Origin of the sequence: Microbacterium sp. NPDC089987, from assembly GCF_044748505.1 — a bacterium.
Lineage (GTDB): Bacteria > Actinomycetota > Actinomycetes > Actinomycetales > Microbacteriaceae > Microbacterium.
This window is the reverse complement of sequence record NZ_JBIVGE010000001.1, coordinates 282,402-397,744: the sequence shown is the minus strand read 5'-3', so window position 1 is coordinate 397,744 and position 115,343 is coordinate 282,402. Positions and strand designations below refer to the sequence as shown.

Genomic DNA, 115,343 nt, shown 5'->3' with positions numbered 1-115,343 from the left:
TCACGGGCGACAGCACAGTTCGGGCTCTGCGTCGCGCGCTCGCTGATGCCGTGCAGTACCCCGTCGACGGCCTCTCACCCTCGAGCATCGGCGTCTCGGTCGACCGTCATGGCGTGCTGTCCTTCGACCAGGCGAAGTACACGGCCGCGCTGGCGGAGGATCCGGACCGGGTCGCTCGGCTGTTCGCCGGTGTCGTCGAGCGGGTTCAGGACGTCACCGAGACGTACTCCGACAAACACGACGGTCTGCTCACCGCGCGCATCACCGGCCAGCAGGGCGAGGTCGATGCCATCGGCGAGCAGATCGGACGTTGGGATGTCCGCCTCGCGCAGCGTAAGGCGACGCTCGAGCGCACCTACGCGCAGCTCGAGGTGCAGCTCTCGCGCATGCAGTCGCAGTCGTCGTACCTGACCTCGCAGCTGTCGGCGCTGACGCCGAAGCAGAACGGATCGTGAACATGAACGCAGCCCTCAAGGCGCAGCAGCGCTACCGCGAGCACGCCATCCTCTCCGCCGGCCCGGAGCGACTGCTCACCATGCTCTACGACCGGCTGCTGCTCGACATCGAACGAGGCGAGGCCGCGCAGCGCGCCGGCGACTGGGCCGAGGCGAACATCCAGCTGCAGCACGCGCAGTCGATCATCGTCGAGCTGACCGCCTCGCTGACCGACGCGTGGGAGGGCAGCGCCGGACTGCGGTCGCTGTACACCTTCCTCACGCAGACCGTGATCGGCGCGAACATCGGCCGCGACCCCGAGCGCACCCGGACCTGCGCTGAGTTGGTCGCCCCGCTGCGCGACGCCTGGCATGCCGCCGCCGAGTCGATGGCGCCTGCCGCGCCGACGGTCGCCGCCCGAGCATGAGCAGCGCAGAGTGGGTCGATGAGCTCGATCGTCTCGAACGCGAGCTCGACGTCCCCGAGAACGCCATAGAGCCCTGGCATCCGCCCACCACGCCGATGCCCGCCGAATTCGCCGATCGCGCCCGCGCCCTGCTGCTGCGGCAGCAGGACCGGATCGCAGAGATCCGCCGGCAGCAGGATGCCATCGCGCACCAGCTCGTGACGCTGCGTCGCGTTCCGGATGCCGGTGCTGACGCATCCGCTTATCTCGATGTCGTCGGCTGAGCCGCCTAACGCATTCGCACCATCAGCCGATAGAGCCTGACGAGCAGGGAGCGCTCTCAAGAATCGGCCACGGATAGGCCTCACCTCACCGACGGATGGAAGCCGGTTCGTGTTCGATTCTGTGACCATGTCCGCGCTCTCGAGCGCGCTCGACGGCCTCTCGATGCGCCAGCGCGCGATCGCCGACAACATCGCCAACATCAACACCCCCGACTACCACGCCAAGCGCGTGCAGTTCGAGGACGCTCTGGCCGACGCCGTCAGGGCCGGCCACGGCCGGGCATCCGCCACCGTCGGCGAGTCGCTCGAGCCGACCCGCCTCAACGGCAACAACGTCAACCTCGACACCGAGACGCTCTCGAGCATCGACACGATGCTGCGGTACCAGTTCGCCACGCAGGCGATCAACGGCTCGTTCTCAACCCTGCGCGCAGCGATGAGGACCTCATGACCTTCGACGCGATCGGCATCGCCGCCACCGGACTGACCGCGCACCGCAAGTGGCTCGACGCGCTCAGCGACAACATCGCCAACATCAACACCGCTGTCACCCCTGCCGCCCCCGCGTTCCAGGAGCGCTACATCGCGGTCGAGAACAGCGCCTCCTCCCCCGGCGTGTACGTGGCAGGCACCGAGCTCGGCAGCGCCGAGGGCCGCCTCGTGCATCAGCCGGATCACCCGCTCGCCGATGCCGACGGGTACGTCCGCTACCCCGACATCGACCTCGGCGACCAGATGAGCCAGCTGATCATGGCGCAGCGCGGCTACCAGGCCAGCGCGGGCACCGTCGATCGCGTGCGCAACGCGTACGAGGCAGCCCTGCAGATCGGACGCAGCTGATGGACCCGATCTCCGGCATCGACGCGCTCTCGTCCGCGCTGCCCGCATCTCTGACCACCGCGCCGACCCGCAGCACCGGCGACGCGTCGTTCGCCACGAGCATCACCGGCGCGATCGACGAGCTGCGCGGTCTGCAGTCGGAATCCGACGCTCTGAAGGTCGCCGCCGTCACGGGCGACCTCGATGACATCCACTCGGCGATGATCGCGTCGACCCGCGCGTCCGTCACCCTCGAGCTCGTCGCCGCCGTGCGCAACAAGGGCGTCGACGCGTTCAACGAGATCATGCGGATGCAGGCCTGATGCCCACCGCGGTCACCAACATCTTCCAGCGCGCCCGTCGTGCGATCTCCGGCTTCACGATGGCGCAGCGCACCATCGCGATCATCGGTCTCGCCGTGCTGGCGCTCGGCATCGCGGCCCTGCTGAGCTGGGCCTCGCGTCCGACCATGACGCCCCTGTTCACCGGACTGAGCGCCTCGGATGCGAACGCGGTCGTCGAGCAGCTGCGATCGGCATCCGTCTCGTACGAGCTCACCGACGGCGGCGCGACGGTGCTGGTGCCCGAAGCCTCGGTGTACGACCAGCGGCTGGCAGCCGCGGCATCCGGCCTGCCGAGTGACAGCTCGGACGGCTACTCGCTGCTCGACGATCTCGGCGTGACCACCTCGGAATTCCAGCAGTCGGTGGCGTACAAGCGCGCCATCGAAGGCGAGCTCGCCGCGACCATCTCTTCACTGAAGGGCATCTCCGCCGCGTCGGTGCGCCTCGCCATCCCCGAGGAGAGCGTGTTCGTCTCGGAGACCGTCGACCCCACGGCCTCGGTGTTCATCGAGACCGGTCGTTCGGCGCTGAGCGCGACCCAGATCGAGGCGATCGTGCACCTCACCTCCGCGGCCGTGAGCGGGCTGAAGCCGCAGAACGTCGCGGTCGTCGACCAGAACGGACGCACCCTCTCGTCCGTCGGCGTGGGCGCCACCGGTGGGGTCGATCGTCAGGCCGGCGATTATGAAAGCCGCGTCGCCGAGAGCGTGCAGGAGCTGCTCGACAAGGTTGTCGGGCCCGGAAACGCCACGGTCACCGTGGTCGCCGAGATCGACCGTTCCGTCAACGAGCGCCTCGAAGAGACCTACACCCCCATCGAGGGAGGCGCCTCGTCGTCTGAGCACACGCGCACCGAGACGGGCAACGGCGGCCAGGGCGGCGCCGGCGTGCTCGGGCCCGACAACATCGCGGTGCCCTCGAACGGCTCGGGCACATACGAGGTGACCGAGGAGACCCGCAACAACCTCGTGAACAAGGCCACGCAGACGACCAGCACCCCGGCAGGCTCGATCACCCGGCAATCGGTGTCGGTCGCCGTCGACGCCGGTGTCGGCGAGGAGATCGGCTCCGGCCAGCTCAGCGACCTCGTCGCGGCCGCCGCCGGCATCGACCGCACCCGTGGCGATCAGCTGACCGTCGAGATGGTGCCGTTCAGCCAGCAGGATGCGAAGGCAGCTCAGGCGGCCCTGGATGCCGCGAAGAAGGCAGCCGAAGACGAGCAGCGCATGGCCCTGCTCGGCACCGCTCTGACGGTCGTCGCGATCGCAGCGCCGCTGCTGGCCGTGGTCATCTTCCTGATCGTGCGTGCGCGCCGGAAGGCGCGCGAACCGGATGAGTTCGACGCCATGTTCGGAGAGCGTGCTCCGTCGGTGGCCGCCTACGCCGGCGCCGCGGCCCTCGAGTCACCGCTGACCGTGCCGCTGCCGCTCACTGCCCCCGACCCCCTTCCCCTGCCGGCCACCGAGGTGCTGCCCGAACTCGAGATCGAGGCGGAGCCGGCCCAGGTCAGCCTCGAGCGCCGCCGCGGCGAGATCGAGACGCTCAGCCGTCGCGACCCGGAGCGCACCGCCGAGCTGCTGCGCACGATGCTCTCGGATCGAGCGAGCGTATGAAGACTCTGAGCGGACGGCAGAAAGCCGCGGTCGTCCTGATGAACATCGACCGCGCCGCCGCGATCGAGGTGATGAAGCATCTCTCCGAGGCCGAGGCCGAGGCGATCACGGCCGAGATCATCGGGCTGCAGAGTCTGGATGCCACGACGACCGCGCACGCGCTCGGCGACTTCCAGCGGATCGCTGCCGGCCACCTGCCGCCCGGACGCGGCGGACGAGACATCGCGGCGAGCCTGCTCGAGGCGTCGTTCGGCTCCGAGCGCGCGGCGGCGCTGCTGGGCCGGGTCGGCTCGACGAATTCCGCATTCGACTTCCTCACCGCGGCCGACCCCGCTCAGGTCGCCGGTCTGCTGGACGGCGAGCTTCCGCAGACGGTCGCGCTGGTGCTCGCGCACCTGCCCACCGACCGGGCGGCAGCGGTGCTCGCCGCACTCCCCGAGGCCGCTCGCACCGACGTCGCCCATGCGATCGCGACGATGGGAACGGCGACGCAGGATGCCATCGCGATCGTCGCGGAATCGTTGAAGGCGCGCACCGGTCTGCTGGCGACGCGCGACGCCCCCGAGCGACTGGGCGGCGTCGAGCCGCTGGTGGAGATCATCAACCGCTCGGATGCCGCGATCGAGAAGGCACTGCTCGAGAGCATCGAGAACCGCGACCGCTCTCTCGCCGACGACATCCGCTCGCGCATGTTCACCTTCGCCGACATCGTCCGCCTCGACGATCGCGACGCCCAGCGCGTGCTGCGCGGAGTCGACATCCGGGCACTGGCCCTCGCGCTGAAGGGCGCAAACGAGGGCATCGCCGAGGTGATCCGTCGCAACGTGTCCGAGCGCAACCGGGAGAACCTCGACTTCGAGACCCGCAGTCTCGGCCCGGTGCGCATCTCGCAGGTCGAGGAGGCCCGCGCCGAGATCGTGCACATGCTGCGCGGCATGGAGGCGGCCGGGGAGATCTCGGTGCAGCGCACCGACGAGGACGAGTATGTCTACTGAGGCATTCGCCCCCGCGGTCTTCCCGCGTCTGCGCGACTCCGACGCCGACGCGGAGCGCCGTCGGGCGCGGCAGCGCGGCTACGCGGACGGACACGCCGAGGGCTTCCGCGTGGCAGCCGCCGACGCCGCGGCAGCCGCTGCGGTCGCGCGCGCTGAGCGCGAGCGGGCGGATGCCGACGCGGCTCGCGCCCTGGCATCCGCCCTCGCCGCGCTTGAATCCGCCGCCGACGCACTGGCGGCCCGCACCGCCGCCCTCGCGCAGGCGGAGGAGCAGCGGATCTCGGCACTCGCGGTGGAGCTCGCCGAGACGATCGTGGGCGAGGCTCTGGCTGACCGGGACTTCGCGGCGCTGAGCGCTCTGCGCAGGGCCCTGTCGGCGAGCGACGGCGAGCGGCCGATCGAGGTGCGGCTCAGCGCCGCGGACCAGCGCCTCGTGCACGAGCGCGGCGCGGTGCCGCCCAGTGTCTCCCTCGTGGTCGACGACACGCTCACCGCCGGCGACGCGCTGGTCGTGCTCGACGACGGCATCGTGGATGCCCGGATCGACGCCGCGCTGGAGCGCGCGCGACGCGCCCTCGACGAGGTGTCGCCATGAGCGCCTGGCCGGCGGTGCTCGCCGCCGCCCGCCCGGAGAGGATCGGCACGGTCTCTCGGGTGCGCGGGCTCGGCGTGGAGGTGCGCGGGATTCACGGCGCCGTGGGCGACCTGGTGCGCCTCGGGGACGACGTGGACGCCGAGGTCGTCGCGACCGGCCCCGACGGCCTGAGCTGCATGCCGCTCGCATCGACATCGGGACTCACTCTCGGCATGCCGGTGCGCAGCCGCGGCGGCCGCCTGCGCGTGCCGATCGGGCCGGACCTGCTGGGTCGGGTGCTCGACGGGCTCGGCCGCCCCATCGACGGCAAGGGCCCGCTCAGGGCGCCGATGGTCGACCTCGATCACGCCGCGCCGTCGATCCTCGGACGTGACCGGATCGTGAGTCAGCTTCCGCTGGGCGTTCGCGTGCTCGACACGGTGATCGCGGTCGGACGCGGCCAGCGCGTGGGCCTGTTCGCCGGGTCCGGCGTAGGCAAATCGTCGCTGCTGTCGATGGTCGCACGGGGCACCGAAGCGGATGCCACGGTGATCGCCCTGGTCGGCGAGCGCGGTCGCGAGGTACGGGAGTTCCTCGAAGACGATCTCGGTCCCGAGGGCCTCGCGCGCTCGGTCGTCGTCGTGTCGACCTCCGACCAGCCGGCGATGACCCGCATCCGGGCTGCATACACGGCGACGCGCATCGCTGAGGGCTTCCGCGACGAGGGCGCGCACGCGATCCTCATGATGGACTCGCTGACCCGCGTCGCGATGGCGCAGCGGGAGATCGGCCTGTCAGCCGGTGAGCCGCCCGCGACCCGCGGCTACCCGCCGTCGACCTTCTCGATCCTCGCCGGTCTGCTCGAACGGGCGGGCACCGACCGGGGCGGCTCGGTCACCGGCATCTACACCGTGCTCGTCGACGGCGACGACCACAACGAGCCGATCGCCGACGCCGTGCGCTCGATCCTCGATGGCCACGTCGTGCTCGACCGCGCGCTCGCGCTCTCGGGGCACCACCCCGCGATCGACGTGCTGGCATCGGTCTCACGAGTGGCGGGCAAGATCACCTCGGCCGAGCAGCGCGCCGCGACGACGACGCTTCGAGCCGTGCTCGCCGCGCGTCGCTCGGCGAACGACTTGATCGACATCGGGGCCTACCAGCCGGGGGCCAACCCGAAGGTGGATGCGGCGATCGCCCACGAGCGCGAGATCTCGAACTTCCTGACCCAGCCGCTCGACGAGATCACCACACCGGCCGAGGCATGGCAGCGGCTGGAGCGACTCGCCGCAGATCTCGGAGGTGCGCGATGACCCGCTCGTTCTCACTGGCCGGGCTGCTGCGCGTGCGGTCGATCCAGGAGCGCGCGGCCGCTCAGGAGCTGTCGCGTGCCGTCATCGAAGAGAACCAGACCCGCACACGCGAGCGTCACCTGCGCGCCGCGCTGGCCGCGACCGACTCGGATGCCGTCGACGTCCGCTCTCTGGCTGCCATGGCCGCGGCGCGCGTGGCCAGTCGCAGCATGCTCGCCGACCTCGAGTCACTGGCACAGGTGCAGCAGCAGGCCGTCGAGGAAGCCCAGACGGCGCACAGCGAGGTGCGCCGCGAGGTGCGCGGGCTCGACCGGCTCGCCGCCGCCCACGTGGCGCGGATGCAGGCCGACGAGCTGCGCGCCGAGCAGCACGAGCTCGACGAGATCGCTCTGCGCCGCGGAGCCGAGGAGAACGCATGAGCCTGCCCATCGCGGTCACGCCCTCCCCCGCGCGGGGCATCTCCTCCGCGCCGCGCGCCGATGGCGGATCAGCGGAGGACTTCGCCGCGGCCGTCCGTGAAGCCGAGGCGCCGACCGATTTCAGCACTGCGGGCGCAGCGGCGGGCACGCAGCTCTCCGTTGCACAGCGAGGTGACAAGGGCTCTGATCGAGGAGAGGACCAGACGGCAGCGGCCCAGCTCGTGATCGGCGGGCTGCTCGGTTCGACCGACGCCGGTGCCGCGAACGCGCCGATCGACATCGCCCCCGCGGAGACGGCCGCCGACCTGCCGTCTGGCGCCGGCGGGACGGCGGCTCCGGATGCTCAGTTCTTCGAGCAGAGCCCGCTGACTCCGACCTCGCCGCAGTCGGCGTCGCCGCAGTCGGCATCACCTGAAGAGGCCGTCGATGCCGTCGCCGCGGCCATGGGAAGTGAGCGGTCTCTGCGGGCAGATGCGGAGATCGGGGCCTCAGGCCCCGCACAGGCGCCCGGCCACGCAGCTCGGGTTGCGGCCGCCGCGGACCGCGATGCGAGCGCCGGCGCTGCCGGATCAGCGCTCGGGCAGGGGCAGACGGCCGGGCAGGTGCCGATGGCCAGCCAGGGATCCGGTGCTGCCACCGGCAGCGGGCCCCAGGCGCCGGCTGTTCCGGGGCAAGCCGGTCAGGGTCAGGCCGGCCAGGTCACCGGCGCTGACGTCATCGCCGGGGCGCCGGCGGCCACGGGGACTCAGAGCTCTCCTTTGTCCACCGGCGCTGCTGAGATGCCGCAGTCATCAGGCGCGAAGGCGCTCTCCCCTGCTCAGCTAACAGATCTCCACGGGGCAGCGCGCACTCGCCCGAGCATCACCGGCCTCCAGAGCGCGCCAGGAGCTCCGGGAGCCGCCGAGAGCGCAGCGATCCCATCGGCCCCGACGGGGGCATCCGCTCCTCTCGCCGCGACTGCGGCCGAGGCGACCTCCGCCGCCGGCTCTGCCCGCCCTGCCCTGCTGCCGCAGCTCGCCGGGCCGGTGATCGCCCTGGCGCGGTCACCGCAGGGGCAGCACAGCATCACTCTCACTGTTTCGCCCGAGAACGTTGGACCGGTCACCGTCCGGGCGCACATCGTCGGCAGCAGCATCCGTCTCGAACTGCACTCCCCCTCGGATGCCGGCCGCGACGCTCTGCGGGTCATCCTCGCCGACCTGCGCCGCGACCTCTCCGTCGCCGCACCCGGTGCATCCGTCGATGTGTCCGCGCGCGACACCTCCTCCGGCTCGTCCCCCGATGCGCAGGCGCGACCCGACTCGGGACGCTCTGAGACGCAGGCACGCGGCGACGCCCAGGCCCGCGGCGACCAGCAGCGTCCGCACTTCGGCGCCGCCGAGGCAAGACAGGCCTCGGTCCCGGCATCCGTCGGCCACACGCATGCCCCCACCGACCCCTCGTCGTCGCAATCGCGCATCGACGTGTACGCCTGAGAGATAAGGAGCACGATGACCTCCGTCGAACCCATCACGGCCGCCAGCGGCGTGCACACCGGCAGCACGACACCCACTGCCACCCAGAAGAAGACCCTCGACTCCGAGGTGTTCCTGAAGCTGCTGGTCACCCAGCTGTCGAACCAGGACCCGAGTTCGCCGATGAACACCAACGAGATGATCGCGCAGACCACGCAGCTCGCCTCGATGGAGCAGCTCACGCAGCTCACGACGATGACGTCCGAGAGCTTCGCGCTGAGCATGCGCCACACCGCTGCCGCGCTCATCGGCCGCGAAGCGCAGTACGTCGACGCCGACGGTGTGTCGCACACCGGCGTCGTCTCCTCGGTCTCTTTCGCCGGCGCCGTCCCCCTCGTCACGATCGGCGACAAGAACGTCCCGCTCGACGCCCTCTCCGGCCTGACTCTCACCTCCTCCTGAAAGGCTCACCATGCTCCGCTCGCTCTTCTCCGGAATCTCCGGCCTGCGCACCCACCAGACCATGCTCGACGTCACCGGCAACAACATCGCCAACGTCAACACCGTCGGGTTCAAGTCATCCGCCGTGCAGTTCCAGGACTCGCTCTCGCAGCTCGTGCAGAACTCGATGGGCCCGCGCGCCGACGCCGGAGGCTCGAACCCGGCACAGGTCGGCCTCGGCGTGCAGCTCGCCGGCATCCGCACCAACTTCTCCTCCGGCGCCCCGCAGCCCACCGGCGTGCCGACCGACCTGATGATCTCCGGCGACGGCTTCTTCATGGTGCGCTCCGGCGGCGAGACGCTCTACACCCGTAACGGAGGCTTCTCGTTCGACGCCGCCGGCCGGCTCACCAGCGCGGACGGAGCCCTCGTGCAGGGCTGGACCGCGCAAGACGGCGTGATCACGGGCGGCCAGGCGCTGGGCAGCATCACACTGCCGGTGGGCGCGGTCGTGCCCGCTGTGCGCACCGACACTGCCGCTGCGACGGGCAACCTTCCGGCCGAGACCGACCCGAAGGCACCGCTCGTCCGCGACATCCAGGTCTACGACGCGGGCGGCAAGGCCACCACGCTGCGTCTGACTTTCACCCGCACTGCGGGCGGTTGGGATGTCGAATCCGGCGGGAACACGATCTCTCTCACGCTCGAGAACGGCGAGCTGACCGGTCCGAAGCAGATCACCTCGGGCGACGTCACCGTCGACCTGTCAAAGCTCACCGGCTTCAGCAACGTGAGCACCGTCGCCGTCACCGAGCAGAACGGACGCCCCGCCGGCACGCTCTCGTCGTACGCGCTCACCGAGGACGGCAGCCTCATGGGCACGTTCAGCAACGGCGAATCACGGGTGCTCGCACGGGTCGCGCTCGCCGGGTTCACCAACCCGGGCGGTCTCGAGAAGACCGGCTCGTCGCAGTTCCGCCCCACCGCGAACTCCGGTCAGGCGACCGTGGGACAGGCCGGCCAGGACGGCATGGGCGGCATCATCAGCGGCGCACTGGAGATGTCGAACGTCGACCTGTCGCAGGAGTTCACGAACCTCATCGTGGCCCAGCGCGGATTCCAGGCCAACGCCCGCATCATCACGACGAGCGACGAGGTGCTGCAGGAGCTCACCAACCTGAAGCGCTGATCCCCCGCCGGCGCTGATGCGTTCGGGCCGTCGGCTCGCCGGCATCCGGCATCCGGCCGCGCCGCTCGCGGGTCCCGAATGGCCGCCTCGTCCCGCGCGAGGCGGCCATTCGCGACCTGCGGGCAGGTCACGAGCGACTGCGCGCCACCCGGATCCGCGCGCGTCTCATCCTTTCGGCTGAGACGCACTTCACCCTTGCTCGCGATGTGCCGCGGATCGCGCGCTGGTGGAGTGGATGTCATGCCAGATTCTGCTGTTCGTCCCTCCCTCTCCGACCGGCTGACCTCGCGCCGAGGTGCCTGGGTCTCGCTGGGTCTCGTCCTGCTCGTGATGGTGCTGCTGTTCGGCGCGTTCGGTTCAGCGAAGGCGCCTGAGGGCAACGCCGCAGCGCCGACCGACTCCGAGTCGGCGCGCACGAGCGCGCTGCTCGACGAGTTCCCGAACGCGGATCGGCAGTCGGTGCTCGTGGTCACCACGCGAGACGACGGCGCGGCCCTCACCGATGCCGATCTCGCCGGTCTGACGGAGCTGCTGCCCGTGCTCGACGAGCGGACGGATGCCGATGCCACCGGACCCCTGGTGAGCGAAGACGGCAAGGCCGCGCTGCTCGTCGCTCCGATCACCGTCGGCGAGACGAACACGGCCACGGCGGAGGTGGTCGGCGACATCCGCGCAGACCTCGCCGACAACCGCATCGACGGCCTCAGCTCGCAGGTCACCGGTGGGCCTGCGTTCGGCGCCGATGTCGCATCGGCGTTCGAGGGCGCCGACTTCACGCTGCTGCTCGTGACGATCCTCATCGTCGCGGTGCTGCTGATCATCACCTACCGCTCGCCGGTGCTCTGGCTGATCCCGCTGGTCGTCGTCGCGCTGGCCGACGGTCTCGCCGGTCGCATGACGGCTGCCGCAGGTGCGGCCTGGAACCTGCAGTTCGACGCCGGCATCATCAGCGTGCTGGTGTTCGGCGCCGGCACGAACTACGCGCTGCTGCTCATCTCCCGCTACCGCGAGGAGCTGCTCGAGACCGAGAGCCACCGGCGCGCCCTCAGCATCGCCTGGCGTCGCGCGGCGCCCGCCATCCTCGCCTCGAACGTCACCGTCGTGCTCGCGCTGCTCACCCTCGTGCTCGCCGTCATCCCCGGCACGCACGGGCTGGGAGTTTCCAGCGCGATCGGCCTGCTGATCGCCCTGACCGCCGTGCTGTTCCTGCTGCCGCCGCTGCTGGCGGTGTGCGGCCGTGGCGTTTTCTGGCCGTTCGTGCCGCGCCCCGGTCAGACCCGCGTGCAGGGTCGCGCCTGGCGATCCCTCGCGACCCGGGTCGTGCGCCGGCCCGCGCTGAGCCTCATCGGCGGCGTGGCGCTGCTGGCCGTCATGGCCATGGGCCTCATCGGCACCTCGGTCGGACTCGACCAGATCGAGAAGTTCCGCGTGCAGTCCGAGTCGGCGACGGGTCTCGAGGTGCTCTCGCAGCACTTCCCTGCCGGTGAGGCGCAGCCGATCCTCATCGTCGCCGACAGCGACCACGCCGACGACGTGCTCGCCGCGATCGACGATGTGGAGGGCGTGGTGCGCGCGCATCCGGCCGGCGAGACCGCCGACGGCTCCCTGACCAAGCTAATGGTCACCAGCGAGTACGCCCCCAGCACCACGCAGAGCCTCGATCAGATCGCCGAGCTGCGCGACGCCGTGCACGCCGTCCCCGACGCGGATGCCCTGGTGGGCGGCGCGGTGGCCACCGACCTCGATGCCCGCGACGGCAACCAGCGGGACCTGCTGCTGATCGCCCCGCTCGTGCTCGCCGTCAGCTTCCTCGTGCTGCTCGTCCTGCTGCGGTCGATCGTGGCGCCCGTGCTGCTGCTTCTGGTGAATCTCGCCAGCGCGGTCGCCGCGATCGGCGCCGGCGCCTGGCTGAGCCGTGTGCTGCTCGGCCAGCACGCTCTCGACCTGCAGGTGCCGCTGCTGGCGTTCCTGTTCCTGGTGGCATTGGGCATCGACTACACGATCTTCCTCGTGCACCGCGCACGCGGCGAAGCCGGGAAGCACGGCACGCGCACCGGCATCGTCGAAGCGGTCACCCACACCGGCGGCGTGATCACCAGCGCCGGCATCGTGCTGGCAGCCGTCTTCGCCGCGCTGGGCGTGCTGCCCCTGGTCACTCTCGGACAGCTCGGTCTGATCGTCGGGGTCGGGGTGATCGTCGACACGCTGGTCGTGCGCACGGTGATCGTGCCCGCGATCTTCGCCCTCGTCGGCGACCGCATCTGGTGGCCGAGCCGTCCGGGCTCTTCGCCCAGCACCGGTTCGGAGGAAGAATCGACCCATGAGCCTCGTGAGCATGCCGCTGTCGCCCGGTGACGAGCCGGGTCGCGGAGGCGGGACGCCAGGCCGGGCCGGCCGTCCGGGTGACGCGCCGGCTGGCAGGATGCCGGGTCGCGTCCGCCGTGAGGGCGGGCACGGCGGCCGGATGGGACCCGCCTCCGCCGCCCCGACGGTGCGCGCGATGGAGATCGGTCAGCACGTCATCGCCGCAGGACTCGCCGCGATCGGCGCGATCCGCGCTGTCGCCGCCGGCACCCCGATCGCCGCGGCGATCATCGCCGGCGTGGCGATCCTCGCCTGGCACACGGCCGGAGCACTGCTGCCCCTGCGGTCACGGGCGCGCAGCGCCGCCATCTGGTGGCTCGTCGGCTTCGGCGCCGTGTGGATCGCGGCGGTCGCCGTGTCGCCCGAGTTCGTGTGGGTCGCCTTCCTGCTGTGGCTGCTCGCCGGTCACCTGCTGCCACTGCGCTGGGGTCTGGTGTTCTCGGGCGTGGTCTTCGCGGTCGTCGTCGTCGGGCCGATCGTGCACCACGGCGGCACCAGCTACGCGAACATCTTCGGGCCGCTCATCGGCGGGATCTTCGCCTTCGGCATCTCCCGCGGCTATCTGCAGCTGCTGCGGGATGCCGCGGAGCGGGAGCGTCTGCTGAGCTCGCTCACCCGCGCGCAGCACGAGATGGCCGACCTGCAGGACGAGCTCGCTCTCGCCCAGCGCGAGGCCGGCGCGATCGCCGAGCGCACCCGGATCTCGCGTGACATCCACGACACCGTCGCGCAGGGGCTCTCATCGATCCGGCTGCTCGCCCACGCGGGAGCCGCGCGCAGCACCGATGCCGAGGCCGCACGCACGCTCTCCCAGCTGGAGGATCTCGCCGGCGACAGCCTGGGCGACGTCCGGCGCATCGTCGCCGCGCTCGCTCCCGCTGAGCTCGACGGCAACGGGCTCGCGGAGGCGCTGAAGCGGATGCTGGATCGCACCCAGCAGGAGGCGGGGCTGCGCACCGAGCTGCACGTCGACGAGTCGCTGCCGGCGCTGCCGACCGCCGTCGAGGCCGCGCTGCTGCGCACCGCACAGTCGGCGCTCGCCAATGTGCGACTGCACGCCCGGGCATCCCGGGTCGTGATCAGCCTGATCGACGACGAGGGGTCGGTGCGGCTCGACATGATCGACGACGGCGTCGGATTCGACGTCTCGACCTGGGAGCGCGACCGCGAAGCGGGCTCGTCGAGCTACGGGTTGCGCTTCATCCGCGCCCGGCTGCGTGAGCTGGGCGGCGGCCTCGACATCGAGAGCGCGCCGGGCGAGGGCACCGCCATCTCGGTGTCGGTGCCGATCCATCCAGAGCAGACGCCACCGGCATCCGGTCCGGCCTCCTCACCGGCATCCGCTCGACCGGCATCACCTGAGCCAACCGCACCACCAGCACAGACCGATTCGGCCGCTCAGCCCGCCTCGCCCGAGACGAAGGAGACCCCGTGACCACCACCGTCCTGCTCGTCGACGACCACCCGGTGGTCCGCAGCGGCCTGCGCAGCGTGCTCGACACCGACACCGTCCGCGTGGTCGGCGAGGCGGCGACGGGCGAGGAGGCCATTGCCCTGGCCGCTCATCTGCGCCCCGATGTGGTGCTGTGCGATCTGCGCCTGGGAGCCGGCATCGACGGCATCCGGACCACCGCCGCGCTGCGCCGCCTCGACCCCGCCCCCGCGGTGCTGATCCTGACCACCTTCGACCGCGACGCCGAGATCCTCGGGGCGATCGAGGCGGGGGCCGCCGGCTATCTGCTCAAGGACGTCGCGCCCGAGACGATCATCGACGGCATCCGGCGGGCGCACGCGGGCGAGACGATCCTCTCCCCCGAGCTCGCCGCGCGCGTGCTGCAGGGCATGCGCAACCCGCTGCCCAAGCTCACCGACCGCGAGGTCGAGGTGCTGCGGCTGCTCGCGACCGGCGCCGGCAACCGCGAGATCGCCAAGACGCTCTTCGTCACCGAGGCGACCGTCAAGAGCCACATCGCCCACATCTTCACCAAACTCGACGTCGACAGCCGCTCCCGCGCGATCCACGTCGCCCAGCAGGTGGGTCTGCTGTGACCCGCCCACCCCTTCGAGAGGACCGTCCATGACGAAACTGTTCTACGCCGCCTTCGCCTACATGCTCGCGGGCGTGGCATCCGGCCTGTTCTACCGCGAGTTCACCAAGGCGAACGACTTCCCCGAGGGCGCGTTCACGCAACTCGGACTGGTGCACACGCACCTGCTCACGCTCGGCTTCATCGCGCTGCTGATCGTGCTCGTGCTCGAGAAGGTGTTCGCCCTCTCCCGCAGCCCGAAGCTGTTCGCCTGGTTCTTCTGGCTGTACAACGCCGGAGTGATCCTCACCGCCGCGATGATGGTCTGGCACGGCAGCCTCACCGTGCTGGGCGAGCAGTCGACGAAGATGATCGCCGGCATCGCCGGTCTCGGTCACATCCTGCTGACCGCTGCACTGATCCTGCTGTTCGTCACGCTGCGCAAGGCCGTCGTCGACGCGCGCGGGGCAGGCGTACAGTCGCCGATGACCGTGCAGGTCTGAACGGAGGCGAAGACTCGTGAGTGACGAAGAGACCGTGAAGGCAGACCGCACCGACGGCGGCGTTCCCGCGGCGGAGCCCGCGGCACCCACCCGACGGGAGTGGATCGCGCTGGCGGTGCTCTCGGTCGGACTCGGTCTCATCGTGCTCGACGGCACGATCGTCGGTGTCGCGCTGCCAGCCATCATCCGTGACCTGGGCCTCGACCTCACCGACGCCCAGTGGGTCAACAGCCTCTACGCGGTGGTGCTCGCCGCGCTGCTGCTCTCGACCGGCAGCCTGGCCGATCGCTGGGGGCGCAAGCGCCTCTTCCTGGCGGGGCTCGTCATCTTCATGGGCGGCAGTCTGCTCGCCGCCGTCTCTGCGAGCGCGGGTGCACTCATCGGCGCACGCGCCGTGCAGGCCGTCGGTGCGGCGCTGATCATGCCCTCGACGCTGTCGACGGTGAACGCCGTGTTCCGCGGCCGGTACCGGGCCGCGGCCTTCGGAGTCTGGGGCGCGGTCATCTCCGGTGCGGCCGCCGTGGGTCCGCTCGCCGGCGGCGCCCTGACCCAGTGGGCGTCGTGGCACTGGATCTTCCTCGTCAACCTGCCCGTCGGCCTGCTGCTGCTCGTCGCCGCGGCGATCGTCGTGCCCGAGACGCGCGGCCGCAAGACCCGCCCCGGCGTCGACGTCGACGGCGCGCTGCTCAGCGCGATCGGCTTCGGCGCGCTGGTGTTCGCGGTCGTGGAGGGGCCCGACCTGGGCTGGGGGACGCCGAAGAGCGAGCTGACGCTGTTCGGCTGGACGTGGTCGGAGGATGCCCCGATCTCGGCCGTCCCGGCGGCCCTGGCGATCGCGATCATCGCGCTCGTGCTCTTCGTCATATGGGAGCGGCACCGCGAGAAGGTGCAGCGCGAGGCGCTGCTGGATCTCGGGCTGTTCACGTTCTCGACCTTCTCGTGGGGCAATCTCACCGCCGCGATGGTCGCGATCGGCGAGTTCGCGATCATCTTCGTTCTTCCGCTGTTCCTCATCAACGCGCTGGGCCTGGACGTGATGGGCGCGGGGCTCGTGCTCGCCGCCATGGCGGTGGGCGCGTTCTTCTCAGGCGCCGCTGCCCGCCACCTTGCGGCGCGTTTCGGGGCACCGGGCACGGTGCTGCTCGGCCTCGGGCTCGAGATCGTCGGAACGCTGGCGCTGGCGCTGCTGCTGCGCGCCGACAGCGCCGGCTGGGTGGTCGCGCTGCCGCTGGTCGTCTACGGGCTCGGTCTGGGACTGGCTTCCGCGCAGCTGACCGGGACGGTGCTGCAGGACATCCCGGTGGGTGTCTCGGGGCAGGGTTCGGCGACGCAGAGCACGGTTCGGCAGGTGGGATCCGCGCTGGGCACGGCGATGGCCGGCACCGCTCTGTCGGTGTGGCTCGCGGTCTCGCTGCCCGCCGCGCTCGAGAACGCAGGTGTCACCGGCCCGGCGGCCGATCGCCTCGCGGAATCCACGCGGCTGTCAGCGGGAACGACCATCGCGCAGCTGCGGGCGCAGGGTGCAGGTTCGGCTTATGGCGAGCAGACGCCCACGGTGATCGACGCGCTGACCGGCGGATTCGCGGACGCCACGCGCGGTGCGCTGCTGGTGGCCACCGTCTTCCTCGTGCTGGGCTTCATCGGAGCGCTGCGCCTGAAGCGTGCGGCCGAGCGCCCGTAGCCGCGGCGCGCCCGCGGGTCCCAAAGGGGCGCCTCCCAGCATCCGAAGCGACCACATGGGACCACTCGACGAACCGGATGACCGCAGGCGTCGCCCGACACGCGCCCGCAGGTCCCAAAAGGCCGCCTGGCCACGCGCGAGGCGACCATTTGGGACCACTCGACGAACCGGATGCCCGCACTCGGCGCCCCACGCACGCCCGCAGGTCCCGAAGTGCCGCCTCGCCACGCGCGAGGCGACCACATGGGACCAGCGAGCAGAACACACGCAGGCCCACCACTAACGCGATGAGCGGGACTGCCGACAGTCCCCAGGGACGGACCAGGATGGGCCGTCGTCGCACCGGCTTCGCGCCGGGGCTGATCTTCCAGGATGGAGCTCATGATCGTCGTCACGCGTTTGAACCGCAGCAGGTTCGCGGTCAACTCCGACCTGATCGAAAGGGTGCAGGAATCCCCTGACACCACGATCGTCATGGTCGACGGCGCGCGTTTCGTCGTCCGCGAGACCATGGAAGAGCTCATCGCGCAGATCACCGCGTTCCGTGCGGGCGTGCTGGCGCAGGCATCCGGTCTCTCCGCCGCCGCTCGGGCCGAGGACCTCTGATGGACATCGGACTCATCCTCGGGCTCGCCCTCGCGTTCGGCTCGCTGCTCGCCATGATCAGCATGGAGGGCGCGTCGATCACGGCGCTGCTGCTGCCTGCGCCGATGATCCTCGTCTTCGGCGGCACCATCGCCGTCGGCATCGCGAGCGGCACGCTGCGCGACTTCCTGCACGCGATGAAGGCGCTGCCGCGGGCGTTCCGCGGCGAGCGACGCACGGCGCAGAGCATGATCAGCACCGTCGTCGGTCACGCCGAGAAAGCGCGCACCGAGGGGCTCCTGTCGCTCGAGCAGGGCGTCTCCGAAGAAAAGGATCCCTTCCTCCGCCAGGCGCTGCAGAGCATCGCCGACGGCATCGACGCCGAGGATCTGCGCATCCTGCTCGAAGACGAGATCGCCTCGGCAGCCGCACGCAACCGCACCGCCTCGCGGTTCTTCATGACTCTGGGCGGCTTCGCACCCACCGTCGGCATCATCGGCACGGTCGTATCTCTCACTCACACGCTCGAGAAGCTCGATCAGCCCGAGACGCTCGGCCCGATGATCGCCGCCGCCTTCGTCGCCACACTGTGGGGCCTGCTCTCGGCGAACTTCATCTGGCTTCCCATCGGCGGCCGCCTGCAGCGGCTCGGCGAACTGGAGCTGGAGCGCATGACCGTGCTCATGGAGGGGATGCTGGCCGTTCAGGCCGGCGCCGCTCCGGCGCACGTCGAAGAGCGCCTCGGCGCGCTCGTCTCGGATGCCACGCCGGCTAAGGACGGCAAGAGCAAGGGCAAGGCCGAGAAGAAGGGCCGAGAAGAGAGCGACACCACGTCACCGCTCTCCGAGGTCGGACTGTGAGCGTCCGGCGCCGCCGGCGCGTCGAGCCCGAGGGGCACTCCGGGCCAGACGAGCGGTGGATGGCGTCGTACCTCGACATGATCACCGTGCTGATGTGCATGTTCATCGTGCTCTTCGCCATGTCCACCGTCGACCAGGAGAAGTTCGCGGCGCTGAGCGCATCGCTGGCGACCGGGTTCGGACAGGAGAAGACCGACGAGGTCGACGTGTCGGAGGGCGTGGTCGTACCCGCGAACCTGCTCGACGAGGAGGGCGAGGGCTTCGCCGACGTCGAGATCTCGGCTGCCCAGAAGGAGTTCGACGATCTCTCGGCGCTGCGCGACCGCATCCGCGATGCTCTCGCCCAGCAGGGGCTGGCTGACGCTGCCACCTTCACGATCGACGCCCGGGGACTGACAGTCAGCCTGGTCAGCGCCGAGACCTTCTTCGCCACGAACAGCACGATGCTCACCCCCGTCGCCGCCGACATCCTGAATGCTCTCGGCTCTGTGCTGGTCAGCATCCCGAATCAGATCTCCGTCGAAGGCCACGCCGACAGCCGGCAGTCGGTCGCCCCGTTCGAGACCAACTGGGAGCTGTCGTCGGGCCGCTCCACCCAGGTGCTGCGCCACCTCGTGGAGGCGGGCGGCATCAACCCCGCCGTCATCCAGTCGGTCGGCTTCGGCGACGCACGGCCGGTGATGCCGGGCGCGAGTGCCGAGGCTCTCGCGCAGAACAGGCGAGTCGACGTCGTCGTGCTCTCGAATGCGGATGAGGAGGTGCGACAGCTGCTTCCGGGTCTGCAGGCGAAGGCGCCCTCCCGCTGATCGATCGTCCTGCTTACGCGCGCCGATCACCGCCCGATAGTCGGGGTCGTGGTGATCGAGGACAGCGCGCGTTCAGCCGTGCGCGCGGAGAGCAGCGTCGAGCTGTACGACTTCGGTCGTTCGACGACCCTGTCGCGCGAGCACGCCCGCATCCTCGAGATGTCGTTCGAGACGTTCGCCAGGCAGTGGGGTTCGCAGCTGTCCGCCCGCACGCACGGACGCTCGCACGTCGCCGTCGAGGCGGTCGCGATGCAGACCTACGACGAGTACGGCGGTTCGCTGCCGCCCGCGACGACGCTCGTCGTGTGCGCGCTGCCGGGCACCGACGCCCGCGCGGTGATCCAGTTCCCCGCCTCACTCGCCACCGCGTGGGTGGTGCAGATGGTCGGCGGCCGCCCGGTCGACACGGCCGAGGCCCGCCCCCTCACGCATATCGAGCAGGCGCTCGTCGGCGCGGTGATGAAGGATGCCATCGAGCACCTCACGCGCGCTCTCGACGGCCTGCTGCCCGAGGGCATCACGATCGCGGGCATGCAGCACAGCTCGCAGTTCACGCAGGTCGCCGCCGCCAACGAGCCCGTGATCGTCGCTCAGCTCTCGATCCGCTCCGGTGGCCGCGCGCTGGGTGCGAGCGTGATGCTTCCGGCATCCGTGATCCTGCGGGCGCTGTCGGCGGTCGCCACAGGGGTTCCCGAGATGGCTTCGCCCGGTGCCATCGACCGGCAGGTCGAGCAGACGCCGGTCGAGATCGCGCTGCGTCTCACGCCCCGCAGGGTGCGCCCGCACGAGGTGCTCGACCTCTCGGTCGGCGATCTGCTCACGCTTCCGCACGCCGCCGACCGTCCCCTCGATCTCATGGTCGGAGACCACCCCGTGGCCACGGCCGCCGTGGGCGCCAGCGGCGCCCGTCTCGCCTGCGTCGTCACCGCGACGACGTCCGTCACCGCTCAGGAGCCTTCGTGACCAGCAGCATCGCCTACGAATCCGCCGTCGCAGCCGCCCTCGCGGCGCGTCTGCCCACCGCGGCGCCCGCGACGGCTGTCGCGTCGCAGGCATCAGGCGACACCGGCGATGCGGTGATCGTGGGGTACGTCGGCGAGGCGAGTGCGCAGCTCGCGGTGCAGATCTTCGAGCCGGATGCCCTGATCGACGGCCTCGCCGACGCTCCGCTGAACGAGCGGCTGCAGGGCCCCCTCGAGGCTGCCGTCGGCGCGCTGGGCGCGGGCCGACTCGATGTGGCGACCCTCGGCGATGCCTCGGCGGTGTTCGCCCACCCGTCGGCGCAGGTGTTCGACCTGCAGGATGACGGCGGCCGCGTGCTGGGCCGCCTCGTCGTGCGCATCACGCGCGCTCCGCAGACGGCGCCCGCCGCATCGCGCCGCCTGCAGCGCATCGCTGGGGTCGAGATGGACCTCACCGTCGAGGTGGGGCGCACGCGGATGTCGGTGCGCGACGTGCTCGATCTTGAGCCGGGTCGCATCGTCGAGCTCGATCGCTCGGCCGGTGCTCCCGCGGACGTGCTGCTCAACGGCCGCGTGATCGCACACGGCGAGATCGTCGTCGTCGACCAGGACTACGCGGTGCGGATCACCCGCATCCTCGAGAACGCCGAGGCCTGATCTGGACGAGCTGCTCCTGCTGCTGCGCGTCGCCCTCTCGCTGGCGGCGGTGCTCGGGCTGCTCTGGTACGTGCAGCGCCGGGTCGGCAAGCGGATGCAGCAGCGGCGCGACGAGTCGAAGATCACCGTGGTCGCGCGACAGGCGCTCGGCGCGAAGGCGCAGCTCGTGGTCGTCGAGACCGATGACGCGCGGTATGTGCTGGGAGTCACCGAGCACGGGGTGAACCTCATCGAGCGGACGGCGGCCGAGCACATCACCCGCCCCGTCGTGCACGTCAGCACGGAGGAGCGGGCGAAGGGTGACGGCGCCGCCGTCACATTCGATGAGCTCCTGGCGGAGGAGCGGGCCGCGGAGCAGCCGTCGCTGCGTCGCCACCGCCGCCCCAGTTCGCCGGATCCGCTCAGCGGATCGATCCTCTCTGCGCAGACCTGGCGGCAGACGGCAGAGTTCCTGCGACGCACGCGATGAGCAGCGCTCTGAGCATCGCGCGGCGGACCGCAGCGCTGGCGCTGATCTGCGCCGCGCTGGTCGTCGCGTCGGTGCTGGGCACCGGTGTCGCCGCGCACGCCCGCACCGGGCATCCGACGGGATCTTCCCTCATCTCTGCTCCGGCATCGGCCCTCGCGTCTGCCCCCGCTTCAACGGCCGGATTCAGCGCCTTCGTCGCCCCGACCACGGTCGATGAACCCGACGACCCGGAGGCGCCCGTTCCGCCCACCGCTCCCGGGTCGGGCGACGAGGGCATCACCATCGACATCAACGGCGTCGACGGCTCGCCGTCGTCGTCGATCCTCACGCTGCTGGGCATCACGCTGCTGTCGATCGCGCCGGCGCTGCTGCTGATGATGTCGTCGTTCACGAAGATCTTCGTCGTGCTCGCCATGACGCGCAACGCGCTGTCGCTGCCGACCATCCCGCCCAACCAGGTGCTCGCCGGGCTCGCGCTGTTCCTGTCGATGTTCATCATGTGGCCGGTGCTGGTCGACATCAACACGGCGGCCGTGCAGCCGTACATCGACGGCTCGGTGACCTTCGCTCAGGCAGTGGATCTCGGCCAGCCGCCGTTGCGCGACTGGATGCTGCGCTACACCCGCGAAGAGGATCTCGCGCTGCTCACCAGGATCGCCTCGCTCCCGAATCCGGAGGATCCGCAGAGCGTGCCGCTGTACACGCTGATCCCCGCGTTCATGATCTCGGAGCTGCGCGCCGCGTTCATCATCGGGTTCGTCATCTTCGTGCCGTTCCTCGTGATCGACCTCGTCGTCGCCGCCGCGCTGATGTCGATGGGCATGATGATGCTTCCGCCGGTCATGATCTCGCTGCCGTTCAAGATTCTGCTGTTCATCCTCGTCGACGGGTGGGGACTTATCATCCGCACGCTGATCGAGAGCTACGGGGGTGTCGGATGAGTCCCGAGGCCGTGCTCGACATCGGCACGCAAGGACTGCTGGTGGCTGCGAAACTCGCCGCTCCGCTGCTGATCACCGCACTCGTGGTGGGTTTCGCCATCTCGCTGCTGCAGTCGATCACGCAGGTGCAGGAGGTGACGCTGTCGTTCGTGCCGAAGATCATCGCGGTCGGCCTCGCGCTGCTCATCGCCGGGAACTGGATGATCTCCGAGATCGTGCAGTTCACCGAGATGATGTTCGACCGCATCCCGCAGCTGCTGAGCGGCGGCTGACGTGCACATCCCGATCGACTTCGCCTGGCTGGAGGCGACGATGCTCGCCGGCGTGCGCATCACCGCGTTCGTCATGCTCGCACCTCCCTTCTCGTACGGCGGGTTCCCGGTGCGCATCAAGGCGATGCTGGCCATGGCACTCGCCCTCGCGATGTCGGGCGTGGTCTCTCCCGGATACGAGAACCTCGACACCGCGGCATTCCTCGGCGCGCTCGTCGTGCAAGTGCTGACAGGCGCGGTGCTCGGCTTCCTCGTTCTCGTGTGCTTCTCTGCCGTGCAGGCCGCGGGTGGCCTGATCGACATCTTCGGCGGCTTCCAGCTCGCTCAGGCGTTCGATCCGCAGTCGCTGGTCAACGGTGCGCAGTTCACCCGACTGCTGCACATGACCGCGTTCGCGTTGCTGTTCGCCTCGGGTGGCTATCAAGTCGTGCTCGGCGGCCTCGCTCGCAGCTTCGCCGCGGTGCCCGTCGACGGTCTGCTCGACCTCGCCTCGCCCGCCGAGATGCTCGTCGACGGGGTGGTGCAGATGTTCCTCGGCGCCGTGCAGATCGCAGGTCCGCTGCTGCTGGTGCTGTTCCTGGCGGATGCCGGTCTGGGCCTCATCACCCGTGTCGCACCGGCGCTGAACGCGTTCGCGATGGGCTTCCCGATCAAGATCCTGCTCACCCTCGTGCTCGCGGGCTTCACGTTCATCGCCCTGCCCGGGATCGTCGACGCTCTCACCACCGTAGCGATGCGCATGATGCAGGGGGTGGGGCGATGAGCGACAGCGGCGAGCGCAGCGAGAAGGCGACCGACAAGCACCTGCGCGAAGCCCGTCAGAAGGGCAAGCTCTCGCGCAGCCAGGATCTCACCGCCTGGCTGGGCATCGCCGCTGCGGGCATCACGATTCCTGCCGCAATGGCCGCCGGTGCGGCGGCCGGCACCGAGCAGCTCATCACGCTGCCGGCGATGATGAGCAACCCCTCCCCCCAGGCGGCGCTGGGCGTGCTGGGGCTCGGCCTCGGATCGGTGCTGCCCACCCTCGGCACGCTGCTCGTCAGCGTCGCCGTGGTCACCCTGATCGGCGCGGTGGTGCAGGGCGGCGTGCGGATGCGCAAGCTGTCGGGCCGCTTCGAGCAGTTCAACCTCGTCTCGGGTGTGAAGCGTCTCTTCGGCATGCAGGCGCTGTGGGAGGGGGCGAAGGCCCTGCTGAAGACCGCTGCGATCGGCGTGGCCCTCTGGGCCGTCATCGCGTCGCTGATCCCGGTGCTCTCGGTCAGCGGCGCGCACTCGATCACCCGTCTGCTCGGCACGGCGGCGGGCGGGACCGCGACGCTTCTTCAGGTCGCTGTCGCGGTCGGTCTCGGTCTCGCGGCCATCGACGTGTTCGTCGTGATGCGCCGCAACATGAAGCACACCCGCATGACCAAGCGCGAGATGCGCGATGAGCACAAGAGCTCCGAGGGCGACCCGCTGATCCGCCAGCAGCGCCGCTCGCGCCAGCTCTCGATGAGCCGCAATCGCATGATCGCCGCCGTTGCCGGATCGGACGTGGTGCTGGTGAACCCCACGCACGTCGCGGTCGCATTGCGTTACGAGATCGGCCGGTCTGCGCCGAAGGTGGTCGCGAAGGGCAAGGGCGTCGTCGCAGAGCGCATCCGCGAGCGGGCCGCCGAGGCCGGGGTGCCGATGGTGCGCGATGTGGCGCTCACCCGCGCGCTGCACGCGGCGTGCGAACTGGGCCAGGAGATCCCGGCGGAGCTGTACACAGCGGTGGCGCGGGTTCTCGTGTTCGTCGACATGCTGCGCAAGCGCGGGTCGGCGCGAGGCGTGCACGCGATCCCGGAGAGGACCGCCTGATGAGAGATCGTGCGAGCAGTTCGATGAGTCCGATGTGGAGGAGAAGCGCATGCGCGGAATGCTGAACCGGATCGCGGTGCCCATCGCGGTGGTGGGCATCATCATGCTGCTGGTCGTGCCGGTGCCGCCGCTGCTGCTGGATCTGCTGATCATCCTGAACATCCTGTTCGCGCTGGTGATCCTGCTGACGACCATGTTCATCCGGCGGCCGCTGGACTTCTCGGTGTTCCCGTCGCTGCTGCTCGTGGCGACGCTGTTCCGGCTCGGCCTCAACGTGGCATCCACCCGTCTCGTGCTCGGCGAGGCATACGCCGGGCAGGTGATCGAGGCGTTCGGCGCGATCGCCGTGGGCGGCTCGCTCATCATTGGCGCGGTCGTCTTCCTCATCCTCGTCGTCATCCAGTTCGTCGTGGTCACCAAGGGTGCCGAGCGGGTGGCGGAGGTGGGCGCGCGCTTCACCCTCGATGCGATGCCAGGCAAGCAGATGGCCATCGACGCCGACCTCAACGCCGGGCTCATCACCGATGCGCAGGCGCGCGAGCGGCGCGCCGAAGTCGCCGCCGAAGCGGACTTCTACGGTGCGATGGACGGAGCGTCGAAGTTCGTCAAGGGCGACGCGATCGCGGGCCTGGTGATCATCATCATCAACCTCGTCGGCGGCATCGCGATCGGCATGGTCTCGCACGGCATGGCCATCGAGGAGTCGGTCAGCACCTACAGCCTGCTCACGATCGGCGACGGCCTGGTCACGCAGATCCCCGCCCTGCTGATGGCCGTGTCGACCGGCATGATCGTGACCCGCTCGAACGCCGAGACCGAGATGGGCAGCGAGGCGTTCGCCCAGCTCGGGCAGTCGGTCAACGCGTTGAACATCGCCGGATGCGCGGCCATCGTGATGGCGTTCATCCCCGGCATGCCGATGCTGCCGTTCATGGTGGTCGGCGCGCTGCTGATCCTCGCTGCACAGCGCATCAGGGCGACGCAGGCAGATGCCGCGGCGGCCGAGGCCGACGAGCAGACGGCGCAGCCGGTGTCGTCCGACAGCACCGAGGAGCTGATGGAGCGGATGCGTGTGCACGCCCTCGAGATCCAGCTCGCCTCCGACGTGGTCGATCTTGTGACCGGCGGTCCTGACGACCTGCTCGCGCGGGTGAAGGCGCTGCGCCGGCGCATCGCGCTCGATCTCGGACTGGTCGTGCCGCCGGTGCGCACCCGCGACAGCATCGAGCTCCCCCCGTCGACCTACGTGATCCGCATCGCGGGCGTCGAGGCGGGGCGCGGCATCGTGCCGTCCGGGCGGCTGCTCGCCCTCGGCGCGGGGCTGGACACGCTGCCCGGCACGGCGGTGCACGACCCGGTCTTCGGCCTGGAGGGCAAGTGGATCCCGGTCGAGATGCGGCACAGCGCCGAGTTCGCCGGAGCGACCGTCGTGGATCGTGCGAGCGTCGTGATCACTCACCTGTCGAGCGTGATCCACGCCGGCGCCGCCCGACTGCTCAGCCGCGAAGACGTGCGCCAGCTCACCGACGCCCTCAAGCAGGTCTCCCCCGCGGCCGTCGAAGAGCTCACCCCCGCGCTGCTGTCGCTCGCCGAGGTGCAGCGCGTGCTGCAGGGGCTGCTGGCCGAGCGCGTCCCGATCAACGACCTCAGCCGCATCTACGAAGCGCTGGCGCTGCGCGCGAAGACGTCGACAGAGCCGGAGGGACTGATCGAAGCCGCCCGCGCTTCGCTGGGCCGTGCCATCGCCGCGCGATTCGCCGAAGACGGCGTGCTGCGGGTGATCATGATCACTCCGCTGCTCGAGCAGGCGATGCTCGAGAGCCTGCGCATGGGCGACGACGGTCCGCAGATCGTGTTCGACCCGCAGCGTATGGAGGCTGTCATCGAATCGGTGCGGCAGGCGGTCACTGCCGCTGCAGCCACGGACGGCGGGGAGCCCGTGCTCGTCTGCGCCCCCTCGCTGCGCTCCGCGGTGCGGCGGCTGGTGTCGGCGCAGACCGACGGACTGCCGGTACTGTCGTACACCGAGGCGAGCGGCTCGTTCACCATCGAGACGGTCGGGGTGGTGCGGGATGCCGCGCAGCCCGCTGTCAGCGGCACGGTTCCGCATGCGCCGCTAGGCTGATCTGATGCTGGTGTTGACAAGGCGTATCGGCGAGAGCGTGCTGATCGGCGACGAGATCGAGGTGACTCTGCTCGACGTCAAGGGCGACAGCGTGCGCCTCGGCATCAAAGCGCCGCGCGAGACGCGCATCCAGCGCTCCGAGATCGTGCAGGCGGTCGAGGCCGAGAATGTCTCGGCTGCGGCATCCGGCGCGAACGCCGCAGAAGACATCCTCGCCGCCCTCACGCGCCGCCGCGACGACAGCTCCTGACGCCCCGCGCGGCGCTGGCGCTGGTGCTCGCGCGCTCGCCCGCAGGTCCCAATTGGTCGCCTCAGCCCGCGCGATGTGACCACATGGGCCCTGTCGACAGAGTCAGCGTCCGGCCCACCCTCGCCTACGCCCGCCAGCGTGCACCCGCAGGTCCCAAATGGCCGCCTCCGCCCGTACGACGCGACCATATGGGCCCACCCGACAGGGTCAAGCACCCGGATGCCCTCAGCGGGCGACCCACGTGCACCCGCAGGTCCCGAATAGTCGCCTCAGCCCGTACGACGCGACCATATGGGCCCACCCGAGCGACCGCACGTCGAACCGGATGCCCTCAGCAGGCGTCCCTCGCGCACCCGCAGGTCCCAAAAGGCCGCCTCAACCCGCGCGACGCGACCACATGGGACCCGCGAGCCGAACAAACCGCCCGCGCGCTCAGCCCTCGACGCGCGCTACAGTCACGAATCTCGGGGCGTCAGCGTCGAGGTCCTCGTCGTCGAGCTCGTCGTCGCCCCCGACGGGCCGCTCGATCTCGATGTCCCACCACGCGTCGGCCACGGCGGATGCCATCGCCCGGCCCCACTCGATCACCACGACCGAGCGCGCGAAGTCGATGTCGAGGTCGTCGAGCTCGGCCGCTGAGCCGAGCCGGTAGGCGTCGACGTGCACGAGCGGCGCTCCCCCGACCAGCGACGGATGCGTGCGCGCGATCACGAAGGTCGGGCTCTGCACGGGCCCGCGTACGCCGAGCCCCTCCGCGAGCCCGCGGGTGAAGGTCGTCTTGCCGGCGCCGAGCGGTCCGGTGAGGATCAGCAGGTCGCCCGGCTGCAGCTGCTGGCCGATGCGCAGGCCGAGGCTCTCCATGGCATCCGACGTGCGGATCTCGTGCCGACCGAGGAAAGCAGCATCCATCGTCATGAGTGCCATCTCCGCGGCACCCGGTCTCCGATGCGCGTGACGATCTCGTAGTTGATCGTGCCCGCGGCATCCGCCCACTCGGTCGCGCTCGGCAGACCCGCCGCCGGATCGCCGAACAGCACCACCTCGTCGCCCGGCCGCACGTCGTCGTCGCCGACGTCGACGACGAACTGATCCATCGCGATGCGTCCCGAGACCGTGTAGCGGCGGTCGTTGATCATCACCGGACCGGCACCGGATGCCTGGCGCGGCACCCCATCGGCATAGCCGAGCGGCACGAGGGCGAGCGTGGTCTCGTTCTCGCAGCGGTAGGCGTAGTCGTACGAGACGCCTGTGCCGGCGGGCACGCGGCGGACGGCCGCGACCGAAGCCCGCAGCTGCATGGCCGGACGGAGGCCCAGGTCTGCCGAGGTGCGGTCGGCGAAGGGCGAGAGGCCATACATCCCGATTCCGATGCGCACGGCGTCGAGCCGCGCCTCGGGGATGTCGATCGCGCCGGCGGTCGCGGCGAGGTGACGGAACTCGGGGTGGATGCCGTGGGCTTCCGCCTGCGCGACGATCTGCTCGTACCGAGCCAGCTGCGCGCGGTCGTCATCGCCGCTCGCACCCGAGAGGTGGCTGAAGATGCTGAGGATGCGGACGCGCCCCAGACGCTCGAGACGTGCCGCCTCGGCGAAGACGCGGTCGAGCTCGGCGGGCGCGAGACCGTTGCGCGACAGGCCGGTGTCGACCTTGAGATGGATGGATGCCGGTGGCTGCGCCGCCTCGGATGCCGAAAGCAGCTGCTGATACGACGAGATGCCGATCTCGATGCGTGCGTCGACGGCGTCGTCGAAGCGGCGGTCGGGGGCGTGCAGCCACGCCATCAGCGGCGCGGTGATGCCGGCTCTGCGCAGGGCGAGCGACTCCTCGATGGTCGCCGTGCCCAGCCGGGTCGCGCCTCCGGCGAGAGCCGCCGTGGCGACCTCGGCGGCGCCGTGCCCGTACCCGTTCGCCTTGACGACGCCGATGACCGGAACCCCGGTGATCGAGCGGAACCGCGCAACGTTGTGCGCGATCGCGCTCAGGTCGATGGATGCCTCACGGAACGGAACGCTCATCCGCGCACTCCTCTGCTGTTCGCACCTGCCCTCTCTCGCCGAGACCCCCACTTCGCGCCCACACCCCCACCTGCGGACGTTCGTACGTGGGGGTGTCGGCAGGAAGTGGGGGTCTCGGCGGAGGAGGAAGGGGAAGGGGAGGGGGAAGGGGACGGGGACATCATGCGGTGACGCCCTCCGCGATCACGTACGCCATGGCGAGGCCGGCGTCGTGCGTCATGCTCAGGTGCAGGGTCGTGATGCCTCGTTCGGCGACGACCGCGGCGGTCGAGCCGCTGAGCAGGAACAGCGGCTTGCCCGCCGGCTCCGCGCCGATCTCGATCTCGGTCCAGTGCACCCCGTCGCTGCCGCCGAGAGCCTTGATGAGCGCTTCCTTCGCGGCGAACCGCGCCGCGAGGGAGGGCAGCCGGAGCCGCTGCTCCGTCTCGGTAAACAGGCGCTGCAGCAGCTTCGGCGTGCGGGTGACCGATCGCTCGAACCGTGCGATGTCGACGAGGTCGATGCCGGTTCCGTGAATCACGCTCTCAGCCTACTCGGCGGCCCTCGTCGGCACCGGCTGGGTCAGCCCGCAGCGAGCTCGCGACGCACCTCATCCCGCAGCCGGCCGAAGTTCTCCGGCTCGGGTGCTGCGGCGAGCAGGCGCTTGGTGTACTCGTGCTGAGGATCGAGGATGACCTTGTCGCTGGGCCCGCGCTCGACCACATCGCCGCGGTACAGCACCATGATCTCGTCGCTGAAGTGACGTGCCGTGGCGAGGTCGTGAGTGATGTAGAGCACGCCCAGGTGGTCTTCGCGCTGCAGGTCGGCGAGGAGGTTCAGCACGCCCAGGCGGATCGACACGTCGAGCATCGACACCGGCTCGTCGGCCACGATGAAGCGGGCTCCCGGCGCAAGCGCCCGGGCGATCGCGACGCGCTGCCGCTGTCCGCCTGACAGCTCGTGCGGACGCCGATCAGCGTAGCTCTCGGCCGGCGAGAGACGCACGCGCTCGAGCAGCTCGACGACGCGAGCTCGCAGGTCCGCCCCCTTGAGCTCGGGGTGGTGCAGCCGCAGCGGGCGCTCGAGGTGGTGAGCGATGCTGTGGAACGGGTTCAGCGACGCGAAGGGGTCTTGGAAGACCATCTGCACGTCGGAGCGGTACGGGGCGATCTCCCGGCCTCGCGTTCCGGTCGACTTGCCGTCGAGCAGGATCTGGCCCGACGACGGGGTCTCCAGCTTCATCAGCATCCGGGCGATCGTCGACTTGCCCGAGCCGGACTCGCCCACCAGGGCGATCGTCTTGCCGGCCTCGAGCGTGAACGACACGTCGTTGACGGCACGCAGCCGGGATGTGCGGAGCCCCGAGCGCAGGGTGAAGTCCTTCACCAGGTTGCGGGCCTCGAGGGTGCGGTTGTCGGTCATCGGGCCAGCTCCTGACTCATCTGCGAACCGGTGCGCACGAAGTCGCCGCGTTCGCCGCGCAGGCTCGGGAAGCTCGACAGCAGTCGCTTCGTGTACTCGTGCTGTGGTGTGCGGTAGATCTCCTCGGCCGTCCCCTGCTCGACGATCTGCCCCTGCAGCATCACGGCGATGCGGTCGCTGATCTCGATGAGCATCGGGAGGTCGTGCGTGATGAAGATGACGGCGAACCCGAGGCGCTCACGCAGACGCATGATCTCGCGGATGATGTCGCGCTGCACGACGACGTCGAGCGCCGTGGTGGGCTCGTCCATGATCATCACCTGCGGGTCGAGCGCGAGAGCCATGGCGATCATCATGCGCTGACGCATGCCGCCGGACAGCTCGTGCGGGAAGCTCGTGAGCCGGTTCGGGTCGACGCCGACCAGGCTCAGCAGCTCTTCCGCGCGCTCCTTCTTCGCGCGGCGCGACATGCCGGGGCGGTGCGTGTCGAAGATGTCGTAGATCTGCGCACGGACGCTGATCACCGGGTTGAGCGAGTTCATCGCGCCCTGGAACACCATCGAGATCTTGTCCCAGCGGAATGCGCGCAGCTGCTCGTCGCCGAGAGCGACGACGTCGATGTCCTCGCCGCTGCGGTCGTGGAAGACCACCTCGCCGCCGGTCATCAGCGCGGGCGCCTTGAGCAGGCGGTTCAGACCGTACGCGAGGGTCGTCTTCCCGCATCCGGATTCACCCGCGAGACCGAGGATCTCGCCCCGGTTCAGCGTGATCGTGACGTCGCGCACGGCCCGCACGGGCGGATCGACCTCGTACTCGATCGACAGGTTGCGTGCGGACAGAACCGGTTCGGCGGCGCTCATGCTGCCACTCCCTTCGACTTGGCCGCCTTGCGCACGCTGCGCGCCGCCTGCGGCGCGGTGCGCAGTCGCGGGTTGATGATCTCGTCGATGGCGAAGTTGATCAGGGCGAGGCCGCAGCCGAGCGCGGCGATCATGATCCCCGGCGGGACGAACCACCACCAGGCTCCCTGGCCGAGCGCCTGGCCCGACTGCGCCTCGTTGAGAATGGTGCCCCAGGTGATCGAGTCGGTGGGTCCGAGCCCGAGGTACGACAGGCCGGCCTCGCCGAGGATGGCGAAGATGATCGCGAAGAGGAACTGCGCGGCCAGCAGCGGCAGCAGGTTCGGCATGATCTCGACCAGGATGATCCGGACCGAGCGCTCCCCCGCCACCTTCGCGGCGTAGACGTAGTCGCGGGTGCGCAGTGAGCGGGTCTGCAGCCGCAGCACGTACGCGGCTCCGGCCCACGAGGTGATGCCCAGCACGATCGCCACGAGCTGCAGGCTGCGGGTCGGCGCGAACGCGGCGATGACCATGACCAGCGGAAGTCCGGGGATCACGATCATGATGTTCGTGACGAGCGAGAGCACGTCCTCCTGCCATCCGGCGAGGTAGCCGGCCAGCACACCGAAGATCAGCGAGAGGACGATCGCGATGCCGCCGGCGATCAGGCCCACCATCAGCGAGCCCTGCGCGCCGTGCGCCAGCTGCGCGAGCACGTCGTAGCCGAGCTTCGTGGTGCCCAGCAGGTGCTCACCGGAAGGCGGCGACAGAGCGGGGTTCTTGGAGTTGCGCGGATTCTGGGTGAGCAGCGGCCCGATGATGGCGAACAGCACGATCGCGCCGACGAGCACGAGGCCGACGATCAGCTTGGGGCTCATCGTGGGCAGCAGCGCCTTCGCGCCGCCACGGCGCTTGGGCTGGACGACGAGCGCCTGCGTGCCCGGGAGAGCAGGCGCGGGCGCCTCGTCTTCGATGATGGCGAGTTCGGCGGGGTCGCGGGTGATGGAATCAGACATTCTGGCGTGCCCTCGGGTCGATGAATCCGTAGACGAGATCCATGAAGAAGTTGGCAGCGAGCACCGCGATGGTGATCACCAGGAAGACTCCCTGCATCAGCGCGTAGTCGCTGTTGAGGACGGCCTGGAACATCAGCTTGCCGACGCCGGGGTAGGTGAACACCTGCTCCATGACGATGGAGCCGGCCACGACGAAGCCGAGCGTGATCGAGAAGCCGGCGATCGAGGGGATGGCGGCGTTGCGCGCGGCATAGGTGGTGAGGATGCGCCGCGGACGGAGCCCCTTGGCCTCGGCCGTGGTGATGTAGTCCTCCGCGAGGGTCGACACCATCATGTTGCGCATGCCGAACAGCCAGCCGCCGACCGAGCTGAGCACGATGGTCAGTGCCGGAAGGATCGCGTGCTTCGCGGCGTCGGCGAGGAACGCGCCGTCCATCGACGGGCCGTCCGGGAAGTCGAAGACGTCGTAGCCGCCGAAGATCGGGAACCAGCCCAGCCCCACGGCGAAGACCGACACGAGGATCAGCGCGAGCCAGAAGTACGGGATCGACTGCAGCACGGTGGTGGCCGGGATGATGTTGTCGACCCAGGTGCCGCGCTTCCATCCGGCCCAGGCGCCGAGCCCGACGCCGAGGATGAAGGAGATGACGGTGGCGGTGCCGACCAGGATCAGCGTCCACGGCAGAGCTTCGGCGATCAGTTCGGTGACCGGTGCGGGGTACTTGGTGACCGAGATGCCCAGGTCGCCCTGGAACATGCGTCCCCAGTACCCGAGGTACTGCTGCCACATGGGCTGGTCGTCGCCGCCCAGCAGCAGCTTGATGTTGCGGATGGTGTCCTCCGACACGTCGCCACCTGCGCGCTGCAGTTTGGCGATCATGATGTCGGCAGGGTTGCCCGGCATCATCCGCGGGAGCAGGAAGTTGAGGGAGATCGTGGCCCACAGCGTCACCGCGTAGAACCCGATCCGTCTTGCATAGAACTTCATGTCACAACTTCCTCAGAACTTCCCACTCCCACGAATGCATTGCGTCAGTTGCTGGGCTTCAGCTTCGGCAGCACGTAGCCTGCCGCGATGGCGCCCCAGGACGGCGGGAAGGCGTAGAGGTCGTCCTCAGTCGGCCAGCCGGTGTAGTCCTTCGCGTTGTAGAAGGTCTGGGTGGCGTTGATGACCAGCGGGATGTAGGGCAGGTCGCGGACGATCTCGGTCTGGATCGTGCCGTACAGCTCCTTCTTGGCGGCCTCGTCGTTGGTGCTGACGGCGGCGGTCACAGCCTGGTCGACGACCGGGTTGCTGTAGCGGCTGAAGTTCCAGCGGCCGGACGGGATCTCGGTGCCGACGGCGCTGGTCGACTGCACCTGCTCGCCGCCGAACCAGTCACGGTAGATCTGGAACGGGTCGGCCACGGAGGTGCCGATGACGCCACCCATGATCAGCTCGTACTGACCGGTCTGACGCGAGTCGGAGAACTCCTGCCACTGCACGGTGGACGCGTTGACCTTGATGCCGGCCTCAGCGGCCTGCTCGGCGATCAGCTTGGCGGCGTCGTTGTAGTCGGTCCAGCCGTCGACCGAGGTCAGGCTCATCTCGACGACCTGGCCGTCCTTGGCGTAGAAGCCGTCCGAGCCCTTGGCGTAGCCGGCAGCCTCGAGGATCTTGCCTGCCTCGGCCGGGTCGGCCTCCTGCGGGCTGGTCTTGTTCGCCGCGTCGGCGACCCACTTCTCGTCGCGCGGAAGCAGCGCGAAGGTCGGCGAGGCGTCGCCGGTGAGGCCGACGAATGCCTTCTCCTTGATGGTGTTGCGGTCGATGGCGACGTTCAGCGCCTGGCGGACGGCGACGTCGGTCTGCGCACCCGTGCAGCCGAGGTCGGCGTTCGAGCAGGTGTAGAGCACGGTCGGGTCCTGCGGGGTGTTGATCCACTCGACCTTGCCGTTGCCGGTCACCGAGTCGGGGTTCGGGATGAACATGCCGGCCCAGTCGAGCTTGCCCGCAGCGAGGAGGTCCTGCGCGGTCTGGTTGTTGTCGACGGCGATGTACTGCACCTTCTTGACACCGAGGTCATCCGCGTCACGGTACTCCGGGTTGGCGACGAGGGAGTAGGACTCCTTCGTGGTCTTCGCGACCTTGTACGCACCCGAGCCGACGGGCTCCTCGTTGGTGAAGGTCATGTAGTCGTCGACCTCGGACCAGATGTGCTTGGGCAGGATGTAGCTGGAGCCCATGCGCTGGAATTCCGTGGTGTACTGCGCGCTGTCGTAGGTCAGCACCGCCGTGGTCTCGTCGGTGGCCTCTGCGGAGACCAGGCCGTTGCCCTCGGGGTTGTTGGCCTCGTAGTTGAACGAGAAGACGACGTCCTCAGCGGTCAGCGGCTTGCCGTCGTTCCACTTCAGACCGTCCTTGATCTTGACGGTGATCTGCGTGCCGTCTTCGTTGTACTCGTACGACTCGCCGATGAGTCCGACGGGCTCGCTGTCGGAGGTCTTGTTGAAGAAGAACAGCGGCTCGTAGATGGGACCGAGCGCGCCGTGCAGGACGGTCGGCGCGAACGGGTTGTAGTTCGCCTCGATCGGGGTCTGGCTGCCGGCCCACACGCGCAGCGCGCGGTCGGACGAGCCGTCACCGGAGTTGTTGCCGCCGCCGGCCGAGCATCCGGTCAGGGCGAGCGCGAGGGTGGATGCCCCCGCAACTGCTGCGAGCGCATACCTGCGCGTGGTCTTGCTGATCATTCCGATCTTCCTCTCGGTGCTGCATTGCAGGAGGGACGGTGGAAGGTCCACCCAACAAACCAGGAAGGTTTGTTAGGACAGCAACCTAACAAATACCCCAGGCCCTCACAAGCTCTGTCGCCCGTCGTTGAATAACGATCTGGACTCGGCGGTTGAAATGCGTCCCAACCTCTTCTCCGCGGCCCTGGCAAATCCTTCGCGACCCGGCTAGCGTTTTGTTCATGGTCTTAACTGAAGCGACGGCGCCCGACGAGAACATCCGCCCCTCGACCGCTGCTCTCCCCCTGATTCCCGCCCCCGCGCAGCTCACGCGGGAGGCCGGCGAGCTCACACTCCCCTCGCTGCGCATCAGCGGGCCGGGCGAAACGGCATCCGCACTGGCGCGAGATCTGTCGGCACGCTTCGGCGACGCGGCCGACGCAGCAGCCGACGCACCCGCCGGCATCGTGCTCTCGCTCGACACCCCGGCTTCCGAAGACGGCTCCGCCGCAGAAGGCTACGTCCTCGATTCACTCGGCGACGCCGTGCGCATCTCGGCCGCCACCCCCGCCGGGCTCTTCTACGGCACGCGCACGCTGCTGCAGCTGCTGACGCAGGCGGGGGACGGATGCCGGGTGCCGCGCGTGCACATCGAGGATGCGCCGCGCTTCGCGTACCGAGGGGTGATGCTCGATGTCGCCCGGCACTTCTCCCCCGTCGACGAGGTCATCTCGTACATCGACCGCGCGAGCGCCCTGAAGTTCAACCACCTGCACCTGCATCTCACCGACGACCAGGGCTGGCGCATCCAGATCGACGCGTGGCCGCTGCTCACCGAGCTCGCCTCGATCGGCGACGGCGGACGCGGGCCGGGCGGGTTCTACTCGAAGGACGACTATCGCCGGATCGTGGAGCACGCGGCATCCCGTCACATGACCGTCGTGCCCGAGGTGGATCTGCCCGGGCACACGCATGCCGTCGGGGTGGCGTACCCCGAGCTCGTCGAGCAGCCGGTCATCAGCGAGCTGATGGTCGCCGAGGCGCAGCGGCTGCAGCAGCCGCTTCCCGCCCACGGCGAGCATTTCTCGGGCTGGGCGGTGGGGCACTCCTCGGTGCGCATCCACGACGAGGGCACCTATCGCTTCGTCGCGGACGTGCTCGGCGAGCTCGCCGAGATGACCCCCGGTCCCTATCTGCACATCGGCGGCGACGAGTGCCTGGGCACCTCGGCGGAGGACTTCGCGACCTTCATCGAGCGCACCACGCGCATCGCAGCCGAGACGGGCAAGACCCCGATCGCCTGGCACGAGGCGGGAGCGGTGCCCGGCATGGCCGCCGGCACCGTCGGCCAGTACTGGGGCTACTCCGTGCCGACCGGTTCGCACGCAGAGGAGGCCCTGGGCTTCATCGAGCGCGACGGCGGACTGATCATGTCGCCGTCGAACCGCACGTACCTCGACATGAAGCCCGACGCCGACTTCCCGCTCGGACTGACGTGGGCGGGGACCATCCCGCTGCGCGACGCCTACGACTGGGATCCGGCCGCGATCGTGCCCGGTGCGCCCGAGAGCGCGATCCTGGGCGTCGAGGCTCCGCTGTGGACCGAGACGGTCGAATCGCCCGCCGACATCGACGCCCTCGTGTACCCGCGGATCACCGCGCACGCGGAGATCGCATGGTCGCCGCGCGAGGGCGCCGAGCGCACCTGGGACTCCTACATCGCGCGCCTCAGCGCCCTGGTGCCGGTACTGCGTGCCTCGGGCGTCGCGATCGACGACATCCCCGGCGCGTAGCCCCGACGGGTAGCCCCGTCGGGCAGCGCCCGGTCGCCATCCCCGCCGACACCCCCACTTCACGCCGAGACCCCTGGGTACGGACGTCCGTACCCAGGGGTCTCGGCGGCAACTGGGGGTGTCGGCGAAGGGGCTACGGGGCGACGGGCCTAAGAGGCGAAGGGCCCGAGAGGCTCCGACCCTAAGGGGCGCCAGAGCTCACGAGATGCCGAGCTGATCCGACAGCACCGCCACCGCCGCACCGCGCAGCACGATCTCCGTCTGGGCGGTCCTGCGCACCGAGACATCGTCGAAGACGCCCTCGAGCGTGCGCGCCTGCAGCGTGTCGACGACAGCCTGGAAGAACGCGTCGGTGAGCAGCTCGTCAGGCCCCGAGACGACGATGTCCGACAGGTCGAGCGCCGCGAGGATGGGCGCGAGCGCGATGCCCAGACGCTCGCCCGCATCGCGGAGGATCCGATCGCGCTCCTCGGGCGCCTCGGCGATCGCCGCGGTGAGCCGGCCGACGTTGACCCATGCCTCCAGGCATCCGTTCCGCCCGCACACGCACCGGGGGCCGCTGTCGGTGCCGATCACGACGTGGCCGATCTCGCCGGCGGCGAAGCGGCTGCCGGTCAGCAGCTGCCCGCCTGAGACGATCCCCGCGCCGACGCCGCGGCCGATCGCGATGAGCACGAAGTCGCCCGAGCCGCTGCCGAAGGTGTACTCCGCGAGCGCGGCGGCGTTGGCGTCGTTGCGCACGATCACGGGCAGCCCGAGTTCGGCGCTGGCTTGTCTCTGCAGCGGCAGGTCATGCCAGCCGTGGTTCGGCGAGCTGAGCACGGTGCCGTCGGGATCCACCAGGCCCTGGGTGCCGATGCCGACGCCGAGAAGAGGGCGGTCGGATGCTGCGATCAGCCGCTTCGCGAGGTCGAGCACCGCGGCGAGCGTGGCATCCCCGTCGTCGTCGGCGGGGCGCTCGACGGTGTCGCGCACGATCACCTCGCCGTCGAGGGTCAGCAGCGCGCCCGAGAACACATCGGACGCGAACATGTCGATGCCGACGATGTGGTGTCCGCCGCGATCGACGTCGACCAGAGCCGCGGGCTTGCCGGGGCCGGTCACCTCGCGCGTGCCGGTCGCCCGCACGATCGCGTCGTCGATGAGCTCGGCGACGAGCTCCGACACCGTCACTCTCGTGAGTCCGGTCGCGCGGGCGAGGTCGGCGCGGCTCATGGGCCCTGCGTGGTACAGCGTCTCGAGCACGAGCGCGCGGTTGTGCCCGCGGGCGTGCTCGGGAAGCACCTTGACGCGCGAGCGCAGGGCTCGGGATGCGCCGAACCAGAACGCCGCGCTGTGCGGGCGTCCGGAGGGGATGGGTGCCGATTCGGGCATGTCAGTCAGCGACCTCGGTGATCAGGAGATGCGGATGCACGGCTTAGCCGTGCGAGGGAAACGCTACTCCCCCGGTGAACCCGGCAGGAGGCTCGCCACGAGCCCGGCGACGATGGCCTCGCGCTGGGCGACGCTCATCGGCTTTCCGGGCACGCCGAGCCGCCGTTGAGGGGGCAGCGGGCCGTCGAGCGGACGGTACTGCACGCCCGCCGCGCGCAGCCGGCGCAGCTGCACCGGCAGTCGCGCGGCGAACCCGTCGAACGGCGGCGGCGTGCCGCCCTGCCAGAGGCGTTCGGCGAGAGCCGAGAGGCGCGGGAACATGGCGAAGTCGACGCGGTCGCGCGTGGGCAGGTGCTCGGTCCAGACGTTCGCCTGCCCGCCCTCGGCACCGTCAGGCACGTGCAGCGTGTAGGTCTTCTCGATCGGCAGCGGCGGACCGACGCGGATCGGCTCGTCGGTGTCGTCAGCCTGCGGGTAGTCGAGGTACGACTCGAGGTCCGGGCAGGCGATGACCGGGATGCCACGCCGCAGCGCCTCGCGCATCGCGACCGGTCCACGCCAGGCAAGCAGCCTGACCCCGTCGGGCACGTCGCCCTCGAGTACCTCGTCCCAGGCGAGCGCGGTGCGGCCGCGGGCGCGCACGTGCGCGACGAATGCGCGAGTGAACCAGGGCTGCACCTCGCGTGCGGACGCGAGTCCCAGCTCGCGCATCCGCTGCTGGGCTGCGGGGCTCGCCGCCCACTCGTCGACTGATACCTCGTCGCCGCCGATGCCGATCCACGGCGACGCGAATGCATCGCACAGCGCGTCGATGGCGGCGAAGCCGAACGCCAGCGCCTCATCGGTCGGGGCCAGCGTGCGTCGGTTCAAGCCAAAGCTCGGCCAGGGCTCGGTCGCAGGCTCCGAGACGTCGAGGTTGCCCAGCTCGGGATAGGCGGCGAGCGCGGCCTGCACGTGGCCGGGCAGCTCGACCTCGGGCACCAGGGTGATGAACCGCTCGGCGGCGTACGCGTCGAGCTGCCGCAGCTCTTCGATCGTGTAGAAGCCCTCGTGCCGGCCGAGTTCGACCGTGGCATCCGGGCCGTGGCCGAGCTGGGTGGCCGAGCGCACCGCCCCGATCTCGGTGAGCCGCGGCATGCTGGGCACCTCGAAGCGCCAGCCCTGATCGTCGGTGAGGTGCAGGTGCAGCACGTTGAGGTGGTGGTCGGCGAGCAGGTCGATCAGCCGGCGCAGGTCGGCGATCGGCCGGAAGTGCCGTGCGACATCGAGCATCACGCCGCGCCAGCCGAGCGCCGGCGCGCCGGTCCAGACCCCGGCCGGGACGCGGGTGCCGACGGGATGCTCGGGATCGCAGAGCTGGCGGAAGGTCATGGCGCCGCGGAAGACGCCTTCGGGTGTGCCGCCGGCGATGTCGACGACGTCGGCTGTCACCGTGATGCGGAAACCCTCGGCCGGCAGAGCACTGTCGATGCGCAGGCGGATTCGTCCGGTGCCGACGGACTCGCCGGCCGGCTCGCCGGTCGTGCCGAGGCGCTCCTGCAGGATGCGTCCGATCCCCTCCAGCCCCGGCTCGGCCACGACGGTCGACTCCGCGAGAAGGATGTGGGCAGGGGCATCCGGGTCGATCTCGTGATCCACGAGCGGAACGGATGCCCGGTGCGGGGCCGGCGGGCGCCGCAGGAGGCGCCCGGGTCGGGCGTCGGTCGGCTCGCCGGCCTCGATCACCGGCACGCCGGCCACGAGCACCTCGACGACCGTGGGCCATGTCTCCGACGCCGCGTCGGGCTGCAGCAGCACGAGGTCGGCGCGGGCGCCCTCGCGCACGACGCCGCGGGGCGCGTCGTCGCGATCGAAGCCGAACAGCGTCGCGGGCTCCCATGGGGGTACGGCGGCGGTCTCGTCGCCGTGCGGGGCAGGAAGAAGGAGGATCCGGCATCCCGTGCGCTCCGCGATCGCCTGCGCCGCGTGAGCGGCGGCGTCGGTGAGCGCGACGGCATCGTCGAGCTGTGCGACCCAGCATCCGCCGCGCTCGGCGAGGACGCGGCAGAGCGCCTCGATCGCCGCCTCATCGACGGGCGCCGCCTCGTCGACAGGCGCCGCCTCATCGACGGGCGCCGCCTCGTCGACAGATGCCGGCTCGATCCCGCCGGCCAGGCCGAAGGCGCCGGCGTCCAGCGCCTCGCCGAGCAGCAGCCGCATCTCGGCGACCTGCGAGCTGGCCGCAGACGAACCGGCGAGCACGCCGGCAAGGCCCCGCAGCTCGTCGTACGACACGAGCGGCGCGACGTTCACGACGGCGTTCGACGACGAGCCGTCGCTCCAGGTCGAAAGCGGCACCGGCATAACCTCGGTCGTGATGCCGTGACGCGCCGACTCGATGTGAGCGTCGGCCCCGCGGGTCTCGCTCGAGCGGCCGCTGACCGAGATGGCACCCGGCACCAGCAGCAGTCCCGTGGCGTCGATCTCGACGGCGCCGTGGGGCAGCACAAGAGCATCCGCGTCTTCCGGCCGGCGGATGCCGACGATCCGGCTTCCCTCGACCGCCACGTCGGCGACGAAGCGGTCGCCACCGTCGGCCACGGTCGCCCCGCGGTAGACCCGGACCTCGCCGCGCGAAGCCTGCTCAGCGCTCAGCAGCACGACGCACCCGCCTCAAGAGATCCAGCGGAAGCCTCGATGACAAGGATGATGAGAGACACGCGCTGCACTCCACTCGCCTGCGTCGAAGCGCAATCCGCCACGGCGGATGGCAGTGCGCGCAGCGACCGCAGCGGTCGATGCCGAAGCTCAGCCTAGTGCGGCCTGCGATATCTGCTGACGCCGAGCGACCACGACGACCGGCGTCGGTTACCGAGTGCTGCGCTCCTGTGATGACGCGGCGGGTCGGCGGATGCTCAGCATGCCGTATCCCGCGGCGATCGCGAGCGCCTCGTCCCGTGACGTCGCTCCCAGCTTGCGGTAGAGACTCCTGCGCTGCGTCTTGAGGGTGTTGATCGACACGTGCAGCTCGGCAGCGATGTCGAGCAGATTGGGCGTCTCGGCCAGCCGGCCGAGAAGCACCAGTTCCCTCGGGGTCAGCCGCGGTCGAGAGGCGATGGGCATCGCCACCGAGTCGCCGACCTGCCATCGCATCTGGTCACCGAAGACCTCCCGGCCACCCGGCGGCAGCAGGAGGAACGGCGTCGAAAGCCCGAAGGCGTGGGCCACGGACCGGGCCCGCGCCGCCGGGCCCGCCGGGTCGCGGCCGAGATCACGCAACGCGACGGCTTCCAGAGCCGCCACGACGGCGCGTTCGGCCGGCTGTTCGGCAGCGATGCCGCTCAGCAGACGCAGCGCCCGCTCCGGCTCACCGTCGAACAGCCGCACGCGGGCAACCCCACAGACAACGGCAGGCGCGTCGCGCGTGTGAACGGTGAGTGCACGGGCTGCTGCCATGTCGCCCGCGGCGAGATGCAGTGAGGATTCGGTCAGATCGAGCAACCGAGCCTGCCGTCGCGGAATGCGCGATCCGCGTTGCCGCCGCACGGCGTGCAGCCGCTCCAGCCCCAGCTGAGAATCGCCGCGGCAGATGTCGATGATCGATCGCACATGCACGAGCAGGGGCCAGTGCTCGATCGTGTCGATGATGTGCCAGACGCCGTCGAGCGACTCTTCCGCACCGTCGAGGTCTCCACCTTCGATCTGCGCGCGAGCGTGGGCGATCAGCAGCATGCTGCCCTGGTACTCCTGCAGCATGCCGTCGTGCCAGGGCTGCCGCAGGGCCTTATCGATCCAACTCCGCGCGGAGATCATGTCACCGGCATCCGCATGCACCAGCGCGAGTCCACCGAGGGCGATGAGGCGGGCGGCGGGGCGGGATGTCACGGCCAGCGCGTTCTCGAACTCCGCTGCCGCCTCGGCATCGCGGCCACCGTTCATGAGGCTGATCCCAGCATGGGCGTGCAGGTCAGAGAGGACGCCCGCTATCGACTGTCGCTCATCATCGGAGATCTCCGAAAGCATCCGCGCCGCGGACTGCGCCGCTTTCACTCCTCCGTCGCCGACCGCGAGCAGGCGCCGAAGCACAGACTCGATCACCTTCAGCAAGGCACGCTCGCCCGATCCGGCTGGCGCAACCGGCGCACCGATCAGCGCGATCCCCATCATCTCGGCGGCACGCACGCGATGCTCCCGGCGCGCGTTGAAGACCAACGCGAGCGCCATGGCGACGACCGGCCAGCGTCGCAGTTCACGCGCTCGGATGCTGCGGAGATACTCGGGCAGTGAGGCGCCGTGCATGCGCAGCAGCGGCAGACCGCCGCCCTTCAGCGCGGCGTCGACGATGTCCAGGGCGTGAGTCGCCGCGCCTTCGCGCAGCGCCCCGTACCAGGCGCCCTGCGCCAGCAGCACCTCGGCAGCCCGTCGACGAGTGTGCATCTGCACCTGTTCGCTGAGGCTGGGGTGCGCGACACGGGTGGCTGCCCGCACAGGGCCGGAGAGCACGAACAGCGGATGCCCGAATCCCGGCACCCACTCCCCCATCCCCGACCGCTCGCAGCGATCCAGGAACTCGCTCGACGCACCCAGCGCTTCGGCGACTTCGTTGGTGAGCACATCCGGCGCAGCGAGGGCGGCGAATTCCCTGGGCAGTGGTTCCGGGGCGAGGGCGGCAAGAGCCGCGTCGACGAGGGGCGGAGAAAGGACGGTGTGCCTCGCGAGCGCTCGGACGGCAGCGGCAAGTCCCCCGGTGACGCGATGCACAGCCGCCGCCTCGAGCACCGCCCCTGCCCGGGCGAGATATTCCGCGGTCTCGGCGACAGTGAAGAGCATCGATTCAGCGAACTCGACCGTGTGCGAGGCCGGTATGACTGCACGGCTGTGCACCGCGAGGCGCACGAGCAGCTGAGGTCTGGCCGCGACCAGGCGCGTGAGCCGAGCCCAGTCATCGGGGCTGAGGTCGTCCGCGTCGTCGATGATGAGGGCGGCGCCGTGCGCCGCGAACCTGCTGTCGACGACATCCGGCACCATCCCCACCGCCCAGGTCACGTCTTCGCGGTCAGCCGCCCACTGGCGAAGCGTCGTGGAGGCTCCCGCTCCTTTCGGGCCTGTCAGCGCGACCACGGGGTGCGATGACGACAGGGTGTCCAGAAGGCGACGGCGAGGCAGCGGGCTCAGATCACCCGCGAACATCATGCCCTCAGTGTAGCTAGAGTGCTCGAGGATGAGAGGGATGCGCATGCTGCTCGCACAAACCACCGCACGACAGTCGCGACGAGTCGTCCTGCTGCTGGCGGCGGTGAATCTGGTGACGCTCGGCTCTCTCACCGCCCCTGTTGTCGCGGTCATGCCGCTGAAGTTCGCCGCCCTCCTTCCCGAGGATCAGCGTGCCGGTGCCCTCGCCACCGCGCTCGCCCTCGGCAGCGCGGCGGCCCTCCTCGCCAATCCGCTGTTCGGCGCCCTCTCGGATCGCACCCGCGGACGTCTGGGAAGACGACGCCCGTGGATGCTGGGCGGAGTCCTCGCGGGGTTCGCCTTCCTCGCCGCTCTGGCCACCGGCGAGAGCGTCACAGCGGTCACCGCGAGCTGGGTCGGCGCTCAGCTCGCCTTCAACGCGACGATGGCAGCCTCCACGGCGCTGCTGGCCGACTCGGTCACCGAGCAGCAGCGCGGATCGGCGTCCGGCCTCTTCACCGCCGCGGCCTTCGTCGGCACCCTGCCGCCGCTGGCTCTCTCGGCGCTGCTGCCGCGCCACGTGGACGCGGTGTCGTTCGTCATGCCGGCGCTCGCCGTCGTCGTCGTGGGTGCGGCCATGATGATCCCCGAACGGATGCCTTTGCAGGCGACACCCGCGGAACCCGGGCCCCGCCGACGTGAGCTCCTTCGCTTCGCCGGCTCCCGCGCGTTCGTCGCGGTGTGGCTGCAGCGGTTCGCGATGCAGGCCGCCTTCTCGCTCGCGGCGGCGTTCACCCTCTATCTGGTCATCGACCGGATGACCGCCGACACGGTGACGGCGACGCCCGTGGCCATGGTCGCGACGCTGTGCGGTGGCACGGGCATTGTCGCCGGAGCGATCATCGGCGGAACGTGGGCGTCACGCCGTGGCAGCTATCTGCCGTTTTTCGCCGCCGCGGGTGTCGGGCTCGCTGCCGCTGCAATGCTGCGGGCGGTGGCCGAGACGCCCGTCGCGCTGTGGCTGGCGGCAGCAGCCGGGGGCCTCGCCGTCGGCACCTCCCTGGCCGTCAACCTGGCTCTGGCGATGCGCGTGCTGCCCGCGCGGCGAGAGGGTGCCTATCTGGGGCTGCTCAACGTCGCCGAGACGATTCCGCAGGTCGTGGTGCCCGTCGCCGCGGCTGCGCTGCTGCGCGTCGGCGGGGGCGACCCGGTCTCGGGTGCGGCCGACAACTATGCCGTGCTCTATGCGACCGCTGCGGTGATCGCCCTGCTGAGCCTGCTCACGCTTCCGGCCGTCCGACGGGCATCCGCCCCCGAGGCAGCCGCGCGTCCCGCCGTCTCGACGTCCGCCTGAGCCGCGTCCTTCTCTGCCTTGCCCGGGCGCCAGTGGGCCCATATCGCCGCATCCCTCCGCGCGAGGCGGCCATATGGGACCACTCGGCCGAACCAGCACGCGCTCCCCCAGCACGAGTGGGCCCAATGTGCCGCTTCGCCCCACGTGAGGCGACCATATGGGCCCACTCGAACGAACCACCACGCGAAGACCCGGCGGGTACGCCGAAGGCCTCGGGCTGCTCCCAGCAGCCCGAGGCCTCCGTCACCCGCCTATCAGGCGTCTCGGCGTCGACGCACCAGCATCAGTGCGGCGCCACCCAGCGACAGCAGCGTGGCGAGCCCGAGGGCCCAGGGCGCCAACTGTCCGCCGGTGATGGCGAGCGGCGTGAGCACCTTGTGCTCCGTGCTGCTGGCCGCCGGATCGAGCACCACACCGCCAGGTGCGGTGGCCGAAGCCGTGGCGACGTTCTTCAGCGTCTGCCCCGCGGCCGAGTCGTTCACCGCGACCGTGTAGGTGATGGTGACCGTTTCGTCGAGGCCCAGCGCGCCGCTCCACGACAGCTTCGTGCCGTCGATCCGCGGTGCGGCGACTTCACGGCCACCCACGACAGCCACCACATCGCCCGTGAGCTTCGCGTGAGCGAGCACCTTGCCGAGATCGTCAGTGATGACGACCTGGTCCAGACCCGTCTCCCCGGTGTTGACGCCGGTGAGCGAGTAGGTCACGGTGCTGCCGGTCGCGATGGCCGTGCCGGACGCCGGGTTCGACGTCTTGGCGAACGTGAAGCCCGGCTTTCCGACGGGGTTCTCCGTGGTCGCCGGCGGCGGCGTGAGCTCGGCGCCTCCCGGAGGCACCGCCACTCCCGAAACCGTGTTCTTCAGCGTCTTGCCGCCGGCGTCGCCGTTCACGGTCACCGAGTAGGTGATCGTGACACGCTCGCCGATGGCCAGGGCGCCCTGCCACGACAGCTCGCCTTCAGCGAAGACAGGAGCCTCGGCATCCACCTCGCCGATGCGCGCGGTCACGTCGTCGTTGTACACGGCGTGGGCGAGCACACCCGAGACGTCGTCGCTGAGTGCGACGGGCTCGAGCGCGGTCTCACCGGTGTTCACGCCGGTCACCGTGTAGGTGATGACGCTTCCCGGGTCGACGCGGGTGCCGGATGCCGGGTCGGCGGTCTTCGTGACCGAGAAGCCGGGCTCGTTGACCCCGTGCTCGGTGGTCGCCGGAGGCGTCTCGATCGGCGGCACTCCACCCGGAGGGGTGGCGACGCCTGAAACCGAGTTCTTCAGCTGCGCGCCGCCCGCATCCGGGTTCACGGTCACCGAGTAGGTGATCGTGACCGTCTGACCGACCGCGAGCGCACCGCTCCACGACAGCTCGCCGTCGGCGACAGCGGGAACGCCAGCAGCAGCCCCGTTGATCGTCGCGGTCGCGTCGGCGTTGTACGAGGCGCCCGAGAGCACGCCCGACAGGTCGTCGACGATGGTGACCGGGTCGAGTGCCGTCTCGCCCGTGTTCGCGCCGGTCACCGTGTAGGTGATGGTGCTGCCCGGGTCGACGGTCCCGCCGGCCGGGTCGGCGCTCTTCGAGACCGAGAATCCGGGCAGGTTCACCGGGTTGGTGGTGGTGCCGGTCGGCGGGGTGATCTTCTCGCCGCCGGGAGGGGTGGCGGCGCCGGTGGCGGAGTTGCTCAGCACCTCGCCGATGGCATCCGCTCCGACCGTCACCGAGTAGGTGACGACCACCGTCTGACCGACCGCGAGCGCACCCTGCCACGACAGTGTGCTGTCAGCGACAGCGGGACCGCCAGCAAGAGCGCCGTTGATCTTCGCCACCGCGTCGTTGTTGTACGACGCGTGCGAGAGCACACCCGACAGGTCATCGGCGATCTCGACCAGGGGCAGTGCCGTCTGGCCGGTGTTGACGCCGGTGAGGGTGTAGGTCAGCACCTGACCCGGGTCGACGGCCGTGCCGGCTGCCGGGTCGACGGTCTTCGTGAACGTGAAGCCCGGGGTGTTGACCGGATGCTCGGTCGTCACCGTCGGCGGCACCACAGGAGTGCCGGGCGTCGTCGGGTTCTCGGGGTCGCTCGGGTCAGCGGGCATCTGCGGGGTCGCAGAGCCGGTCACCGAGTTGCGGATCGTCTCTCCTCCGGCGTCGCCGTCGACCGTCACCGAGTAGGTGATGGTGACGTCGTCGCCGGGCTTCAGCGAGCCCGTCCAGGTGAGGGCGCTGCCGGTCACCTTCGCGGTGCCGCGGCTCGCCTTGATGTCGCCGTTGTAGGCGGCGTTCGCGAGCGCGTCGTCGAGGTTGTCGCTGATCGTCGCGGGGTCGAGCACGGTGTCGCCGGTGTTGGTGCCGGTCACGGTGTACTCGATCACGCTGCCCGGGTCGACGCGGGTGCCGGATGCCGGGTCGGCCGACTTCACGATGGTGAACCCGGGGTTCACCACGGGGTGCTCGGTGCTCGCCGGCGGCGGGGTCACCGGGGTGCCCGGGGTGGTCGGGCTCTCGGGGTCGGTGGGGTCGGCCGGGATCAGGGGCGTGCCCACGCCCGCGACCGTGTTGCGCAGCATCACGCCTGTGGCGTCATCGTTCACCGTCACCGTATACGTGAGAGTGACCGAGGCGCCGGGTGCGAGCGCGCCCGTCCAGGTGAGCACCTGACCGTTCAGCGCGGCGGTGCCCGTGGAGGCCGTGATGTCACCGGTCAGCTGAGCGGATCCAAGCACCGCCGACAGGTCGTCGGTGAGGGTGGCCGGGTCGAGCACCGTGTTGCCGGTGTTCTTGCCCACGACCGTGTAGGTGACCGTGTCGCCCGCACTGACGGCGGTGCGGGTGTCGGGCGTCGCCGACTTGCTCACGGTGAAGCCGTTGTCGACGACGGGGTGCGTCGTCGTCGCCGGCGGCGGCGTGATCGCGGTGCCCGGCGTGGTCGGGCTCTGCGGGTCGGACGGGTCGGTGGGAATCCGCGGGGTGGCGGAGCCCTCAGCGCTGTTCTTCAGCACCGCGCTCTTCACGCCCGCCTTGACGGTGACGCTGTAGCGGATGGTGACGGATGCCCCCTTCGGAAGCGTTCCCTTCCAGGTGAGCTTGTCGTTCTTCACCTCGGCGGTGCCGCGGCTGGCCGTGACGTCGTCGTTGTAGCGCGCGTCGTCGAGCACGGCCGACAGGTCGTCGACGATCTCGGCCGGGCGCAGCTCAGTGTCGCCGGTGTTGGTGCCGGTGACGGTGTAGGTGATGGTGTCTCCGACCTCGACTGCGGTTCCGGAGGCGGGGTCGGCGGACTTGCTGATCGTGAAGCCGGAGCCGATCACCGGGTGCTCGGTCGTGACCGTGGGCGGGGTGATGGGCGTGCCGGGGACCTGCGGTCCGTTCGGGTCACCAGGATTCGGCGTGGTGGGTGTCGCATCTCCGGATGCCGTGTTGCTGATGACGATGCCGGATGCGGTCTGCGCGACGGTCACCGAGTAGGTGATCGTCACGGTGGCATCGGGGCCGAGGGATCCGGTCCAGGCCAGCTCGTCGCCGATGACCGTCGCGGCACCGGAGGTGAGGGGTGCGTTGCCGATCGTGGTGACGATGTCGTCGTTGTAGGTGGCGCCCGCGAGCACCTTGCTGAGGTCGTCGCTGATGCGGGCCGGGTTCAGCGTGGTGGCGCCGGTGTTGGTGCCGGTGACGGTGTAGCTGATCTTCTCACCGGGCTGCACGACGGTTCCGGATGCCGGGTTCGAGGTCTTGTCGATGACGAAGCCGGCGACGGGGTGCTGTGTGACCACTGCAGGGGGAACGATGGGCTCGAAGGAGCCCGGGGGTGTGCCGGATGCGGTGACGCGGTTGGCGATCGTCTCACCGGCGACGTCGTCGTTCACGATGACGGAGTAGGTGATGGTCACGGCCTGGGCGGGCTGCAGAGATCCCGTCCACGCCAGCGCCGTGCCGTCGATCGCCGCGGCGCCGGAGGTGACATCCGTGCCGTCGATGTGCGTCTTCACGTCGCCCTGGTACTCGGCGTGCGCGAGGACGGCCGACAGGTCGTCTGTGACGTTCACCGGGTTCAGTACGGTGTCGCCCGTGTTCTGCGCCTCGACGGTGTAGGTGATCTTCTGTCCCGCGCTGACGGCCGCCCCGGATGCCGGGTCGGAAGTCTTACGCAGCGCCAGACCGGGTGTGAGCTTGGTGTTCCTGAACGCGCACTCGATCGAGGTGCCGAGCTCACCTCGCGGCTGAACCACGGTGCTGCCGCTCACCGCGACCGGCTCCGTTCCGGTGGGGGTGATCTCCTCACAGGTGAGCGACGACGCGTACCGGTCGAGCTTGGTGGTGCCGGATGCCAGCTCGCTGAGCGTGAACGTATCGCCCTGGTTGACGAAGACCGGTCCGGCGTAGTCGGGCTGCAGTCCGGGCGCATTGCCGCGGGTCGTCGCCTCAGTGCGCGGGGTCTTGTATTCCGCGGGGGCGTCGATGCGCAGACCGAACTGGTCGGTCTCCGCCTGGCGGCCGGCCGGCAGATCCTTCTTCAGGGTGATCGTGTTGGGGAAGGTGCAGCTCGCCATGTCGGTGGGCGAGAAGGGGATGCTCGTCTCGCTGACGACCTTGCCGCGGGCGAGGTCCACCTCGATGATGCGGTTGGCCGAGGACGACACGAAGATGTGACCGTAGTTTCCGAAGGCGATGCCGTTGCCCTTGACCGCAGCGGCCATCTCGAACACCTGCTTTGCGGCGATCTCCGCGGCGCTCTGCACAATCTGCCCGGTGCTCGGCAGGTCGGCCGAGTAGATGACGTGGTCGGCGACGAGCAGCAGCTGTCCGGAGGCGTTGAATGCCATATCGCCGTTGGCGCCGAACGCGGTGCTTCCGCTCGCGGGCTTCAGCGTCCCGACCTGCACGGCCGTCGGCGTGGCGGGCTTCTCGTCCCAGGCGTAGAGGTTGATACCGCCGCCGCTGGTGCCGCTGGCGAAGTAGTAGACGCCGGTGATCGGGTGCACCGCGCCGCGGAGGATCGACTTGTCCAGTCCGGCGCTGGTGGGAATCCGCGCAGAAGTGACCGTACGGTTCTCTACGCGATCGTGCTTTGCCACGTACTTTGCCGTGTCGGTGTTCGTGATCGAGTAGGCGTAGCGCCCAGTCGACGAGATACCGAGGCCGTTGTTCTGGTGATCGGCCCCTAGGCCCGTGCCGCTCGTGTCGAGCGTGCCGCCGTTGATGGGCGTGCCATTCGGGTTCACCGTGAACTCGCGCACCCGCGTGGTGTCCTTGCCCGGGTCGGTGCCCTGCACATAGACCGAGCCGGCCTCGCAAATGAACGGCTCCGCCGCGGCCGCGGCTACGGGACTAGCGGCGGCGATACCGCCGATCACGAGCGACGACGCTACGACCGCGGTGCTCGCCGCACCGGCGACAAGTCGTTTCAGCCCCAGCCGCAAGCGGCCCTTGAGCGGTGGTCTGTCTGTATCCGGCAGGTGACTCGCCTGCCCAGCACGAAGTATCAAGATTGGTCTCCCCTGGTGTGAACCCGCGGCGTTCGCGCACGCGGATGACCCAGGGAACGCAAGCGGCATCGTCGGCCGGGCACGTCGTCGGGTGAACGACACGCCAGCGCGTTTTCTGGGTCCTTGCCAGGGTGACCGCTACGCGCGTCGCGTCTCACGCGTTCGCGCGGGTTTCACCCCAGATCTCACCCCCAGGATCGACGAGACCCGTGCCATCCGTTGACACCCCCATCTGTCGCCGAGACCCCTAGCTACGGACGTCCGTAGCTAGGGGTCTCGGCGGCAAGTGGGGGTCTCGGCGAAGGGCGGGAGGGTCGGTCAGCGCGAGACCCGCCGCGCCCGGACTCACTCCACGGTGACGGACTTCGCGAGGTTTCGCGGCTGGTCGACGTCGAGGCCCTTCGCCGTGGCGAGCGCCATCGCGAAGATCTGCAGCGGCACGACCGCGAGCACGGGCTCGAACATGGCACCGGCGAGCGGGATGCGGATGACCTCGTCGGCGAAGGGCAGCACGGCGGCATCCCCCTCCTCCGCGATGACGATCACGCGAGCACCGCGGGCGCGGATCTCCTGGATGTTCGAGACGACCTTCGAGTGCACCAGCGCCGAGTGCCGCGGCGACGGCACGATCACGAACACGGGCTGACCGGGCTCGATCAGCGCGATCGGGCCGTGCTTCAGCTCGCCCGCTGCGAAGCCCTCGGCGTGGATGTACGAGATCTCCTTGAGCTTGAGCGCGCCCTCGAGTGCGATCGGGTAGCCGACGTGGCGGCCGAGGAACAGCACGGAGCGGGTGTCGGCCATCCAGCCGGCCAGCTGCGCGACGTGCTCCTGCTCCTCGGCGAGCACCTGGGCGATCTTCTCGGGCAGCGCCTGCAGCTCGGCCACGTCCGAAGCGGCATCCGCAGAGAGGGTGCCCCGCACCCGGCCCATGTGCAGGCCGAGCAGCAGCAGCGCGGTGATCTGCGCCGAGAACGCCTTGGTCGAGGCGACGGCGACCTCGGGGCCAGCGTGGGTGTAGACGACCGCATCCGACTCGCGCGGGATGGTCGCGCCCTGCGTATTGCAGACCGACAGCGTGCGCGCGCCGCGCTCGCGGGCGTACTTCACGGCCATCAGGGTGTCCATGGTCTCGCCCGACTGGCTGATCGAGATGACGAGCGTGCGGTCGCCGATCACCGGGTCGCGGTAGCGGAACTCGTGCGCGAGCTCGACATCGACGGGCACGCGCGCCCACTGCTCGATCGCGTACTTACCGACCAGCGCCGCGTACGAGGCGGTGCCGCAGGCGGTGATGATGACGCGGTCGATGCCCACGAACAGCTCGTCGAGACCGTCGAGTTCGGGGATGACGACCTGGTCGCCCTGCACGCGTCCGCGGATGGTGTTGGCGACCGCGTCGGGCTGCTCGGCGACTTCCTTGGCCATGAACGACGGCCAGCCGCCCTTTTCGGCGGCGGCGGCGTCCCACGAGACGTCGAACGGCTGCGCCTCGACGGGGTTGCCCTCGAAGTCGGTGACCTCGACCGATGAGGGGGTGATCGAGACCATCTGGTCCTGCCCGATCGCGAGCGCCTTGCGGGTGTGCTCGACGAATGCGGCGACGTCGGAGCCGAGGAAGTTCTCGCCCTCGCCGAGGCCGATCACCAGCGGCGAGTTGCGGCGAGCGCCGACGACGACGCCGGGCTGGTCCTGGTGCATCGCGAGCAGGGTGAAGGCGCCCTCGAGGCGGTTCACGACGGCGCGGAAGGCGGATGCCAGATCGCCGGATGCCCGGTACTCGCGCCCCAGCAGAGCCGCGGCGACCTCGGTGTCGGTCTCGCTGCGGAAGGTGACGCCCTCGGAGAGGAGCTCGGCGCGCAGCGCGCTGAAGTTCTCGATGATGCCGTTGTGGATGACGGCGAGTTTGTCGTCGTCGGCCAGGTGCGGGTGAGCGTTCACGTCGGTGGGTCCGCCGTGCGTGGCCCAGCGGGTGTGCCCGATGCCCGTGGTGCCGTCGGCCAGCGGGTGGTCGGCGAGCGAGTCGCGCAGCACGGCGAGCTTGCCGGCCTTCTTGCGCATGCCCAGGTCGCCCTGCTCATCGATGACGGCCACGCCGGCCGAGTCGTAGCCGCGGTACTCGAGGCGGGCGAGGCCCGCGAGAAGGATGTCCTGGCTGGGCCGCGGGCCCACGTATCCGACGATTCCACACATGCGCTCAAGAATATGCGCGGGTTTTTGGCAGGGATCCGTACGAACTCCGCCGCCCAAGGCGGAACGCGGTCGCACCGATAGGATTGCCGCCATGACACGACGGTCCGAGCGCCCTGCCCGCCGGACCACCATCTCGAGCAGCAGCCCCCGCGTCAGCCGCTCGAGATTCGGGAACAAGCACGTGGTGCTCGCGCTGGTCGTCGCGGCCCTCGTCGTCATCATCGTGGCACTCGTCATCACGGTGAGTTCTGCGCAGAGGTGGGTGTTCGGTGCATTGGCGGCGCCCCCCGCGACGGGCACCGTGATCGTCGCGCCGACGAGCTCGAAGGCGCGTGTGGCGCTCGAGACAGACGGCATGGATGCCGAGCAGCGCAGCGCCACCGAATACCTGGCCGAGCAGCCGACCGCATACTGGCTGACCCCGGAGCAGGACCCCCTGGGCCGCGCGGGTCGCACCGTGTCGCATCTGACCACAGCGGCTCGCGATGAGGGCGTCGCCCTCGCCGTCGTCATCTATGGACTGCCCGGCAGAGACTGCGGCAACCACTCCGCGGGAGGGCTGAGCGAGCGGGAGTACCAGGCGTGGATCGACGACATCGCAACCGCTCTGTCCGCTGCCCCTGACCTGCAGAAGATCGTCGTGCTCGAGCCTGACAGTCTTGCCCTCGCGCCGGAATGCGCCGACATCGACGAACGGGCCGAGCAGCTGCGCGACGCAGTCGACAGGCTGCAGTCCCCCGGCACCTGGATCTACCTCGACGGCGGCCACAGCGCCTGGCTCGCGCCGACGGAGATGGCCGATCTCATCGACCTCGTCGATGTGGGTGGCAAGGTGCGCGGCTTCGCGACCAACGTCTCCAACTACCAGTCGACGCACGAGGAGTTCGCCTACGCGCATGCTGTCGCGGCTCGCCTCGACGGCATGCACGCCATCGTCGACACCTCCCGCAACGGTGCGGCGAGTGCGGGTACGGAGTGGTGCAACCCGGCCGGGCAGCGCATCGGCGACGCCGGAGGAACATACGGCGACGATGTCGTCGACACGAATCTGTGGATCAAGCCACCGGGCGAGAGCGACGGCCCGTGTCAGGGCGGGCCGGATGCCGGGGTGTGGTGGCCGGAGGCCGCGGCGACGCTGACGACCGACGCACGGTGACGCGCGTAACCCGTCGCGCGCGGGCGCTAGCATGAATCCAACCGAGACGAATTCCCCGCGCCTCCCCCTTCTCCCCGAATGAGAGTTCTGCATGCTGGATGACGGTCTGCCCCCGAAGACAGCGGTGATCGTCGAAGACGACCCCGATGTGCGTCACCTGCTGGCCGAGGTGCTCGAAGCTGCGGGCTTCTCGACGGTGTCGGTGGGCAACGGCATCGACGGCGTACGCGCAGTGCTCACCTATCAGCCGCTGATCACGACGCTCGATGTCAACATGCCCGGCATCGACGGCATCGAGGCCGCCCGACGCATCCGCGCGCAGAGCGACACGTACATCATCATGCTCACCGCCCTCGATGAGGAGGCGGATGTCGTGCTGGGGCTCAGCGCCGGTGCAGACGAGTACATCCACAAGCCGTTCCGCCCGCGCGAGCTGCGAGCCCGCATCGAAGCGATGCTGCGCCGCCCACGCGGAGGGGACGGGGCGACGCCGCGTCAGGAGCAGTTCGGCCGGTCATTCCCCGCACCCCGCGACAGGGGTCAGGGGTATGCCTCAGCAGGTGGCGCCGCTTCTGACCGGGCGGGCGAGCCCGGTTCGCGCATCGCCGCGGTGAGTCCGAGCGAGCGCGCTTCGGGCACGGACGACACCTCGCCTCGCGAGAACGTGGTGGTGCACGAGAACGGCCAGTACCTGCATGTGGTTGAGCCGGGCACAGCTCTCGTGCCGCACATCGTGCACGGCGAATTGGAAGAGGGCACCTGGGTGTCGCACCGCGACCTGCGCCTCAACGCCGACACCCGCACGGTGCTCGTGCAGGAGAAGAACATCGAGCTCACCCGCACCGAGTTCGATCTGCTCCGCGCGCTGATGGAGTCGAAGCGGCGCGTGCGCAGCAAGGCCGATCTGACGCTCGTCTTGCGCGGCGAGTCGTACGTGACGAGCTATTTCGTGGGCGACGCCGACAAGCGCGCGATCGAAGCGCACATGACGAACCTGCGCCGCAAGCTCGGCGACAACCCCGTGCAGCCGCGGTACATCGAGACCGTGCGCGGCGTGGGGTACCGGCTCACCACCGAGCTGACCAGCTGACCCAACACGCTCAGACCTTGTAGCCCTGGTAGCGCCGCAGCAGCTTGAAAACCATCAGCACGGTCTGCGTGACGGTGACCACACCGAGCATCGGCCAGCCGACCCACAGGATCGCCGATTGAATGGCCGGGGTCAGCAGGTTCCAGGCCACCGCGAGGCCCACGAGCACGACGACGAGCATCACCAGCGGCATCCAGTGCGCACTGCCGCTGCCCCTCTCGGCTTGGGCCTGCATGGCCCAGTTGTCGACCTTCTTGCGTGAGAGGAAGCGGAACCACGATCGCACGAAGTGGCTGAGCCTGATCCACATGAAGATCTCTGCGGGAAAGACGAGCGCCGCGAACAGGATGTCGCTGGCCTTGCGGTCTTTCATCGTCATCGCGATACGGACGTTCAGCAGCGCTGCCGCGAGGGGCGGCAGGAGCCACCACGGCGAGAACACGAACGCGTTGATCGAGAGCGACGCCGCGAGCAGCGTGAGGAAGCCGATGCGCACCAGCAGATTGGTGAGCATGCCGAAGTTCTCGAACCACCGCAGGCGCAGGTTCGGGTGGAAGGGCTGGCCCTTCGTGTCGCCGCGCTGGCCCGGCCACATCAGCTCGATGGCGCCGAAGGTCCACTTCACCTGCTGGGCGTCGTAGGCGCGGATGGTGGTCATGCCGCCGACATCCGCTCGCGCGTACGGGCTGATCTTGGTGAGGTAGCCGGCGCTCTTGATCTGCAGCGACAGCAGTGAGTCCTCGACCTCGCTGTCGCGCACCCACGGGGTGCGCTGCCGGTTCGCGACCATGACGTCACGCAGGGCTGTGGTGGAGAAGATCGAGAACTGGCCGCCGAGCACCGCCATGTTGCGTCCACGAAGCAGATTCTGCAGGTTGAACGCCGCGAACTGCGTGCGCTGCCCCGTGATGAGGAACTTGGCGATGCCGCCCTTGATGGGCGCGGTGTCGATCGAGTAGATGGCGGAGATCCCGCCGATGCGCGAGTCGGACACGGCCTCCGTCTCGAGGTACTCCACGGCTCGCGTGTCGCCGATCGTGTCGCCGTCGACGCCGAGCAGATAGTCGTAACCTTCGACCAGCGCGTAGCCGTAGTTGAGCGCGCCGACCTTCTTATCGGGGTTCTTGCCGATGTCGTGCACGAACACCTCGGTGAACTGGTCGCCGAGTTCGGTGGTGATCTCGTGCGGGCCGGCGAACTCCGAGGCCACCTTCACCGTCTTGTCGGTGCTGTTGTTGACCACGACGTGGATCACATCCGGAACCCGCGTCTGGGCGAGCAGCGAGGTGATCACGGCTGCGATCGAGTCTTCTTCGTTGTACGCGGGGATGACGCAGCCGATCGTCGAGCGGTGCCCGGAGGAGCCCTCCAGCACTGCCGCGAAATCGTCGGCGAAGCCCGGAGCGTGGCTGGACGGCGCCAGCTCGCTGCCGCTGGCGATACTCTGCTGCGAATGCACGTACTCGGTCGTCACGACGGGGCCTTTCGATCTGCAGCGCGTGGCTGCGCTTTCTGACACGATCATCCTGATCGAGTCACCGCCGGATCTCCGCGAGGAGAGCACGGGGTCTGCTCAAGGTCGGCTGAAGATCGCCGAGGTCACTTTTCGAGCGAATGGATGCGCACGGGCAGCACCTGGTACACCGTCTGCTGCTGGAAACTGGCGTCGTCGTTGGCCGCGCCCTCGACCGCGATGGTCAGCGCGAACTGCAGAGTGATGCCGGTCGTGTCGGCGGGAAGCTGGTGGATCGTCGTCTCGGGCACGAGAAGGCCGCCCTGGAAGCTGTTCAGCAGCAGACCGCGGTCGGAGCGCAGGGTGTCGGTCGGCACGAGCGTTCGCGGGTCGGCGGTGAACTGGAACGGAGCTGACGTCTGGTTCGACGTCTGAGCGGTTTGCGAGGTGATGGCGATCTGCGACAGATACACCCGACGCTTCTGTGCGAGAACGGCCTTCTCGTCGACGCGGTGGTCGTAGACGTTGACCGCGAAGCCGAAGCTCTTGTCGCCGTCTGGATGCCATTCCATGGTGCGCTTGGGGTCGTACGCCCACACGTCGAGACGCACCTCGAGGCCGTCGGCCACATCGCTCGAGAGCGAGACCGATCCGTCGCGCGTGAACTGGGACTCGAACCCGCTGTCGTCGGCGGTGTCCGTCGCGGTCGCCTTCGGGGTGGGCAGCACCGACCTCGGCGGCTGTGCGCCGTTCATCGTGTCGATGATCTGGCCGCAGCCAGTGAGGCCCGCGATCGCCGCGACGGAACAGATCGCCACCACGGCGCGTACCGTGCCGCGGGCACGTCGATGAGTCATGGAACGCCCTCCTGGGCCGTTGCAGGAGTGCAGGCCCGTCGGTACGTTATCGGCGCCGAATCGGGGTTTCTGGTGGCTTCGGACGCCGTTGCGGTGATCTTGCGCTGATCTTGAGCTTGCCCGGCTCAGTCGTCGGATTCGGGCTGAGCGATGGCCACCGTAAGCGTGTCGGTCGCGGTCTGCTTGGCGTATTCGGCCGACGTGGGTGTGGTCTGCACGAGGAAGTCGAAGGTGACCTGCAGAGTGACCGATGTCGCCTTTTCGTCAAGAGGGCCGACGTTGAAGGTCTGCGAGTAGCTGTAGGGCGCGAGCACCAGGTAGCCGGGGGCGACGGTTGCCGCATCGGTCTGGGGTTCGAGTGGGGCAAGATCCCGATCGCCAGCGGCAGCGACTGCGGTCACCGTCGCCTTCTGCAGATACACCTTCTGGCCGTCGTCCGGGGTGACGCTGGTGACGAGCGAGACGCTGAGCGGTTTCACGGCTCCCGCCGTCCACCGGTCCATCGGCAGCGTCGACCAGTAGTCGACCTTCGCTGTCACCGCGCCGGCGACCAGTTCCCTCTGGGTGCTGCCACTGGAGAGATCGTTCGGCACGGGTGGTGCGACGGTGGCGGATGCCGAAGGCGTCGCCTCTGGATCATCGACCGTCCATGGCGCCGGCCCGCATCCGGTCAGCGCGAGAACACCGATCACTCCCAGTGAGGCGATGATGCCCCGCACAGCACTCTTGCGCATGTTCTCCCCTTGCCGCCGCCCGGCAGGCAGCACGCTCAATCCTAGAGTCAGGCGAGCGTGGGGCGAGAGAAGAGGTCGCGTCAGTGGGCGAGGTTGGTCCACACCGTGCGCGTCTCGAGGTACGACTCGAGGTTCGCGTGGCCCATGTCGCGGCCGTAGCCCGACATCTTGAAGCCGCCGAAGGGTGCCGCGGCGTCCGTCGCGCCGTACATGTTGATGTACACCGTCCCGGCCTGCAGCAGCGAGGCGAGGCGATTGGCGCGTGAGATGTCGCGGGTCCACACCCCGGCCGCGAGCCCGTACGGCGAGTCGTTCGCGCGTCGCGCAATCTCGTCGATGTCGTCGAACGGCTGGGCGACGAGAACCGGGCCAAAGATCTCTTCTCGCACGGCGGGGAACGTGTCGTCGACGTCGGTGAGGATGGTGGGCTGGATGTAGTAGCCGCCCGGGATGCCCGTCTGGGGGAAGGCCGATCCACCGGCGGCGACCGTGGCGCCCTGGGTCTGCGCGCCGTCGATGTAGCTCAGCACGCGCTCGTGCTGACGGTTTGAAATCACCGGGCCCAGGCGCGCTGCCGGGTCGAAGCCGTGGCCCACGGTCAACGACGTGGCGATGGCTGCGAGGCGGTCGACGACCTTCTCGTATGACTTCTTCTGCACGTACAGGCGCGACCCTGCCGCGCACGCCTGCCCCGCGTTGAAGAAGATCGCGCTGGCGGCGGCCGCAGCGGCCTCGTCGACCGGGCTGTCGTCGAAGATGATGTTCGGGCTCTTGCCGCCCAGCTCGAGGGTGACGCGCTTGACCATCGGGGCGCAGCGCTGGGCGATGCGGGTGCCGACCGCGGTCGAGCCGGTGAAGGCCACCTTGTCGACCCCGGGGTGGTCCACGAGCGCCTCCCCCGCCTCGGCGCCGTATCCGGTGAGGATGTTCAGCACGCCTTTGGGCATCCCGGCTTCGAGGGCAAGCTGACCCAGCCGCAGCAGCGACAGGGGCGTGTTCTCGGCCGGCTTCATGATGATCGTGCACCCTGCGGCGAGCGCGGGTGCGATCTTCCAGACCCCCATCAGCAGCGGGTAGTTCCAGGGCACGATCTGCGCGACCACGCCGACCGGCACGCGCTCGGTGCGCACCATCGCGTCGGCGATCGAGACCGGGATGGTGTTGCCCTCGATCTTCGACGGCCATCCGCCGAAGTACTCGAGGTGGTTGATCGCGAGCGGCAGATCGACTTCGGCGGCCGCGCTCTTCAGTTTTCCGCCGTCGAGCACCTCGAGTTCGACGAACTCGTCGGCGTGCTCTTCGAGCAGACGCGCGAGGCGCAGGATGATGCGACCTCGGTCGAGGGCGCTCATGCGCCGCCAGGGCGCGTCCGGCGCGAAGGCTCGCCGCGCCGCCAGCACGGCGCGATCGGCATCCACGTCATCTGCGGCCGCCGAGTGGGCGATCACTGCTCCGGTGCCCGGGTCGACGATGTCGATCGTGCGACCGGAGTGCGCTTCGACAAGTTCGCCGTCGATCAGCAGCCGCGGCGGCGCGGCGAGGAAGCGCTTGATTGCCTCGCTCAGATGTGAATTGATCGAGAGGGGGCTCGTTGAGCTGGTCATGATTTCCGTTCAGGCGTGGTGCAGGGCGCTGAGCGCGTCAGCCGGGAAGGTCGTGTCGGTGTCGCCGAGCAGCAGCGCGCGGTATGTCGCCGTGGCGGCTTCTTCGAGGTTGAGAGCGCGGCGGAACGCCATGCTCACGGAGTCGCCGAGTGCAGAGCATCCGTGGTGCCCCATGATCACGCAGTCGTGGCGCTCGGCCTGCTCGGCGGCCGACGCCGCGAGCTCGTCGGATCCGTTCGGGTAGTACGGCGTCGCGCCGACCGAGCGGACGTAGTACGCGTGGTCGAGGGTGATCAGGCGCACCTCGTGGCCGAGCGCGTTGAGAAGCACCGCGTGCTGCGGGTGCACGTGCACGACCGCGTTGACGTCGGGGCGCACGAGATACGAGCGCTGGTGCAGCTTCCATTCGCTGGAGGGATGCTGCGACCCGTCGAGCACCTGGCCCGACAGGCTCATCACCGAGAAGTCGGCCGGTGTGAGCCTGTCGAGCCACGTGCCGGAGCCGGTGACCACGAAGGTGTCGTCATCGATGCGGGCGGAGAGGTTCCCGCCAGACGCGAGCGCCAGTCCGCGGGCGACGATGTCGGTGCCGACGGCGATGAGTTCTTCGATGAGTGATTCCACGGAGGTGATCATGGTGCTCCTTGTCGATTCGGTGGGGGTCAGGAAGCGGCGCCGACCGGCGCGGAGGCCGCAGCGACGGCATCTGGCGCGGTCCGCGGCTCCTTGAGCAGGAACGTGAGGCCGAAGCCCACGAGGTAGAGCGCCGCGATGACCCAGACGGTGCCCTCGATGCCGACCGGCACGGCGAGACCGGCGATGACGGGGCCGATGAACTGGCTGAGGCCGGCGCCGAGGTTGAGGATGGCGACAGCCGCCGCCTTATTCATCGGGGCGAGCAGAGGAACGATCGCGGTCAGCGGCACGAACATGCCCAGCGCGAGACCGTAGACGATGGCGATCGCGATGGTGATCCAGAAGTTGGGTCCGATGAGCGTGGGCACGTAGAAGAGAGCGAGCACGGTCACGAAGCACCCGATGCCACCGGCCCAGGCCACGACGTTGACGCGGCCGATCCAGTCGGCAAGGTAGCCCGAGAGCAGGTTCGCGGCGACGTTGGCGGCGAGCATGGTGCCCCAGATCATCTGCCACTGTGCGAGGTCGAAGCCCACGTCGCGCACCATATAGGTGGTCAGGAACACGACGAATGCGTAGAACGACAGGGTGTTGATGATGCGCACCACACCGCCGACGCCGACCTTGGGGTTGGTGGCGACGATGGTCAGCGAGCTGACGACGCCTTTGACGCTGTCGGCGACGGTGACCTTCTTCGTCGCCGGGTTGCGCAGCAGCACGAGCACCATGACACCGCCGATGACGACGAACGCGAGCGCCAGCCACAGGGTCGCCAGTTCTCCGATGATGGGGATGACGGCGCCGGCGAAGTACGAGCTGAGCACGCCCAGACCGAGTGTCGAGAAGAACCAGTACCAGCCGACCGCCCGGCCCATGACGCTCTCGTCGGTGTCGATGGTCACCCACACGAGGAAGCCGAACGCGAACATCGGATAGCCCAGTCCTCGGATGCCGAAGGCGAGCAGCATGATCTCGAAGTTGCCGCCCATGACACCGAAGACGAGAAAGAGCACCTCGAAGACGACCCAGATGCCGAAGCCGAGCATCATCACGCGCTTGGGCCCCCAGGCTTCGGCGAGGGCGCCGCTGAGCCAGGCGGCGACCGCGACGACGATGCCGTAGACCGACCACAGCAGGGCGACCTGGCCGGCGTCGAAGCCGCGCGCGTCGAGGTAGGGCGAGAGGAAGCCGGCTTCGATGCCGTCTCCGATCATGAAGATTGTCAGTGCCACGAAACCCCAGGCGATGGGTCGTGAGATGCCCTGCGAGCTGAGCAGCCGGGCGAACCGGCCCTCCGGCGAGGCTGTTGCGGGATTGACCATGGATGTCTCCTCGTTGAGCGCGAAACGATTCGGGTATAGATGTACATTTGTTCAGTCACGTGAACTAATGCCCATCAGTATCTTGGCATGCGCTTCGCGATTGTCAAGCGGCGGAGTCGCGCCGAATCTCTACGTGGAAGGATGGTCAGCATGCTGATGGGTCGCGTCGCGCGCATGTACTACGAGCTCGGTCTGACCCATCAGGAGATCGCCGACTCGCTCGGTCTGTCTCGGGTGCGGGTGACGCGATTGCTCGCCGAGGCACGGGACGCGGGCATCGTCGAGATCATCGTGCACGTCGAGGAGTCGGTGTTCGCCGCCGAAGAGCAGGCTCTGGCCACGCGCTTCGACCTGCGTCAGGCGTGGATCGCTCCGAGCGTCGACGACCCAGGCAAGGCATCACGGGCACTCGCCGCAGTGGGCGCCGAGGCACTCAGCAGCGTGATCGAGAAGGAGGCCACGGTCGCGCTGGGCCTGTCGACCGCGGTGGCCGCTGTGGTGGATGTCTTCCCCCAGCGCTCACTGGGCGCGCGCTTCGTGCCGTTCACCGGATCGAGCAGCGGGCTGGTGAACGGCGCCAACCCGCACGAACTCACGCTAGCCCTGGCTCGTCGCACCGACGGATCGGCCTTTCACCTGCCCGCCCCACTCGTCGCCGTCTCGGCGCAGGCGGCCGAAAGCGCGTACGCCGATCCCGGAGTCGAGGAGGTGCTCGCACTGGCAGCACAGGCGACAGCGCTCGTCGCCGGCATCGGCAGCACGCACGACGACCGCGGACTGCTCTTCCGTTCACTCAAGGAAGAGGAGCGTACCGAGCTTCTCGCGGCAGGGGCGATCGGCGACCTGGGCGGCCGATTCTTCGACGCGTCCGGCGCAGCGGTGCGCGGTGACCTGGATGCGCGCCTGATCGGGCTTGAGCTGGATCGGCTGCGAGCGATTCCCGCGCGCCTGGCGATCGCCGCGGGAGCCAAGAAGCTCGACGCGCTGCGCGTGGCGCTCTCGAGCGGCATGGTGAACATGCTCGTCACCGACTCCAACACGGCCGCCGGCCTGCTCGCGTGAGGCCCGGCCGCAGCGGCGGCCGGGCCTCGACGCTCAGTGCTGGTCGGCGGCGGCGAGCGCCTTCGCGTTCGCGGTGCCGGGAACGGCGTCGCCGGCCACCCATCCGCGCAGTGCCGCTGCGGCGATGCGGGAGTGCTCGACGATGACGTCGTCGGAGGCGCCAGCGATGTGCGGGGTCATGGTGACGTTCGGGAAGCTGAAAATCTCGTGATCGCGCGGCAACGGCTCCTGGTAGAACACGTCGAAGCCTGCTCCCGCGATGCGCCCCTCACGCAGCACGGACATAAGTGCCTGCTCGTCGATGATCGCCGCGCGGCCCGCGTTGATCAGGTAGGCGTCCGGCCGCAGCAGCGCGAGCTCGCGCTCGCCGAGCAGCCCCTCGGTCGAGGGCATCAGCGGCACGTGCACGGTGACGATGTCGGAGGTCGACAGCACCTCCTCGAGCGGGGCCACGCTCGCCTCGTCACCGAAGGCATCGGGGGCGAGGTAAGGATCGTAGACCTTCACCGTCATGCCGAAGCCGCGCGCACGCGCGATCACGCGCCGGCCCACTGCGCCACCGCCGAGCACGCCGAGCGTGCGGCCCGACAGGCCGATCGAGCGGAACTTCTCGTAAGGCTCGAAGACATCGTCGCCGCTCCAGTTGCCGTCGCGCAGCCAGCGCTCCGATTCGCTCACCTTGCGCACGGTCGCCAGCAGCAGCGCGAAGCTGAGGTCAGCTGTCACGTCGGCGTTGCGCCCGGGAGTGGTAAAGACGGGGATGCCCCGGCCGGTGCACGCTTCCACGTCGACGTTGGCCGGCTTGGCACGGCACGACACCACCGCCCGCAACGCGGGCGCCTTGGCCAGGGTTGCGTCGTCGATCACGTCGAGCTCGGCGATGATCACATCGGCCTCGGCGAGCGCCTCGTCGATGCCCCGCTCGGTGAGCGAGTTGCCGTCCATGGTGGGCTCGACGAGCGTGATGTCGAACTCATCTTTGAGGGATTCGGCGATCGCGTCGTCGAACGACGAGGTGATCAGCACCTTCGGCCGGGCATGTGCACTCATTTGTTCTCCTTCGTCGTGGCTGTCAGATGGGGGATGGCGCGCTCGCGGCGTGCGAGCTGGTCGCATCGCGCAGCCCTCGCAGGCCCCGCCAGTGCGGACGCAGGGCATCGCGAGTGGCGATGAAGAGCTGGAAGGCGTCGTCGTACAGAGGCACACGCGAATCGTCGGGCCGGAAAGTGGTCGTCGACGGCGCGAGCCTGTTGGATGCGTGATGCAGGTCGTCGGCGAGACCGGCAGCGACCATGGCCAGCGTCGCCACGCCGCGGGCGCCGACCTCGGGCTCGTCCTGACGCACGATCTCGCGCGCAGTCACGTCCGCCAGGATGGTGCACAGCAGGTCGGAGTCCGACCCGCCGCCACACACCAGGAGACGCCCCTGCAGGCCCAGGGCGTCGGCGCATTCGCGCAGGCTGAAGGCTAGGCCCTCGTACACGCTCCGCAGCAGTTGGCCGGGAGTCGTAGTGACGCTCATGCCCAGCCACGACGCCGAGGCGTCGGGGGCGAAGAACGGCGCTCGCTCGCCGCTGGGTGCGCCGTAGGGCAGATAGAGCACTCCCCCGCTGCCCGGCGCGACCGCGGCCGCCTGCTTCTCGACGACGACCCAGTCCTCGCCCTCGAAGCCGATCGTCGCGCGCACCCAGTCGAGGTTGGGCGTGCCGGTCATCGCCGCCATCGACTCGAGCACCTGCGTGCCCCGCCCTGTGGCCAGCACGATGCTCGACTCGGTGCGCATGTCGGCGCGCGAGGCGTGGTTGACGCCCACGAGGCTGGTGGTGCCGAGAATCGCATAGCCGCGGCCGTCGTCCAGCACGCCGAGCCCGATGCCGGCGGCGGCCGTGTCTACCACGCCGACCACGACGGGTAGACCCTCTGGCAGCCCGAGGGCTGAGGCGACGTGCGGGGTCACCGTTCCGGCGATGTGCTGCGGGGCGAGGATCTCGGGAAGGATACCGCGCATGTGCTCGTGACCGAGCGCCTCGAACAGCTCTGCGCTGTACGCGCCCGTCGCCGTGTCGAGGTACGTGCGTGAGGCTTCGCTCGGGTCGGTGGCGCGGATCCCGGTGAGCTTGAAGCGCAGCCAGTCCTTGCAGTTCAGCTGGGTCAGCGTTCGATCGCGCAGGTCGGGGTCGGCGGCGAGCAGTTCATCGACGAGCACGGGAAGCGCTCCTGAGAACAACGGCGATCCGGTCGCATCCTGTACAGCCTGCGCTCGGCCATCGCGCAGCCACTCGTCAACTCTGTTGTGAGCACGACCGTCGAGCCATAGCGCCGCGGGGCCGACCGGGCGCCCGTCGGCGTCGACGAGCCAAGCACCGTCGCCCTGGCCGGTCACGCCGAGGGCGACGATGTCGGCGTCGCCGATCTCGTCCACGACGGCGGAGATGGTCGTCGCGGCAGCGGCCCAAACGTGCTCCATGTCGGCCTCGGCCCGCCCGTCTTCGGCGTGACGCACATGCACGCTCGAGCGCGACACGCTCGCAATGTGGCCCTCCAGGTCGAAGGCGACGGTCTTCACCGACGTGGTTCCGGCGTCGACGCCGAGGATGACTCGAGTGCGGCTTTGCACACTGACCTCCGAACAATGGTGCAGGCAGATGATCCATTGTTCAGCATAGTGCCGCGCAAAGAGGGCGGCAACACCGCTTGCGGCCGTATGAACGCAGCGCGCGCTCGTAGGGAAGGGCAGCGCGAAGCCGCCCACTCAGCGCGATCCCCGGCTTGAGCGAATCACACCTTGCGCAGCTGCACGCTCTCGACAGCGTGCTCGGCACCCTTGCGCAGCACGAGCGTGGCGCGGTGCTTGGTGGGCATCACGTTCTCGACGAGGTTGGGCATGTTTATCTGGTTCCAGAACCCGAGCGCGGTCGCGACCGCCTCGTCGTCGCTGAGGTGTGCGAACACGTTGAAGTATGACGACGGGTTGCTGAACGCACTCTGCCGTAGCGCGAGGAAGCGGTCGATGTACCAGCGTTCGATATGACTGGTGTCGGCGTCGACGAAGATCGAGAAGTCGAACAGATCGCTGACCGCGACGTCGTTGGGCGCCGGCGGCGGTTGCAGCACGTTGAGGCCCTCGACGATCACGACGTCGGGACGACGGACGACAACGTGCGCGTCGGGCACGATGTCGTAGCGCATGTGCGAGTAGAACGGAGCGCGCACCTCGGCTGCACCGCTCTTCACCTCGGTGAGGAACGAGAGGAGAGCACGGCGGTCGTACGACTCGGGAAAGCCTTTGCGGTCCATCAGCCCGCGCCGCTCGAGCTCGGCGTTCGGGTAGAGGAAGCCGTCGGTCGTCACCAGCTCGACGCGCGGGGTGCCCGGCCACCGGCTCATCAGCTCGCGCAGCAGTCGCGCGATGGTCGACTTGCCCACGGCGACCGACCCCGCGACCCCGACGACGAACGGCGTCGTCGCATCGCTCTCCTGCAGGAAGGCGCTGGTGGCCGCGCCGAGCTGACGGGTCGAGCTGGCGTAGAGACTGAGCAGGCGGCTCAGCGGCAGGTAGACCTCGCGCACCTCCGTGATGTCGAGGCGGTCGCCGATGCCGCGAATGCCGACCACCTCGGTCTCCGTGAGGGGCTGATCAATCCCCGCCGCCAGTCGCGCCCAATCGGCGCGGTCGATCTCTCGATACGGAGACAACGGCAGCGTCGGATCGATGGCGGTCACGGGATTCATCGTAATCGGCCAGAGGGCCCGCATTTCCGCGTGGCGGGATGCGCTGGCTGCAGCCTGGTCGACGCCGAACCTCAAGATCAGCGCAACGTTTACGCGAGAAAACACAAGCATCCGTTCAGCTGCTCCCACGGAGGCCGAACGGCGGATAACGTGACTCGTGCGATACGGCCCTCTGGCGGGGCGATGATCCTGGGGCTGAGCCACCTGTGGCTCAGATGATCAGCTGGGGGCTGGAGGGCCGTACGCAACTTCCCAGGCCATCTGGACGGTTCCGGTGACGCGCGTAGGCCGCTTTCAGCCGGAGACGGGATAATCACCCTATGCAGATCTCTGACCCCGATGGGGCCGCCGTCACTCAGACCCCCTCCCGCCGGAAGCGTCGATGGGTCTGGGGCATCGTCTTCGGCCTCGTCGCCGTGCTCGTCGCGATCGCGGTCACGGGTGCCGTCTATCTGGGCAGCTTGGCATCGTCATACGGCAAGGCCGAGACCCTGCCGTCGGCAGAGGTGTTCCCGACCGAGGCCGCGAGGCCGACGCAGAGCAACCCGGAGGCGATGAACATCCTGCTGCTCGGTTCGGATTCCCGCCAAGGTCTGGGCGGTTCGCAGTCCGACATCCGCGGGCAGCGCGCCGACACCATGCTGCTCGTGCACATCCCGGCCGACCGCTCGGGTGTTCAGGTGATCTCGTTCATGCGTGACAACTGGGTGGAGATCCCCGGTTACGGCAACGGCAAGCTGAATGCGGCACTGGCCTTCGGCGGCACGCCCCTGCTGGTGCAGACGCTGGAAGGCATCACCGACGTGCGCATCGACCACGTGGCGATCACCGACTTCGAGGGCTTCAAGGGCCTGAGCGAGGCGCTCGACGGTGTCACGGTGAACAACTCGATCGCCTTCAAGGAAGGCAAGTACTCCTTCGCTCAGGGGCCCATCGAACTGCGTGGCGATCAGGCGCTCGCATACGTGCGCGCCCGCTACCCGTTCACTGACGGCGACTATCAGCGCGTGCGCAACCAGCAGGCGTTCATCAAGGGGATGCTCGACAAGCTGGTCAGCCGCGAGACGCTGACCGACCCCGGCCGCATCTCGGCGTCGGTCGACGCGCTCGCCCCGTACCTTGCGGTGGATGAGGGCCTGGATGCCGGCTCGGTAGCATCCCTCGGTCTCAGCCTGCGCGAGGTCGACAAGAGCGAGATCCTCTTCCTCACCTCGCCGACGCTCGGCACCGACATGGTCGGCGACCAGTCGATCGTGCGCCCCGACTGGGACGGCCTGGCCGCCCTGTCGCAGGCGCTGAAGAACGACACCGTGCCGCAGTACGTCGCCGAGCATCCCACCAAGTGATTGCGATGGAGCGGCCGCTCGGGTGACCGGCGCGGCCGCCCGGTAGCATCGAGTCGTGCGTGTACTCCTCACCGGCGGTGCCGGCTACATCGGATCCCATGTCGCTCTCGTGCTGCTCGAGCGCGGCGACGACGTCATCGTCGTCGACGACTTCTCGAACAGCAGTCCCGAGTCGCTGCGGCGGGTCGAGAAGCTCACCGGCAAGTCGGTGCAGGTGATCGAGGCTGACCTCGCCGATCGCGCGGCAGCAGATGCGGCGCTCGCGGACGTCGATTTCGACGCCGTCATCCACTTTGCCGGCCTCAAGGCGGTCGGCGAGTCGGTGGCGCAGCCGTCGCGGTACTTCCGCACCAACCTCAACTCCACGCTCAACCTGCTCGACATCATGCGCGAGAAGGACGTGCGCAAGCTCGTCTTCAGCTCGTCGGCGACGGTTTACGGCACACCGAATGCCGGCGTGGAGCGCCTCGACGAGAATCAGCCGGTCGGTGTGGGCATCACCAACCCATACGGCCGCACGAAGGCGTTCATCGAGCAGATCATCGCCGATGTGCAGGTCGCCTGGCCCGAGCTCGAGGCTGTGCTGCTGCGCTACTTCAACCCGGTCGGCGCGCACCCGTCCGGAGAGATCGGTGAGGACCCGTCGGGCATCCCGAACAACCTCATGCCGTTCGTCGCACAGGTGGCCGTGGGCCGGCGGGAGAAGCTCGCCGTGTTCGGCGACCAGTACCCGACCGTCGACGGCACCGGGGTGCGCGACTACATCCACGTGATGGACCTCGCCGAGGGGCACGTCGCCGCTCTCGAGCACCTCTCCCCCGGCGTCGACGCGTATAGCCTCGGTTCCGGCGAGGGCTCGAGCGTGCTCGAGGTCGTGCGCGCGTACGCCGAGGCGAGCGGCCGTGAGATCCCCTACGAGATCATCGAAGCCCGGGCCGGAGACCTCGCCACCACGATCGCCGACCCCGCGAAGGCCAACGCGCAGCTCGACTGGCGCACCACACGCTCGCTGGCGGACGCGTGCCGCGACTCGTGGGCGTGGCAGGTCAAGAACCCGAATGGTTTCGCGTCGCAGGCGTGAGCCTGTTCACGAAGAGGCGATGCCGTGTCCGACTCTGAGAGCAGCAAGCGTCCTGGCCTGCGGCGCGCGGATCTCCGACGCCTGCGCGAGGCTCTGACGAGAGGCCAGGCCGACGTTCCCGGCGCAGTCTCACCCGCGCCGGCCGTTCCGCCGGCTGCCGCCGCCCGTCCCACCCCGCCGATCGCGCCCGGCGGTGACGGCGGGACGATCATGACCGTGTGCACGGGCAACATCTGCCGCTCTCCGATGGGCGAGGTGCTGCTGCGTTCCGCGCTCGCAGATCTCGGGGTGCGCGTGCACAGCGCCGGCACCCACGCGCTGGTCGACGAGGGCATGACCGAGCAGGCGCTGCAGCTGGCGATCGGGCACGGGGCGGATCCCGCGGCCGCGGGCGACCACCGTGCCCGGCTGCTGACCGGGCCGTTGCTCACCGAGACCGACCTCGTGCTGACGATGGCGCGCGAGCACCGCTCACACGTCGTGCAGATGATGCCGGCCCTACTGCACCGCACGTTCACGCTGCGCGAGTTCGCCCGCCTGGCGGCGACGCTCACCGACGACGAGGTGCGCGCGGGTGTCGCGTCGGCTGGCCCGGATGCCGGAGCGCGGCTGCAGGCGCTGGCGCGCCTCATCGGCAGCCAGCGCGGCACGGTGCCCGCCGAGCCCGACAACGACGACGTGATCGACCCCTACCGCCGTTCGCAGAAGACCTACGACCTGTCCGCCTCGCAGCTCGTGCCGGCGGTGACCGAGGCGGCGCGTGTCGTCCGGGCAGCGCTCTCCCCCGGTCGTTGAGCGAGCGCAGCGAGTCGAAATGAAGTCCCCCCCGGTCGTTGAGCGAGCGCAGCGCGTCGAAACGAGACCTTCCATGAGCGCCGACTCGTCGCACGCTACGCGACCAGCACCATGATCGAAATCGCGCAGACACCTCTACCTAGACGCTATTCAATAGTGTCCGACGTGATAGTGAACTCGCTCGGCACGGCGATCGGGCGCTTCATCATGCGCCTGTTTGTGCAGCGGGCGCCTCACCAACTAACTCGGTTCCTTCCCGGAGTTCGTTCTGGTCGCTGAGTTCATAGGAGAGCCCGATTGCGCTCGACCAGCTCGGACGCTGATTCGCTCGCTCGCGCGTGGCACCGATGATGTAGCGCTGTGCGTCTCTCCGAGCGCGCGGTGACTTGCGATTGAAAGCACAACTGCGGCGAGCGACGAGGTACCAGTCCAACGACGCTTGTCGTCGCAGCTAAAGGCTATTGGGGGCCTAGAAATCCGCTCCGCTTCGTATGGAACGCCGCCCTAGCGATGGCTGCGCTGCCCGCCAGTGACGAATGTAACCTCGAGCAAGGTGCTGCCGATTCTGTTGGGGGCGCTGCTACGAGTGCCGACCACCGCTTGGCTTTTTCCCGCGACCGTTACCGCTCTCTTGGAGCTAGGAAGCGAGCAAGAAGCAGTTGAGGAACCCTGCCCGGATCGCCCCGTACGCGCTGGTTCGAGGCCCCATACTCGCCTACGGTAGAGTTTTGAAGCAGGGGTCAGCCCCGCGCTGGGTGCTAGTAAGCGGCCGTTGAAGGCATCAAGAGTGTGAGGACCGAGGGACTCGCCTTTCGGCTGGTCTTACCGAAGTACCGAGTAAGACGATCGGTGCACGTGATGCAGCAAGTCCTCTCGCCAGCTGAGCCGCGCCGGAAGCCTCGATGCCGCACGCGAAAGTCGCGTACGTCAAATCGGATGAGAACGGACGGACATGAAGCGCGTGCACGCTGTCGGTTACTACGGGTGGGACAATTTCGGAGACGAACTGTTCCGCGCTACAGTGGAGCTCAATCGAGAACTCCTCTGGGGTCCCGGCGCTCGCGTGAGATCGTTCGTAACACCGTTACCCTGGCTTCACCAGAATTTGGGCATTATCGGTCGCGGAACGAGGTTGCTCGAGACGACAGCAGGAATGCTTTGGAGTAACACCACCGCATTGTGCGGGGGATCGGTCCTCGAAGACGTGCGAGGAGTCGAACGAGTCCGAGCTGCCGTGCGTTTCGGCCGGAAATCCATAGAGGCCATCGGGGTGTCACTCGGCCCGTGGGCTTCTCTCGCGGCTAGCGATCGAGTTCGCGCATACATCGATTCGATGGACCGCGTCGTTGTCCGAGACCAGGCGTCCGCCACGCGACTAGGCCAGCACTCGGGCATCACCGTTGGTGGCGATCTCGCAGCGTTATATCCCATGCCCTCCATCCCCGAGAAGACCCGCACGCACCTCACGATCTGCGTCTCGAATGACTCGCACTCCAGCGTAGATGACCTGACGAAACTGCTCGCACCGCTTCTTGAGACTGTTGACGTACCTACGCGAATACTCGCGCTGAATGTCCGCCGCACCCATGGTGACGTCGAATTGGCAGGTGCAATCAAGTCTCGCTTGCGTCGCCTTGGCATTAACGTAGAAGTGGCTCGATTCGAGAGCGTTGAACAGACAATCGAAATGATCGCCCAGTCGAGAGCGGTGTGGTCGCAACGCCTCCACGGACTCATCGTCGCTTATTTGTGCGGCGTTCCGATCATTGCCCTGAGCCACCACCAGAAGATCACAGACTTCGCCGAGGACATCGGGCTGCCATCTCGCTTCTTCCGACGAACACTCGAACCGGACAGTGACCTCACGCGCGCTGCAGTAGAATCACTGACGGTTCCCCAAGAGTGGCGCGTCCCTCCAGCGGAATACGTCGAGTCCGCCCGCAGGGCTCTCGCGGCTGCGCAACACCGGTGAATCAGGGAGCCGATCAAGTGTGACGTATCACATATCGCCCCGCGCCACACACTAGATAGGCCGATCGTGGCCAGAAAGTGGGGAGATCCCCACCCCATTCCGAAGAACTCACAACCTGAAGGGCGGAGCAAACCGCGTGGGTGCATATTTCACGGTCGCAATATCGGCACTTCTCCTCGCATCCATGTCGACGGCTGTGTCCCGGCACGTTATGTACGCCGGGCGGCCGCAGGCGTATCACCAGGGAGAGCTTAAGAATCCGGATGTGCGCTATCTCTCTGAGCGCAAGAGCAATCTATTCGACCTGATTGCGATTTTCATATTGACCGCATTAGCCGGTTCTCGTGCGGTGACCGTGGGGACGGACACCCGGGTCTACGGATGGATCTTTGACGCCCTTCCCAAATCCGCTTCGATTTCAGAACTGCTAAAATTTGGTACGCAAGAGGCAGGGTACACCTTGCTCTCGTACCTCGTGAAGTCGCAAGGCGGTAGTTTCACCACGCTGCTTTGGGCAGCCTCCGCGATCACGGTAACGACAGCATACTGGGCACTTCGACGTACGTCAAAGAACTTCACCTTGGCGTTAGCCATATTCGTAATGCTCGGCGCGTACACGATTCAATTCAATACGCTACGGCAGGGAATGGCGATAAGCATCTTGTTCCTCGGAGCGACGTTCCTTGGCAAGCGTCGCGGCTGGCTGATCTACACGTTGCTTGGGCTTCTCGCGACATCCTTCCATTCTTCAGCGCTTGTCGCCACGCTACTTCTTGCCTTGTTTTACCGATGGCATCTCACGATCTCGCGGCTGTGGGTCGGGGCCTTTCTGGTGATCGGCCTCACTGCGGCTTTGTGGGGTAGCCCCTGGCTTCTGTCAATCATCGAAGCATTCAACCCGTCCTATGCGGTCTATGTCGACTGGAAATTGGAGGCGGGTGTCGGACTTTGGCTTCTGATTGTCGCTCGGCTCGCACTCCTGGTTTACGCGCTCGCGCTACGCCCCACTGAGGATGACATGAAGTATGCGACCTGGTCAGCCCTAGGAATCGCGTGGATGATCATCGGTAGTCAGTCGCTAATCGTTTCCAGGCTTTCCGCTTACTTCCTCGTCTTTCTCTGCGTACTAGTACCGAACGCGATGCAGGAGAATAAAGCGGGGAAAATGCATGTGGTTGTTCTCCTGATCAGTGGGGCAATTTTCATGGCGCTGAACGTGACGAATTTCGGCGATCTGGTTCCGTACGAATTCGCGCCGTGAGCTTAGTTTTCGTATTCGGTGCGAGGTCGGTGGGGTGGTGAGGCAGGCAGGTGAATCAGCGCGCTCGTTCGGCGTTAGACCGACCTTGATGATGAGGAAGAGTTGGCGCGAGATCAAATAATCGAGGAGACGCGCCAGAGCCGAGCGCGTCGATCGGGGTTGCGCCTATGGTCGAGCACTCGCATGTCGACATTGGTTTTTGAGCGGGTGACGACCGATCCCCAGCCGAAGATTCGACATCTCAAGGGTGAGACGCTGAGCTACGGTGATCGAGCCAGATCCTCAAGCCAGCAGCGGTGTCAACGGCGCTCGAATTCCGAACGGTTTCGGCGTTCGAATTGGGACAGTTGTCGGCAGTCTAGTCAGCCGGGTCGGTCATGTCGGTCCGTGTGCTGGGGAGGCTGTCGATGCCGCGCCCTTGGAGCCGGTAGCTGGCGCCTTCTAGGGTTATGACTTCGGCGTGGTGAACGACGCCGTCGACCATCGCCGCGGCGACCACTTGGTCTCCGAACCCTGTGCCCTGGCCGGAGAATCGCATGTTCGAGATGAGCACGAGGGAGGCGTGTTCGTAGCGGGACGACACGAGCTGGAAGAACAGGTTCGCGAAATCTTACTCGATCGGCAGGTAGCCGGCCTCGTCGACGATGACCAGCCCGTAGCGTCGTAGCCGGGCGGGTTTCTGCGGGAGCCGGCCTTAGCGGTGCGCGTCGGAGAGGCGTGTGACCCATTTGGTGGCGGTGGCGAACAGCGCCCGGTGCCTTGGTGGGCGGCGACGACGCCGAGCGCGGTGGCCAGGTGCGTCGTCCCCATGGCCGGGCGGGTCGAGAAGAACACGTTGCGGGCGTCGAGGAGGAACGCCCCTGATGCCAGGCTCGCGACCTGCTTGCGGACGGTGGACTATTGCTCCCAGCCGAAGTCCTCGATGGCTTTGACCGCAGGGAACCCCGCTGCGCGGATCCGCGGGCGAGCGCCGGAGGCGTTGCGGGCGCTCACTTCGCGTTCCAGCACCGCGGCGAGATGGTCCTCGAACGATCAGCCCGCGGCTCGGGCCTGTTCCGCGAGCCTGCCCACGGCTTCGAGGATGCGCGGCGCTTTCAGTGAGCCGGCAAGGTACGTGAGCTGCTTGACAGCCTCGGTCTGCTTGGTCGCCATCATCACCCGCCTCCATGCCGAAGGCGCCGTCATAGTCGGCAAGCTCACGGACGAGATCATCATCCGCTGCGACCGAGTGCGGAGTTCAGAACTGCTCTCGCAGCACCTTGGCGGTCGCCAAATGTGCCGGCTGTTCGGCGAGCAGGCGGCCATCGGCCCTGACCCTGGACGCGGTCCAGGTCAACGGCGATATCGACAGCCAGCCGACGGCGCGGGGATCGACAGAGTTCGTGTGGACGTAGTAGTCCCTCCTCAGCCGAACCCCGTTTCGCCAGCCCAGATGCAACGGGACCGGTGGCAGCGGCAACGTCGCAGCCGGGGCCGCGTCGATGCGCTGGACCGGGGAAGCCTTCGAGGTGCAAACATTTCGCGCGTTGGCGAGCTGAAGCCACTCAGTGCACTGCTCCTAGAAACCCGCGGGAGATGCGTACGAGCGGCCGGGCATGAACGACGTCTCGAACCAGCCGTTGCGCCGCTCGACGATCCCTTTGGACTGCCGATCCCGTGGAGGTAGCAGCACCAGCTTCGCCGCCAACGTCGCCATGCACGACGCAACATCTTCCGCACGTCTCGGGCCCCGGCCGATCCCGGGCTGGTGGTCCCGGATAAACCGGCGCGGGACCGCACCGATCTGCTGCAACAGGTCCCAACTGCCCAGGAGCAGATCCTCCGTCTTGCAGGTCCGGATCATCCGCCCGAAGATGAACCTGGGGTGCGCGGGCGTGATCAACAACACCGGCAGCAGCTTCGCCCTGCCGTCCTCGAGCGGGATCTTCCGTAGCCGGAACCAGACATCACATCGCCCGGCTCCCAGATCAACCGGTCCGCAGGATCGACGCGTCGCGGCTCGGGCCGTAACCGCTTCACGTTGTCACGGAACCAGCGGTCAAGCCCGTCCAGCCCACCGCTCGGCCAGCACCGTCGCCGGCATCTCCGGCTTCTCCCGCGGAAGTTCCGTCGCCCGAGCCTCGAACGGCGTGAACGACGTCACCGCCGCTGCACGCTCATATTTCGGCGGCGAATCCGACGCCACGCGGCGTACACCGTGGTCCGCGAGGCCCCCACCTTCTCGCGATCTGCGCCTTCGTAACGCCCCCGCCGAAAGCCCGCGAATCAGTGCCCAGTCCTCCGAAGCGATCACACTCCAATCGTCGAGTGTTCACTCTTCAAGCGCCGCTACTGTCCGGTTTTCGAGCGCCGCCGACAATCGGCGTTTTCGCCGCGGATCTCCGCCGGCCCACGCCAAGACGATGTTATGTGTCGACATCTATCGCTAGGACTTCCAGGTCGAGCTCACCTGGCGCACGACTGATATAGCCAGCAGTGGCCCCGTCCCTTCCCGCGATTGCGAACCGCGAGGGCCTGCCACGGCCGCATCCAGGTGCTGCGTAGCGCAGACCTGCGCCGGGCGTATCACGACCTGTCCCGGCACCTAGCGGGTCCTGAAGCCACTAATTCGGCGGTGCTCCAAGAGTGAACGCTCGACGATGCGAGTGTCGGACTCTTTCAACGAAAAGGGCTCGTCACGAATGAGGGTGTAGTCGGTTCGGTGGGCGGGTACGGTTCGAGGTCTCCCGGATGACGGAAGTTCTTCACGCTCACCATCGCCGAAAGACCTCGACGTGCTCCACCCTACGTTCGCGACCCTGACCTGACCGCGTTCTGCCGCCTCGACGAGCTCGGGCTCGTCGCTGTCGGCCAGTTGATCGAGCTAGACCGGGCAACGATCGAGTGCCGCGTCGTGGACGACGACCCGTGTCGCAAGTGCGGCGCGGAGAGGGTGCCGCGCGACAAGGTGACGCGACGGCTCGCGCACGGGCCGTTCGGGCACCGGCCCACGACGCTGCTGGTCCGGGTGCGCCGATACCAGTGCGGCCGTTGCCGGTGCGGCCGTTGCTGGCGGACGTGGCGGGAGGACATGACGAAGGCGGCGGCACCGAGGGCAAAGATCTCCCGTGGTGGCCTGGAGTGGGCGCTGCGGGGCATCGTCGTCGACCATCTCACCGTGACTCGTGTCGCGGCCGTCTCGGGGTGTCCTGGAGCGCCGCGAACGCCTCCGTCCTCGCCGAAGGCAGAAGGCGGCTGATCGACGACCCGGGCAGGTTCGACGCGGTGACCACGATCGGTGTTGACGAGCATGTCTGGCGGCACACAAGTTGGGTGACAGGTACGTGACAGTGATCATCGACCTCACCCCAACCCGCAACCAGACGGGACCCGCCCGACTGCTGGACATGGTCGAATGTCGTTCGAAGGCGGTGTTCAAGCAGTGGCTCGCCGCCCGCCCGAAAGACTGGTTGAACAAGATCGAGGTCGTCGCGATGGACGGGTTCGCCGGCTTCAAGACTGCTGCCGCCGATGAACTCCCCGATGCTGTCCCGGTCATGGATCCTTTCCAGGTCGTCGCCTCGCCGGCGACGCGCTCGATGTCTGTCGCCGCCGCGTCCAGCAAGACACCACAGGGCACCGCGGCACGAAGGGCGACCCTCTCTATAAGGCCCGCCCCACCCTGCACACCGGCGCTAGCCTCTTCACCGGTGGTCAGCGGGTGTTCGCGATCGATGAGCACGTCGCGGTCGAAGCGACCTGGGGCATCTACCAGCGCATCGTCGCCGCCCACGGGAGCCCGACAAGAAGAAGGTCAAGCAGACGATGTAGGCCGTGATCGACGCGCTCACCAGTGGCGTTCCGGCGGCGCTGGTCGAGACGCGCAAGCTCGGCCGCGCGATGAAGCAGCGCGTGACGGACATCCTCGCGTTCTTCGACCGACCCGGCACGTCCAACGGGCCGACAGAGGCCATCGACGGGCGGCTCGAGCACCTCCGCGGCTCCGCCCTCGGCTTCCGCAACCTCACCCACTAAATCGCCAGATCGCTGCTCGAAGCCGGCGGATTCAGACCCCAAGAGTTTGAGGCGGAGCGCCCAGCGTCTGATCGATCGGGGATGCCGGACAATCTATTCGCGAAGATCGATGCGGGCGAGTCTGAGCTTCGCGTGAGGGTGGGCTCATCCGTCAACTGACGAAACCGAGCTGAATCCCGACTTGCAGGCGGGGCTGACGAAGCGGTCAACTGAGAAATGAACCAACCTGGGCTCTATACGAAAACGCCCTCGCCATCCCGGCGCTCCGCCTTGAGATCGGAACCAGCCACGTGGGATCGATTCGCCCGCGATCGTCAGTTCCGACCTAGCTGCGGTGGGACAACGTCAAATACCCAACGATAAGTCGAACCCAGCTCATGACGACGGCTGTCACGAGAGCTGCTATCAGTGGCTCGACTCGGGCTACGGTCAAGGCCAATCCGACCGCGAGACCACATCCAACAGTGCTGGCCCAGATCCATGCCTGGCTTGCAAAGCGCTGCACGACGTTGAATGTGACGCTATATACGTATGCAGGAACTATCGGCACGAAAGCCGCAGCCAGCAACGCCAACTGTGCGTGATCCATGACGAAAGACTCACCATACACAAACCGCAGAACCGAGCCACCAAAAACAATAATGAAGGGAGCGGCGAACACGCCAGCAGCACCGGCAGCGAGCGTGACCCGCCGGGCGCGCCGACGCAACTTCACATATCCTTCCGAATCATGCAGGAGACGGAACGGCGTTATCAAGATGTTCTTGGTAATTGATCCCGCGAGGTTAGCGAGCGTCAGGAGGTACGCGGCGGCGGCAAACACTCCAATACTGGAGGGGCCGGCCGACCAAGAGAGCACCAAGAGCGGCAGGTATGCCGACAAAGACGCCAGCCCTTCGGCCAGGGTAGTCGGAAATCCCGCACGCAGGATGTCGCGGACACCCGAAGACGAAGTACCCGGTTCAAACGTCATCTTGAAAGTACGGATTTGTATCGCGACAGCAATGGCCAGCGATACGACACCGGAAGCAAACACCGCAAGCGCCACCGAACCGTAAAGGAAAAGGAACGCGGCCGCGAGAATAACGGTGAGAACGCTGTTGGCGAGAGTGAAAACGCCAAGCAACATCAACTTGTTGTTGCGCTGAATTCGCCCCTGCAAGAGATCTACAAACGCGTCCGCGCTCTTGACAAAGAGTACCGACCACCAGATCGCCGTTGCCCCGCTTTCAGATATCATCCCCCACAGCGAGACCACGACCACTGCCAGGAACACACCTACGGATCGCAGCATTACGTATGTGCGCCAAGGGAACCTTTCGCGGAGGCTCAGCTGAACAGTTCGCAAACCAAACTGCGAGATGGTGAAGACGGGAGTTGCCACTGAAAGTGCTAGGGAGTATTCCCCCAACACTGCCGCACCCCCGCCGAAGCGAGCGAACATCCAAACCAGCAGCCACTGAGCGAGCGCCCAACTCAGCGAGCCGACCGCGAAGATCGCGCCTCGCCATCTCGTCACCGCGACCGCCGCGAGCGAAACGTCAATCGCAACAAACGGATCAGGGCCCTGACAGTCGAGCACGAGAGACCCAAGGCCAACTCGAACGGCGACATCGCGCGGGCGCGCCGCGCGCCCCAATACGCCAGATACTCGCCAAAGATCATTGACCACGTCCGGGACGACAACCCCGACGCACCATACGCCGCTTTGAACTGCGCGACTAGTGGCAAGTTCACGAGCGCGACGCCGCCATGCATTCCGGCGATTGTGAGCCACAATTCGTAATCTTCAGAGAAACGGCGGTTGGGCGCGAACCGAGGTTTAACATCCCGACGCACCATGACAGAACTTGTCGCCATTCTGTTCCGCTTTATCAACGCACGTTTTGTAACCTCTCTTGTCGGCACACCATCGGAGATCGCAATGCCGTCGAGTTCAGCAACACTCTCTAAACGTAGAGTGCGAGACGCCACCATCTGTAGAGGCATTCTGGACGCGCAAACCGCGGACAGTTGCATTTCCACCTTTCGAGGATGCCATGCATCGTCACTGTCGAGGAACGCTATCCAGGCACCTCCAGACTCATTCCATCCGATATTTCGCGCAAACCCTGGACCCTTGTTCTGCTCCAGAGAGATCAGCCGGGCGATCGGGTATCGCTCAACTATGGCGTTCGCGCGAGAACGTTCCGTCGCACGGGAAGCGTCATCGACCACAATAACTTCTCTTACAGCATGCGATTGCGCTGCCACCGAGGCCAAGGCCCGCGAAAGAGTTGCTGAAGAATTGTAAAAGGGAATAACAACCGAAACGCTACTCATCACCTTGAACACCTAATCGTCGAAGCAAGTCGAACGTTGGTGGCCGTTCGTCGCTGTTCCACTATCGTTGTCTTACTGTTACTCCCGACTTTCGAGCGCGTTGCGCCAGGCTATCGAGTGCTTGGCCCACACTTGGCGGGGGACAAAGTCCGTTAACACTTGCTGCCTGGCCGTTCGCCCCATTTCCCGTCGTAGGGTATCGTCCGTCAATAGTCTGTCTAGCGCCGCAGCAAGCCGCGTCACGTTTCCAACCGGAGTGACGAATCCGGTTTTGCCGTCGAGCACCGAGTCGACGCACCCAGTCGCATCGGAGACGATCGCTGGCACCTCCATTGCGGCAGCTTCCAAAACCACGTTTGGAAACCCCTCGCGCCGGCTCGGCAGAACCAACACGTCCATGGAAGCGAGCGCGGGCCTGACATCTTGCACTTGCCCTACGAAGTGTACCGGCACGCGCTCCTGCAACCGCGACAGCAGGGGCCCGGCATCCACTCCGTCATGGCGCCCGACTAAGACGACCTGAAAGGGAACGCCGGACAACGCGACCTCTTCGAGTGCGGCGAACAAGGTATCTATCCCCTTGTCGGGATGCAAACGACCAATGAACCCAACGACAGGTACGGAAGCTCTCCCCTCCACGTGATCGTCAGACGGGAGAAGCTGGTGACTCGTCGCTTCACGACTGAAGTGCTCAGCGTCCACACCGTGCGACGATCCTTTTCCGAGCACGCGCGCCTTCTTCCCACCGGCTACGCCCAATTCTCGGGCCCGCCGCGCCAAGCTGTGACTGTTGGCTATGTAGGTCGTGGACAGCCGGGCGGTCGTCCATTCTAGCGCCGCGAGTACACGACCCCTGAGCCCCGACACGGTCTCTGCTCGCAAGCCCCAAAGTTCGTATGCCCGGACAGGGATCCCAAGGAGCGCGCCAGCTGATGCCGCCAGCAGACTGGCCTTCGGTGTGGCGTAAACCAGCACATCAGGCCGTACACGCCGTAGCACGCGGATGAGTCGCAACAAAGAGAGCACGTCGAAAATCGGCGATGGACCACGCCGCATTTTCACCGGCACGAAAGGAATATTTTCCCGTTCAGAGTACTCAGCGACACGCCGCCCTGGGCTACAGACAAGCGTGACATTCCATCCATCTTCTTTGAGATATTCCAAGTAACCCTGGAGGAACGTCATGGCGGTGCTCTCAGCAGTGACGACAAAACAGAGCCTCTGTGAAGGAGTGCCCACCCTATACGTCCTCTCGACTCGGACAGCCATTCGGTTGTGCGACTCGTTCCAACTTAATCCGTGACCGCGCGGCGACGCTATGCGTCATGGCGATACGCGAGTTCAATTCGTGATCGCTTCGAACTTACTTGATTGCGTCCCTACCCGGTAGCGGAGAAACGCGGTTGCATCGCTTCGCCCGCGCACGAGCTGATCGACAATCAGAGCAGGTATATCTGCGCCCGCCCTATGGGAGAACGGATATCCCCCACCGAATCTCGGATTGATATCGATCACCTTGGCAGACGCCGGGCTTTCTCCGATGAGGTCTACGTCGATTCCTCCGCGATGTCCTGTCCAGGCAGCTAGGCGAAGGGCGAGCTCGTTGAACGGTCCCGGGTCGACGGTCTCAGCCTGATCCGTCTCGCCCGCCCGCATCCGAAGTTTCCGCCTTGCCAGCACCCGAACGTCATGTCCACCAGCCGTGAGAGGTGCGACCACGTCCAGCCCGAACTCCGAACCCTCGAGCGCGGGCTGAACGACGAAGCTTGATGGGTCCTTGCCCGCTGAAGGACGACTCACCCACCTTAGCGCCAGTTCCAATTCGCTGCTCGGCACGTGCACAAGTCCCGACGAGCCACTGCCGTAGCGGTCTTTGATGATCAGATTCGGCTCGCGCGCAGTGAGACGCGCGATGCCGAGATTATCTGAAGCGAGCACCGTTTCCACCGTTGGCACTCGCGCTTCAGTCAATGCGCCATACATCTGGTACTTGTCGTGCAGACTCGCGTGAATGCTTCCCCGCGGCACTAACACGGTCGTCCCCCGCTCCTCGAGCCGCTGAGCCAGTCCGCTCATGGCCAGCACTGCCAGCTCGTAGTCATTGAGCGAAACGAACAGCCGTGGCTCGATCAGGTCGAACAGGTCGATCATTGCTGTTGCGTACGCTGCGTCGCCGTATGGTGGCACGAGGTGTCGGTGCGTTGAAGAAAGATATGCGGCTGACCGAGCGTCGGCATCAGTGACGTGCACCTCGCCGTCAACACCTAACCGTTTGAATGCGTCCCGGAACCAGTCGACAATGTAGACTCGACGCCCTGCAGAACCGACCACGATCCTCAAAGGCTTTACTCGTTGAGCGCTAGGCATCGTCATGCCCCGACGAAATCGGCATAGTCATGATCAGCTTCCGATCTCCTTCTGTCCTGGCCGCGACCGTGAAACCTAGACTCAGATACATCCGCTGTGCCGCCAAGTTCGATGCGGGAGTTTCCAATTCGAGCAACGTCACGCCGGCTCGCCGAGCGCGCGATATCAACAACGTCATCGTTTCTCTACCGTATCCGCGGCCGTGGCTGTCGGGGTCAACGTATATGTATAGCGACGCCGCACCAGACGCAGAATGGAGAAGCCCGCACATAGAGACCGGTTGGTTCGTTGTAATATCGAGTCCAACCCAATCGCTACGATATGCATCTTCAGCCACTCCAGAGAACCATTCGCGCATGCGGGAAAGTTCGGGCTGAAAGCTAATGGAAATTCCTCGGCGAACGCGATCGTCAGTTAGCCAAGCGACCCTAGTTGCAAGATGGTCGGCCTCCAGGTCGACGAGCCGAACTCGATTCGTTCGCTCAGGTCCGAAGAATTCCGACATGGTGGCGTCCTCACCGTCGGAGATGCCGCTGCGGACCAATACCGTGCGAATCGTCGCCAAGAGGATCCACGCGTCTAGGGCGAATGACCGTTTGGCGACGTATTCCTGATCGAGCTGCAACCGATCGTCCCACGCTAAGGCGTTACGTCCGCGTACCTGCGCCAGTCCCGTCAAGCCAGGACGCACACTGTGGCGGCGGGCCTGGTCCGACGAGTATCGGCTCAAGTATGACATTCGTAGAGGTCTAGGTCCCACGAAGCTCATGTCACCACGCAGAATGTTCCAAATACTAGGAAGTTCATCGAGACTCGTAGCTCGCAGAAGTCCGCCGACGCGCGTCATACGATCGGCGTTGGACACCCAGCCCTTCGCAGCATCAAACGGCCGCATTGTGCGGAACTTCAGCAATCGGAACGGCCGACCGTTCCGGCCCGGGCGTTGCTGGGCGAAGATGCACGGTCTACCGAGCGCAACAAACACGATGGAATACGTGATTATCAACGCCGGGCTCAAGACGATTAGCGACAAAGCGGCGCCAACGAAATCGAGCGCGCGCTTCAGCACATCGTACGGTCGAGGCTCCACGGTCATTCAGCGGCCCGCCAAGAAGGTGGTGATGGTTTCATCCACCTTCGCGCGGTGCTCGGTAGTCAGGGCAGAGCCACTTGGCAACGTCAACCCACGCTCAAACAGCTGCTGAGAGCTTCCATTGAACGTACCTCGCAGGTGTGCAAACACGGGTTGCAAGTGCATCGGCTTCCACAGCGGTCTGCTCTCAATATTATGCCTCGCCAGTTCGTCGGCCAGCTCCACTGTTTCCCAACCAGCCACTTCCGGATCGACGACGATTGAAGTCAGCCACACGTTATCATCCGCGTCATCGGCAGCACCGAACACCTCGACTCCGTCAACAGCTCGGAAGAGTTCTTTATAGAGTTCGCGCATTTCTCGTCGTTTCGCGATCATACTGTCGAGGCGCGAGAGTTGGGCTCGTCCTAGCGCAGCGAGCAGGTTGCTCATGCGGTAGTTGTACCCGATGTCGCAGTGCTCGTAGTGCACGACCGGCTGACGCGCCTGTGTAGCCAGATAACGCACGTGGTTGGCAACCTCGGCGTCGTCGGTGAGCAGCATGCCGCCCCCAGAAGTGGTCATGATCTTGTTGCCGTTGAACGACACGATCGACGCTCGGCCGAAGCTGCCGGCCGCCTTGCCGTTGTGAGTCGCACCAAGCGACTCCGCGGCGTCGGCGAGCACCGGCACGCCGAACTCCTCGGCGATCGCGATGATGCGGGTGTAGTCGACCGCCTTGCCGAGCAGGTCGACGGGCACGATAGCAGCCACCTTCTCGCCGGCGCTGTGCAGCTGGCTCAAAGCCTGCCGCAACATCTCGGGATCCATGTTGCCTGTCGCGATGTCAGCGTCAACAAAAAAGGGTTCAGCTCCGGTGTAGACGATGGCGTTGGTAGTCGCGGCGAAGGTCATCGTCGATGTCACGACGATGTCACCCGGGCCGACGCGCAGCGCAAGCAGGCCGAGGTGTAATGCTGCGGTGCCGGAGCTCAGAGCAACTCCATGAATGACGCCGACTCGAGCTGCCAACTCGGCTTCGAATGCGTCTACGTCAGGCCCCAGCGGCGCGATCCACCCAGAACGCATCGCCGCGACAACCGCCTTCTCCTCGAGATCGGTGACGTCGGGCGACGACATGTAGATGCGCTCAGCCATTGACCGTGCCCTTCTGAAGTGTGAGAGGCTCGACTACCGCCGTCTCGTTGTCCCGCGGCTCCGCGGCCATCCGCGCTTCCCAACCCGCCTTGTCGAGGCGTTGCGGCGTGATTGGGTCGGCCGTCGTGTGAGAAATCTGTGGATGGAACGGGCGCTCTAGGTTCTCGCGCGAACCCACGAGTTCCTCGTGCAGCTTCTCGCCGTGGCGCAAGCCAGTGAAGCGGATCTCGATCTGCTTGCCTGACATGGCGATCATCCGCTTGGCGACTTCGAGAATTGAGACCGGCTCGCCCATGTCGAGAATCAGCACCTCGCCCGGTCGGCCGATGCCGCCGGCCTGAATCACGAGCTGGCACGCCTCGGGGATGGTCATGAAGTAGCGCGTCGCTTCAGGGTGTGTAACGGTGAGCGGCTTGCCGTCGCGGATCAAGGCCTGGAATGTCGGCAGCATCGACCCGCGGCTGCCGATAACGTTGCCGAAGCGCACTGAGAGAAACCGCATGCCGCTCTCTTCTGCGGCCCAGGCCGTGAGCTTCTCGGCGACGCGCTTCGAGTGCCCCAGCACGCTGGTGGGGTTGGCAGCCTTATCGGTCGACACGTTGACGAAGTGAGTGACGCCCACGCCCATCGCAGCGGTCAGCACGTTCAACGAGCCCAGCACATTGGTCTTCCAGGCCTCGTCGGGGTACTGCTCGAGCATCGGCAAGTGTTTTAACGCAGCCGCGTGGAAGACGACCTCGGGTCGACGCTCGTCGAAGATCGCGTGCAGCTGCTCGACGTCACGGATGTCGGCGAGAACGACGTCGTTCGTGTCGAGCAACCCATGGCCTGCGGTTCCGAGTTGGGCCATCTGCAGTCCGGTCTCGTCGCGGTCGAGCATGATCAACTCGCTCGGGCCGAACTTCGACAGCTGGCGGCAGAGCTCTGAGCCGATCGAGCCGCCGGCTCCGGTGACGAGTACCCGCTTGCCGGTGATGTAGCCGGCGATCAGCTCGACGTTTGTGTCGACGGGATGCCGGCCGATGAGGTCTTCGATGCTGATGTCGCGTACGTCGGTGGCGGCCTGCTCGCCGCTCATCAGGGCGTTCAATGACGGCGTCACCGCGACACGCGCGCCTGCACGGGCCGCGCGGTCGCTGATCTTGCGCAACACGACGCTGTCGGCCTGTCCGATGGCGACGACGACCATCGTCGCTCCAGTGCGTCGCACCGCGTCGGCCACCTCCGAGGTGGGACCGACGACCGGCACCCCGCGCAGGATCAGGTTCTTCTTCGCCGGGTCGTCGTCGAGCAGCCCGACCGGACGGATCGGCGATGCAGGGTCGGTCGTCATGTTGTGCAGCAGCTTGTCACCGAGAAAGCCGGCACCGACGATGAGTGCGGGCTCGGCATCTTCCCCCGGCTTGCGGGAGCGATCGAGTACGAGACGAGCGATGTATCGCACACCGAACATCAGCAGCAGCACGATCGGCGCGGCGAGGAACATCGTTCCGCGCGGAATACTCACGACTGTGCCCACGGTGACGACGATCAGACCGAGAGCGGCGGTGATGCTCAGCACGATCAACGCGAGTAGACGCACCTCGTCAAAAGAGCCGTAGGGGTAGCGACCGCGGTACAGCTTGGTCACGAAGCCCGCGACGACGTGCACACCAGCTGCCACGAAGGCAAGACTCAGCGTTGCGAGCCAGCCGTCGATCGGCGTCGCGAACTCGAATCGCAGCGAGACGGCGAGCAGGACCCCGATCGCCCAGGCCGCGGCGTCGACGACCGCCGCCGCCACTCGCCGGCGTCGGCGCATCACCGGTGCGTTCGACAGAATGTCGATCTCTCCGGTCGCAGGCGCGACGATATCCACCTTCTCAGCCGTCATGGATCCCCCTCATTCGGCTTTTTCCCACCCCATGTTCGCATACATCTGTGGTGGCTCATGCGTCAAGGCCTCCGATCACTCTGAGGGGAGATTGTCGGAACCCTCCGAGTTCGCGGGTGGATCCGTCGGCGTCGGGTCGGCTGGCGGCGGATCAGACGGCGCCGGGTCGGAGGGCGTCGGTGATGGCTGAGGCTGTGGTCGGGGGCTCTGCGTGCGAGGCTGGTCAGCCTCTGCCTCTCGTCGTGCCCGCTCTTCGCTTACGCGGTCGGCATACACCTGACCAGCCTCGAGCGCGACGACGGCGTCTCGATACGCGAAGAGCGCTACGGCGCCACTCTCGCTGAGCAGGTCAGCTGCGGCCACGGCCTGGGCCGCGGCCGCAACTGCATCCTTCAGCTTCTTGTCGGCATCCGGATTGCCGTCGACACTCGCCTGCGCCGCTTTCGGGAAGGTGGCCGCGAACGTCGCCAGCTGTGCTGTGAACGTCGCGGTGCGGGCATCTAGCGCCGCGCGCTGAGCTCGCACCTCCGCTGCCGCCCGATCGATCTCCGACAGCTGCAGCTGCGCGGCGTCGATCGCCGCAGCCACATCGGTCAGCGAGCTTTCGTCGGTCCTGGCGCGCGCATAGGCCGTCGTCGGGGCAGGCACGCTCATTGCGCCGACATCTGCGCGGTATGCGTCGACCGCGGCGAGTGCGTCGTCGAGAGCTTTGCCATCGGCGATGGGGATGGTGCGCGCGTCTCGCGGCGCCTCGGTCTCGCCCGGCGGGATGTCTGCCGGATCGGTCGCCGTGCGCACGGTCTCAAGGGCGGGGCGCAGCTGCGCAGCGGCCGCATCGGCATCGGCGATCGACGCAGTGAGGCGCTCGCGCGCCGCGTCGAGACCGGCGCTCGCGCTCGCGATGGTCTTCTCGTCGGCCTTCAGCGCGCGTAGGGCATCGGTGACCGGACTCGCCGTCGCCGCCTGCACCCCACCCGCGATTCCGGTTGCCGCCAGGGCGACCACGGCCAGACCCGCCGCGGCCACGTTGATGAGGTCGCGGCGCCGCCGGGGGCGCCGAGTGTCAGCGAGCGATGCGGGCGGCACGGTGCCGAGAGGCTTGGCATCCGCCACCGCCGAGTCGACCATGGCCACGAGCGCGGGCCGCGCCGACGCGCGGTGCGTGCGGTCGAGCTCTTCGCGGCGGTCACCGAGCAGCTGCTCGAGTCGCTGACTCGTCTGCTGGTCGTCGACAGCGGCGGGGGTCTCACTCCGGCGCGCGCCGCCGGAAAAGAGGTCTTCGAGTGTGCTCATCATCATTCCTGTCGCGCGGCGAACGTCGCCTCGGCCGGGCACCGATACCCTCGAAGGATACCCGGGGGGTCGTCCTCCGTGTCTTCCCACAGGAGCCCCATGGATCTGCGCGACTTCATCCGTGTGCTTCGGCGACACCTCGTCGTGATCGTCGCTGCCGTCGTGATCGGCCTGTGCAGCGGTGCGGTCGTCGGTCTGACGACGCCGCAGCGGTACGAGGCATCGACCCAGCTGATGGTGAACGTCGACACGGGAGGCGACTCGACCGCGGTCGAGCTCACCCAGGGCGGCAGCTATGCGCAGCAGGTCGTCGAGAGCTATCGCAGCGTGCTGACCAGCTCGCTCGTGCTGCAGCCGGTCATCGACGACCTGGGACTCAACGCGACCCCCGACACCCTCGCTCGATCGGTGAGCACCAGTGTGGCGCCCAACGGCGTCATCATCACCGCCACCGTGAGCCACGCCAATCCCGGCCAGGCCGCGCGCATCGCGAACGCCATCGGCGACAGCTTCGCCACGATGATCACCGACCGGCTCGAGCGCCGCGAGCAGAACACGTCGTACCAGATCCGCATCGTGCCGGTGCAGCCCGCCACCGTGCCGACCCGGCCCGCCGCGCCGAACCTGCCGCTCTCGATCGCGCTCGGCGCGATCCTCGGGCTGGGCGCGGGCATCGGCATCGCCCTGCTGCGCGAAGTGCTCGACCGCCGTATCCGCACCCTCATCGATGTCGAGAAGGCGGTCACCGCACCCGTGCTGGGCGGCGTGGCGTTCGACCCGCAGGCATCCGCCCGCCCACTCATCGTCGCGAACGCACCGCTCGATCCGCGAGCCGAGGCGTTCCGCAGCCTGCGCACCAACCTGCGCTTCCTCTTCCCGCCGCACGAGACGGGCGTGTTCGTCGTCACCAGCGCGGGGCCCAGCGAGGGCAAGTCGACCACCGCGGCGAACCTGGCGATCGCGCTGGGCGAGGCGGGCTACCGTGTCGCGCTCGTCGACGCCGACCTGCGCAAGCCGCGTGTGGCCCCGCTCTTCGGCATCGAGGGCGCCATCGGCCTCTCCGACGTGCTGATCGGCCGCGTCGCGGTGAACGACGTGATGCAGCGCTGGGGCCGAGGCACGTTCTTCGTGCTGCCGTCGGGCACGATCCCCCCGAACCCGGCAGAACTTCTGGGGTCGGATGCCATGATCACCCTCATCGATGATCTGAAGGCCGCGTTCGACGTCGTCATCATCGATGCGCCACCGGTGCTGCCGGTGACCGACGCCGCGGTGCTGTCGCGCCTGACCACCGGTGTGCTGCTGGTGGCCGCCGCCGAGGCGACCACCACCGACAACCTCACCGCCGCCGCCGCGCGCGTCGAGGCCGCCGAGGGTCGGGTGCTCGGCACCGTCGTGACGATGCTGCCCATCCGAGGGGCTGACAAGACCGCCTACGGCACTTACGGCTACGGGGCACTCGCCAAGGCGTGATCCGGCAGACGGTTACCCGTGTGGGAGAATCGAAAAGTTGCCTGAACTGGGCTGGCTGGAATTTGAGGAGAAGACCCGCGTGGAGCTTCGCGACTACGTCCGCATCCTGCACAAGAACTGGATCCTGATACTGATCCTGCTCGTGCTGGGTCTCGCCGGCGGTGCCGGATACGCCGCCCTGCAGGCCCCGAAGTACGTGGCATCCACCCAGCTGTACGTGTCGGTGCGCACCGAGGGCGCCGCCACCGGCGATCTCGTGCAGGGCACCACCTTCGCACGGCAGATGGTGACCAGCTACGTCGACGTCGTCAACACCGCGCTCGTGCTCGACCCCGTCATCGACGAGCTGGGTCTTGACACGACCGTCGCCGGGCTCGCCTCGCGCGTCAGCGCCACTACGCCGCTCAACACCGTGCTCATCGACATCTCGGTCACCGACGGTGACCCCGAGCAGGCGGCGAAGATCACCAACGCCGTCGCCGACAGCTTCGCGGGCGTCGTGCAGAGCACGCTCGAGCGCCCGACCGCCGAAGGGGCGAGCAGCCCGGTGTCGGTCACGGTCACCGAGCCTGCCGTCGCACCCACCGCGCCGAGCGCACCCAACGTGCGCATGCTCATCCTGCTCGGCGGTCTGCTCGGTCTGGCGCTCGGCGTCGGACTCGCGATGCTGCGCACCGTGCTCGACACTCGCATCCACACCCTGCACGACCTCGAAGACATCACCGACCGGCCGATGCTCGGCGGCATCGCCTTCGACCCCGAGGCGCAGAAGCGCCCGCTCATCGTGCACGCCGACCCCCGCAGCCCGCGAGCCGAGTCGTTCCGCACGCTGCGCACCAACCTGCAGTTCCTCGATGTCGAAGGCGGACCGCGCATCTTCGTCGTCTCGAGCGCGGGCCCGGGTGAGGGCAAATCGACCACGACGGCGAACCTGGCGATCGCGCTCGCCGAGACCGGTGCCCGCGTGGCCCTGGTCGATGGCGACCTGCGCCTGCCGCGCGTGGCCGACTACATGGGCCTCGAGGGCGGCGTCGGCCTCACCGACGTGCTGATCGGCCGTGTCGACGTCGCAGACGCCCTGCAGAAGTGGGGAACGCACGAGCTGTTCGTGCTCACCAGCGGACGCGTTCCCCCAAACCCGAGCGAGCTGCTCGGCTCGTCGGCGATGAATCAGGTGCTGAAGCCGTTGGGCGAGTACTTCGACTACGTGCTCATCGACGCTCCCCCGCTGCTGCTCGTGACCGACGCCGCCGTGCTGGGCAAGAAGACGCGCGGAGTGATCCTCGTCGCGGCATCGGGCAAGACGAAGAAGCAGGAGCTTGTCGGCGCCGTGCGCAGCCTCGCCACCGCCGGCGTCGACCTGCTGGGCACCGTCGTGACTATGCTGCCGACCAAGGGGCCGGACAGCTACGGGTACGGCGCGTACACGTACGGTTCGACGCACATCGTGGAGCAGGCGGAGCCTGAGCTGAGCGCGAAGCAAGCCAAGCCGAAGCGGCGCGGGCGGGTGAAGGCGGGGGCTCGCTGAGCCTACGCTTTTAAGGACGCTGGCCCTGTGTTTTTCGCAGGCAGCCAGCGTCTTTCGTCATTCTTGGAAACTCTCGAAGACTATTTGTTGCGTTACGCGCGTAACCACTAGTAGAGTCACAAACACGGCCATTGGGGAGCCGTGTGCGGATGGGGATTCGCACTGGGAATTTTTGATCTGGGGAGATCATGGGGACGCGTATTGGCTACGCCGCGGGTGCTTTCGACCTGTTCCATGTCGGACATCTGAACATCCTTCGTCACGCGCGAGAGCACTGTGATGTGCTCGTCGCCGGTGTTGTGAGCGACGAGATGCTTCGCACCGTGAAGGGCATCGAGCCCGTCGTTCCGACGGCCGAGCGCGCAGAGATCGTGCGGCACATTTCGTACGTCGATGAGGTCTATATCGAGACCCGGCCCACGAAGATGGAAGCGTGGCACGACGTGCAGTTCACTCACTTCTTCAAGGGTGACGACTGGCGAGGCACCGAGAAGGGGCTGGCTCTCGAGCGCGAGTTCGCGACCGTCGGCGTGGAAGTCGTCTACTTCCCGTACACGGTGCACACTTCGAGCTCGATACTGCGCCGCGCACTCGCCGCGCTGGTTGAGACGCCGATGGCGGTGACGGTGTGAACGGCGATGAGTCGCGAGGTCCGCCGGCTTGACGGTCTGATCGTCTCGCCTTTTGAACGTGGATGTGGCTGGGGAGCCGCATCCGCTCCGTGAACTGGGGTCACGGGATCCGAACCGGGGGGCCGGTTCGGTAACGACCTGCTGTTTCGACGGCAGATACTGGGGAAAGTCTGGGGAAATGACGCACTGGGGTTTGCGTACGAAAACGGCTCGGGGAGCCTCGGAATGACTTCCGTCGAAGACGTTCTGGGGTTGAGCGGCACTGGGATCGATCGTCCTGCAGTCGCTGCTCCACGAGCTCTGCGCGCGGTGCCCGACTTCGTCGTGGCACCGCGCGCGACAACCAATCTGGAGCAGAGGCGCCGCTGGGAACGGCACTACCGCATGCTTCTCCACGCCACGGATGCCAGCGCGATCGCCCTCACGGTAGGGCTGACCGTCAGCATCCAGATCCAGCTGGGTGCCAGCCTGCTCGACTCCGCCGCTCGGGCCTCCCTCCTGAGTATTTTGTGGTTGGCGATGCTCGGGGGCACCCATACACGCGACGCCGCTCTCTTCCGCCCGAGTGCGGTGGAGTACCGTGGCGTCGCGCGCGCCACCGGCTCAGCATTCGGCGCTCTGGCCATTGGCGACGCGCTCATGAGCCTGCATGGAATGCAGCTGCTCTTGCTCGTCGCCCTCCCCTCAGGGCTGGGGCTGCTGGTGCTGAGTCGGTGGTCGTGGCGTCGGTGGCTGATGGCGCAGCGCGCGCAGGGAGTGTTCTCCTCTCGCACCCTGGTCGTCGGTCATCGCGATGACGTCGAGTACGTGATCGCAAACCTCAGCAGGCCGAACTCAGCGGGGCTGCGGGTCGTTGGAGTCACGCTGCTCGACGGCGACGCGAAAGAGCTCGTCGTGGGTGACGGAGCCTATCCCGTTCTGGGAGACGTGAACTCGGTGGGTACAATCGCCCGCGAACTCGGTGCTGACACCGTGGTCGTCGCCAGCCGTCCACGTAGCGACGCCGACTTCGTGAAGAGGCTGAGCTGGCAACTCGAAGGAACGGCTGCCGAACTGGTCCTCTCGAGCAGACTCGCCGATGTCGCGGGACCGCGCCTGTCTTTCGAGGCGCTCGACGGTCTGCCCCTCATCCGCCTGCAGATACCGACCTACTCCGGTGGACAGCATCTGCTCAAGCGCGGACTCGACATCGTGGTCGCCTGTTGTGCGCTCATCCCGATCGCTCTGGTCTACCCTGTTCTGGCTTTGCTGATCAAGCTCGATTCCCCCGGCCCTGTGTTCTTCTTCCAGGAGCGGGTCGGGCGTGACGGACGACTGTTCAAGATGGTGAAATTCCGCTCGATGCGCACGGATGCCGAGCAGCAACTCGCCGCGCTACGTGAGCAGAACGAGGGTTCGGGACTCCTCTTCAAGATGAAGGAAGATCCGCGCGTCACCCGCGTCGGCCGGGTGCTGCGCAAGCTGTCGCTCGACGAGCTGCCCCAGTTCTGGAATGTGCTCATCGGCGACATGAGCGTCGTTGGACCGCGTCCCCCGCTCCCCAGTGAGGTCACAGGCTATGACGGCAAGGTGTTCCGCCGGCTCTACATCAACCCCGGCATCACGGGGCTTTGGCAGGTCTCGGGGCGCAGCGACCTGTCGTGGGACGAGAGCGTGCGACTCGACCTGCGCTACGTCGAGAACTGGTCTGTGATGAGCGACCTGCAGATCATGTGGCGGACAGCGAAGGTCATGCTGCGACCGAGCGGGGCATACTGATTCCATGCCGACTGCACCATCGGACCACTCCGTCCTCATCATCGGAATCAACTACACACCCGAACCGACCGGCATCAGCCCCTACACAACGGGGATGGCAGAGGGACTGGCACAGCGCGGCCACCGTGTCTCCGTCGTGACGTCCTACCCTCATTACCCATGGTGGCACGTGCCGACTGCCCACCGTTCGCTGCCAAGGTCGAGCGAGATCAACGGGGTACGCGTGCGCCGCGTGAAGCACTACATCCCACGGCGTCCGAACAGCGTGCGTCGGGCCGCGTTGGAGCTCGCTTTCGGGCTGCGCGCAGTGTTAGCGCGATGGGGTCGACCGGATGTGGTGGTGCTGATCTCACCGGCTCTACTAGCGTCCCGAATACTGGCGCTGAAGGCTCAGCTCCGAGGCATTCCGGTCGTCACGTGGGTGCAGGACATCTATACGCTTGGCGTGGGCGAAGCCTCCACTGGGAGGGGCGGTCGCCTGATCGCGCGCGTGGAGCGGAAGCTCGCGGACGCTTCCGCCCGAGTGGTCGTCATCCACGAACGGTTCCGTCGCATGTTCCTTGAGGGCATCGGAACGGCTTCTCCCCTGGACGTGGTTCGAAATTGGTCGCACGTTCCCGACATCCCTCGTGCGGCGCGCTCCGAGACCCGCCGCGCGATGGGATGGGGAGACGACGAAGTGATAGCTCTGCACGCCGGCGCCATGGGCGCCAAACAGGGTCTTGAGAACGTCGTGCACGCAGCGCGCGAGGCGACGAAGCGAGGCTCCAAGGTGAAGTTCGTGCTCCTCGGTGATGGCAACCAACGAGCGCATCTGGAATCTCTCGGCGCGGACCCGAGCCTGGAATTCGTGGATCCTCTTCCGGATGATCGGTTTCTCAGCACTCTCGCGGCCGCTGACGTGCTGCTTGCGAACGAACGTCCCGGCTTGACGGAGATGTCTGTTCCGAGCAAGCTGACGACCTACTTCGCAACCGGCTTGCCGGTGGTGGCCGCCGTCGACTCTTCCAGCACTACCCACGACGAGATCCTTGCGTCGGGAGCGGGTCCCGTTGTTCCAGCCGGTGACCCGGAAGCCCTTGTAGACGCCATTGAATCGCTGGCTGCTCGTCCGGAGGCTGCCGCTGCACACGGCGCTGCCGGTCGAGCGTATCGAGCCGCGCACCTCACACCTTCGGCGGCGATAGATGCGTTCGAGCGCACGCTGACGCAGGCCATCGCCGGCTGAGTTCTACGGCCAGCTGATCGGGTGCCAGAGCTTACGCTGCTTTGAAGGTGATGTCCGAAAACTCCACTGCCAGCGACGACTCGTAGTCTTTGAAGAGCCGGATCCACGGGCCTCGCCACCTGGCGTCAGTCACGTCGATGGAGGCCGGCGATCCCAACCGCCGAATGCGGATGCGGGCCCCCTCAGCGTCAATCCGGAGAACTACCTTCTCGCCGGCGCGCGGTGCCGCTCCCAGTTGCTCGCCGAGCACCGTGCCCACCCGGCCCGCATCGCGTTCCAGCACACGCAGGGTTCCATCAGCGCCCAGGTGCACTTCGTATCCGCTCGAATCTCCTCGCTCACTCTCGCCGCCCGGAGCATCCGCCGTCAGTCCGAACACCACACCGGCCGTGCCTGCGTCGGGCGCCTTATCCGGCCATCGCATCGTGAGTTCCATGCTGGCCAGAGTGAGCCCCGGACGTGCCAGGGATCCCATCAGGTAGCTGCGCTGCCCACCGCTCTGCACACGGACCGCACCGCGTTCGGGAATGATGGCGGGCTGCGCGTGCCAGCCCAGCCGTTGGAATCCCGAAGGCAGGTCACCGGCGGCTCGGCGTCCGGACCGGAAGTCGTCAGAACTGCTGCGCTTGTCGCCTGTCAGGTAGGGGATGTTGGAGCACATCTTTCCAGCGACTCCCATCCGGTTCAGTCGGGCGACCTCTGAATTGAAGTGCACCTCCCAGCAGATCACCGGTGTGCCGGTCGCAACGACCCGTGTCAGCTCGTCGTCACTGATCTGGGTCGGAACACCCAGAGCATCGAAGCGAGCGGCGAACTCATCCAGTCGTCCCATCTGTTCTGAGTCGAAGTAGCCCCAGGCTGCGTAGCCTCGTTCCTTCACCATGGCGATCTGCTTCGCCGGCGCCCATTGCTTCCACACAAAGCGCTCAGTGGATCTCGGCTGTGCATCCATCATGTCCAGCAGTGCCCGGGTGTTGCTGCCCTGCTTGTCTTCGATGAAGATCAGTACGTCCTTCCTCAAAACGGCGAAGACATCCTCCAATCTGCTCACCGGTTCGAGCGGGGTGTCGGGCCCCAGCCACGTTCTTGCATCCACATGCAGCTGGCTGATCTCGTTCCACGTCATCTCGCCGATGTTGCGCTGTACACCGAGTGTTCTGGAAGCGGAGAGGTCATGGTGGCACACCAGCACGCCGTCCGATGTCGCGCACACGGACACCTCCACCGCGTCTGCTCCGGCTTCCAGTGCGGACTGGTAGGCGGTCAGGGTGTGCTCCGGCCAGTTGTCACCGCTGCCTCGGTGCGCGACGAAGAAGCTCTTGCTACTCAGCATCTGGGACACAGTGGTTGGGACGGCAGCAGCCGACGCCAACGGAGTTGACGTCGGCTGCTGCCGATGTTTCACAGGCGATGGCGAGCACGCGGTGAGGAGCGCTACGCCGCCGAGCGCGAGCACCGCCCTACGTGAGAGCTGGCCTGGGCCCGTCATGGCGCCGGGGTGAACTGAAGCACCAGGGTCGGACGGTACCCGGCCGAGCTCGCTTCGGAAGACCAGAGCCGCACATTGTCTGCTCCCCCGCTGGACATCCGCAACGTCTGGGTCGACCCGAGCACCGACTGGATGGCTGCTACATCGAGCTGCGCGGAGTACGCAGTGTTCATCGCGGTCGCGCCCGTAAGCTGACCGATCCGTAATCCCGCCTGCGTCGGCCGATTGTTCCAATTGATCGTGGCCTGGTCCCATCGGTCATCAGCCAGAGCGAAGTCGTGGGTGTCAGCCGAGCCTGCCGTCGGATCAGTGGAAGTTCTCACCTTCAGCTCGACGCCGCTGAGAACCGTCCCGGGAGGAGCTGTAGGCAGGTCGAAGCGGAGGAACGACTCGATCGGGGTTGTCCCCCGGGAGGACAGCTGATTCGTCGTACCGTAGAGGGTCGTCGGGGCGATCTGCGCGACCATCGAATCGGAGGTGGCATTGAGCGAGATCGTTACAGGCTTCACCGGATCCGGTCCGGGCCCTGCGACGACAGCGCTGGCAGCCGCGCTGGCGTTGCTGGCGTTACCCGCCGCGTCAGCCGCGACCACCCGGTAGTAGTACGTTCCGGGCGCCAACCCTGCATCGGCGAAGGGAGCCGATGGTCCCACACCGACCCGGTTTTCCGCGTCGGGAGCGAAGTCAGCGGCAGATCCGCGGTGGATCCGGTACTCCACTACTCCGACATCATCCGTCGACGCCGACCACGAGACCGTTGCCGTCGCACCGTTCACGGTCGCTGTGACGCCAGCTGGTGTCGAAGGTGCCGTCACGTCCGGAACCTCAGGGTCAGGGTCCGGCCCCGGGCCAGCGCCTGGTACGAAGTTGAGCACCAGAGTTGGCCTGTAGGCCGCAGTCCCGGACTCGCGAGACCAGAGCCGGAGGTTGTCCGTGCCAGCCGCGCTCGACATCTGCAGAGTCGCAGAGGTACCGAGGCTGCCAGACAGCCCTGCCGCAGACAGTCCTGCGGAGTACGCCGTGTTGACGGCCGTCGCGCCCGACAGCTCCCCCAGCACGGCAGGATCGACGCTCGTCAACCTCGAGTTCCAGGTGATCTGGGACTCCGACCACGCACCGGACGCGAGGCGCAACTGGTGAGCGTTCGCCGAGCCGGCAGTGGGATCGGTAGAAGTCCGTACTCGGAGCTGGGCGCTGTCAAGCACCATGCCCGACGGCGCCGCCGGCAGGTCGAACCGCAGGAACGACACGATCGGCGTGTCGAAACGGGACGACAGCTGGTTGGAGGTCCCGTAGGCGTTGTTGGGGTTGATCGCTGCAGCCATCGCATCCGCGGTGGCGACAACGGACATGGTCACCGGGTCCTGAGGCGCGGCGACGACCGTAGCGGATGCGGCGTCGCTGGAGACACTGACGTTTCCTGCCGCGTCCTCGGCGATCACCTTGTAGTAGTAAGTACCCGCTGTCACGCTCACGTCAGTGAAAGTCGTGGGCGCTGCCGTCGTCACTCGGTTGCTCGCAGTCGGCGTGAAGTCCGCCGATGCACCGCGATGGACCCGATATCCGACAACTGCCACATCATCCGTCGCGGGCGACCACGAGACCGTGATGTTGCTCCCGGAGACCGTTGCCACGACGTCTACAGGAGCGGTCGGCGCAGTTTCATCATCAATAACGGTAGAGGCGGATGCTGGGGCGCTGAAGTTGCCAGCAGCGTCCTGCGCAATCACCTTGTAGTACCAGGTGCCTGCTGGGACAGCGCTGTCGACGTACTCCAGTTCCGCCGTCTGGCCGAGAAGAGTGCTGCTCGAGGGGGCGAAGTCGGCCGCCGAACCTCGGTGCACCTGGTAAGCGGTGACGCCGATGTCATCCGTGGAAGCATCCCAGCTGAGCTGGACGTTCCCGTCCGACAGAGCCGCCTTGAGGGCGCCCGGCTGCGTGGGCGCGATCGCATCCACCAGGCGGTGACCCAGGCTCGTCTCGATGGACGCCTTACTGCGGTTGCCCGCTGCGTCCTCCGCTACCACTACGTAGTAGTACGTGCCCGGATCGAGGCCCTCGTCGATGAACGCAGGTTGCACGCTCTCGCCGATCTTCGTCGACGCAGAGACATCGAAGCCGGACTCCTGACCACGGTAGATGTCATACCTGGCCACACCGACGTTGTCCTCCGCTGCCGTCCAAGTGAGCGAGACATCCGTGCCCGCGGTCTGAGCGGCCAGCCCGTCAGGTATGGAAGGAGCCAGTTCATCTGCAACTGTCAACGTAGTCGCATCTGACGGCTTGCTCGGGTTGCCCGACGCGTCGATCGCAACAACCTTGTACGACACCTCACCCACGGGTGCGGACACGTCCGTGAACTTAAGAGTTGTCGTCGTGCCGAGCAGAGTGCTGCTGTCCACTGCGAAGTCCGGCGATGCGCCGCGATACACCTCATAGTGCGCAACGCCTACGTCATCGGTCGCCGCGTCCCAGCTGACTTCAATCCGGTCGGCCGCCTGCTTTGCAGTGACTGCAGCCGGCGATGACGGAGCAGAACGGTCCACGGAACCGATGGCATAGTGCTCGGCGACGACTGCGGGTGACAGCGAAGTGGAGTAGACGGCGAACTCGTCAAGGTCTCCGTTGAAGTAGAAATCAGACGGCTGGTTCGGCCAGCTGCTCAGGTTGCCTCCGCCCAAGCGCCAGTACCCCTCTCCAGTCTCCGCACCTGTGACGGCGCTGCTCGCCACCATCTGCCCATCGACGTAGAGCTGCCGACCCGTGGAGTCGATCACTCCGACGGCATGGTGCCACGCACCGTTGTTGTAGCTGTTGGCACTGGTTACGGTGGCAGCGCTTCCGATGTACGAACCCCAGATGAGACGCCCATCGTTGGTCATGTACAGGTGCTTGTCGTACCCAGATCCGTTGCCGGTCGCCGTGTTCTCGAATCCGAGGATCTTGCCTCCGGACGTCGTCGTCGTGCGGAACCAGATCTCAGCCGAGACAGTGGCCGACGGAGCCAGGCTCTGGCTGGTCGCAATGGTCCCACTGGGTGAGCCGGGAACCCGTACCGCAGCGTTGCCTTCGACGATACCCGTCACGCCCTGGACCACACCAGAAAGCGCCGTTCCGGGCGTTGTGCCGAAGTAGGAGGAGTCCTTCACCTCGGCGGTGGAGTCGGCAAGACGCCAATAGAGCAGCGGGTCGCCTTCGTGAACTGCTTTGCCGTAGTCGTCAGCAGGAACCGGGTTGGTCACCAGGTCGCGACCAGCTGCCACGTACTGAGTCGCTACCTCGCGCGCCGTCAGAGCTCTCGGGTACACGGCGGCCTCATCGATCAAGCCGCTGAAGAAGTTGCTCGAGGGCCGAGACGGCCAGCCGGAAAGGTTGTCACCCCCGATGCGCCAGACGCCCCAGTACGCCTGCTGGTTCGAGACGGCATTCGACGCGACTCGCTTCCCATCGACGTAGAGGCGCATGCCTTCAGGACCCTGAGTTCCTGTGACGAGGTGCCACGAACCGTCGTTGAGCGCCGACGGCGACGTCACGGTCACGGTGCTGCCATTGTATGCCCCGAAGCGGACGCGTCCGTCGTTCTGCATGTAGAGGTGGCGATCGTAGCTGCCGCTCAGATTCGGCGTGTTGGTGCCCGTGCGTGGACGCCCGTTGCCGTAACCGATGATCTTGCCGCCACGGTCCGTCGTGGTGTTGATCCACGCCGACACGCTGTATGTCGTCAGTCCAGGACGATACTGGTCGGTCACCAGGTAGTCGTCGACGCCATCGAGCGAGAAGGACTGCGAATTCGAGGACACTGCACTCGAGGCGGACGTCGTAGCACCTTCCATCATCTGCATCGCCGCACCGTCGGCACGTGTGGTGTTCGCTGAAGCGTCGAGGGCCCACACGCCGGAGGTCACCTGCCCCGACCACAGACCGGTCGCCCCTGCCGCTCGGACTGTGGAGTCCCAATCCGTCGTCGCTGCGACCGCTCGTGCACTTGCGGTAGCGGAGAGGCCGGAAGTGTTCGTCCCATCCGAAGCAGTGACCCGGTACGAATAGGTACTGCCTGCATTCACCGCGCTGTCGACGAAGGTGACCTGGGGGCGCTGCCACCACATGGAGCTTCCCTTGCCGGTCCAAACCGGTGTCGCGCTGTTGTTCCGGTACACGCTGTAGGTGAGGTCGCTGTCATCGGAATCGACGACAGTGCGGAACCGCACTTGAATCGTGCCATCACTGGTAGCGACGGCCGACACCACGGGAGCAGGCGGAGCTCCAACATCATCCGGTCCGAAGCGAGTCAGCCCCTGCTGCGCCTTGTTGTTGATGCGGGTGAACTCGCCACCCGTCCACATGTACTTCTTGCCCGTCGCACGCCCTTCGGCGACTGTGAGAGCACGCGGTCCGATGCCCTCGCCGATGCCGTCATTGGCTGCGGGGAACCATCCGCGCAGCTCAGCTGTGTTCGAATCCTGCGCGAGGAAGTAGTTGCGTACCCCGTCGTTGAACGCATTGATGCCGGCACAGTCGTGCGCGTGGCTGGCAGAGTAGAGGGTCTGCTCGTAGAGCAGGACGGCTTGCGTCGCCCCGAGACAGGTGTCGCGCCATACCTGGTCGCCGGTCTCCCAAGAGAACGCGGCACGACCGTCGAACACGCCACCGCCCGTACCCTCGTTTCCAATGTAGAAGCGACCGTCGTCTCCCGACCAGATGCTCTTGGTGATGGATGAGTTCGGAATGAATCCGGACGGGTAGGTGCGAAGAACCTCGCCGCCGGCGCCATTCGTTCCGGTTGCGCCGCTCACCATCGCGATCGAGTGCGAGTACTGGCCATTGATCTCGAACATGTCGCCGCCGACGACCACTTTCTGGCCGTCAGGTGAGACGGCCACTGCACGTCCTTGGCCGACGTCGGCGGGAAGGTTCGTGACAGTGCGCACGGCGTCCGCCACCCAATCGAGCAGGGCCCCCGTCGTGGCATTCAGCGCAGCGAAGCCGCGGCGGGTCTGCCCGCCCACAGTGTTGAACAGACCTCCGACGTACAACACGTTCCCGTGCTGAGCCAGCGCAGTGGCGGTCGAGGAGAACACAGCTGGTCGGAACGGCTTGACCACGCAGGCGTTCACATCGAGCGCAGCGACGCGCCCAACGTTGACGCCGCCAATGCTGGAGAAATTGCCTGCCACATAGACGACAGACTGGTCGGCGTTCGTGGTCAGTGCGAGCACCGAGGCGGTGCCGCTGCTCGCGGTGACAGCGAACTGGCAGGCGTCAGGCGCACCGGTGTCGGCATTCAAGACAGCGAGTGCTGTCTGCGCCCGCACCGTGCCAGAGACACCAGCCGGTGGTCTCAGCTGCGTGAATGTGCCTCCCGCCACCACTTTGCCACCGGACGCGGCGAGCGCGTACACCGTGCCGTTGGTCTGCCAGGTAGGCAGATCGTCCGCACTGAAGTGCACTCCGGGCGACAGCGCCGAAGCCTGCTCTGACGCTTGCACGCCGACCAGACCAGCGACAAGTGCGACGACGGCTGCACAGGCAGCCCAAGATCGTTTCCCCACGGGATCCCCATCCCTTGATGCACCCGCTCAGCAGATGCAATTCCCCAGTGACGCTGAGAAGGTGTCGCGACCCGAACCCTCCCTCGGATTCGGCTCTTCCCCTGCGTTCCACCTCAGCGCAGGGTCAGCATACATGGGACGCGGCCATTCAGGAAAGAAATTACCGCTTACACCGTTGGTCGCTCCTCGCACTATGGTTCCTCAAGAGACGCGGTCGCGATCCGGCGTGACTGCGGAGGGGATGGCTTTGTCAGATTTGACCTTCACCGCTGCGCTGGGCGCTCTGCGGGCGTCACAGAAATCACCCATCGGAATCTCGCTGTATTCGCGATACGTCAACCGACCGGTGGGGCGCGTGTTCGCGGCTGCAGCGGCCGCTGCAGGTCTCACTCCGAATGCGGTGACGGCAGCGTCGGCCGCCATGACCGCCACCGGACTGATCGTCCTTGCGGTGGCCCCGGTCACGATCGGCTGCGGGATAGTGGTCGCGCTCTGCCTGGTTGTGGGCTTTGCGCTCGACTCAGCTGACGGCCAAGTCGCCCGCCTGACCGGCCGTGGCAGCCCTGCTGGCGAATGGCTCGACCACGTCGTCGATGCGGGCAAGATGGTTGCCATCCACGCGGCTGTCCTGATCGCGGCCTACAGGAATGAGCTGCTCACTTCCGCTTGGCTGCTCATACCGCTGGCGTACATGCTGGTCGTGGTCCTCATGTTCTGCGGTATGACGCTTTTCGACCTGCTCATGCGAGCTGCAGGCGTGAAGGGATCGTCCCAGCGGAGCAGGCCTTCGACCACGCGGGCCGTCGTGCTCCTTTTCGCCGACTACGGCGTCCTTGCACTCTCGTTCACCGCCTGGGGGTTTTCCTCCGCGTTCTTCACTGCCTACGTAGTACTTGGAGCCGCGACCGCGGCAATCACCGGTCTTCTCTTGGCCAAATGGTTCCGCTCACTGTCTGCGCTGCGCTGAACATCAAGGCTCTCGCGTATCGCGTCGATAGTGCGCGAGTGCCACCGGCACGAAGAGCAATGGTGCAGACACGCCGTTCGCGATGAAGCCAGCGGCCAGGCTCGCCTCGCCGCCTCCAACATTGAAGCCCACGAGAAAAGCGGCGACAGTGATGGCGGCGATCCCGACCCGCACCCCGGTGACGCTCGCCTGATGCCCGAGCAGTCTGAGGACGATACCGTGGATCCCGGCCCAGCCGGTGAGCACCGTCCCAGAGCCTACGAAGATCAGGCCCCAGAGCAGTGAATCGTGGTCCACTCCACGCAGCGAGAACCCCGAAACCCACACGAAGAGCACAAGTCCTCCGACCACGCTCGTCGCGAGCGTGACGAGTTGCCAGCTGGCTCGCCACCCTCGGCTGATCACTGCGGCGGCACGAGCATGCGCGCTGTCCGTGGCGCCGTCGGCCAGGATATTGGTGCTGGTTGCTGAGAAAGCGAGGTTCAGTGGGCCGAGCAATGTCTGCGCGAGACGTGCACCGGCGATGAGGCGATCAGCGCCGACGCCCGAGAGGGCGATCAACGGGGCGGAGACGATGAATTGTCCGACTGCGAAGTCGATGGCCTGCCAACCTGCTGACGTTCGAAAGTCGCGATAAGAAGCAAAGGAGGACGGCCTCGGGCACGACGCCAGAATGACGAACGCCGGAACGGCCGTGGAGACACCGATCACGATCAAGAAAGCGAAGGTGGTGGCCGGCATCAGCGGCAGAAGCGTGGTGAGCGTCAGAACTGCTCGGGCGCCGTCGCCGCCTGCCACCAGCCATCGGCGGGATGTACCGATCGCTCGATACCGCACCCACTCGTACAGGACAGGCGTCGCCCCCGCTGCTCCCGCCGTGATCGCTTCCGCGGGGGGCATGGATGCGATGAGCCATGCGCCAGGCGCCAGGACCAACAATGCCAAAATGAACGCTGTCCACGCATGGCGCGCACGGACGAGTGCTCCGACGGCGACGCGCTGGTGGATGAGTGCTGGCTGCAGCAGCGCCGCTCGAACGCCCCCGACCGCCAGGGTGACGACGAGCACTAGAACCGAGAACGAGGCGAACTCGGGACCCTGCATCCGCGCTGCTCCGACCACCATTGGAATGGCGCCGGCGGCACTGGCGAACGCCTGCGCAAGCGTGAGTGGCGGTATTCGAAAGCGCAGGCTCATCGCCGGCCCGCGGCGAGGCGCACGGCTTGCTCCAGGTTCTCGCCGACAGACCGAAGACTGAACGCCGACGGAGGTTCTGCAGCGAGTTCCATTTGCGATGCCAGATAGTCGTCCTGGTGGAGGAAGCGTGACAGGGCAGCAGCGAAAGCGTCGGCGTCCAGCGGATCTATCACGGTGGCTGCGGCGCCCGCTGCGACGATCTCCTCCGCTGCGCCGTCATGCACCGACAGGACCACGGGACGTCGCGCATTGACTGACTCGAACGCCGCCAGCGACCGATAGTCACCTTGAGTAGGACAGATCACCACGTGACTGCGCTCGTAGTGGCTTCCCACGTCGCCGTGGGACACCGAACCGTGGAAGACCACTCGAGATGCGATCCCCAGGCGCTCAGCTCGTTCCGCCAAGCTCGCACGCGCGGGTCCATCGCCGACAACGTCGAGGGACCACTCACGCTGCCCGTCACCTGATGCCTCAGCCAACGCCTCCATCAGCAAGTGCAGGCCCTTGCGCTCCTGCAGGCTGTTGAGGAACAGGAAGCGCACCGGACCGCCGTCGTCACGGGCTGGGAGGGCACCGCCCGGGTCCGACGTCAAATATGGACCAACATGAACGCGTTCGTCGGGTATGCGAAGCTGAGTTGCAAGGTAGTCGGCCGTCGCCTGGTTGCTGGCGAGTTGAGCGTGGCAGCGCCGTGCAACGAACCCCTTTGTCCATCGGACTGCACCATTGTCGGCACCTCCACGAAAGCGCGGGTGCGATTCGATGAGCTGCAGAACACGCCGTCGAAGCAGGAGGGCGACCGCGATCGTCAGGAGCGCCGTCGGAGTGAACTCGACGACGATCATGACGTCTGCACGATGCCGCGCCAATCGGAACAGAGCGCGAGGTGTCGGCACCCGAATGTTCCCGGTGTAGACGAAGTCCCCAACTCTGCGATCGCGCGCCCGGCGCCAGAACCTGAGCTCCGGGCGTAGCGGCAGCTCGGGATACCGCTCGACAGGGAATCCCTCCCGTACGAAGATCGCCGTCCCCGGTATGCGCCTCCGCATCTCGTCGAACACCTGACGGAAGTACGCCAGCTCATCGCCGTAGCCGAAGGCACCGCTCACCCAGCTGACACGAAGCGGGCATGCCGCGATCATATGACCTCCCACAGGCCGGTATGGATGCATCGGCGCGCAGGGCGCAGATGCTCCGAGTGATCCTATCGCTCACGCCTGCTGTCGATGCGGCACGGCTCTCCGGCACCGCGGCATAGTATGTCGCCATGGCGCGGATGCGAAGTCTCTCGGGGTTCACCGGAGCTGGCTATGACAAGGGTCGGGGACGCGTGTGGCAGGCGGCTTGGCAGCTGTTCTCCGGCATGCTCGTGATGCCGTGGTATGTCCCGGTGCCGGTGCGGATAGCGGTCCTGCGAGCTTTCGGAGCGAACATAGGGTGCGGGGTGAACCTGCGATCCGGAGTGCGAGTGCACTGGCCCTGGAAGCTCACAATCGGCGACAACAGTTGGATCGGCGAGCGGGTATGGATCCTCAACCTGGAGCCCGTGACCGTCGGCCACGACGTGTGCATATCGCAGGACGTGCTGCTGTGCACCGGCAGCCACGATCGAACCTCCCCGACGTTCGAGTTCGATAACGCACCTATCCGGATCGGGAGTGGCGCGTGGGTTGCCGCGCGGGCCACGGTCCTTCGCGGCGTGACCATCGGCGAGAGAGCGCTCGTCGGCGCGACGGCGCTCGTCACGCGAAACGTTCCCGACGGTGAGACAGTCCTCGCCCCCCGAGCCCACTCCACGGAGCCGCGGCCATGAAGGTGCTCGGCGTAGTCACGCTGGTCAGCCCTCACGGGGAATACGGCGGTCCTACGCGGGTCGCCATCAACCAGCTCGCGGCCCTCCGGGCGCTCGGTCACGAAGTGGTCCTGGCCGGGGGGCAACGCGGGTTCCCCGACGGTCCTCCGACCGAGTTGGAAGGCGTACCCGCCCGGCTCTTTCCCGTCGTGTCCGCCCTGCCTCGCTCCGGTTTCGCGGGCCTCGCCTCTCCTGGGCTCTGGCGTGCTGTCCACCAACACCACCAGGAGTTCGACGTCATACACGTGCACGCCGCAAGGGATCTGGTGACTCTGCCGGCGGCCTATATCGCTCAGCGACGCGGAGCTCGCGTTGTGCTTCAGACGCACGGAATGATCGATCATTCCTCGAACCCGCTGGCCGTCCCCCTCGATGCGGTGCTGACACGACCGGTACTCGAGCATGCTCACGCTGTGACGTACCTGACGCAGGTCGAGAGAACGGGGCTTGAGGCAGTCGCTCGAGGGTCGGTACGGCTCATCGACCTGCCCAATGGAGTTCCGGAGGCCGACGGTGTGACGGGGCGCGCGGAAACCCCCCACGTGCTGTATCTGGCCAGGCTCGCCGAGAGGAAGCGACCTACGCATTTCGTGCAGGCCGCAGCCATTCTTGCTGCTGAATTCCCCGAGGTCCGATTCACGTTGATCGGGCCCGATGAGGGCGAAGGCCAGTCCGTGCGGGCGGCCATCGAGCGTTCCGGCTACAGCGATCGCATCCGCTGGGAGGGTGCGGTCAGCATGAGTGACACGATGTCACGCATGCGCCAGGCCACGGTCTACGTTCTGCCCAGTGTCGACGAGCCCTACCCGATGTCTGTCTTGGAAGCGATGTCTACGGGGTTGCCAGTGATCGTGACAGACACCTGCGGGCTCGCGTCGTTCGTCACCGAGAACGATGCGGGAACCGTCATCAGCGACTCGGTGTCGGACCTCGCCAATGCCATGCGCGAGCTGATCGCAGACCCGGATCGGGCATCGATAATCGGTGGTCGCGGCCGCCGTGCAGTACGCGAGAAGCGGAGCATGGCCGCCATAGCGCGTCGACTGGAGCAACTCTACCTATAGGATCACTCGTGTCGGGGCCAGATGGGGACGCCCGACACGGAGTGGGCAGCGAAGCAGCGTGCCGCCCGAAGTTAAGGGGAACAGAGTGACTAAACGCGCATTCATCACGGGGATCACGGGCCAGGACGGGTCCTACCTTGCCGAATTGCTTCTCAGCAAGGGATACGAAGTACACGGCATGATTCGCCGAGCTTCGACGTTCAACACATCTCGGATCGATCACCTGTACGTCGATCCTCACAGCGACGATGCGAAGCTCTTCCTGCACTACGGCGACCTGAGCGACGGCGCACGCCTGACCACGCTGCTCGCCAGTATCCGCCCTGACGAGGTCTACAATCTCGCTGCGCAATCTCACGTTCGCGTGTCATTCGACGAGCCCGAGCACACCGCGGACACGACCGGGACCGGTTCGATCCGTCTGCTCGAGGCTGTGCGGATGTCAGGAATCGAGACGCGCTTCTACCAGGCGTCTTCCTCCGAACTGTACGGGGCTACTCCGCCGCCGCAGAACGAAGAGACGCCCTTCTATCCGCGTTCGCCGTATGCGGCTGCGAAGCTCTACAGCTACTGGATCACCAAGAACTATCGCGAGGCTTATGGCATGTTCGCGTCCAACGGCATCCTGTTCAACCACGAGTCCCCGCGACGCGGCGAGACTTTCGTCACCAGGAAGATCACTCGCGCCGTCGCAGCAATCAAGGCCGGACGGCAGGACCATGTCTACATGGGCAATCTCGATGCCGTACGCGACTGGGGGTACGCCGCAGAGTACGTGGAGGGCATGTGGCGGATGATGCAAGCCGACGAGCCTGATGATTTTGTCCTCGCGACGGGCACCGGCACCACCGTGCGGGAATTCCTCGAAACCGCCTTCTCACACGCTGGTCTCAACTGGCAGGATCACGTTCGGTTCGACGAACGCTACCTTCGACCGACGGAAGTGGACGCCTTGATCGGTGATCCGCGAAAGGCCGAGGAGAAGCTCGGCTGGAAGGCGAGCGTGGGACCGTTGGAGCTCGCGCGCCTCATGGTCGACGCGGACATCGAGGCGCTGGAGCACGCAGGAAACCCGTGGATCGATCGTGTGTCGCTCGCCGGGTGGGTAGCAGCCTAATGAGCGATTCCATCGACTATTCGCCTACGCGGCTCGACCGGGAAGCACCCTTCTATGTGGCCGGACATCGCGGTCTCGCAGGGAGTGCGATGTGGCGAGCTTTGGAGATCGCTGGTTTCACTAACCTCGTCGGGCGCACGTCCAGCGAATTGGATCTCAAGAACCGCGAGGCCGTCTTCGAGTTCTTCCGTCAGAGCAGGCCCAAGTACGTTGTTCTCGCGGCCGCGAAAGTCGGGGGGATCCTGGCGAACAGCACTTACCCCGTCGACTTCCTCAGCGACAATCTGCGGATACAGACGAATGTGATGGACGCCGCACGCGAAGCAGGTGTAGAGAGGCTGTTGTTTTTGGGCTCCTCGTGCATCTATCCGAAGCTGGCGCAACAGCCGATCCGCGAGGATGCTCTGCTCACCGGCCACCTCGAGCCGACAAATGACGCCTATGCGATAGCAAAGATCGCCGGCATCCTGCAGGTACAGGCAGTGAGGAAGCAGGACGGGCTGCCCTGGATATCGGCGATGCCCACGAATCTCTACGGCCCGAACGACAACTTCTCACCGCTCGGCTCTCACGTTCTCCCGGCGCTGATCCGACGTTACGACGAAGCCGTCTCCGAAGGGGGACAAGCGGTCACGAACTGGGGCACGGGCTCCCCCCGGCGGGAGTTCATGCACGCTGACGACCTCGCGTCCGCCCTGTTGCACCTGTTTGAGAACTACGACGCTCCCGAGCACGTGAACGTCGGGACTGGCAGCGATGTCACCATCCGGGAGATCGCTGAGACGATCGGCGATCTCATGGGCTTCAACGGCGAGACGAATTGGGACACGACGAAGCCTGACGGCACGCCTCAGAAGCTACTCGATGTCTCCAAGCTCGCTGCGTCCGGATGGACCGCCAATATCAGTCTGCGGGATGGACTGCGAAGCACGATCGACTGGTATCGCGCTCACGCCCGAGAGGTTCGGCGCTGACGAGTCGACTGTCTCGTGTTCGTCGGCACCCCTGGCGCTGACAAACACGAGGCAGGCGACTGTGAGCAGCAGCGGCCCTGTCGCCTGGAGGAGCGAGCCCCGGAGCAGGATGGTCGTGAAGACGGGCAGGATCGCGCCTGCGATCGCCCAGGAGCCGCTGATGCGAAGCGCTACCACGATGCGCGAATCCATGGCTCGCGCGCCGAGACCGAAGGCGAGGAACGCCAGAACCACGGCGATGATTCCCCCGTTCACGATGGCCTCAGCCCAAATCGGTGCGGACAGATTGTCGAATGAGTAACCGCGGTACTCGGCGAGCATGATGCCGGTGTCTGTGGGTTTGTCGGCCCAGAGCGCCCTCGGGACCCAGAAGAGCACGCTGCCGGCGAACTGGCGAAGCGGGACGACCAATCCATCGACCCAGAAGGATATGGAGTTCGCCACCTGCCAGAACGCGTCGTAATCGGGGTTCGACAGATATTCGGTGAAGAATCCCGTACGCGTTGCGACGCCCCCGTCCACTCTGCGGAAAGCGTCGGCCAAGGGGAATACGAAGAGGAAGCCCGCGATGACCGCGAGCATCGCGATGCGCGCCCGACGCTGGTTGGCGAGGACTCCTGCATAGACAGCCAGGGCAAAAGCGATTGTGCCGAACGAATAACGCGCGCTTGTCACCGGGTTGACGATGAGCAGCAGGACACATGTTCCCGCTATCGCTGCGGCAAGAGTCAGCTGTCGACTGAGCGGTGTTCTGCTGGACCGGCGCCACTGAATCATCGCACCCACTGCCACGACCATGGGATAGATTCCGCTTGCGTAGATGAGGCTGCGAACAGCGGGATCTGGCCAAGCCGCGGCCCGGGCTGCGGCCGCCCCATCCCGGCTCCCCTGGAAGATGGTCACCCCGAGCCGAGCTACGACGAAAGCACTTAAGGCCATGGCCACGAAGAACAGCGTCATCGTGCGCCACTTCGAAATTGTTCGAGGCTTCAGTTGTTCTCGTCGTCGGCGTACATGCTCACGCTGCATCCAGGCGAGCCGTCCGATTTCATAACATACGATCCCCAGCGCCACGACCCCGGCGGCGGGAAGGTCGAGGCCTGGATCGACCCCGGGTGTGGTCGTCGAGGTGAGGCCGGAGCGAATCTGTGCCGTTGGCGCGATGCCCATGAAGATGTAGGTGAACAGCCAGAAGAAGAAGTCGAACAAGCGCGGAAGACCGGCAACCCAGAGAAGTGAGAGGCGCACTCCCGCCCACACCATGATGGCGAGCGTGACGATCCACGCCTCACTACGTGCCACGTCCTCGACATCCGCGATGAGGAAGGCTGGCAGGCCGACAGACAGCACGGAGAAGGACATCACCAGCAGCACCCAGTGCATGCCTGTCGATCTCCGGAGACTGGAGGCTGGTCGGTTGGCGCTGGCCACTCGCACATCGCTGCCGTGAGTCTGCATTGTGTCGGTACCGTTCAGTGCGCTGAGTGTCGGCGTCTCGCCGCGTCAGCGGCCAAAGATATCATGGGAGGCACCCGCGGACATTCGTAGGGGCGATGCCGAACATCGGTGTGGGGGGCGACGCATGGAATCCAACAGCTTGCTGCGACTGGTGCGCTATCACTGGGGCGTAGTCGTGCTGTGCCTCGTCGTCGGTCTGACCGGCGGATGGGTGGCGGCGCAGACGACGCCTCGAGAGTACACGGCGAGCGCTGACGTCTTCGTCACCGCTACCGGCGGTGCGAACACGGGTGAGATCGCGCAGTCCACGAACTTCTCTCAGCAGCAGGCGCGGAACTTCGCCGCCATCGCAACGCGTGAAGTGGTCTTGGCACCGGTGGTCAAAGACCTGAAGCTCGAGTCCACCGTGCGTCAGCTGCGTCAGCAGGTATCCGCATCCGTCGGTTTGAACACGAGCGTCATCGCCATTTCGGTGAGTGACGAATCTCGCGACCGCGCGGCTGCGATAGCGAACTCCGTTTCGATGAATCTGTCCGAAGTGGTGCCTGCGTTGACTCCGCGTGTTCAGGGGGATTCGCCGGTGAGGCTGCAGGTCATCGAGTCCGCCGTTCCGCCGGTAAAACCTTCAGCGCCCAACGTTCCCCTCATGCTCATCATGGGACTTTTGTGCGGTGTGTTGTTGGCGACCGCGACGGTTGTCGTGCGAGGGGTGCTCGATGCGCGCGTGCGGTCCTCGACGCAGCTGTCCGAACTGCTCGGCGCGCCAGTCATCGGCTCTGTCGGCTATGACCGGAAAGCGAGCCGACAGCCAGTCGCGATGAAGGACGGTCGGTCCCTTCGCGCTGAGGAGTACCGACAGATTCGAGCGAACCTCAGATTCTTGCAGTCGGGAGAGCGCCACAAGGTGTTCGCCATCACGTCGGCGAATCCGGGGGAAGGCAAGAGCTCGACTTCCGCGAACGTGGCGGCGGCACTGGCTGCTTCCGGGCTGAAAACCTGCCTCGTCGAGGCAGACCTGCGTCGTCCTACCCTCAGCGGAATTCTCGACCTCCCGGAGCGAAGGGGACTGAGTGACGTCATCGCGGGCGATGTCTCTGCGATGGATGCGCTAGTTCCGTGGGGGGACGATGGGGTGAGTGTACTCCTGTCCGGCACCATCCCACCGAACCCAAGTGAGCTGCTGGAGTCAAGCATGGCTGCCGAGGCTCTGCGACAGATTCGCTCCCATTTCGACGTGACCGTCATTGACTGCCCTCCGCTCAACCCCGTCTCGGATGCGGCCGTTGTGGCGCGAATGTTCGGGAGCGTCATCTTCGTCGGGGCGTCGGGAACGCTTCGGGTGCGCGACCTGCGCAGGGCAGCCGAGCGGCTGTCCGGTGTCGGTGCGACCGTCGAAGGGGCGATCTTCAACTTCGCTCGGACCCGCTCAAGCAGCCGCTATCGCTACGACTCCACGCGTACCAGCAGCACGGCACCTGCGAACGCTCCCGGCGTCCGCCGCCGCCGCGGCGCCCTTCCCGCGGAGGATCGCGAGTCAGGAGAGCTATTCTCGCCCGCTGACGGGCGCGAGGTGTCGTGACCGCCGACGTCGAAAGGGTGCTGTTCGTCTGCACGGGGAATATCTGCAGATCTCCGTACCTGGAGCTGCGTCTCAGAGCTGGTCTCGCTCGACTCGGACGTCAGGACATCCTCACCGCTTCCGCTGGCCTGCAAGCCTTAGTCGGGCATCCGGTGAGCCGACCGCTCGCCAAGAGGCTGCAGACCGTGAACATCGATGCTGCACGGCATCGTGCTCGTCAACTGGTCCAGGCGCACGTAGAACAGGCAGATCTCATTCTCACGGCAACGCGGAATCAGCGTCGAATGGTCTCCCAGCTCCTTCCCGAAGCGGCGGATCGTGTCTTCACCGCCGCTCAATTCGTTCGGCTGCTGGAGGTGACCGAGCCTCGTTCGACGCTGTCGGTGCGCGATCAGGTGGTGATTGCGAACGGCGCACGTGGAAACGCAGGCTCGTCAACCGCGGAAGATGACATCCTCGACCCATGGAGAAGGTCCCGGCGCGCGTATGTGCGTGCCGGGACCTTGATGGATGAGGTGTCGGACCAACTCGTCCGACACCTCATCGCATGATTCACCAGGTGCTGGTCGCGTAGTACTGCAGGTCCTGCACCGGGGGTGTCTGGACGACGGTGTACGGCGAAGCGAGCTTCGCTGTCACCGCACCGGATCGCTCTACGGAGGCGGAGACCGCCCCGATGCCGAGCGGCACGGTGTGCACGGACATACCAGCAGGGGCGGCCACAGTCGTCGTCTTGCCCGCCACTGTGATCTTCACCGTGGCGGGAGAAGTCAGCCATACAACGGCTTCAACAGTGTCACGTGCAGGCGTCGACGTGCCGTCGAGCGTCGGAGCGCCCATCAGCTGGTGGGAGAGGCTCGGCTTGGCTCCCACGAACTGCTTACGGTGCGTGAGCACGATCTCGTCCGCTGTGAGCGCCGGAGCCTTGCCGTTCTCGAACCATGACGTGTAGTAGCGCGTAAGGTCCAAGAAGGAGTCACCGTGTGCCTGCGAGGGCGCGATCTGTGTGGACTCGCTGTAGTCATTCCACGTCACTAGCTGCACGTAGTCGACCTTGTCCTCGATCGCCCGCTGCCACTGAGTGCGAACCGTCGCGGTGTTGTTCGACTCCGCCCAGTTCGACGCGTTGAAGCGAACGTCCTGAACCGCGATGGGTTCCATCCACGTCTTGCCGTATGACGCGGCCTTGGCGTCATAGTTCGGACGTGCGAGCGAGTTCCGCTCCGTGCGCGCTCCCCAGTTGCCGTATCCGTCGGCAATCGGAGCGTACGCCTTCATGTTCGCATCACTCGCGTTGAGGAACACAGCCTGGAAGCTGATCGGCAGTCCGTAGGTCTTCTCCAGGGCCTCGATCACCTGGGTCCACCAGGACACCGAGGCGCCCTCAGCCTTGAACGAGGAGAGCAGGTACGAGCCGTTGACCTTGTACGCAGGACCGGAGCGGTACAACTGATTGAGCAGCGCGGCAGCCTGCGCAGGGGTGTTCTTCACGAAGCCGGACGAGCCGTCGACCATGGGGATGACGACGAAGCCTCCGACAGAACCTGCAGCCTTCATCATGTTGATGCCGGCTTCCCAGTTCTGGCCCGAACTGCTCATGAGGTTGAGAGTGAAGCCGTCGATACCGGCTGACTGTGCCTGACGAACCTCGGTCGCCATGTTCCGCACACGCCAATCCGATGCCGTCTGCGGTGCCGGAGACAACGGTCGGTCACGCAGCAGACCTCCCTGAGCTGCGAACTTGCCGTTCTCACCAATCGGGTTGAGGTAATTGTTGGCGTAGTAGTCCGAATCCGCGGTCTTGTTGTCGATAGACAACGGGTAGGGCACGAAGTAGTGCGCGAACACGCGCGGTGTGCCGCTAGGCTTCGCGGCGGGCGCCTCAGGCTTAGTCTCATTGCCCGAGGGTGTGTCGGGAGCCTCAGTCGCGCCGCTCGCCGTCGTAGTGACGACGATCTTCGGCGCGTACTCGCCGCTTCGCTCCATCAGGAGCCGAATTCCACCTTCCAGATAATTCAGGTTCAGTGCGAACACGCCCGATGTGGGCACCGATTCGATCTTCAACGGAATTCGAACGGTCTGCCCAGCCACAGCCGTCGTGCTTTGGCCGGAGGCGACGGCTCCGCGGCTGGGCTTGTTTGCCCAAGTGAGAGTCGAGGATGACCAGTTGGAGGATGAGTTGTACGCCATCAGACCGGGTTTGGTCGCCGTGGTCGAACGCACGCGCAAGTCGAGGGATGCCGACGTCACCTGCCGACCTTTGAGAGCGTCGCCGGAGAATTTCAGAAAGGTTGTGTCGGCGCTCTTCGTTGCACTGAGATAGTCGTGCTTCTGCACTGTGTTGAGCGACCGGTCGGTCGCCCATGCCGTATCGACAGCCGTGAGAACGACCTCCTGCGTGGTGGGTACGGGCGCAGCGGCTTCTGCTGATTGTGCCACGCCGGCGGCGGGGAATGCGGCCGCTGTCAACGCGAGCACAAGAGTGGCAATCATGGGGATTCGTCTTCGAGTGTCAGATGTTTTTCGAGTCACAGACATGTTCCTAGTTGGCGTTTCGCCTGATGTGGATCGTTAGAGGGGCTGCGCTGCCATTCGTGAAGCCGAATGCACAGCGCCGAGCGATCTGCCCGCGTTGCCGCGTTAGGGTAGCAGGATCGACTGTCGACCACAGTACAGAACGATCCTGGACACGCCGCCCAGCGGCCGGCGGTCGCCCGAGTCGCCCGTCCTCCATTCTCAGAACCGCATCTGAGCACTAGCATGATCCCATGGGGAAACATGGGGCGATCTGGCGTGTCATGACGCGCGAGATCGGGGGGCTACCAGTTTGGGTATTGATATCGACCGTCACGTTGATTGTCGTAGCGCTGGCTTTCACGGCGTCGGCGAAGCGAGCGGAGCCTGCTCAGTTCGTGGAGCCGATCGGCATGGACTCCCCGACCCCTCCGGCGCCGATGCCGCTGGTTGTCTTCCTCGGTGACTCCTACACCCAGGGGATCGGAGGCGAGGGGATCACGTGGCCAGACCTGATTGGTGCGGAACGAGGCTGGGACGTGGCCAACCTCGGAAGAGGCGGGACCGGGTATTTGGCCACCGCTGGGACCGAGGGTTGCGGCCTGCGCCACTGCGGCACGTATGCGGAAACAAGTGCCGAGATTGTCGGTGCACCTCGCGCGATCTTCATCAGTGGTGGCCGCAATGACATCGGCAACGCCACATCGAAGATCGCAGAAGCTCTCGGAACGCTCGTTGACGACCTCAAGGCGCGGTATCCGAAGGCCATAGTCGTCGTACTAGCCCCCTGGCAGGACGACGATGCTCCGTCTCAGCAGTTCTCTGAGCTTGCTCCGGCACTCAAGGCCACGAGCGACGAGAAGGGTGCGGTCTTCGTCGACGCAGGGCAGCCCCTCGCGGGCATGAGTGACTTGGTGGCGGACGATTCCGTGCATCCGAATCCGAATGGCTATCGCGCACTCGCAGCCGCCGTCGATAAAGCGATCGCCACGATCGCGCTGCCCTGAATGCTGAATCCCTGGAGGCCCACATGCGATTCTCTAAGTTTTCGACTGTGCTCATCACCGTGGTGATTGCTGCGGTGCTGAGCGGATGCACCGCGGACGTAGCGCCAGGTCCCACGCGCTCGGGGCAGCCGGACGTGTCCCTCGACATTCAAGACGCCGACGAGGAGTCGATCACGCTTTCTGTGGGAGAAGTGCTCGTGATCACGCCCGCAGATGATACTCATGCACTCCGCGCGGTGCTCCTTGACTCTGCCGTTGCGGAGTTCACTCAGGGAACCGACGAGTCCGGTGGCACTGCCCCCTCAATACGTGGGAGGGCCCCCGGAGAGACAGAAGTCGTCCTCAGCGACCCGACCGGTGAGGCGGACGACGTGTCGTTCACACTCACCGTTGTGCGCTGAGCGCTGAACGGGAGCGGCTGGCCTTGCTCCTTGAGCGGACGCCCGTCCCACCAAAGACAAGGTCGCCTCGAGCCAGACAGCTCGTATTCTGCGGAGCCGCAGAACCTTTGGAACCAGAGCGCATTCATACGCTGACGCAGTAGAGTCGAAGCGCGACGCTGTCATACGCGTCGCTGGCGCGATACGGCATCCCCAGTGCCACGCGTCAGATGCGGAGCTGTCCCCAGCGGCCCGTGTCAGCGGCCCCAGCTGAGTCCCCACTCGCGGGGCCGCACCCGTTTTCTCGCTCCGAGTCGAAGAAGGCGGCCACCGGAGGTGACCGCCTTCTTCTGTTGTCGCAGATGTCAGAGCGCGAGGTGCTCTCGCACCACCTCGGCAAGAGACGACGCATGGGAGTGCGCGGTCTCGGCATCCGCCGCCTCGACCATCACACGCACGAGCGGCTCGGTGCCCGACTTGCGCAACAGCACCCGGCCGGTCTTTCCCAGCTGCGACTCGACGGCCTTGATCGCGTCCTGCACGCCGGTGTGATCCGAGACCGCGTCCTTATCGACGTCCTTCACGTTGATCATCACCTGGGGGTAGACGGTCATGACCGAGGCGAGCTCGGCGATCGACTTCTTCTGACGCGCCATCTCGGCGACCAGGTGCAGACCGGTGAGCACGCCGTCGCCCGTGGTCGCGAACTCGCTCATGATCACGTGACCCGACTGCTCGCCGCCGAGCGAGTAGCCGCCGGCGTTCATGTCCTCGAGCACGTAGCGGTCGCCGACCGCGGTCTGGCGCACGGTGATGCCCTGCTCGCGCATGGCGACGTGCAGACCGAGGTTGCTCATCACGGTGGCGACGAGCGTGTCATTCACCAGTTTGCCGCGGCTCTTCATCGCCACGGCGAGGATCGCCATGATCTGGTCGCCGTCGATGACGTTGCCGTCGGCGTCGACGGCGAGGCAGCGGTCGGCGTCGCCGTCGTGCGCGATGCCGATGTCGGCTCCCACGCGGATGACCTCTGCCGCGAGCTTGTCGAGGTGGGTCGATCCGACGCCGTCGTTGATGTTCAGGCCATCAGGATCTGCGCCGATGACGGTCACCTTGGCGCCGGCCGCGGCGAAGACCTCGGGCGATGCTCCGGATGCTGCGCCGTGGGCGCAGTCGAGCACGACGTGGATGCCGTCGAGCCGGTGCGGCAGTGAGGCCAGCAGGTGCATGACGTAGCGGTCCTCGGCATCCGCGAACCGGATGACGCGACCGACGTCGCCGCCGGTGGGCTGCAGCTTCTCGCGCGACGCGATGGTCTCCTCGATGCGCTGCTCGACGAGGTCGGGCAGCTTCACGCCGCCGCGGGCGAAGATCTTGATCCCGTTGTCGGGTGCCGCGTTGTGCGAGGCGGAGATCATCACG

95 protein-coding genes and 2 pseudogenes (2 of these 97 cut by a window edge) are annotated in these 115,343 nt (G+C 67.1%); 57 read left to right on the top strand and 40 right to left on the bottom strand.

Translation table 11 applies throughout. The features are described 5' to 3' along the window. From fliD to csrA, 31 genes are all read left to right on the top strand, one after another. Positions 1-455, top strand: the 3' end of a protein-coding gene (gene fliD / locus ACIPV2_RS01865) for a flagellar filament capping protein FliD (RefSeq protein WP_400837698.1). It extends 928 nt beyond the left edge of the window; 455 of the gene's 1,383 nt are visible here — the last part of the coding sequence; its start codon lies off the left edge, out of view; it ends in the stop codon at positions 453-455. A gap of 2 nt (positions 456-457) precedes the next feature. Beyond that, the gene (gene fliS, locus ACIPV2_RS01860; protein WP_400837695.1) at positions 458-862 is read left to right on the top strand and encodes a flagellar export chaperone FliS; all 405 of its coding nucleotides are present in this window, start codon (positions 458-460) and stop codon (positions 860-862) included. Continuing rightward, positions 859-1,125, top strand: a complete 267-nt coding sequence (locus ACIPV2_RS01855; protein WP_400837692.1) for a hypothetical protein — start codon at positions 859-861, stop codon at positions 1,123-1,125. The genes fliS and ACIPV2_RS01855 overlap by 4 nt, the downstream gene beginning before the upstream one ends. A 109-nt stretch (positions 1,126-1,234) precedes the next feature. After that, positions 1,235-1,576: a flagellar basal body rod protein FlgB gene (locus ACIPV2_RS01850; RefSeq protein ID WP_400837689.1), complete on the top strand. Its 342-nt coding sequence runs from the start codon at positions 1,235-1,237 to the stop codon at positions 1,574-1,576. Beyond that, positions 1,573-1,965: a flagellar basal body rod protein FlgC gene (locus ACIPV2_RS01845; protein WP_400837686.1), complete on the top strand. Its 393-nt coding sequence runs from the start codon at positions 1,573-1,575 to the stop codon at positions 1,963-1,965. Before ACIPV2_RS01850 ends, ACIPV2_RS01845 begins: the two co-directional genes overlap by 4 nt. Further along, positions 1,965-2,267, top strand: coding sequence for a flagellar hook-basal body complex protein FliE (gene fliE / locus ACIPV2_RS01840; protein ID WP_400837681.1), 303 nt, complete (start codon positions 1,965-1,967; stop codon positions 2,265-2,267). The genes ACIPV2_RS01845 and fliE overlap by 1 nt, the downstream gene beginning before the upstream one ends. Beyond that, positions 2,267-3,901 (top strand): flagellar basal-body MS-ring/collar protein FliF, encoded by a 1,635-nt coding sequence (gene fliF / locus ACIPV2_RS01835; protein ID WP_400837678.1) that lies wholly within the window; start codon positions 2,267-2,269, stop codon positions 3,899-3,901. The genes fliE and fliF overlap by 1 nt, the downstream gene beginning before the upstream one ends. Continuing rightward, the gene (gene fliG, locus ACIPV2_RS01830; protein WP_400837675.1) at positions 3,898-4,896 is read left to right on the top strand and encodes a flagellar motor switch protein FliG; all 999 of its coding nucleotides are present in this window, start codon (positions 3,898-3,900) and stop codon (positions 4,894-4,896) included. Before fliF ends, fliG begins: the two co-directional genes overlap by 4 nt. Further along, positions 4,886-5,491 carry a FliH/SctL family protein gene (locus ACIPV2_RS01825; RefSeq protein WP_400837672.1) on the top strand — a complete coding sequence of 202 codons (606 nt, stop codon included), beginning with the start codon at positions 4,886-4,888 and terminating at the stop codon, positions 5,489-5,491. The genes fliG and ACIPV2_RS01825 overlap by 11 nt, the downstream gene beginning before the upstream one ends. Further along, positions 5,488-6,783 (top strand): FliI/YscN family ATPase, encoded by a 1,296-nt coding sequence (locus ACIPV2_RS01820; RefSeq protein ID WP_400837669.1) that lies wholly within the window; start codon positions 5,488-5,490, stop codon positions 6,781-6,783. The genes ACIPV2_RS01825 and ACIPV2_RS01820 overlap by 4 nt, the downstream gene beginning before the upstream one ends. Continuing rightward, on the top strand, positions 6,780-7,202 hold the full coding sequence (locus tag ACIPV2_RS01815) for a hypothetical protein (RefSeq protein ID WP_400837667.1): 423 nt from the start codon (positions 6,780-6,782) through the stop codon (positions 7,200-7,202). The genes ACIPV2_RS01820 and ACIPV2_RS01815 overlap by 4 nt, the downstream gene beginning before the upstream one ends. Then, positions 7,199-8,677, top strand: coding sequence for a hypothetical protein (locus ACIPV2_RS01810; protein ID WP_400837664.1), 1,479 nt, complete (start codon positions 7,199-7,201; stop codon positions 8,675-8,677). Before ACIPV2_RS01815 ends, ACIPV2_RS01810 begins: the two co-directional genes overlap by 4 nt. 15 nt (positions 8,678-8,692) lie before the next feature. Continuing rightward, on the top strand, positions 8,693-9,118 hold the full coding sequence (locus ACIPV2_RS01805; RefSeq protein WP_400837661.1) for a flagellar hook assembly protein FlgD: 426 nt from the start codon (positions 8,693-8,695) through the stop codon (positions 9,116-9,118). A 10-nt stretch (positions 9,119-9,128) separates the two neighbouring features. Beyond that, positions 9,129-10,286: a flagellar hook protein FlgE gene (locus ACIPV2_RS01800; RefSeq protein WP_400837659.1), complete on the top strand. Its 1,158-nt coding sequence runs from the start codon at positions 9,129-9,131 to the stop codon at positions 10,284-10,286. A 240-nt stretch (positions 10,287-10,526) separates the two neighbouring features. Beyond that, on the top strand, positions 10,527-12,641 hold the full coding sequence (locus ACIPV2_RS01795) for an MMPL family transporter (RefSeq protein ID WP_400837656.1): 2,115 nt from the start codon (positions 10,527-10,529) through the stop codon (positions 12,639-12,641). Beyond that, positions 12,607-14,085, top strand: coding sequence for a histidine kinase (locus ACIPV2_RS01790; protein ID WP_400837653.1), 1,479 nt, complete (start codon positions 12,607-12,609; stop codon positions 14,083-14,085). Before ACIPV2_RS01795 ends, ACIPV2_RS01790 begins: the two co-directional genes overlap by 35 nt. Beyond that, on the top strand, positions 14,082-14,699 hold the full coding sequence (locus ACIPV2_RS01785) for a response regulator (protein WP_400837650.1): 618 nt from the start codon (positions 14,082-14,084) through the stop codon (positions 14,697-14,699). The genes ACIPV2_RS01790 and ACIPV2_RS01785 overlap by 4 nt, the downstream gene beginning before the upstream one ends. 28 nt (positions 14,700-14,727) lie before the next feature. Continuing rightward, positions 14,728-15,180, top strand: a complete 453-nt coding sequence (locus ACIPV2_RS01780) for a DUF2871 domain-containing protein (protein ID WP_400837648.1) — start codon at positions 14,728-14,730, stop codon at positions 15,178-15,180. 103 nt (positions 15,181-15,283) lie between these two features. Beyond that, positions 15,284-16,861 carry a DHA2 family efflux MFS transporter permease subunit gene (locus ACIPV2_RS01775; RefSeq protein ID WP_400839880.1) on the top strand — a complete coding sequence of 526 codons (1,578 nt, stop codon included), beginning with the start codon at positions 15,284-15,286 and terminating at the stop codon, positions 16,859-16,861. 381 nt (positions 16,862-17,242) lie between these two features. Then, a complete protein-coding gene (locus ACIPV2_RS01770) occupies positions 17,243-17,467 on the top strand; it encodes a flagellar FlbD family protein (protein ID WP_400837645.1) in 225 nt (74 codons plus the stop codon). Next, positions 17,467-18,306 carry a motility protein A gene (locus ACIPV2_RS01765; RefSeq protein WP_400837643.1) on the top strand — a complete coding sequence of 280 codons (840 nt, stop codon included), beginning with the start codon at positions 17,467-17,469 and terminating at the stop codon, positions 18,304-18,306. The genes ACIPV2_RS01770 and ACIPV2_RS01765 overlap by 1 nt, the downstream gene beginning before the upstream one ends. Continuing rightward, positions 18,303-19,112 (top strand): flagellar motor protein MotB, encoded by an 810-nt coding sequence (locus ACIPV2_RS01760; RefSeq protein ID WP_400837640.1) that lies wholly within the window; start codon positions 18,303-18,305, stop codon positions 19,110-19,112. The genes ACIPV2_RS01765 and ACIPV2_RS01760 overlap by 4 nt, the downstream gene beginning before the upstream one ends. Positions 19,113-19,160: 48 nt before the next feature. Next, complete coding sequence (locus ACIPV2_RS01755) at positions 19,161-20,075, top strand: flagellar motor switch protein FliM (protein ID WP_400837637.1); 915 nt, start codon at positions 19,161-19,163, stop codon at positions 20,073-20,075. Further along, the gene (fliN, locus tag ACIPV2_RS01750) at positions 20,072-20,731 is read left to right on the top strand and encodes a flagellar motor switch protein FliN (protein ID WP_400837634.1); all 660 of its coding nucleotides are present in this window, start codon (positions 20,072-20,074) and stop codon (positions 20,729-20,731) included. The genes ACIPV2_RS01755 and fliN overlap by 4 nt, the downstream gene beginning before the upstream one ends. A 1-nt stretch (position 20,732) precedes the next feature. Next, positions 20,733-21,200 carry a flagellar biosynthetic protein FliO gene (gene fliO / locus ACIPV2_RS01745; protein ID WP_400839878.1) on the top strand — a complete coding sequence of 156 codons (468 nt, stop codon included), beginning with the start codon at positions 20,733-20,735 and terminating at the stop codon, positions 21,198-21,200. Next, positions 21,197-22,141, top strand: coding sequence for a flagellar type III secretion system pore protein FliP (fliP, locus tag ACIPV2_RS01740; protein ID WP_400837631.1), 945 nt, complete (start codon positions 21,197-21,199; stop codon positions 22,139-22,141). Before fliO ends, fliP begins: the two co-directional genes overlap by 4 nt. Then, positions 22,138-22,413: a flagellar biosynthesis protein FliQ gene (gene fliQ, locus ACIPV2_RS01735; RefSeq protein ID WP_400837628.1), complete on the top strand. Its 276-nt coding sequence runs from the start codon at positions 22,138-22,140 to the stop codon at positions 22,411-22,413. The genes fliP and fliQ overlap by 4 nt, the downstream gene beginning before the upstream one ends. A 1-nt stretch (position 22,414) precedes the next feature. Further along, positions 22,415-23,176, top strand: coding sequence for a flagellar biosynthetic protein FliR (locus ACIPV2_RS01730; RefSeq protein ID WP_400837625.1), 762 nt, complete (start codon positions 22,415-22,417; stop codon positions 23,174-23,176). Further along, positions 23,173-24,255 carry a flagellar biosynthesis protein FlhB gene (locus ACIPV2_RS01725; RefSeq protein WP_400837622.1) on the top strand — a complete coding sequence of 361 codons (1,083 nt, stop codon included), beginning with the start codon at positions 23,173-23,175 and terminating at the stop codon, positions 24,253-24,255. The genes ACIPV2_RS01730 and ACIPV2_RS01725 overlap by 4 nt, the downstream gene beginning before the upstream one ends. Before the next feature lie 49 nt (positions 24,256-24,304). Continuing rightward, entirely contained in the window at positions 24,305-26,380 is a 2,076-nt protein-coding gene (locus tag ACIPV2_RS01720; protein WP_400837620.1) for a flagellar biosynthesis protein FlhA, read from the top strand. Positions 26,381-26,384: 4 nt separating this feature from the next. After that, the gene (gene csrA / locus ACIPV2_RS01715; RefSeq protein ID WP_400837617.1) at positions 26,385-26,630 is read left to right on the top strand and encodes a carbon storage regulator CsrA; all 246 of its coding nucleotides are present in this window, start codon (positions 26,385-26,387) and stop codon (positions 26,628-26,630) included. Between the two features lie 432 nt (positions 26,631-27,062). On the opposite strand, the gene tsaE is transcribed toward csrA, so the two are convergent. From tsaE to ACIPV2_RS01675, 8 genes are all read right to left on the bottom strand, one after another. Then, the gene (gene tsaE, locus ACIPV2_RS01710; RefSeq protein WP_400837615.1) at positions 27,063-27,545 is read right to left on the bottom strand and encodes a tRNA (adenosine(37)-N6)-threonylcarbamoyltransferase complex ATPase subunit type 1 TsaE; all 483 of its coding nucleotides are present in this window, start codon (positions 27,543-27,545) and stop codon (positions 27,063-27,065) included. Then, positions 27,542-28,645, bottom strand: a complete 1,104-nt coding sequence (alr, locus tag ACIPV2_RS01705) for an alanine racemase (protein ID WP_400837613.1) — start codon at positions 28,643-28,645, stop codon at positions 27,542-27,544. The genes tsaE and alr overlap by 4 nt, the downstream gene beginning before the upstream one ends. A 160-nt stretch (positions 28,646-28,805) precedes the next feature. After that, positions 28,806-29,165: a holo-ACP synthase gene (locus tag ACIPV2_RS01700; protein WP_400837610.1), complete on the bottom strand. Its 360-nt coding sequence runs from the start codon at positions 29,163-29,165 to the stop codon at positions 28,806-28,808. 41 nt (positions 29,166-29,206) lie between these two features. Continuing rightward, positions 29,207-30,046 (bottom strand): ABC transporter ATP-binding protein, encoded by an 840-nt coding sequence (locus tag ACIPV2_RS01695; RefSeq protein ID WP_101188202.1) that lies wholly within the window; start codon positions 30,044-30,046, stop codon positions 29,207-29,209. Further along, positions 30,043-30,906, bottom strand: coding sequence for an ABC transporter ATP-binding protein (locus ACIPV2_RS01690; RefSeq protein ID WP_101188201.1), 864 nt, complete (start codon positions 30,904-30,906; stop codon positions 30,043-30,045). Before ACIPV2_RS01690 ends, ACIPV2_RS01695 begins: the two co-directional genes overlap by 4 nt. After that, entirely contained in the window at positions 30,903-31,904 is a 1,002-nt protein-coding gene (locus ACIPV2_RS01685; protein ID WP_400837606.1) for an ABC transporter permease, read from the bottom strand. Before ACIPV2_RS01685 ends, ACIPV2_RS01690 begins: the two co-directional genes overlap by 4 nt. After that, positions 31,897-32,892, bottom strand: coding sequence for an ABC transporter permease (locus ACIPV2_RS01680; RefSeq protein ID WP_101188199.1), 996 nt, complete (start codon positions 32,890-32,892; stop codon positions 31,897-31,899). The genes ACIPV2_RS01685 and ACIPV2_RS01680 overlap by 8 nt, the downstream gene beginning before the upstream one ends. A 44-nt stretch (positions 32,893-32,936) precedes the next feature. Then, complete coding sequence (locus tag ACIPV2_RS01675; protein WP_400837602.1) at positions 32,937-34,631, bottom strand: ABC transporter substrate-binding protein; 1,695 nt, start codon at positions 34,629-34,631, stop codon at positions 32,937-32,939. A 221-nt stretch (positions 34,632-34,852) separates the two neighbouring features. Here ACIPV2_RS01675 and ACIPV2_RS01670 point away from each other — a divergent pair, with 221 nt between their 5' ends. Beyond that, positions 34,853-36,403: a beta-N-acetylhexosaminidase gene (locus ACIPV2_RS01670; protein ID WP_400837599.1), complete on the top strand. Its 1,551-nt coding sequence runs from the start codon at positions 34,853-34,855 to the stop codon at positions 36,401-36,403. A 198-nt stretch (positions 36,404-36,601) separates the two neighbouring features. On the opposite strand, the gene ACIPV2_RS01665 is transcribed toward ACIPV2_RS01670, so the two are convergent. From ACIPV2_RS01665 to ACIPV2_RS01655, 3 genes are all read right to left on the bottom strand, one after another. Further along, positions 36,602-37,777, bottom strand: a complete 1,176-nt coding sequence (locus tag ACIPV2_RS01665) for an ROK family protein (RefSeq protein WP_400837597.1) — start codon at positions 37,775-37,777, stop codon at positions 36,602-36,604. A 63-nt stretch (positions 37,778-37,840) separates the two neighbouring features. After that, positions 37,841-40,417: a family 20 glycosylhydrolase gene (locus tag ACIPV2_RS01660; protein ID WP_400837594.1), complete on the bottom strand. Its 2,577-nt coding sequence runs from the start codon at positions 40,415-40,417 to the stop codon at positions 37,841-37,843. A 207-nt stretch (positions 40,418-40,624) separates the two neighbouring features. Continuing rightward, positions 40,625-42,949, bottom strand: a complete 2,325-nt coding sequence (locus ACIPV2_RS01655; RefSeq protein ID WP_400837591.1) for a LuxR C-terminal-related transcriptional regulator — start codon at positions 42,947-42,949, stop codon at positions 40,625-40,627. A 37-nt stretch (positions 42,950-42,986) separates the two neighbouring features. Here ACIPV2_RS01655 and ACIPV2_RS01650 point away from each other — a divergent pair, with 37 nt between their 5' ends. Beyond that, positions 42,987-44,282, top strand: a complete 1,296-nt coding sequence (locus tag ACIPV2_RS01650) for an MFS transporter (protein ID WP_400837588.1) — start codon at positions 42,987-42,989, stop codon at positions 44,280-44,282. Between the two features lie 254 nt (positions 44,283-44,536). Here ACIPV2_RS01650 and ACIPV2_RS01645 read toward each other — a convergent pair whose 3' ends face one another. Next, on the bottom strand, positions 44,537-49,627 hold the full coding sequence (locus ACIPV2_RS01645) for an isopeptide-forming domain-containing fimbrial protein (protein WP_400837585.1): 5,091 nt from the start codon (positions 49,625-49,627) through the stop codon (positions 44,537-44,539). 477 nt (positions 49,628-50,104) lie between these two features. Continuing rightward, positions 50,105-51,952: a glutamine--fructose-6-phosphate transaminase (isomerizing) gene (gene glmS, locus ACIPV2_RS01640; RefSeq protein WP_400837582.1), complete on the bottom strand. Its 1,848-nt coding sequence runs from the start codon at positions 51,950-51,952 to the stop codon at positions 50,105-50,107. Positions 51,953-52,043: 91 nt separating this feature from the next. Between glmS and ACIPV2_RS01635 the strand changes: the two genes are divergently transcribed. Both ACIPV2_RS01635 and ACIPV2_RS01630 read left to right on the top strand, forming a co-directional pair. Further along, positions 52,044-53,108, top strand: a complete 1,065-nt coding sequence (locus ACIPV2_RS01635; protein ID WP_400837579.1) for a glycoside hydrolase family 6 protein — start codon at positions 52,044-52,046, stop codon at positions 53,106-53,108. Positions 53,109-53,199: 91 nt separating this feature from the next. After that, positions 53,200-54,198 (top strand): response regulator transcription factor, encoded by a 999-nt coding sequence (locus ACIPV2_RS01630; RefSeq protein ID WP_400837576.1) that lies wholly within the window; start codon positions 53,200-53,202, stop codon positions 54,196-54,198. A 10-nt stretch (positions 54,199-54,208) separates the two neighbouring features. Here the strand turns inward: ACIPV2_RS01630 and ACIPV2_RS01625 are convergent, their stop codons facing one another. The 6 genes from ACIPV2_RS01625 to ACIPV2_RS01600 all read right to left on the bottom strand — a co-directional run bounded on the left by ACIPV2_RS01625 (position 54,209) and on the right by ACIPV2_RS01600 (position 60,804). Next, positions 54,209-55,672 (bottom strand): glycosyltransferase, encoded by a 1,464-nt coding sequence (locus ACIPV2_RS01625; RefSeq protein WP_400837573.1) that lies wholly within the window; start codon positions 55,670-55,672, stop codon positions 54,209-54,211. Between the two features lie 125 nt (positions 55,673-55,797). Then, positions 55,798-56,508 (bottom strand): fructose 1,6-bisphosphatase, encoded by a 711-nt coding sequence (locus tag ACIPV2_RS01620; RefSeq protein WP_400837571.1) that lies wholly within the window; start codon positions 56,506-56,508, stop codon positions 55,798-55,800. 125 nt (positions 56,509-56,633) lie between these two features. After that, on the bottom strand, positions 56,634-57,242 hold the full coding sequence (locus ACIPV2_RS01615) for a hypothetical protein (protein ID WP_400837568.1): 609 nt from the start codon (positions 57,240-57,242) through the stop codon (positions 56,634-56,636). 80 nt (positions 57,243-57,322) lie between these two features. Continuing rightward, complete coding sequence (locus tag ACIPV2_RS01610) at positions 57,323-58,846, bottom strand: aldehyde dehydrogenase family protein (protein WP_400837565.1); 1,524 nt, start codon at positions 58,844-58,846, stop codon at positions 57,323-57,325. A 9-nt stretch (positions 58,847-58,855) separates the two neighbouring features. Further along, positions 58,856-59,482: a class II aldolase/adducin family protein gene (locus ACIPV2_RS01605; protein WP_400837562.1), complete on the bottom strand. Its 627-nt coding sequence runs from the start codon at positions 59,480-59,482 to the stop codon at positions 58,856-58,858. A 26-nt stretch (positions 59,483-59,508) separates the two neighbouring features. After that, positions 59,509-60,804: an MFS transporter gene (locus ACIPV2_RS01600; protein ID WP_400837559.1), complete on the bottom strand. Its 1,296-nt coding sequence runs from the start codon at positions 60,802-60,804 to the stop codon at positions 59,509-59,511. 150 nt (positions 60,805-60,954) lie between these two features. Between ACIPV2_RS01600 and ACIPV2_RS01595 the strand changes: the two genes are divergently transcribed. Further along, complete coding sequence (locus ACIPV2_RS01595; protein WP_400837556.1) at positions 60,955-61,866, top strand: sugar-binding transcriptional regulator; 912 nt, start codon at positions 60,955-60,957, stop codon at positions 61,864-61,866. Positions 61,867-61,899: 33 nt separating this feature from the next. On the opposite strand, the gene ACIPV2_RS01590 is transcribed toward ACIPV2_RS01595, so the two are convergent. The 3 genes from ACIPV2_RS01590 to coaA form a co-directional block, all read right to left on the bottom strand. Further along, positions 61,900-62,916 carry an NAD(P)-dependent oxidoreductase gene (locus tag ACIPV2_RS01590; RefSeq protein ID WP_400837554.1) on the bottom strand — a complete coding sequence of 339 codons (1,017 nt, stop codon included), beginning with the start codon at positions 62,914-62,916 and terminating at the stop codon, positions 61,900-61,902. Between the two features lie 22 nt (positions 62,917-62,938). Continuing rightward, on the bottom strand, positions 62,939-64,483 hold the full coding sequence (locus ACIPV2_RS01585; protein WP_400837551.1) for an FGGY family carbohydrate kinase: 1,545 nt from the start codon (positions 64,481-64,483) through the stop codon (positions 62,939-62,941). Between the two features lie 161 nt (positions 64,484-64,644). Further along, positions 64,645-65,598: a type I pantothenate kinase gene (gene coaA, locus ACIPV2_RS01580; RefSeq protein WP_400837549.1), complete on the bottom strand. Its 954-nt coding sequence runs from the start codon at positions 65,596-65,598 to the stop codon at positions 64,645-64,647. A 320-nt stretch (positions 65,599-65,918) separates the two neighbouring features. Here coaA and ACIPV2_RS01575 point away from each other — a divergent pair, with 320 nt between their 5' ends. From ACIPV2_RS01575 to ACIPV2_RS01550, 6 genes and pseudogenes are all read left to right on the top strand, one after another. Further along, positions 65,919-66,944: an LCP family protein gene (locus tag ACIPV2_RS01575; protein ID WP_400837546.1), complete on the top strand. Its 1,026-nt coding sequence runs from the start codon at positions 65,919-65,921 to the stop codon at positions 66,942-66,944. Between the two features lie 55 nt (positions 66,945-66,999). After that, positions 67,000-68,025 (top strand): UDP-glucose 4-epimerase GalE, encoded by a 1,026-nt coding sequence (gene galE / locus ACIPV2_RS01570; RefSeq protein WP_400837543.1) that lies wholly within the window; start codon positions 67,000-67,002, stop codon positions 68,023-68,025. Between the two features lie 24 nt (positions 68,026-68,049). Then, positions 68,050-68,820 carry a low molecular weight phosphatase family protein gene (locus tag ACIPV2_RS01565; protein WP_400837541.1) on the top strand — a complete coding sequence of 257 codons (771 nt, stop codon included), beginning with the start codon at positions 68,050-68,052 and terminating at the stop codon, positions 68,818-68,820. 99 nt (positions 68,821-68,919) lie between these two features. Further along, positions 68,920-69,099 (top strand): annotated as a pseudogene (locus ACIPV2_RS01560) (hypothetical protein); the annotation flags it as partial. Positions 69,100-69,772: 673 nt separating this feature from the next. Next, positions 69,773-70,792: a polysaccharide pyruvyl transferase family protein gene (locus ACIPV2_RS01555; protein WP_400837538.1), complete on the top strand. Its 1,020-nt coding sequence runs from the start codon at positions 69,773-69,775 to the stop codon at positions 70,790-70,792. Positions 70,793-70,976: 184 nt separating this feature from the next. Then, positions 70,977-72,053 (top strand): EpsG family protein, encoded by a 1,077-nt coding sequence (locus ACIPV2_RS01550; protein WP_400837535.1) that lies wholly within the window; start codon positions 70,977-70,979, stop codon positions 72,051-72,053. A gap of 358 nt (positions 72,054-72,411) precedes the next feature. Here ACIPV2_RS01550 and ACIPV2_RS01545 read toward each other — a convergent pair whose 3' ends face one another. The 3 genes from ACIPV2_RS01545 to ACIPV2_RS01535 all read right to left on the bottom strand — a co-directional run bounded on the left by ACIPV2_RS01545 (position 72,412) and on the right by ACIPV2_RS01535 (position 73,941). After that, positions 72,412-72,606, bottom strand: coding sequence for an ATP-binding protein (locus tag ACIPV2_RS01545; RefSeq protein WP_400837532.1), 195 nt, complete (start codon positions 72,604-72,606; stop codon positions 72,412-72,414). Between the two features lie 479 nt (positions 72,607-73,085). Next, the gene (locus ACIPV2_RS01540; protein WP_400837529.1) at positions 73,086-73,253 is read right to left on the bottom strand and encodes a hypothetical protein; all 168 of its coding nucleotides are present in this window, start codon (positions 73,251-73,253) and stop codon (positions 73,086-73,088) included. A 358-nt stretch (positions 73,254-73,611) separates the two neighbouring features. Further along, positions 73,612-73,941, bottom strand: coding sequence for a hypothetical protein (locus ACIPV2_RS01535; protein ID WP_400837527.1), 330 nt, complete (start codon positions 73,939-73,941; stop codon positions 73,612-73,614). Positions 73,942-74,827: 886 nt separating this feature from the next. Between ACIPV2_RS01535 and ACIPV2_RS01530 the strand changes: the two are divergent. Continuing rightward, a pseudogene (locus tag ACIPV2_RS01530) lies at positions 74,828-76,067 on the top strand (ISL3 family transposase). A gap of 325 nt (positions 76,068-76,392) precedes the next feature. On the opposite strand, the gene ACIPV2_RS01525 reads toward ACIPV2_RS01530, so the two are convergent. The 8 genes from ACIPV2_RS01525 to ACIPV2_RS01490 all read right to left on the bottom strand — a co-directional run bounded on the left by ACIPV2_RS01525 (position 76,393) and on the right by ACIPV2_RS01490 (position 86,152). Further along, positions 76,393-77,649 carry a lipopolysaccharide biosynthesis protein gene (locus ACIPV2_RS01525; RefSeq protein WP_400837525.1) on the bottom strand — a complete coding sequence of 419 codons (1,257 nt, stop codon included), beginning with the start codon at positions 77,647-77,649 and terminating at the stop codon, positions 76,393-76,395. Continuing rightward, on the bottom strand, positions 77,583-78,401 hold the full coding sequence (locus tag ACIPV2_RS01520; RefSeq protein WP_400837522.1) for a glycosyltransferase family 2 protein: 819 nt from the start codon (positions 78,399-78,401) through the stop codon (positions 77,583-77,585). Before ACIPV2_RS01520 ends, ACIPV2_RS01525 begins: the two co-directional genes overlap by 67 nt. A gap of 66 nt (positions 78,402-78,467) precedes the next feature. Continuing rightward, the gene (locus ACIPV2_RS01515) at positions 78,468-79,658 is read right to left on the bottom strand and encodes a glycosyltransferase (protein WP_400837519.1); all 1,191 of its coding nucleotides are present in this window, start codon (positions 79,656-79,658) and stop codon (positions 78,468-78,470) included. Positions 79,659-79,730: 72 nt separating this feature from the next. After that, positions 79,731-80,756 (bottom strand): ATP-grasp domain-containing protein, encoded by a 1,026-nt coding sequence (locus ACIPV2_RS01510; protein WP_400839876.1) that lies wholly within the window; start codon positions 80,754-80,756, stop codon positions 79,731-79,733. Further along, positions 80,749-81,852 carry a GNAT family N-acetyltransferase gene (locus ACIPV2_RS01505; protein WP_400837516.1) on the bottom strand — a complete coding sequence of 368 codons (1,104 nt, stop codon included), beginning with the start codon at positions 81,850-81,852 and terminating at the stop codon, positions 80,749-80,751. The genes ACIPV2_RS01510 and ACIPV2_RS01505 overlap by 8 nt, the downstream gene beginning before the upstream one ends. Further along, a complete protein-coding gene (locus tag ACIPV2_RS01500) occupies positions 81,853-82,986 on the bottom strand; it encodes a DegT/DnrJ/EryC1/StrS family aminotransferase (protein ID WP_400837513.1) in 1,134 nt (377 codons plus the stop codon). Next, a complete protein-coding gene (locus ACIPV2_RS01495) occupies positions 82,979-84,616 on the bottom strand; it encodes a polysaccharide biosynthesis protein (RefSeq protein WP_400837510.1) in 1,638 nt (545 codons plus the stop codon). Before ACIPV2_RS01495 ends, ACIPV2_RS01500 begins: the two co-directional genes overlap by 8 nt. 318 nt (positions 84,617-84,934) lie before the next feature. Then, a complete protein-coding gene (locus ACIPV2_RS01490) occupies positions 84,935-86,152 on the bottom strand; it encodes a hypothetical protein (protein WP_400837507.1) in 1,218 nt (405 codons plus the stop codon). A 99-nt stretch (positions 86,153-86,251) separates the two neighbouring features. Here ACIPV2_RS01490 and ACIPV2_RS01485 point away from each other — a divergent pair, with 99 nt between their 5' ends. The 5 genes from ACIPV2_RS01485 (at position 86,252) to ACIPV2_RS01465 (ending at position 92,771) form a co-directional block, all read left to right on the top strand. Then, complete coding sequence (locus ACIPV2_RS01485; protein WP_400837504.1) at positions 86,252-87,625, top strand: polysaccharide biosynthesis tyrosine autokinase; 1,374 nt, start codon at positions 86,252-86,254, stop codon at positions 87,623-87,625. Between the two features lie 79 nt (positions 87,626-87,704). After that, positions 87,705-89,153 (top strand): polysaccharide biosynthesis tyrosine autokinase, encoded by a 1,449-nt coding sequence (locus tag ACIPV2_RS01480; protein ID WP_400837501.1) that lies wholly within the window; start codon positions 87,705-87,707, stop codon positions 89,151-89,153. Positions 89,154-89,341: 188 nt separating this feature from the next. After that, positions 89,342-89,785: an adenylyltransferase/cytidyltransferase family protein gene (locus ACIPV2_RS01475; protein ID WP_400837498.1), complete on the top strand. Its 444-nt coding sequence runs from the start codon at positions 89,342-89,344 to the stop codon at positions 89,783-89,785. 225 nt (positions 89,786-90,010) lie between these two features. Further along, positions 90,011-91,543: a sugar transferase gene (locus ACIPV2_RS01470; RefSeq protein WP_400837495.1), complete on the top strand. Its 1,533-nt coding sequence runs from the start codon at positions 90,011-90,013 to the stop codon at positions 91,541-91,543. Between the two features lie 4 nt (positions 91,544-91,547). Continuing rightward, positions 91,548-92,771, top strand: a complete 1,224-nt coding sequence (locus ACIPV2_RS01465; protein ID WP_400837492.1) for a glycosyltransferase family 4 protein — start codon at positions 91,548-91,550, stop codon at positions 92,769-92,771. Positions 92,772-92,802: 31 nt separating this feature from the next. Here ACIPV2_RS01465 and ACIPV2_RS01460 read toward each other — a convergent pair whose 3' ends face one another. Both ACIPV2_RS01460 and ACIPV2_RS01455 read right to left on the bottom strand, forming a co-directional pair. Continuing rightward, entirely contained in the window at positions 92,803-94,104 is a 1,302-nt protein-coding gene (locus ACIPV2_RS01460) for a glycerophosphodiester phosphodiesterase (RefSeq protein WP_400837489.1), read from the bottom strand. Positions 94,105-94,256: 152 nt separating this feature from the next. Beyond that, positions 94,257-99,746, bottom strand: a complete 5,490-nt coding sequence (locus ACIPV2_RS01455) for a LamG-like jellyroll fold domain-containing protein (protein WP_400837486.1) — start codon at positions 99,744-99,746, stop codon at positions 94,257-94,259. Between the two features lie 97 nt (positions 99,747-99,843). Here ACIPV2_RS01455 and ACIPV2_RS01450 point away from each other — a divergent pair, with 97 nt between their 5' ends. After that, entirely contained in the window at positions 99,844-100,776 is a 933-nt protein-coding gene (locus ACIPV2_RS01450) for a CDP-alcohol phosphatidyltransferase family protein (protein ID WP_400837483.1), read from the top strand. Between the two features lie 3 nt (positions 100,777-100,779). Here ACIPV2_RS01450 and ACIPV2_RS01445 read toward each other — a convergent pair whose 3' ends face one another. Beyond that, positions 100,780-101,880 carry a hypothetical protein gene (locus ACIPV2_RS01445; RefSeq protein ID WP_400837480.1) on the bottom strand — a complete coding sequence of 367 codons (1,101 nt, stop codon included), beginning with the start codon at positions 101,878-101,880 and terminating at the stop codon, positions 100,780-100,782. A gap of 89 nt (positions 101,881-101,969) precedes the next feature. Beyond that, entirely contained in the window at positions 101,970-103,118 is a 1,149-nt protein-coding gene (locus ACIPV2_RS01440) for a glycosyltransferase (protein WP_400837477.1), read from the bottom strand. Positions 103,119-103,243: 125 nt separating this feature from the next. Here ACIPV2_RS01440 and ACIPV2_RS01435 point away from each other — a divergent pair, with 125 nt between their 5' ends. The 4 genes from ACIPV2_RS01435 to ACIPV2_RS01420 all read left to right on the top strand — a co-directional run bounded on the left by ACIPV2_RS01435 (position 103,244) and on the right by ACIPV2_RS01420 (position 106,983). Then, the gene (locus tag ACIPV2_RS01435; RefSeq protein ID WP_400837474.1) at positions 103,244-103,789 is read left to right on the top strand and encodes a DapH/DapD/GlmU-related protein; all 546 of its coding nucleotides are present in this window, start codon (positions 103,244-103,246) and stop codon (positions 103,787-103,789) included. Then, positions 103,786-104,892 carry a glycosyltransferase gene (locus tag ACIPV2_RS01430; protein ID WP_400837471.1) on the top strand — a complete coding sequence of 369 codons (1,107 nt, stop codon included), beginning with the start codon at positions 103,786-103,788 and terminating at the stop codon, positions 104,890-104,892. Before ACIPV2_RS01435 ends, ACIPV2_RS01430 begins: the two co-directional genes overlap by 4 nt. 85 nt (positions 104,893-104,977) lie before the next feature. Continuing rightward, the gene (gmd, locus tag ACIPV2_RS01425) at positions 104,978-106,009 is read left to right on the top strand and encodes a GDP-mannose 4,6-dehydratase (protein WP_400837468.1); all 1,032 of its coding nucleotides are present in this window, start codon (positions 104,978-104,980) and stop codon (positions 106,007-106,009) included. Next, complete coding sequence (locus ACIPV2_RS01420; RefSeq protein WP_400837465.1) at positions 106,009-106,983, top strand: GDP-L-fucose synthase family protein; 975 nt, start codon at positions 106,009-106,011, stop codon at positions 106,981-106,983. Before gmd ends, ACIPV2_RS01420 begins: the two co-directional genes overlap by 1 nt. Here ACIPV2_RS01420 and ACIPV2_RS01415 read toward each other — a convergent pair. Further along, on the bottom strand, positions 106,867-108,366 hold the full coding sequence (locus ACIPV2_RS01415) for a hypothetical protein (protein WP_400837463.1): 1,500 nt from the start codon (positions 108,364-108,366) through the stop codon (positions 106,867-106,869). The genes ACIPV2_RS01420 and ACIPV2_RS01415 overlap by 117 nt on opposite strands. A 199-nt stretch (positions 108,367-108,565) precedes the next feature. Here ACIPV2_RS01415 and ACIPV2_RS01410 point away from each other — a divergent pair, with 199 nt between their 5' ends. After that, complete coding sequence (locus tag ACIPV2_RS01410; RefSeq protein WP_400837461.1) at positions 108,566-110,020, top strand: polysaccharide biosynthesis tyrosine autokinase; 1,455 nt, start codon at positions 108,566-108,568, stop codon at positions 110,018-110,020. Beyond that, complete coding sequence (locus ACIPV2_RS01405) at positions 110,017-110,571, top strand: hypothetical protein (RefSeq protein WP_400837458.1); 555 nt, start codon at positions 110,017-110,019, stop codon at positions 110,569-110,571. The genes ACIPV2_RS01410 and ACIPV2_RS01405 overlap by 4 nt, the downstream gene beginning before the upstream one ends. A gap of 1 nt (position 110,572) precedes the next feature. Here ACIPV2_RS01405 and ACIPV2_RS01400 read toward each other — a convergent pair whose 3' ends face one another. Continuing rightward, on the bottom strand, positions 110,573-112,513 hold the full coding sequence (locus tag ACIPV2_RS01400) for a glycoside hydrolase family 71 protein (RefSeq protein ID WP_400837455.1): 1,941 nt from the start codon (positions 112,511-112,513) through the stop codon (positions 110,573-110,575). Between the two features lie 275 nt (positions 112,514-112,788). Between ACIPV2_RS01400 and ACIPV2_RS01395 the strand changes: the two genes are divergently transcribed. Beyond that, entirely contained in the window at positions 112,789-113,541 is a 753-nt protein-coding gene (locus ACIPV2_RS01395; RefSeq protein ID WP_400837452.1) for an SGNH/GDSL hydrolase family protein, read from the top strand. A 47-nt stretch (positions 113,542-113,588) separates the two neighbouring features. Then, on the top strand, positions 113,589-113,942 hold the full coding sequence (locus tag ACIPV2_RS01390) for a hypothetical protein (protein WP_400837450.1): 354 nt from the start codon (positions 113,589-113,591) through the stop codon (positions 113,940-113,942). 344 nt (positions 113,943-114,286) lie between these two features. Here the strand turns inward: ACIPV2_RS01390 and glmM are convergent, their stop codons facing one another. After that, on the bottom strand, positions 114,287-115,343 hold the 3' portion of the coding sequence (glmM, locus tag ACIPV2_RS01385; protein ID WP_400837447.1) for a phosphoglucosamine mutase. 308 nt of this gene lie beyond the right edge of the window; only the last 1,057 of its 1,365 coding nucleotides appear in the window; the start codon falls outside the window, past its right edge; its stop codon occupies positions 114,287-114,289.

What these genes read in the sequence shown, in the direction of transcription:
- fliS (WP_400837695.1), top strand. Translation starts at nt 458, where the DNA reads ATGAACGCAGCCCTCAAGGCGCAGCAGCGCTACCGCGAGCACGCCATC.
- ACIPV2_RS01855 (WP_400837692.1), top strand. Translation starts at nt 859, where the DNA reads ATGAGCAGCGCAGAGTGGGTCGATGAGCTCGATCGTCTCGAACGCGAG.
- ACIPV2_RS01845 (WP_400837686.1), top strand. Translation starts at nt 1,573, where the DNA reads ATGACCTTCGACGCGATCGGCATCGCCGCCACCGGACTGACCGCGCAC.
- fliE (WP_400837681.1), top strand. Translation starts at nt 1,965, where the DNA reads ATGGACCCGATCTCCGGCATCGACGCGCTCTCGTCCGCGCTGCCCGCA.
- fliF (WP_400837678.1), top strand. Translation starts at nt 2,267, where the DNA reads ATGCCCACCGCGGTCACCAACATCTTCCAGCGCGCCCGTCGTGCGATC.
- fliG (WP_400837675.1), top strand. Translation starts at nt 3,898, where the DNA reads ATGAAGACTCTGAGCGGACGGCAGAAAGCCGCGGTCGTCCTGATGAAC.
- ACIPV2_RS01825 (WP_400837672.1), top strand. Translation starts at nt 4,886, where the DNA reads ATGTCTACTGAGGCATTCGCCCCCGCGGTCTTCCCGCGTCTGCGCGAC.
- ACIPV2_RS01820 (WP_400837669.1), top strand. Translation starts at nt 5,488, where the DNA reads ATGAGCGCCTGGCCGGCGGTGCTCGCCGCCGCCCGCCCGGAGAGGATC.
- ACIPV2_RS01815 (WP_400837667.1), top strand. Translation starts at nt 6,780, where the DNA reads ATGACCCGCTCGTTCTCACTGGCCGGGCTGCTGCGCGTGCGGTCGATC.
- ACIPV2_RS01810 (WP_400837664.1), top strand. Translation starts at nt 7,199, where the DNA reads ATGAGCCTGCCCATCGCGGTCACGCCCTCCCCCGCGCGGGGCATCTCC.
- ACIPV2_RS01805 (WP_400837661.1), top strand. Translation starts at nt 8,693, where the DNA reads ATGACCTCCGTCGAACCCATCACGGCCGCCAGCGGCGTGCACACCGGC.
- ACIPV2_RS01800 (WP_400837659.1), top strand. Translation starts at nt 9,129, where the DNA reads ATGCTCCGCTCGCTCTTCTCCGGAATCTCCGGCCTGCGCACCCACCAG.
- ACIPV2_RS01795 (WP_400837656.1), top strand. Translation starts at nt 10,527, where the DNA reads ATGCCAGATTCTGCTGTTCGTCCCTCCCTCTCCGACCGGCTGACCTCG.
- ACIPV2_RS01790 (WP_400837653.1), top strand. Translation starts at nt 12,607, where the DNA reads ATGAGCCTCGTGAGCATGCCGCTGTCGCCCGGTGACGAGCCGGGTCGC.
- ACIPV2_RS01780 (WP_400837648.1), top strand. Translation starts at nt 14,728, where the DNA reads ATGACGAAACTGTTCTACGCCGCCTTCGCCTACATGCTCGCGGGCGTG.
- ACIPV2_RS01770 (WP_400837645.1), top strand. Translation starts at nt 17,243, where the DNA reads ATGATCGTCGTCACGCGTTTGAACCGCAGCAGGTTCGCGGTCAACTCC.
- ACIPV2_RS01765 (WP_400837643.1), top strand. Translation starts at nt 17,467, where the DNA reads ATGGACATCGGACTCATCCTCGGGCTCGCCCTCGCGTTCGGCTCGCTG.
- fliP (WP_400837631.1), top strand. Translation starts at nt 21,197, where the DNA reads ATGAGCAGCGCTCTGAGCATCGCGCGGCGGACCGCAGCGCTGGCGCTG.
- fliQ (WP_400837628.1), top strand. Translation starts at nt 22,138, where the DNA reads ATGAGTCCCGAGGCCGTGCTCGACATCGGCACGCAAGGACTGCTGGTG.
- ACIPV2_RS01725 (WP_400837622.1), top strand. Translation starts at nt 23,173, where the DNA reads ATGAGCGACAGCGGCGAGCGCAGCGAGAAGGCGACCGACAAGCACCTG.
- ACIPV2_RS01720 (WP_400837620.1), top strand. Translation starts at nt 24,305, where the DNA reads ATGCGCGGAATGCTGAACCGGATCGCGGTGCCCATCGCGGTGGTGGGC.
- csrA (WP_400837617.1), top strand. Translation starts at nt 26,385, where the DNA reads ATGCTGGTGTTGACAAGGCGTATCGGCGAGAGCGTGCTGATCGGCGAC.
- tsaE (WP_400837615.1), bottom strand. Translation starts at nt 27,545, where the DNA reads ATGACGATGGATGCTGCTTTCCTCGGTCGGCACGAGATCCGCACGTCG.
- alr (WP_400837613.1), bottom strand. Translation starts at nt 28,645, where the DNA reads ATGAGCGTTCCGTTCCGTGAGGCATCCATCGACCTGAGCGCGATCGCG.
- ACIPV2_RS01695 (WP_101188202.1), bottom strand. Translation starts at nt 30,046, where the DNA reads ATGACCGACAACCGCACCCTCGAGGCCCGCAACCTGGTGAAGGACTTC.
- ACIPV2_RS01690 (WP_101188201.1), bottom strand. Translation starts at nt 30,906, where the DNA reads ATGAGCGCCGCCGAACCGGTTCTGTCCGCACGCAACCTGTCGATCGAG.
- ACIPV2_RS01685 (WP_400837606.1), bottom strand. Translation starts at nt 31,904, where the DNA reads ATGTCTGATTCCATCACCCGCGACCCCGCCGAACTCGCCATCATCGAA.
- ACIPV2_RS01680 (WP_101188199.1), bottom strand. Translation starts at nt 32,892, where the DNA reads ATGAAGTTCTATGCAAGACGGATCGGGTTCTACGCGGTGACGCTGTGG.
- ACIPV2_RS01675 (WP_400837602.1), bottom strand. Translation starts at nt 34,631, where the DNA reads ATGATCAGCAAGACCACGCGCAGGTATGCGCTCGCAGCAGTTGCGGGG.
- ACIPV2_RS01670 (WP_400837599.1), top strand. Translation starts at nt 34,853, where the DNA reads ATGGTCTTAACTGAAGCGACGGCGCCCGACGAGAACATCCGCCCCTCG.
- ACIPV2_RS01665 (WP_400837597.1), bottom strand. Translation starts at nt 37,777, where the DNA reads ATGCCCGAATCGGCACCCATCCCCTCCGGACGCCCGCACAGCGCGGCG.
- ACIPV2_RS01655 (WP_400837591.1), bottom strand. Translation starts at nt 42,949, where the DNA reads ATGATGTTCGCGGGTGATCTGAGCCCGCTGCCTCGCCGTCGCCTTCTG.
- ACIPV2_RS01650 (WP_400837588.1), top strand. Translation starts at nt 42,987, where the DNA reads ATGCGCATGCTGCTCGCACAAACCACCGCACGACAGTCGCGACGAGTC.
- glmS (WP_400837582.1), bottom strand. Translation starts at nt 51,952, where the DNA reads ATGTGTGGAATCGTCGGATACGTGGGCCCGCGGCCCAGCCAGGACATC.
- ACIPV2_RS01635 (WP_400837579.1), top strand. Translation starts at nt 52,044, where the DNA reads ATGACACGACGGTCCGAGCGCCCTGCCCGCCGGACCACCATCTCGAGC.
- ACIPV2_RS01630 (WP_400837576.1), top strand. Translation starts at nt 53,200, where the DNA reads ATGCTGGATGACGGTCTGCCCCCGAAGACAGCGGTGATCGTCGAAGAC.
- ACIPV2_RS01620 (WP_400837571.1), bottom strand. Translation starts at nt 56,508, where the DNA reads ATGACTCATCGACGTGCCCGCGGCACGGTACGCGCCGTGGTGGCGATC.
- ACIPV2_RS01615 (WP_400837568.1), bottom strand. Translation starts at nt 57,242, where the DNA reads ATGCGCAAGAGTGCTGTGCGGGGCATCATCGCCTCACTGGGAGTGATC.
- ACIPV2_RS01610 (WP_400837565.1), bottom strand. Translation starts at nt 58,846, where the DNA reads ATGACCAGCTCAACGAGCCCCCTCTCGATCAATTCACATCTGAGCGAG.
- ACIPV2_RS01605 (WP_400837562.1), bottom strand. Translation starts at nt 59,482, where the DNA reads ATGATCACCTCCGTGGAATCACTCATCGAAGAACTCATCGCCGTCGGC.
- ACIPV2_RS01600 (WP_400837559.1), bottom strand. Translation starts at nt 60,804, where the DNA reads ATGGTCAATCCCGCAACAGCCTCGCCGGAGGGCCGGTTCGCCCGGCTG.
- ACIPV2_RS01595 (WP_400837556.1), top strand. Translation starts at nt 60,955, where the DNA reads ATGCTGATGGGTCGCGTCGCGCGCATGTACTACGAGCTCGGTCTGACC.
- ACIPV2_RS01590 (WP_400837554.1), bottom strand. Translation starts at nt 62,916, where the DNA reads ATGAGTGCACATGCCCGGCCGAAGGTGCTGATCACCTCGTCGTTCGAC.
- coaA (WP_400837549.1), bottom strand. Translation starts at nt 65,598, where the DNA reads ATGAATCCCGTGACCGCCATCGATCCGACGCTGCCGTTGTCTCCGTAT.
- ACIPV2_RS01575 (WP_400837546.1), top strand. Translation starts at nt 65,919, where the DNA reads ATGCAGATCTCTGACCCCGATGGGGCCGCCGTCACTCAGACCCCCTCC.
- ACIPV2_RS01555 (WP_400837538.1), top strand. Translation starts at nt 69,773, where the DNA reads ATGAAGCGCGTGCACGCTGTCGGTTACTACGGGTGGGACAATTTCGGA.
- ACIPV2_RS01550 (WP_400837535.1), top strand. Translation starts at nt 70,977, where the DNA reads ATGTCGACGGCTGTGTCCCGGCACGTTATGTACGCCGGGCGGCCGCAG.
- ACIPV2_RS01515 (WP_400837519.1), bottom strand. Translation starts at nt 79,658, where the DNA reads ATGGCTGTCCGAGTCGAGAGGACGTATAGGGTGGGCACTCCTTCACAG.
- ACIPV2_RS01510 (WP_400839876.1), bottom strand. Translation starts at nt 80,756, where the DNA reads ATGCCTAGCGCTCAACGAGTAAAGCCTTTGAGGATCGTGGTCGGTTCT.
- ACIPV2_RS01505 (WP_400837516.1), bottom strand. Translation starts at nt 81,852, where the DNA reads ATGACCGTGGAGCCTCGACCGTACGATGTGCTGAAGCGCGCGCTCGAT.
- ACIPV2_RS01500 (WP_400837513.1), bottom strand. Translation starts at nt 82,986, where the DNA reads ATGGCTGAGCGCATCTACATGTCGTCGCCCGACGTCACCGATCTCGAG.
- ACIPV2_RS01490 (WP_400837507.1), bottom strand. Translation starts at nt 86,152, where the DNA reads ATGAGCACACTCGAAGACCTCTTTTCCGGCGGCGCGCGCCGGAGTGAG.
- ACIPV2_RS01485 (WP_400837504.1), top strand. Translation starts at nt 86,252, where the DNA reads ATGGATCTGCGCGACTTCATCCGTGTGCTTCGGCGACACCTCGTCGTG.
- ACIPV2_RS01475 (WP_400837498.1), top strand. Translation starts at nt 89,342, where the DNA reads ATGGGGACGCGTATTGGCTACGCCGCGGGTGCTTTCGACCTGTTCCAT.
- ACIPV2_RS01470 (WP_400837495.1), top strand. Translation starts at nt 90,011, where the DNA reads ATGACTTCCGTCGAAGACGTTCTGGGGTTGAGCGGCACTGGGATCGAT.
- ACIPV2_RS01465 (WP_400837492.1), top strand. Translation starts at nt 91,548, where the DNA reads ATGCCGACTGCACCATCGGACCACTCCGTCCTCATCATCGGAATCAAC.
- ACIPV2_RS01460 (WP_400837489.1), bottom strand. Translation starts at nt 94,104, where the DNA reads ATGCTGAGTAGCAAGAGCTTCTTCGTCGCGCACCGAGGCAGCGGTGAC.
- ACIPV2_RS01450 (WP_400837483.1), top strand. Translation starts at nt 99,844, where the DNA reads ATGCAATTCCCCAGTGACGCTGAGAAGGTGTCGCGACCCGAACCCTCC.
- ACIPV2_RS01445 (WP_400837480.1), bottom strand. Translation starts at nt 101,880, where the DNA reads ATGCAGGGTCCCGAGTTCGCCTCGTTCTCGGTTCTAGTGCTCGTCGTC.
- ACIPV2_RS01440 (WP_400837477.1), bottom strand. Translation starts at nt 103,118, where the DNA reads ATGATCGCGGCATGCCCGCTTCGTGTCAGCTGGGTGAGCGGTGCCTTC.
- ACIPV2_RS01435 (WP_400837474.1), top strand. Translation starts at nt 103,244, where the DNA reads ATGGCGCGGATGCGAAGTCTCTCGGGGTTCACCGGAGCTGGCTATGAC.
- ACIPV2_RS01430 (WP_400837471.1), top strand. Translation starts at nt 103,786, where the DNA reads ATGAAGGTGCTCGGCGTAGTCACGCTGGTCAGCCCTCACGGGGAATAC.
- ACIPV2_RS01420 (WP_400837465.1), top strand. Translation starts at nt 106,009, where the DNA reads ATGAGCGATTCCATCGACTATTCGCCTACGCGGCTCGACCGGGAAGCA.
- ACIPV2_RS01415 (WP_400837463.1), bottom strand. Translation starts at nt 108,366, where the DNA reads ATGCACTGGGTGCTGCTGGTGATGTCCTTCTCCGTGCTGTCTGTCGGC.
- ACIPV2_RS01410 (WP_400837461.1), top strand. Translation starts at nt 108,566, where the DNA reads ATGGAATCCAACAGCTTGCTGCGACTGGTGCGCTATCACTGGGGCGTA.
- ACIPV2_RS01400 (WP_400837455.1), bottom strand. Translation starts at nt 112,513, where the DNA reads ATGATTGCCACTCTTGTGCTCGCGTTGACAGCGGCCGCATTCCCCGCC.
- ACIPV2_RS01395 (WP_400837452.1), top strand. Translation starts at nt 112,789, where the DNA reads ATGGGGAAACATGGGGCGATCTGGCGTGTCATGACGCGCGAGATCGGG.